The organism is Microbispora sitophila (assembly GCF_014892245.1).
Lineage (GTDB): Bacteria > Actinomycetota > Actinomycetes > Streptosporangiales > Streptosporangiaceae > Microbispora > Microbispora siamensis.
Genome location: NZ_JADBGC010000010.1, coordinates 57,672 through 153,390 on the forward strand (window position 1 = coordinate 57,672; position 95,719 = coordinate 153,390).

Below are 95,719 nucleotides of genomic sequence, written 5' to 3' on the forward strand. Positions count from 1 at the left end.
GCGCCCCGCCCATGAGGCTGGCCTCCGTCCAGCGCTCCGCGAGCCCGCTGGCCTGCCAGATCTCCCACAGCGTCTCCTCCGCCCCCTGGCCGTGCCGTACGGCCTCGCGGGCGGTCGCGATGAGCCGCGCGAGGCGTTCGGCCGGCGCCGCGACGTGCGGTTCGACGCCACTCAGCTCCCGGGCGTCGCGCAGCGCCGCGACCAGCAGCTCGTCGGACGAGCGCGGGGTGAAGGGCAGCCCCGGCTGACCTGCCTCCTCCACGGCGCCGGCCTCCGCGGCGACCGCCTCGTGCTCGGCGATCCGCAGGGCGCGGCGCAGCCGGCGTACACCGATCATGTCGGTGCCGCCGAGCGGACCGGTCAGCAGTTCCTCGGCGGTCGCCACGTCGAGCGTGCCCGGCGCGACGGCGATCCGCAGCAGCGTGATCAGCGGCCGGACGCCGGGCTCCTGCACCAGCGGGAGTTCGTCGCCCGCGACCACGACGGGCACGCCGGCGGTGACCAGCGCCCGCCGCAGCAGCGGCACGTGCCGTACGGCGCTGCGCACCAGCACCGCCATGCGCGACCACGGCACCCCGTCGAGCAGGTGCGCCCGGCGCAGCGTGTCGGCCACCACCGCGGCCTCCTGGCTGGCGCTGTCGGCCAGCAGGACCTTCACCTCGCCCGGATCCGCGTCCCCGACGGGGATCAGGTCGCGGTGGCCTCCGGTCCTGTTCTCGTGACCGGGTACGGCGGGAAGGCGGTAGGCGACGCGGCGGGAGGCCTCGAGCAGGGCCGGGCCGCTGCGACGGCACACGCGCAGCGCGACCACCGGGGCGTCCCGCCCGTCCCGGGCCGGGAACCGCTCGGGGAAGCGCAGGATGCCCTGCACGTCGGCGCCCCGGAAGCCGTAGATGGACTGGTCGGGGTCGCCCACGGCGATCAGGTCGCGCCCGTCTCCCGCGAGCTGCCTGAGCAGGAACTCCTGCGCCGGGTCGGTGTCCTGGTATTCGTCGACGAGCACCAGGTCGTACGCGTCCCGCTCGCGCCGCCGCACCTCGCCGTCGGCCAGCAGGCCGGCCGCCTCGCGGATCAGCTCCGAGTAGTCCAGCGCGGGCACCGGATCGAGGTCGAACCGGTCCTGGTAACGGTAGGAGAACAGCCCGGCGGCCTCCCAGTCGGGCCTGCCGTGCTCGCGGCCCAGTTGCACCAGCGCGTCGCCGTACAGGCCGCGCTCGGCCGCCCGGGACAGGAAGTCGCGCAGCTCTTCGGCGAACCCCCGGGTCTTGAGCAGCTCGCGCATGTCCGCGGGCCAGTGCCGCGCGCCGTCCTCCAGTTCGCCGTGCAGCAGCCGCCGGATCTCCAGCAGCTGCTCGGGACCGGTGAGCAGGCGCGGCGGCGGCTCACCGGCCAGCACCGCCTCCCGGCGCAGCAGCGCGTACGCGTAGCTGTGGAAGGTGAGGGCCAGCGGGGTCCTGGTGGTCCTGCGCATCCGTGCGGTGATGCGCTCGCGCAGTTCTCCGGCCGCCTTGCGGCTGAAGGTGAGAACCAGCACGCGCTCGGGGTCCACGCCGCGGCGCTCGACCCGGTCGACGACGGTCTCCACGATCGTGGTGGTCTTGCCCGTGCCCGGCCCGGCGAGCACGAGCAGGGGCCCGCTCTCGTGCTCCACGACGGCGCGCTGATGTTCGTCCAGCACGGGAGCCGCGCGGCGTCCCACACCCCCGCGCCGCACCAGCCGGTAGTTCTGACCACTCACAGCACAGCATTCCACCAGATCACCGAGGCAGATCGTGCCCGAATGCCCACTCCGTGTCCTCGTCGGGTGAATCAGCCGGCTGTCGTCACCCGTACGCCCGGCTCGGGGAGGTCGCCGCAGCGATGGGCCTGCCGGAGCCGGTCCAGCGTGCGGCCGGTCGGGGAGGCCGGATCGGCGGTGTACATGACAACCAGCAGATCGGGGTCCCCGGGCAGGGCCAGGGTCTCGTACGCGAAGTCCAGGTCGCCGAGCTCCGGGTGCCGCAGCAGCTTGGCTCCGAAGGTCTTCTCGGCCACCCGGTGCTCCTCCCAGAGGCGGGCGAAGTCCGGATCGGCGGACAGGTCGGCGACGAGCGGGCCCAGCAGCGGGTCGTCGGGGTGCCTCCCCGCGTACAGGCGCAGATGGGCGATGGTCTCGGCGGCCACGGCCGGCCAGTCGCGGTAGAACGAACGCGCCCGCGGCGACAGGAACGTCTGGCGGGCCATGTTGCGCTCACCCCCGGGCATGGCCGAGAAACCGTTGATCCGGTCGGAGAGGGCGTTCCAGGCCAGCACGTCCATCCGGGGCCCGATGACGCAGGCCGGCAGGGAGTCGGCCGCGTCCAGGAGCATCCGCACCCCGGGCCGGACATGGGCGATGGGAGCCCGCTGGTCGTCCGGCGGGCGGAGGAGACGGCGCAGGTGCGCCCGCTCGGTGCCGTCCATGCGCAGCACCCGGGCGACCGAGTCGAGCACCTCGTCGGAGACGTTGCGTACGCGCTGCTGCTCCAGGCGGATGTAGTACTCGACGCTCACGCCCGCGAGCAGCGCGACCTCCTCACGCCGCAGCCCGCTGACGCGCCGCCGCCCGTGTGCGGGGAGGCCGGCGTCCTCGGGCCGGATCCGGGCCCGGCGAGAGCGCAGGAACCGTCCCAGATCGCCATCCATGGGCCCAAGACTAGTACTGCCGTTACCAGTAAAAGGCGTGCGCTGGGTAAGCCCGGCACGCCCCGCCAGAGTGGCTCTCGTCAAGCTCGAACGCAAGGAGTCATGATGACGAGCTACGAGAACCTGGCCGGACGCGTCGCCGTGGTCACCGGGGCCGCCAGCGGCATGGGAGAGGCGACGGCGCGGCTGCTGGCCGCCTCCGGCGCGAAGGTCGCGCTGCTCGCCCGCCGCGCCGACCGGCTGGAGGACCTGGTCCGGAAGATCGCCGCGGACGGCGGCACCGCGCTGGCCGTGACCGCGGACGTCACCCGGGACGACAGCGTGACCGCCGCCGTCGACCGTGTCCACGCCGAGTTCGGGCCCGTGGACCTGGTGGTCAACGCCGCGGGCGTGATGCTGCCCAACCCGATCGACGACGGCCGCCTCGACGAGTGGACGCGCATGCTCGACACGAACATCGCGGGCGTCCTGCGGGTGACGCGGGCCTTCACGGCCGACCTGCTCACCGCGGCGGCGGAGGGCCGTACGGCCGACCTCGTCAACATCTCGTCGATCGGCGCCCACCTCGTCTTCCCCGGCTACGCCGTCTATGGGGCGACCAAGGCCGCCCTCACCCACCTGTCCACGAACCTGCGTGCGGAGTTCGGCCCGCGCGGCGTGCGGGTGACCAACATCGAGCCGGGCCTCACGGCGACGGAACTGGGCGACCACGTCGACAGCCCGGAGCTCGGGGCGCAACTGGCCGGGATGTTCCAGGTCATCACGCCCATGACCGCCGAGGAGATCGCCGACCTGATCGGGTACACGGTCAGCCGGGCCAAGCACGTCAACCTCCGTCAGGTCGTCGTGCTGCCGACGAACCAGGCCTGAGGTCACCGTGCGCCGGGCGTCCCCGTCTCAGCCACGCTCGAATGAGCGGCGTAACGAGCACCCCGATTGACGGGAATTACCAATTGTTCTCGACGCGCTTGTCCGGGAACACCGAGAGACAAGGCATCACGAAAATCGCCACCGCACCGGACGCCACTCGACACGCGACGGAATCAACCCGACCCATGCGAGAGCGTCCGGGATTGGCCTTGATCGCGGATAGCGTGCGAAAGGAATGCCGTCAGCTGACGGTCAGGCCCACAACGCCCAGGTCGGCCCGTAGGTGTTGCTCATGTAGGAACAGCTGTAGGAGGTCCACCATCCCCACTGGATGCCGAGGTTCCCGCCGTTGACGCAGTCGGAGTAGAGGTAGTAGACGTACCTGATGCTGTCGGCCTGAGCAGGGGCCGTCCCCACCGAAAGTGTCAGGCCGGCGGCCAGCGCCGCGGTGACGGCCAACGATCGAGCTTTGCCCATTGACTCTCCCTCGGGATTCGTGACGGACATCTCGGAAATCATGACAGCCCTGCCCGCCCCCGACGAGCCCCGGATTTCTGACGGCGCTCTCACGAAATCGTGAGCTCGCCACAGATCGCCGGAAGCCCACGAGATCTCTGAAACATTCACGTATCCGAAAGCACACCCGCTAAGAAGAAACCACATCCGTTGTGCGAGGCCGGGTGACTCGGGTCCGGACGAGGCCGATGAGCGAGGGACCGCCCCAGAAGCACCACAGGGCGATGACGGGATCGCAGATGGCGCAGCCGAAGGACGAGTCATGGGCGAAGGGAATGATCGGGCTGCCCTTGAGGTGGTGAAGGATGTCCCACCCGGTGTGCAGCAGCCAGGCGATCCCGATGAACGTCCACGACTCCAGGCCGCGGTAGGCGCAGTACGCGACGAGGGCGGTGAAGGGGAACTCCCAGCCGCCGAGGCCCCCGCCGCTGAGATAGGCGGCCCCCGCTCCGGCCACCATGATGGCGTTGAAGCGGCGGCGGTGCGGTTCGGGGATCAGCGACATCAGCACGGCGTAGGCGAGGCCGATCAGGATCGGCATGACAAGACTCATGATCGTGCGGCTTTCTGGAATGGCTCTCGATGGCGCGAGCAGACGGCCGGCACCGCGAATGGTGACGGCGAACCCGCGTCAGAAAGCCAACCAGTCGGCCGGCGCCCCTTCCCAGGGGAATTGACGACACATGCCGACGGGATCCCGCCAGGCGCCGGGGCGAAATGCCGCGCCCCGGGCCGCATGGAGACGGCCCGGGGCGTAGCAGGCTTACCGGTCAGGAGGAGAACGCCGGGACCCGCCTACGCGGATGGACGTCCCTTGTCTGCCACGTCCCCGAGAGGGACATTGCGCAGGCTGAGCAGCAGGAGGAGGGCACAGCCCACGGTGAGCGCGATGTCGGCGACATTGCCGACGAACAGGCCGCCGTAGTCGATGAAGTCCACGACATGGCCCTGGGCGAAGCCGGGCGGGCGGAAGAGGCGGTCGAGCAGATGGGAGGTGGCGCCCCCCAGCAGGGCACCCAGCACCAAAGTCCACGCAGGCGACCGCAGCCGCCGCCCGACGTACAGGATGCCGGCGACCGCGGCGGCCGCCGTCAGGGTGAACACCCACGTCGTCCCCTCGCCGATCGAGAACGCGGCACCGGAGTTCAGCAACAGCCGCAACCCGATCAGCCGCGGGATCACCGTGATGCCCTCACCGTCCGAAAGCGCGGAGATCGCCCAGAACTTGGAGGCCTGGTCCACGAGAAGAACCACCGCGGCCAGCACGAGCATTCGCCCGTACGGCCGCATTCCCGGTCTCGTCCCCTGCGAACCTCGTCCGTCCGACACCTCTGCCTCGCAATCCGCGACGTTCCCGGTTCCGGTCAGGAGGAGAATACCTGGTCGATGACGCGGGCGGTGGCCTTGCCGTTGTCGTGCGGCGCGTAGGTCCGGACGAAGGCCGCGTAACGATCGGCCAGCTTGGCGGTCACGGTGTCGATGTTCCGCAGGACCTCCACGACCTCGGGCGAGGTCTCCAGCCGCGGTCCCGGGCGCTGCGACTCCAGGTCGAGATACAGCCCGCGGGACGAGCGATACTTGGCCAGGTCCGGCGTGAACAGCACGACCGGCCGCCCGGTCGCCACGAAGTCGAACATGACCGACGAGTAGTCGGTGACGAGCACGTCGGCGATCAGCAGCAGATCGGCGGTGTCGGGGTAGGTCGTGACGTCGATCGCGAAGCCGTCGTGCGCGTTCACGTGGGGGAAGGCCTGCATCATGTGGCCGCGGACCAGCACCACGTGGTCGGCGCCGAGTGCCCGCTTCGCGTCCGCCAGGTCGAGCTTGACGGCGGCGTTCCTGCGGTCGTAGTCGCGGTAGGTCGGCGCGTACAGGACGACCCGCTTGCCCTCGGGGATGCCGATCCGGCGCCGGATCTCCGCCGCCAGCACGTCACGGTCACCGGAGACGAGGACGTCGTTGCGCGGGTATCCCGACTCCAGGACCTCGCCCTCGTAGCCGAAGGCCTTGCGCAGCACGGACGACGCCCACGGGCTCTGTGACAGCAGCAGGTCCCAGCCGCGGACCTCCACGGCCTGGCGGTGCCACACCGGGGGCCGGGGCTCGCGCTTCATGTGGGCCTGGTCGCGGCCGATGTGCTTGACCGGCGTGCCGTGCCAGGTCTGCACGCACACCTGGTCCTCACGGGTGCGGAACCACTGCGGCATGAAGTTGTTGGAGACGATGTAGCGGGCGCGGGCCAGCGCCTCGTAGTGCTCCCGGCTGCCCTCGCGGACGACCGTGGGCACCACGCCGTCGCCGAGGCCCAGCTCGCGCGAGCCCGGCGGGACGAACGCGCCGTCCCTGACGACCCAGATGTGCTCGCCCTCGTCGCCGCGCCGCAGCCGCTCCTCGTAGATGGCGCGCGGGTTGTCGGAGTAGGCGCGGCCGTCGAAGGAGACGTAGACGGTGGCCTCACGCAGCGGCCGGGCGCGCTCGGCGGGGTAGAAGGTGCGGCTGAGCGCCCACACGCCCGCCGCGCTCCGCTCGTCGCCGGGCCGATCCTCGGCCGCCACGAGCACCGGCACGTCGTAGCGGGTGGCGACGAACCGGTAGACCCGGCCGCCGATGACCCGAGGGCTCTCGTCCAGGGCGTCGAGGGCGGCGTGGTCGAACCGGGCGGGCACCATGGCGGGGCCGTACCTGCCGGGCGGGGCCACCGAGACGTTCCAGGCGCCCTCGGCCAGCGGCACGGCCGATCCGAAGCGCGGCATCGCGCCGGGCGACAGCCGTACGGTGAACCGCTCGCCGTCGCGCTCGAGCGGCACGCGGATCGTGAGCCCGCCCCGGTGCCGCAGCACGAGGTCGCGCGGGCCCTGGTCGGGGTCGGGGTAGCGACCGGTGAGCGTGATCGACTCGTCGTGCCACTCGGCCGAGGTGATCACGGGCAGGATCTTGTGGCCCGAGATGACGACACGGTCGCGCCGGTCGCCCTGCACCGTGACCTCGCGCTCGCCGATGAGCAGGCGGGTCTCCTCCGCGCCCTCCAGCATGACGGCCGCGGCCGGGTCTCCCTTGGGCTCGACCCACAGCCGCCGGGACTCCGCGTTGAGCAGGGTGCCGACCGCGAGCGACAGCGAGAAGCGGCTGCCGCCCTCGACCGGGGCGAAGTCGGCCGACATGCGGTGCCCGCCGACGCGGGCCTTGCCCTTGCTGATGGGCCGGCCCGGCAGGAAGCCGGTGAGCTCGATGTTGTCGCCGTTCAGCTGCACACCGGTGAGCTGGGCGCGGGTCGGCTGGTAGACCACCTGCAGCGCCTTGTCGGAGGTCCACACGGGCCGCACCCACCAGCGCGGGCGCACCTGCAGCCCGGCCGGGCGCTCGGTGCGGCCGATCACCGGACCGCGCAGCACGCCCTTGGCGCGGGCGGCGCGGCTCCAGATGACGATCTCGGCCCGCCAGGTGGTGGTGTCCTGGACGGTGTGGCGGCGGCGCAGCACCCGCTTCGTGCCGCGCACCAGGGCCCGCACTCCGGCGCGCCAGCGCAGGGCGAACGGATGCAGCTCGGCCGTGAAGCCGGCCCAGTCGTAGTTGCATCCGGGTTCGCGGGCGGCGTGGGTGGCCTCGGGACGGTAGGTCCTGCGGGTCTTCATCGTGACCCGGGGCAGCCAGCGGGGGCCGTGCAGCACGACGGTGGCGCGGTTGAACCGCCCGCTGCGGACCGACAGGCCCGCGATGTAGGCGTGTCCGGTCACCCTCAGCCGGTTGCCCACCCAGGTGATGTCGTCGATCTGCGTGACCGGCACGAGGTCGGCTGCCCGCAGGCGCAGCAGCGAGGGGTCGCCGACCTCGACCGGCAGGTCGGCGTACCACCGCAGGCCCCGCCGGACCCGGCGGGAGGGCTCGGCCGCGGCGGCGGCGAGCTTGGCCAGCGCGTCGCTCTCGGCGAGCTCGCCCGGGTCCTGCGTCTCGATCAGGTGGCAGGCGACCCGGCGCCCGACCGGCAGCTCACGCTTGACCTTCGGATCGACCTCGGCGAGGTACGGCCGGAGCGCGTCGATGGTCTGGCGGCGACGGGCGGGCCCGCGCTTGGCTGCGGCGTCGAGGCGCAGACCCAGGGGACCGACGATCGCCTCACGGTCGACCTCCCGGCGCTGCGCGGGGCTCAGCCCCTCCGCGCGCACGAGCGCCACCAGCGCGTCTATCGGCTCACCCCGGTCGTATAGCTCCTGGACAGCCCGCAGTCGTTCAGCGACGACGTCGCCCGTGGGTGCGGGTGTCATACGGGAGGCACCACCCTTCGCCAGACCAGTGTTCAGAAAATGGTAATGCCCGCAGAACACTGCCGGACCTGACTCGCGGAAGCCTGTGGATTTCCTGTGAATCAGCGGGTGACTCCCCTGTGGCACGGGGTGACGAGCGGCACTACGCCGGGGGGGAGGGCGCCCATCCGACCACCCTAAGCGCGGCTTGTCAGCTCCCTGGTCAGGGCCTCGAACGGGCTATCGTGATCACCGGCGACGGTCAGGCGCGGCCGTCCCAGCGGGCCGCGCGCATGTCGGCGCGGGCGCCGCGGACGGGGGTGCCCTCCTCGCGCCACCGGGCCAGGCATTCGCCCTCAAGGCCGGGCGCGGGACTGCCGTCGGCGTGGATCACCCGCCACCACGGCACGGCCCCGCCCCACAGCGACATCACACGGCCGACCTGCCGGGGGCCGCCCTCGCCGAGATACTCGGCGACGTCTCCGTACGACATCACCTTGCCGGGCGGGATCCGCTCGACCAGGTCGAGCACCCGCTCCGCGTACGGCGGCGGCTGGCCGCGGCCGTCCCTCAAGCGCTCCACTCGGTGGGCCCGGCCGCGATGATCTCTTCGAGCTTGCCGAACTCATAGGTGGACGATCCGTTGATCTGCTCGACGACGCCGTTCCTGATGCCGTACGCCTCGCCGTCCTCACCCACGAGCCGCGCCCCCATGAGATCGGTGAGAAGTGCCAGCTGGGCGACCTGCCAGTCGGACCCGGGCTGGCCGGAGAGCCGTCCCGACCAGGTCGCGATCTGGTGCACGGAGTCGCCGTGGCGCGCGACGATCTCGCCCGCCTCGTGCGACCCGCGCAGCTCGAATCCGGCCCGCGCCGAGACGCTCGCGAGTTCGGCGTAGGCGAGCGGTGCATCCCGCTCTACGCGCAGCTCGTACCCCATGAGCCGCGACCCTAGCGAAATTTGACCTGGCTTTGTCACCGGAAACACGAACATCGGGAAGACCGCGTCCGAAATGCTGCAGAACGGCGGCCAACATGTGATCACCGGCGGCATCCGATCACCGGCGGCGCAGCGCGACGGCCGCGGCGCAGAAACCGCCGATTCCGAGGGCGACGGCGATGCCGTAGATCCAGAGCCTAACCGGATCCGGCCCCGGGCGCGCGGGCCCCTGCGAGACCGGGCCCTTGCCGAAATGCGCGTCGTCCTGCACGGACGACGCGTGGCCATATCCGGTCAGCTCCGCGGCCTTCCGCAGGGCCGCCGCCGCGTCCACGATTCCGAATCCGACTTTGTCGTCATAACCCGCGGGCGGGTGAGGACGGGAGGTCGCCGTCAAAGCACGCGACACCAATTCCGGCGACAAATCCGGATATTTCGCCTTTATCAGTGCGATAGTGCCCGCGACGAGCGCGCTGGCCACCCCGGTCCCCGACACGGCCCCCCGGCGACCCCCGGCGAGGGTGACGGGCACGCGGTCGCCCGGAGCGGCGACCAGGACCGACAGGTTGTCGCTGCTGCCCGGGAGCTTGGCGCCCTTGCGGTCGACGGCGGCGACGCCCACCACCCCGGGATAGCCCGCGGGGAACGCCCAGTAGGAGGTGCCGTTCTGCCGGGCGTACGGCGACCGGCCGGCGTCCCCCACGGCCGCGACGAGCACCACGCCCCTCGCCAGCGCGAAGGAGATGGCGTCCCGCTCCACGCGGTCCACGGCGTACGCGGGGACGGGCAGGCAGATGACCTTGGCGCCCTGGCCGGTCGCGTAGCGGATGCCGCGGGCGAGCGGACTGTCCTGTGTCTCCGCGGGTGTCTCCCCTGCCGGGCCCTCGGGCTCCACGGATCCGCCCTCAGGACGGCTCCGGGCCACGGGGAGGGACAGCACCCGCGCCTCCGGCGCGATCCCGGATGTCCCCCCGCCGCGCCCGCTCCCGGCGATCGCCGAGGCCAGCGCGGTCACGTCGTCGCCCGGCCGCACCGTGTCGTCGCCGAACATCGCGCCCGTCATGTCCGGCCCGCGCTCGACCCGGCCGCTCAACTCGGGCACGCCGGTGTCGGGCTGCCCGGCGCCGAGCAGGGCGACGGTCACGCCGGCGCCCTTGCTGACCTTCCAGGCGGCGGCGGCGTTGACGGCGTCGAGCGCCCACCGCGAGTCCTCGCCGCCGGGCGCCGGCGCCGCCCAGACCACCGGTCCGGTCCCGAGGACGACGGCAGTCAGCGCCGCGCAGAGGGAGGCCGGCCTCAGCACGCGTTCCCCTGCGTGCAACGGGGGACGTCCGGGGGCTCTCCGAGGGCGCGCGCGATGCGCCCGGCCACGGTCTCGGCCACGGGCCACATCTCGCTGTTCACCTGTTCCTCCAGGGGGACGGAGGCACGAGTCCTTCCGTCGGTGTACCCCACAGTGGAGAAGACGATGTACGGCCCGGCGCCCACCCATCCGGTGCGCTGGCGCTGGGCCGCGCCGAAGGTGTCGGTGACCGTGCCGGGGAAGGCCACGGGCCGCACGCCCACCCGGTCGTCCACGGGCAGTTCGCCCGCCGCGTCGGCGCGGGCCTGCTCGGTCGGCAGCACGGCGACGCCCACGGTGACGGCGAACGTCGAGGTCTGGTCGACGTAGGTGGCGCGCAGCATGACCTGGCAGCCGTACTTGCGCAGCACCGACGCCACCGGGGAATCGACCGCCGCGGCGCACGCCGCCTCGGGAGCGATGCCCACCCTGCGCGCGTACTGCTGGGCGCGGCCGAGCGCCGCGTACGGAAGCTCCTCGGGGAAGACCATGCCGGCGGGCCAGGCGCGCCACCGCCGGGCCACGTCCTCGGCCACGTAGCGGGCGCGCTCGGCGTCGGTGAGCGGCCTGGACCTGTTCTCCTTGATCAGCCCGACCGACCCCAGCAGCACGTTCACCGCGGCGACGGCGAGGACGACGCCCATGATCGTCAGGTAGAGCGAGCGGAGGCGGATGCCGCGCTCGAGTTCGGCCCGTTCCCTGGCCGCCTGGGCGGCGGCGGCCCGCCCCCTCGACGCCGTCCAGGGCCGCGCGCGGGCGCGGCGGGCGGACGCGCCGAGCGGCACTGCCCGCGGACCCGCCCGCCGGAGGCCGGACGGGGTCCGCGCCGTCTGCGGGATGCGGGACTGCTCGGGCGGCATACCTCGATGCTACGTCGGCAGGCCCGTCGGCCAAGGAGCCGGTGGCAGCGCGTCGTCCTCCTCCCGCTGTCGTCTGCGCGCCCGCCGCGTGAGCACGAGCAGGACGGCCACGCCCGCGCCTGAGCCGGCGAAGGCGCCGAGCGCGATGCCGCCGGACAGGAGGATCGCCCCCGTGTCGCGCCGTACGACCATGATCGGGTCGTGGTCGTTCGCGGCCGAGCGGACGGCACGCGAGGGGTTCTGCACGCCCGGCCCCGACGCCGTGGCGCGGTGGCGGGCGAGGGTGGCCGCGACGCTCAGCGCCCGGTAGGCGTTTACCACCCCGAACCCGGTGCCGGTGTTGTACGGCGCCCGGCGGGCCGGCGACGACGTGAGCGCCTGGGCGACGAGGGCGGGCGACATGCGGGGGTAGCGCGACTTGATCAGCGCGGCGACGCCGGAGACGAGCGCGGTCGCCTGGGAGGTCCCCCGGCCGACCCAGTACTCGTCGCCGGGACCTGCCCCGAGGACGTCGACGCCCGGCGCGGCCACCATCACCGAGGAGTTGCGGTTGGAGAACGAGGCCCGCCTCAGCGTGGACGTGACGGCGGCCACCGAGATCACGCCGGGGATCGCGGCCGGGTAGGAGTACGGCGCGGTCCGCTTGCCCGCGCCGTCGTTGCCCGCCGCGGCGACGAGGACGACGCCCTTGGAGATCGCGTACCTGATCGCCTTACGCTCGTCCTGCGTCGGCATGTCCTTCGACAGCGACAGGTTGATGACCTCGGCGCCGTGGTCCACGGCGTAGCGGATGCCCTTGGCGACCACGGCCTCGTACCGCGCGTCCGAGTTGAACGTGCGGAACCCCGGCTCCTCGTCCTCCAGGATCACCCGCACGGAAAGCACCCTCGCCTCCGGTGCGATGCCGATGATGCCGTCGGCGCCGCCGGGGCCGTGCCCGTGCCCGGCGATGAGCGAGGCCATGTACGTGCCGTGCAGGCGCACCGGCTGCACTCCGCGCGGGTTGGCCCCGGCCGTGTAGTCCCTCCCGGTGACGACCGATCCGGCGAGGTCGCGGTGATCCGGGTCGACTCCCGAGTCCAGGACCGCGACGGTCACGCCCTTGCCTTTCGTCAGCCGCCAGGCGTCGTCGACGTCGAGCGTGCGCAGCACGTCCTGCTGACTGAGCCGTACGTCGTCGGCCCTGGCCGGGCCGGGCACGAGGAACGCGCCACCCGACAGGGCGAGCGCGGCGGCGGACGCCGCGAGGAGCCTGCGGCGCAGCGCGGTCAGCACTGCCACTCCTTGGCCGCGCAGTCCGGGGACGCCGGCGCGGTGAGGATGGCGCCGACCTCCTCGGCCAGGTCCGCCGTGAACGAGAACATGGTCTCCCGCTGCTCCCCGAGCGCACGGGCCGGACGCCCGTCGACCTGCCCCGCCGTCGTCATCACGAGGTACGGCCCGGCCGTACGCAGGGTCAGCGACTGGCGCCCGCTCGCGGTGAAGCGGTCGGTCACGGTGCCGGGGAACGCGAGGGCGCGCAGCCCGGGGGCGGGCGACCCGTCGCCGGGGAAGATCGGGATGGCCGAGCGCGCTTTGAGCTCGTCGGGAAAGGCCGCCACACCGATCGTCACCACGATGCCCTGGAGTGCGTCGAGGTAGGTGGCCCGCAGGATCGCCCGGCAACCGGCCGCCGTCATCTGGCCGGCGATGGCCGCGTCGACGGCGCCCCGGCAGTCGGTGCGCGTGGAGATGCCCACCCGCCGCGCCGACTCGCGCGCGCCCTGCTCGCTCGTGTAGGCCAGGGTGGCGGGGAAGATCCGGCCGGCCGGCCAGCGCTCCCACCGCAGCGCCGTCTCGGCCGCCTGGGCCTCGCGCAACTCCGCGGCGCTCGGCCCTCTGGTCAGTTCGGCGACGGCGGCGCTGGCCGCGATCCCGCCCACGATCGCGCAGACGAGGGTGATCGCGGAGGCCACGGCCACGGCCGGCCAGGTCCGCGTCTCGCCCACTGCGCCTCCGTTCCCTTCGCGGCCTCCCTCCTCCAGTGACCTTAACGCGACCTACCGACCGCCATCCCCACAAATGCCCCCGGAAAGTACTTGACGCTTCGGAAAGTGAAAAGTACTTTCCTCACTGGAAAGAGGTGGTGACGCGAATGAACTCCGAGGAAGCGGCGCGGAGCCTGGCGACGATCCGGCAGACGCAGGCGAAGGCACTGTCGGCCGAGCCCTGGTTTCCCACCTGGTACGGCGTCGGCGTGGGGCTGTTCGTGACCGGCATGCAGTTCGTCACCGAGCCCGGCACCCCCGTCCCGGTGACGGTGGCCCTGGGGCTCCTGCTCGTCGCCGGCCTGGGCGCGCTGGTCGCCGTCCTGGTGCACACCCGCAGGATCAAGGTCCACCGCAGCCTGATGCGCCCAAAGATGATCGCCGCCCTGATGGCCTGGATCGGCACGGCGGTCGCGCTCTGCCTGGCCCTGGCCTTCGCGATCGACGCCGCCGGAGTGGCCTACGCCCGGACGTACGCCGCCCTCGTGATGACCGCGTACCTGCTCGTCACCGGGCCCCTCGCCGGCCGCCTGCTCACCGGGATGCTGGTGCGCCGGGCGGTGGGCGGCTCGTGATGGACCTCGACCCCGTCATCCACGCGCCGGCCCGCCTGCAGATCGTCTCGTTGCTCGCGGCGGCCGAGGAGGCGGAGTTCGGGTTCGTCCGCGACACCGTCGGCGTCAGCGACTCCGTCCTGTCCAAGCACGGCAGCGCGCTGGAGAGCGCCGGCTACGTCGCCGTACGCAAGGGATACGTGGGCAAGCGGCCCAAGACGTGGTTCAAGCTCACGGACAAGGGACGGGCGGCGTTCGCCGCGTACGTCGAGAACCTGCAGCGCATCGTCGCGCCCAGCGGCCTCAGCGTGGTGCCGGACGAACGCGTTTAGAGCGTGCACGGCGATGGCCGCCGCCTCATCGGGAGGCGGCGGCCGTCGTCCTGTCGTCGCGAATCAGTAGGTCGGCAGGCTGGGGTCGACCGTCTTGATCCAGCTCAGCACGCCGCCACCCACGTGGACGGCGTCGGAGAAGCCGGCGTTCTTCAGGACCGCGAGCACCTCGGCCGAGCGGGCGCCCGACTTGCAGTGCAGCACGATCTTCTTGTCCTGCGGCAGCTTCTCCAGGGCCGAGCCGTTGAGGAACTCGCCCTTGGGGATCAGCACGGCGCCGGGGATGTTGACGATCTCGTACTCGTTCGGCTCGCGGACGTCAATGATCATGAGGTCCTCGCCCCGCTCGCGCATCGCCTCGAGCTCGGCCGCAGTGATCGTGCTGCCCGCGGCGGCCTGCTGCGCCTCGTCGGAGAGCGTGCCGCAGAAGGCCTCGTAGTCGATCAGCTCGGTGATCGAGGGGTCCTTGCCGCACAGCGGGCACTCGGGATCCTTGCGGACCTTCACGTCGCGATACTTCATCTCGAGCGCGTCGTAGATCATGAGGCGGCCGACGAGCGGCTCGCCGATGCCGGTGATGACCTTGATGGCCTCGTTCACCTGGACGGAGCCGATCGACGCGCACAGCACGCCGAGTACGCCGCCCTCGGCGCAGCTCGGGACCATGCCCGGCGGCGGGGGCTCGGGGTAGAGGCAGCGGTAGCACGGGCCGTGCTCGGCCCAGAAGACGCTGGCCTGCCCGTCGAACCGGTAGATGGACCCCCACACGTACGGCTTGCCGAGCAGCACGGCCGCGTCGTTGACCATGTAGCGGGTGGCGAAGTTGTCCGTGCCGTCCACGATGAGGTCGTAGCCGGAGAAGATGTCCATCACGTTGTCGGTCGTGAGAGCGACGTTGTGGATGATCACGTTGACCAGCGGGTTGATCTCGCGCACGCTCGCGGCGGCAGACTCGGCCTTCAGGCGGCCCACGTCCGACTGCCCGTGGATCACCTGGCGCTGCAGGTTCGACTCGTCCACGACGTCGAAGTCGACGATGCCGAGCGTCCCGACCCCGGCCGCGGCCAGGTACAGCAGCGCGGGGGAGCCCAGGCCGCCCGCGCCCACACACAGGACCTTGGCGTTCTTGAGGCGCTTCTGACCCGCCATGCCGACGTCGGGGATGATCAGATGGCGCGAGTAGCGGCGCACCTCGTCAACCGTCAGCTCTGCTGCCGGCTCTACCAGCGGTGGCAACGACACAGTTCCACTCCCGTTTTCGTGCCAATGGTCGCGCTCGGCTCCATGGGCCCATCACAAGCTCTTCTCACAACTTAACCGGGGTGGCCCCGCATTCCCCAATCACGCTGTTCGGCGCAGGGGCGTCCTGGTGTAGGCCAGCAGGCGGCGCGCCTCCCGGGCCACGAGCTCGGGATACTCCATCTGCGCCACGTGACCGGCGTGCGGGAGTGTGACCAGGCGCACGTCGCGGAAGACCCGTCCGGCCCGGTGCGCCATGCGGGCGTGGACCAGCCGGTCGCGCAGGCCGTACACGACGAGGGTGGGCACGGCGACCCGCTCGGCCTGCCGCCAGAGGTTGTCGGGGCCCAGGCGGAAGTACTCGCGCACGATCGCGCGGGCGCAGCCGACCATGGCCGCCCCCGCGTGCGGCAGGCCGTCGCGGCGGCGCAGCTCCTCTATCGCCTCGCGCAGCCGGTCCGGGTGGACCCGCCCGGCGTCGGCGTAGCACATGCTGAGCGTCGCCTGGACGCGCCGCTCCGGCGGCAGCGCGCTCAGCCAGCGGACGGCCAGCTCGCCCAGGCGCGGGGCGGCCGACATGGCGATCCTGGCCGGGCCGTACCTCGGCAGCAGGTCGGGCAGCGCAGGCGAGACCAGCGTCAGCGACCTGACGAGGTCGGGACGCGTGGCCGCGACCCGCACCGAGACCGCCCCGCCCATGGAATTGCCGAAAAGGTGGACCGGCCCCTCCCCCAGGGCCTCGACGAGCCGGACCACCGCCCTGGCGTGGGCGGGGACCGAATAGTCGCCGTCCGCGGGCTCCGGGGAGTATCCGGCCCCGGGCAGGTCGACGGCCACCCCCCGCACCTCGTCCGCGAGCTCGCCCATCAGGTCGGTCCAGTTGGTCGCCGAGCCCGCCAGCCCGTGCACGTATATCGCGGTCTCCGGCGGCCCCTCCGGGGTCGTCCGCACGTGGATGCGCGCGTCCCCCACGTCGATGAGCCGGCCGGGCCACGGTGGAATCGGCTCGACACCCACGCGTCCTCCCCTGTTCGCATCGCGTTTCTCGACCATAACCCCGCCCGTACGCCGCCTCGGGCGGCACTCCCGCTACCCGAGGGACGCGAGATCGATCATCCGGGTTCGCCCCGATCAGCGAGAGCGACATAAGGGCAATATCACCCCTATTCGGACATTTCGAAATGCGGATATGAATCGCAATTCGGACCAAAGCGATCCTATCGGTGTCAACGATGCCAATAAAGCGATAAGTGAATGGCAAAAGCCGCCGACCGCCGTTTGTCGCTCGGACGGTGAGGAAAACAAGACAATGCAGGGATGATCCACCAAGGGTCATCAGTAAGGGCATTTTCCGAACGACTTGGAAAACGCCGGAGTGTCGGGGCAACAATCCTTCAAGGAGGACATGAAATGCCCAAGTTCAACAACCTGGTCGGGATCCTCGCGATCAGCGCCGCGCTCACCGGTGGTGCCGTCGCCCTGGGTACCGCTGTCGCCGCCACCAGCGCGAACGCCGCGACCGTCATGGGCGGCTACGTGGGCGGCGGTGGTGGCTACTACCCCTACGTGAACTACAACCGCAACCGGAACGCGCAGCGGCAGAAGAACAAGGGTCTGAACGGCAACAAGAACAAGAACAAGAACAAGACGAAGCAGTGGCAGCACGAGCGGCAGAACCAGGCCCAGAACCAGTTCCTGCTGCGTGACTTCACTCTCGTCCTCACGCCGTTCCAGAAGACGGACACCGACGCGCGGGCGCTTCCGTACAACTGGCAGTACGGCAGCTCGCAGTCGGTTCCGACGACCCGTACGAACAGCTTCAGCGACCAGTTCAACAACCCGCGTCAGGGCCAGGACTCCCTTGCCCAGCCGAAGACGAACACGGCCACCGAGGTCAACCCGCGTGTGAAGAAGAAGGACGTCGACGCGGACATCGACGTGGACGTGGAGAAGGAGAAGAAGATCGAGAAGGAGAAGAAGGACTACGACCGCGACTACCAGCCGGAGATCGTGCCCTGACGGGATCCGCACGAGCGGCCTCGGTAGACGTCCCGGCCACGGCGGGTGACGCACCAGCCGGCGGCCACCCGTACTCGTGACCTCCGGCCTCACCTGAGCCGGGGCCGCGAGCGACGGGAGACACGCGCGAGCGGCGGAGCGGCGGACACCCCGCCCGGCGGGACGGGTGGCGACCGGATGACCGTGAGACACGGCGCCGGCCCCACCCGTGTCCGCCGCTCCGTCCGCGGTCGAACGAGCAGTTGAGAGAGCAGAGCACCGGCGGCGTGTTCGAGGAGAGGACCGCCGGTGCCAGGCGAACGCATCGCGCCGCGTCACACACGACGGCGCCGAACCCACTACACCCGCCCTGGTCCCTCACCGGACCGGGCCGGGGTCGCGATATTCAGAGGAGAAACACCCAAATGTCCGCGTTGAAGAACATCGCCGGGCTTCTCGCCCTCGGCACCGCGCTGAGCGGCGCGGCCATCGCGCTCGGTGGCGCCACCGCCGGCACGGCAAGCGCAGCGACCGTCATGGGCGGGTACGTTCCCGCTCCGTCCGGCGGTGTCCGCTACGTCCGGCCGAGCTACAACCGCAACTACAACACCAACCAGCAGGCCCAGGGGCAGAAGGGCCGTAACAAGAACAAGAACAAGAACAAGAACAAGAACCACGAGTGGCAGCACGCCCGTCAGTCGGAGAACCAGAGCCAGTTCCTGCTGCGTGACTTCACGCTCGTTCTCACGCCGTTCCAGAAGTCGTCGAACGGCTCCGCGGCGGTGCCGTGGAACGCCCAGTGGTCGCAGAACTCCACGTTCCCGACCACACACACCACCGACTGGAACCAGATGCACAACCGGCCCTGGCAGGACCAGTCCTCGCAGGCCGACCCGCGCACGAACACGGCCACCCAGGTCAACCCGCAGGCCAAGACCAAGGATGTCGACGTCGACGTCGACGCCGACATCAAGAAGAAGGAAGAGGAGAAGAAGAAGAAGGACGACTACGGGCGGCCGGGGTACGACGCCGTCCCCTGATCCGCGGCGTCCTTCGCACGGCCGGGATGACCGGTCGCGCTGAGCCCCGGGCCACCGGCCCGGGCGCCGAGTGAATGTGCCCGTGCTCACCGGGGCGTGGAGTTCGCGCCCATCGTGGGCACGGGCACTTTTCGTCCCCCCCCTCTTCGACCACTCTTCGCCGCACCCACCCCAGGGCCCGTCATCGGGCCCCGGCTTCCCTCAGTCGCCACCTCGGGGATCTCGCCCACCCCACGCCCGCCCCAGGCTCCGCCCGCGGGCACGCCGCCACAGGGGTCGCCTCGCCCGCCGCAGCCCGCTCCACGCCCTCTCGAACGCCCGCCTGAAACGCCCCTGGAACGCCACCACGCGAGACTGTCCGCCCCCGTGCGATCCCAGCGCCCGCCGGCCTGCCACCCGCGCTCTGCGGCGTCTCGGGCTCCACTCGGCGTCCCGCATTCGAATCGGACATTACGGGACAAGTCGCCCTTTTTGCTTCCAATTCGTTCCATAGCCTGCTAATAGCTGATCAAAAGCCATAGAGGCGCGTTTGTCGGGTGATGCCGCCGGACATCAACGTATCGCAGGAACCCGGCCCACGGGGGCCATAGAGATATTTCTCTCGAATCTCCACCGAGAAATATCGAAGGATGCGGGGAATTCCAATCCTTTTCAAGGGGGACAGCAATGCCCAAGTTCAAGAAGGTTCTCGCCGGACTCGCACTCGGCACCGCGATCGCGGGGGGCGCGATCGCCATGAGCGCCACAGCCGCGAGCGCCGGCTGCGGAGACGGCTTCTTCGGTATGGGCGGCATGCCCTGCAACAACAACAACTTCGTTCCCTTCAACTGTAACAACAACAACAACTGCCAGCCCTTCAACAACAACAACTGCAACAACAACAACTGGTGCAACAACAACCAGAACAACAACTTCTGGAACAACCAGAGCTTCTGGAACCAGAGTGCGTTCTGCGACAACCTGGACAGCGACTCCAACTTCGCCATCGTCGGCCCCTGCGCCACGATCGCCTTCAGTGACAAGACCAACCGCGACAGCAACTTCTTCAACAACGGCTGGTTCAACAACAACTGCTGGTGGAACAACAACCAGAACAACTGCTTCAACAACAACAACAACAACGACAACTTCTGCAACTGAGAAAGGCGGGGCCGGCAGCGGCCCTGCGCGACAGCGCCGCTCGGAATCCTGCCGGGTGAACGGATGACCGAACCGGCCGGCCACACGGTCCTCCACCGCCTCGACAGGAGAACGGCGCCCTGAGGCGCAGTCACGTTCCCGCGGCATCGAAAGCTCCGTGAGCGCTCGACACTTCGGGAACGACCGTTCGATCAAGCAGAAACAAGGGCTCCGGTGAGACTCTCGCCGGAGCCCTGACTTTTTCCCCCGTACGGCGGGCTCGGCGCGGAGCCCTAAGCGGCATATTCGCGTGCCGGTTCCGGACAGCACGGAACCTCCAGAACGCCTTTCCCGGCCTGGCCGGATCGGCCGCGGCCATCCGGCAGCGGCACGCAGGCGGACGACGCTCACAACGCCACAGGCGCTCAGGCCGTCGCCTCCGTTTCCGTCTCACGGCGAGCTCCGACGCGTGAGCACCCGTGCCGGAAATCGGTCAATCGAGACATTTCTCTTCTAATACCTCTAAGTCAGTTCATAAGAGTCTAACTAGTGATCAAAAGGCTTAGATGCCCGTTTGTCAGGCCAGCACGCTGGAAATCATGACAGCACAGGAAGTTAGGGCTCAATTGAGAGCCCGAAGGACATTTCTCTCAGAAATGCCCTAAACAAATTCAGGGATACTGAATCCTGTCAAGGGGGACACGCATGTCCAAGCTCCACAAGATCATCGCTGGTCTCGCGCTCAGCACCGCCGCCGTCGGCGGCGCGCTCGCCCTGGGCGCCGGTGCCGCCGGCGCCGTGACCAGGACCGGCGATGTCGACCGTCCCATCGTCCGGGATGGCCTGGCCAACGGCGTCGACGACAGCACGGGCGGCATCGCCCAGGGCAACAGGGGTATCGGCGATCGTGGTGATCGGGAGAACGTCTTCCCTGTCTTCTTCAACCCGAACAACAACAACAACAACTTCGATAGGAACGACCGCAACCAGAACTTCAACCAGGACGACAACAACAACTGGTGGAACAACCAGAGCTTCTGGAACCAGGGGGCGTTCTCTGACAAGCGGGACGACTTCTCCGGCTTCGGCCTCGTCGCCAAGGACGTCGCGATCGGCTTCCAGGACAAGGAGAACAAGGACAACACCTGGTTCAACAACAACTGGTGGAACAACAACAACTGGTGGAACTGCAACGACAACAACTGGTGGAACCACAACAACAACGACCGCGTGAACTGAGAAGGCAGGTCCAGCGGCTCCTGCGAGACGATCGCGCCGTTCCGAGAAGGTGACGGATCCGGAAGACCTCCCACGAGGCCTCCGACTCCGACTCACGGACTGGCGCCGTTGAGTGCAGAGACACGTTCCCCGACCGGCCGGCCGCTCGCTCACCGAGCGACGGCGGCCTGAACGGGAGCGGCCGTCAATCCTCCTACAGTGACAATCAAGGGCTCCGGCGGGAAGGTTCCGCCGGAGCCCTGCTCTTTCCCCTGACCGCGGTCATCGCCACCGCCCGCTTCCCTCCGCGGCCTTCCTCCGCTCGCCATCGCGGCCGCTCCCCGACCAGCCCCACCGATGGCAAAGGCAGGTAAGCCTCTACCCCCGCTCGCCGGGCGTCAGGACGCGGCCACGCCAGGGGGGCAAATCGTACCTATCACTACATAAGGCGCATTATCCATCGAATCAAGCCTATACGCAGCTAATCATTAATCAAAAGCAGCAGACGTCAGTTTGTCGGACCGCCCGGCAGGAAATCACCCTAGCGTCGGAAGCAAGGCTCAATAAGAGCCATGAAGAAATTTCCGCCCGTCGCAGGCGGGTGGGAAATACCGATAGACACAGGGCAATTCGAAATCGAATCCTGTCAGGGAGGAACCATAATGCCCAACCTCAAGAAGATCTTCGCAGGGCTCGCGCTCAGCACCATGGCCGTCGGCGGGGCCGTCGCCATGGGCGCCACGGCCGCCAGCGCCGACGACAACCCCTTCTGGGTCAAGAAGGAGGACCGCCCCATCGTCAAGGACGGCGCGGCCAACGGCGTCGACGACAGCACGGGCGGCATCGCCCAGGACAACAAGAAGGAGGACTTCCCGCACCCGTTCTCCCCGAACAACAACCGGGAGCGCAACGACCGCAACCACAACATCAACGACCGCAACCAGAACAACTGGTGGGACACCAACAACTGGTGGGGCCAGAACCTCTACAAGGACGACAAGGCTGAGCACGACGCCTTCGGCCTCGTCGCCAAGGACGTCGCCTTCGGTTTCCAGGAGAAGGACGACAAGGAATTCAACTGGCTCAACAGCAACTGGTGGGCCGACCAGAACTGGTGGGACCACAACAACAACGACTGGTGGAACCGCAACGACCGCGAGCACAACAACAAGGACAACAACCACAACAACAACGTCTGATCCGCGAGGCCTGACGCCTCGCGCGACACCGCGCCGTCCGGTCGGGTGACGCTGGAGCCAGTGGGCGGGACCGCCCACGAATTCCTCTCCGCCACCGGCCGGGGACGACGGCGCCGGTGAGTGCAGCCAGGTGTTTCCAGCGCCTCCGCGCGTCGAGCGACAGGAGGCCTGAAAACACCGTCCATCGGATGGCATGAGACAAGGGCTCCGGCGAGATCCTCGCCGGAGCCCTGACCTTTGCGGGCCCGATCCCGCCCTCGCCGCCACCTCACGCGCCGCCCTGAGGGGACCGGCTTCCGCAGGCCGAAGCGAACCCGAACTGGGGATTGACAGACACCGCGACGGGGAAGCGAAGCCCGCCCTACCCCGGATCGCGCACGGACACGTCAGGCACGCACGTCGATCAGGTCAGCGGTCGCCTAACCCGGGGCATCGCGCCACAACGCGAGCCCAAATCCCCTCCGGCCGAGTTTGCCGGGAGGCCGCATCGGCAATTAAGACGCCACGGGCGATGAACGGACATACCGGACATCGCCTAGGCATTTCCGACAGTCACCGGGAATGTCGCACTCGGGCACTCCATCCTTCGAGGAGGACCTCAATGCCCAAATTCCGGAACGTCATCACCGGTCTGGCGGTCAGTACGGTAATGGCCGGCGGCGCGCTCGCTCTGACCACCACCGCCGCCCACGCCACCACCCCGACCACCACCACCATGTCCGGTACCTGGTGGCACGGCCCGGACGGATGCGGACGTCGCGGTCGCGGCTGCCGTAACACGGCTGTCAACCGCAACGACTTCCGCTTCTTCAAGTTCAAGAAGGAAAAGAAGATCAGTCGGCCCGTCGAGGCCAACGCATCCGGTGACGCCGTCCTCGAGATCGACGGCGACGACGACGACTGACACTGACGGGTGAACCCACTCGTACGGGGCCGCCGGCGCGAAGCCGCGGTGTCCGAGCCCGCCCTGATCACGCCTCCGCCACCTCCGTGGCGATCGGGCGGCGGTGAACGGGCGGCCGAGAGCTTGCGGCCCTGCACGAATCGCCCACCTTCCGTTCCGTGAAGAAAGCCCCGGCGGAAACGCCCGCCGGGGCTCCTCCGAAACAACCCAGGCTCAGGCGGAGCGGCGGGTCTTCCGCTTCTTCGGCGCCTTCTCCTCCTCATCCGCACCGTCGGAGGCGGCCTTCCTGGCGGCGGCGCCGGAGGCGGCGGCCTTGGTCTTGGCGGCCCTGCCGGGTGACTTGGCCGCGGTCGCGCCCTGGCGCTCCCGCTTGGCCGCCTCGACGCTGGCCCGCAGCGCGGCCATGAGGTCGACGGCCGGCCCGGCCTCGGCGGGGGCCTCGGGGGCGACGACCTCCTTGCCCGCCACCTTGGCCTCGATGACCTCCTGCAGCGCCTCCCGGTAGGCGTCCTTGTACTCCGCGGGATCGAAGTCCGCCACCATCGTCTCGATCAGGGACTCGGCCATCTTCAGTTCCTGGGGACGTACGTCGACGTCCTCCTCCAGGAAACCGAAGTCCGCCTCGCGGATCTCGTCCGGCCAGAGCATGGTCTCCAGCACGAAGACGCCGTCCCGGACGCGGAGCGCGGCCAGCGACTCGCGCTGCCGCAGGGCGACCTTCACGACCGCCACCTGTCCCGACCGCTCCAGGGCGTCCCGCAACAGCACGTACGGCTTGGCGCCCTGCCCGTCCGGCTCCAGGTAGTAGGACTTGGCGAAGTAGATGGGGTCGATCTGGTCCGCGGGGGTGAACTGCAGCACGTCGATCCTGCGGGAGGTGGTCAGCGGCAGGTCGGCGAAGTCCTCGTCGGTCAGCACGACCATCTCGCCGGTCGCGAGCTCGTATCCCTTGGCGATGTCGGAGTAGGGCACCTCTTCGCCGTCGACCGAGCAGACCCTCTTGTACTTGATCCTTCCGCCGTCCTCCCGGTGCACCTGGTGGAACGTGACGTCCTTCTGTTCGGTCGCCGAGTAGAGCTTCACCGGGATCGTGACAAGACCGAACGAGATCGCGCCTTTCCAGATGCTGCGCATAGCCACATTCTCGTCTCTGTGTTCGAACAACGCTATGGTGGGATTCAAGGGAGTTACCTGATGGGCAGGTACCCACTATGGCGGTGCCGTATCCGATCGAGCCGATGCTTGCCATTCCAGGAGAAATCCCCCCCGACCCCGAGGCGTACGCGCTGGAGGTGAAGTGGGACGGCATCCGGGCGCTCGCGTACGTCGACGGCGGCGTCCGGGTCACCGGGCGGCACGGCGCCGACTTCACCTCTCGATACCCAGAGATCTCCGCCGCCATGGCCCCGCTGGCCGGGCGCAGGGCGGTCGTCGACGGCGAGGTGGTGGCCTTCGACCCCGAGGGCCGGCCCAGCTTCGCCCGGCTGCAAAGGCGCATGCACATCACCGATCCCGCCGGGGCCCACCTGCTCGGCCGGCTGCCGGTCTCCTACCTGCCCTTCGACCTGCTCCATCTCGACGGGCACACGCTGCTCGACCTGCCCTACCTGGACCGGCGGGCGCTGCTCGACTCGCTCGGCCTGGGCGCGCCGCCGTACTTCCCCTGCGAACCGGCGGTGCTGGAGGCGACCAGGCGGCAGGGACTGGAGGGCGTGGTCGCCAAGCGCCTCGACTCGCCGTACCGGCCGGGGCGCAGGGCGGAGTGGTGGATCAAGGTCAAGAACCTGCGCACCGCCGAGGTGGTCGTCGGCGGCTGGCGGCCGGGCAAGGGCCGCCGCGCGGGCGGCGTCGGCTCGCTCCTGCTCGGCATGTACGCCGGGGCCTCTCCGGCCGCGTTCCTCTTCGTCGGCCACGTGGGCACCGGGTTCACCGACGCGATGCTCGGCGACATCCTCCGTCTGATTGAGCCGCTCGAGATCGGGCAGAGCCCTTTCTCTGACGGGCTTCCGAGGGAGATCTCCAGGAACGCCCGGTGGGTCCGGCCCGAGGTGGTCGGCGAGGTGGCGTTCACGATGTGGACACGCGACGGGCGACTGCGCAACCCCGTGTGGCGGGGCGTGCGCGACGACAAGATCCCCGCGGAGGTGCGGCGGGAGGAGCAGTGATGACGGAGAAGGTGCGGGTGAAGGTCGAGGGCCGCCTGCTTGTCCTGACCAACCTGGACAAGGTTCTCTATCCCCACACCGCGTTCACCAAGGCCGAGGTGATCGACTACTACACCCGGATCGCGCCGGTCCTGCTGCCGCACCTCAAAGGGCGCCCGCTCACGGTCAAGCGTTACCCGAACGGCGTCGACGGCCAGTTCTTCTTCGAGAAGAACGTCCCCGAGCACACGCCCGACTGGGTCCGTACGGTGACCCTGCCCGCGCCGGGCAGCACCAAGGACCGCGAGGAGATCGACTTCGCCGTCGTGGAGGACCTGCCGACCCTGGTCTACTACGCCAACCTGGCCGCCCTGGAGATCCACGTGCCGATGTGGCGGGTGGCCAAGGACGGCGAGCCGCAGCCGCCCGACACCCTCGTCTTCGACCTCGACCCCGGCGCCCCCGCCACGATCGTCGACTGCTGCCGGGTCGCCGTCCTGCTGCGGCAGGCCCTGGCCGACGACGGCCTGGAGTGCCATCCCAAGACCAGCGGCCAGAAGGGCATGCAGCTCTACGTCCCCTGGGACCGGGGCCCCGGCACCTCCGACTACGCCAAGGCGCTCGCCCGGCGGATGCAGGCCGAGCATCCGTTCGTGACCAGCGTGATGGCGAAGAAGGAGCGGCCGGGCAAGGTCTTCATCGACTGGAGCCAGAACAACCCGGCCAAGACGACGGTCGCGCCCTACTCGCTGCGCGCCGCCCCGCGGCCGACCGCGTCCACTCCTCTGCTGTGGGAGGAGGTCGAGGCGTGCGACAGCCCGGACCAGCTGGTGTTCACCGCATCTGACGTGCTGGAGCGCGTGGCGGAACACGGCGACCTGTTCGTGGGCCTTACCGCTTAGCCCGGCCGCCACCCTGGCCGTAGTGTTGGACCTGTCGCAGCCGACCTTCGAACGGAAGGACAAGCAGATGCCCGAGATGGACCCCCTCGACGAGGTGGTCGAGGAGATCTCGATCGAGGCGCCGGAGGCCGACGCGGTCGAGCAGCACCAGCTCGTCAAGGTCGCCGACGACAGGCGCTGGCCCGAGCGTGTCCCATTCGACGCCGACCCGGCCGACGTGGCCGAGCAGGAGCGTACGGTCGACCTCGACGACGACGACTATCGCTGATCCGGATTACCGACACGTAGGATGAGGCCTCGGGGCGGGAGCCCCCGATGCGCATCTTGCAAGGAGACTGCCGTGACCGCTACCCCGGACGCCAAGCCCCGGGGCACCCGGCTACCCCGGATGGCCCGCCGCCGCCAGTTGCTGAGCGCGGCACAGGAAGTGTTCGTGGAGAACGGCTACCACGCGGCGGCGATGGACGAGATCGCCGAGCGGGCCGGTGTGAGCAAGCCGGTGCTCTACCAGCACTTCCCGGGCAAGCTGGAGCTGTATCTCGCGCTGCTCGATCTGCACGTCGACGACATGGTGACCCGGTGCCGGCAGGCGCTCGAGTCCACCACCGACAACAAGCAGCGGGTGCAGGCCGCCATCGGCGCCTTCTTCGACTTCGTCTCCAGTCAGGGCGAGGCGTTCCGGCTCGTCTTCGAATCCGACCTGCGCAACGTCGCGCCCGTACGGCAGCGGATGGAGCGTTCGCTGCACGAGAGCGCCGAGGCGATCAGCCGGGTGATCCAGGAGGACACCGGCTGCTCCAGCGACGAGGCGCACCTGCTCGGCGTGGGCCTGGTCGGCATGGCCGAGGTGAGCGCTCGCTACTGGCTGAGCAGCCACGGCTCGATCCCCAAGGAGGCGGCGACCCAGCTGATGGCGCGCCTGGCCTGGCGCGGTATCAGCGGTTTCCCGCGCACCGGCTGACCGGAATCCTGTTCGCTTCACGCGATCACAGGGCTGACCGCTCCCTGAGGCGACGACGATGGGTAGGGAACAGCCCTCGCGAAAGGGGAGCCCGATGGAAATAAAGATCGGTGTGCAGTCGGTGCACCGTGAACTCGTCGTGGAGACCGACCTGTCGGCCGAGGAGATCGAGGAGGAACTGCGCAAGGCGCTCGCCTCCGACAAGGGCGTCTTCTCACTCACCGACACCTCGGGCCGCCGTGTGGTCGTCCCCGTGGACTCGCTCGGCTTCGTCGAGATCGGCGAGGACGAGTCGCGCCCCGTCGGCTTCGGCGGGACGCTCTAGCGCGTCTCCGCGACCGCCGACGGCCGCGGGCGGCGCGCGCCCACCACGCGCGCCGTCCCGGCGGCGGACCGTGATCGGCGCGGGGTCAGGTGCGTCCGTAACCGCATCCGCGGGGGCGGCGGGTCAGATCCGCGTGATGGGGATCCCGCCTCCCGCTGATCGTCGGACAGCCCGCGCTTCCTCTCCGCAACACCGCACGCGGAGTCCAGGTGTTCGGCCCACATCTCGTCAAGGAAGTGCCGTAGCGGCGCGAGGCCCTCATGCTCGCACCGTACATCCGTTTGGCACGTTCGCGACCCACGAACGACGGACCGGCAGGTGCGCGGGACGGGCTCCGGCCCTCCCGATCGCCGCCGTTTCCCGGGTCGGGCCAGGTCAGCGGGGATTGACGGAGCGAATCACCCACATCGACGTCCCCCCGCGAAGCCGTGAGATCACGGGCCGGGCGTGAGGCCGAGGGCGGCCATCCGCTTGCCGTGCTCCTCGGTCAGCCTGGCGAACATCCGCCCGATCTCCGCCAGGTCCTCGCCCTTCTCGCCCACCAGCAGGGCGGCGAGCTGCGGCCGGGCGGCGGCGAGCCGCTGCCCCTGGCTCAGCGCCTCGCCGACCATGCGGCGCGCCCACAGCGCGAGACGGCCGCACAGCCGCGGGTCGGCGTCCAGTGCGGCGCGTACCCGCTCCACCGCGAACTCCCCGCGGCTCTCGTCGGTCAGCACCTCGTCCACCAGGGCGCTGATCGAAGGAGTGGTGTGACGCGCGGCCTCGCGGTAGAAGTCGCCCGCGATCCCCACGCCGACGTACGCCTTGATCAGCGCCTCGTGCCAGTCCTTCGGCCTGGTCTGGGCGTGCCAGGCGTCGATCGCCTCCACGAAGGGGGCCATGGCCTCCTCCGGGTCGACGCCGAGCGAGGCCAGCCGGTCCCGCAGCACCCGGAAGTGCCCGTACTCGGTCGCGGCCACGTCCCCGAGGGCGGCCCTGTCGTTCAGCGTCGGAGCCAGCAGGGCGGCGTCCTCGGCCAGCCGGAGGAAGGCGGTGAGCTCGGCGTAGGCGAGGACACCGAGCAGGTCCACAGTCCCGGGAGAGGAATCACTCATGGGTGCAGCGTACGGCTCCGGGGCATGCCCGCCGGCGCCGTGCTCGTCACCGGCTTCTCTCGCGACACAGCAAGAGCTTTTAGCGAGAAGACGCAGAAATCGGTTCCGTGTTGTGGTATCGAGTAGACTGCTTCGTGGAAGTGCGACCGCACTGTGTCGATCACCGTATCGATCCCTGTGTCGATCCGGGGCCACACCCCGGACCCCCAGGAACCACTGGATGCCGCGGTCGCTGATTCACGACGAGGGCGCGACTGTCCGCGAGGACCCGGACCGGGGAGGCTCTGCCGGTCGGATGTCCCGGAGGGCCGCCTTCGCACTGATTGAGGCAGGCCACGCTGACAACGACGTTCCGAGACCTGGGAGTCATCCCGGAGATCGCTGATGCGCTCGAGACCGAGGGCATCACTTCACCATTCCCGATTCAGGAGATGGCGCTCCCGCTGGCGCTGGCCGGCCAGGACGTCATCGGACAGGCGCGCACCGGCACCGGCAAGACCTATGCCTTCGGCGTCGCCATGCTCCAGCTCGTCGGCAAACCGAGGAAGAACCGCAAGAAGCCGCGCGGCCTGGTCCTCGTGCCGACCCGCGAGCTGGCCCTCCAGGTGACCGAGGACCTGGTCCTCGCCGCCGGGAAGCTGGGGTCGCGCATCCTCACCGTGTACGGCGGGCGTGCGTACGAGCCGCAGATCGAGGCGCTCAAGAACGGCGTCGACGTGATCGTCGGAACGCCGGGGCGGCTGCTCGACCTGGTCAAGCAGAAGCACCTCGACCTCGGCCAGATCACCATGCTCGTCCTCGACGAGGCCGACCGCATGCTGGATCTCGGCTTCCTTCCGGACATCGAGCGGATCATCAAGCTGGTGCCGGAGAAGCGGCAGACCATGCTGTTCTCTGCCACCATGCCCGGCGAGATCGTGAACCTGTCCCGCCGTTACCTCACCCAGCCGACCCGGGTCCGGGCGGAGAGCGGCACAGCCGAGGCCGAGACGACCACGCTGACGACGCAGCACGTCTACCGCACGCACCGCATGGACAAGATCGAGATCCTGGCCCGCCTGCTGCAGAGCAGGGGCGCCGGGCTCACGATGGTCTTCTGCGAGACCAAGCGGGCCTGCGACATGGTCGCCGAGCAGCTCAAGGACAAGGGCTTCGCGGTGGCGGCCGTCCACGGCGACCTCGGCCAGGGCCAGCGCGAGCAGGCGCTGCGGGCGTTCCGCAGCGGCAAGATCAACGTGCTGGTGGCCACCGACGTCGCGGCGCGCGGCATCGACATCGACGACGTCACCCACGTCGTCAACTACGACTGCCCGCAGGACGAGAAGGCCTACGTCCACCGGATCGGCCGTACGGGCCGGGCGGGCCGCACGGGCGTCGCGGTGACCTTCGTCGAGTGGACCGAGCTGACCCGCTGGAAGGTCATCAACAACGCTCTCTCGCTGGACTTCACCGAGCCCGTCGAGACCTATTCGAGCTCTCCGCACCTGTACGCGGACCTCGACATCCCCGAGGGGACCAAGGGCGTGCTGCCGCGCGCCCAGCGATCCCGGGCGGGTCTGGAGGCCGAGGAGATCGAGGACCTCGGGGAGACCGGACGCACCCGCTCCCGCGGCAAGTCCCGCCGTGGGGACGCCCGCGGAGATGCCCGCGACAACACCCGCGACAACACCCGCGACAACACCCGCGACAACGCTGAGGAGCGCCGCGAGCGCCCCGCCCGCACCCGCGAGCGGCGACGGACCCGTGGGGGCCGCCTCCACGACGCCGGGACTTCCCCCGGGGAGACGGCCGAGGCGCCGGCCCCGATCGAAGCCCCAGTGGAGGCCCTTGTGGAGACTCCCGTGGAAGCTCCCGTCGAGACCACGGTGGACACCACCACTGTGGAGACCGCTGCCGAGGCCGCGCCGGGGCGTCGAGGGCGCAGGGGCGCGAACGCGGCGGCCCTCACCGGCGCGCTGGCCGACGTCACGGCCGGACGGTCCGGCAAGGACAGCCCGGTGGATAGCGCGGAGGACGGCGCCGAGGCCGGTGCCGGTGACGGGCGGGAGCCGGAGGCGGCGACCACGCGCAGGACGACCCGCCGCAGGACCCGCGCCGCCGACCACGCCGCCGACCAGGCGCCCGTGGCCGAGGAGCAGGTGGAGGAACGCCCGGCCCGGCGCCGCAGGACCCGCGCGGCCGACACCTCCGACCAGGCACTTCCGGTGGAGGAGCCGGCTGGGAGGGCGCCGGTGAGCGAGGCCGCCGACGAGCCCGCCGAGCGGCCGGCCCCGGAGCCGGAGCCGGAGCGGATCATCCCGGCCAGTCCGTTCATGATCGTGTTCAGGTCCCCCGACCTCGCGACCGATGACGACGACCCCGCGCCGTCCGCCGCGACCGAGCGCGCCCAGCAGCGGCGCCGCCCGCCCCGGCCGCGGCCCCGCCGTACGGGGTGAGGGGCCGGCACAGGCCCGTTCGTCGATGAGCACGACCGCAGGGGCAGGGAGGGCACCGGACAACCGGCGCTCTCCCTGCCCCCGTTGCTTTGAGGGCCCGTGCTCTGAGGCCCGTGCGTTGAGGGCCGCTTCGCCCGCAGTGGGTATGACCTGGACAGGAGGCATGCGCAATGACCGTCCGAAACCCGCGTAGTCGCTTCGACAGTGTCGCCGGGATCTTCCCTGGGTATCGTGATGCCACGTGAGTGAGCGAGCCTTCAGCAGACGGTCCAGGGCGTGGGGCCACCGGTCCGGCCCATCGGTCCCCGGGATCCGGGGTGAGGTGGAGGAGGCCTCGTGAGCACGCCACGGTTCCTGACCCTTCCTCCGGGTGTCAGCAGTGAGCAGATAGAAACGCCGCTGGGCTCGTTCGCGGCCCTCGAAGCGCTTCCGGTCAGCGGTGTCCCCGAGCGCTGGCCCGCCCTGCTCGTCCCCGGTTTCACGGGGTCGAAGGAGGACTTCATCGCCGTGCTGCAGACGCTCGCGCAGGCCGGCCGCAGGGTGATCGCGGTCGACATGCGCGGGCAGTACGAGACCCCGGGCCCGGACGATCCGTCGGCGTACTCGTGCGCGGCTCTCGGCGCGGACATCGACGCGATCGCCGCGGTGGTCGGCCAGGGTGAGCCCGTCCACCTGCTGGGGCACTCCTTCGGCGGGCTGGTCGCCCGGGACACGGCGCTGAACGGCACCGCCAAGCTCGCGTCGCTCACGCTCATGAGCTCGGGGCCCGCGGGCATCGTCGGGCCGCGGGAGCGGATGGGCCGGGTCATGCTGGCCGAGCTTCCGGAGTACGGCCTCGACTACATGTGGTCGAACCGGATGGAGCCCGAGGCGCTGGCGGCGGGCGTCCCCGACGACATCGTCGCGTTCCTGCGCAAGCGGCTGCTCGCCAACCATCCCACCGGTCTCGTGGCGATGGCGCACGAGGTCCTGGGCGCGTCCGACCGCTGTGCGGAGCTGGCCGGGTGCGGGCTCGACCTCCTGGTCCTTTACGGCGAGCACGACGACGGGTGGCCGCCGCTGCTGCAGGCCGAGATGGCCCGCAGGCTCGACGCGGAGTGCGTCGTGGTGCCCGGGGCGCTCCACTCGCCGGCCGTCGAGGCCCCCGAGACCACCGCGGCGGCCCTGACCCGATTCTGGAACGCGGCGGAGAGCCGGCTGCTCCAGCACCAGCACGGATGACCCGGTCGCCATGCCCGGGACGAGCCGCCTGACCGCCCAGCCACCGGAGTCCGCGACGTGGCTGGTCCACGTCGACCGGACCATGTGGGTGGGCGGCGTGCGCGGCTTGATGCTGCAGGCCCTGCATCCGTTGGCGATGCGGGGCGTGTGGCAGAACTCCAACTTCCGGGAGGACCCCTTCGGCCGGCTCCGCCGTACGGCGGACTTCGTGGGCCGCGTGACGTACGGCAGTCCCGAGGAGGCGGAGGAGATCGGCAGGCGGGTGCGCGCGATCCACCGGACCCTGCGCATCCGCGACCCCGACACGGGCAGGACCCACCGGGTGGACGAGCCCGAGCTGCTGCTGTGGGTGCACTGCGCGGAGGTCATGTCCTACCTGGAGGTCGTCCGCCGTGCGGGCGCCCCCATCAGCGACCGGCAGGCCGACCAGTACCTCGCAGAGCAGCGGCGCAGCGCCACATACGTCGGGCTGCATCCGGACGACGTGCCCGGCTCCACCGACGAGATGAACGACTACTTCGCCCGGATGCGGCCGGTCCTGCGGGTCATCCCCGAGTCGGCCGCCGCCGTGCGGTTCCTGCTCTGGCCGCGCCTGCCGGAGAACATGCGCTTCCTGTCCCCGGCCAAGCCGGTCTACTTCCCGTTCGGCGCGCTGTGCTACTACACGCTGCCCGACTGGGCCCGCCGCCTGTACGGCGCGCTTCCCGAGGTGCCCCAGATCGCGGTCACGGCGGCGTTGCGGGCCTTCCGGCTGACCATGAACACGATCCCCGACTTCGTGCACCAGCAGGTGCTGGACGAGGGCACCAGGGCCATGCTGCGGGCCTCGCGCGAGCGTCTGGGCGCCGCCGGATACGACGTCGGCAAGGGCCTCAGGGCGCTGGTCGATCCTCGCCGCCATCCCGGCCCTGCGCGGGGCTGAGGCCGGAAGAGCCGGGCGTCTCGGCCAGGCCGTCCCACGGGAGCCGGTCGGGCGAGGCGGCCCGCCCCTCGGGGCAGTGGCGGCGGAAGTCGCACCAGGAGCAGATGGGGCCAGGCTCGGGCGGGAACAGCCGGTCGATCTCGGGCGGCACCGCGAGCGCCCCGGCGCCGTCCTCCCGTCTCGGTGCGGGAACGGCGCCCTTCGCGCGGCCCGCCCCCGCGTTCCCGGCCCAGCCGCGGTAGGCGTCGTCGGCGTCGGCCGCCTCCGTCGCGATGTCCTCGGCCCGGCGCAGGTGACGGGCGAGCGACTCGTCGGTGTGCTCCCACTCGGCGACCGTCCCGCTGGGCAGGTGGTGCAGTTCCACCCGGTGACAGGCCCGGCGCATCATGCGGGACGAGGCGATCGCGTAGACGGCCAGCGCGATCGACGAACGGGCGTCGTCGGAGGTCGGCGGGCGGCGGCCGGTCTTGTAGTCGACCACGACCAGTTCGTCCCCGCGCCGGTCGAGCCGGTCCACGCGGCCCGAGACGGCGATGACCGACGTACGCGTGGCGACGGTGCGCTCGACGCCGACCGGCTCGTCGCCGGGGTCCAGCGTGGCGACGTAGGAGGAGACCATCTCCCGGGCCCGGTCCCGCCACGTGGCCGACTGCTCCTCGTCCCTGAACCCCTCACGGATCCAGCCGTTGGTGAGCAGCACGGCCGCCATCACCGGCGTACGCCGGTCGTACGGCTCCCGCCACCACGAGGCCAGCGCGTTGTGGACGGAGGCCCCCACGCTGTTGTGCGCCCACGGGGGCCCCTTCTGCGGAGCGGGCCGGTCGAGATAGGTGAACCGGTAGCGACGCCTGCAGTCGAGCCAGGTGTTCAGCCGCGACGGGGTGCAGGTGTAGAGCCGCCTCGGCATGCCGTCGAGGCCGAGCTGCTCCACGGCCCTACTCGTCGAGGTTCAGCTTGATGCCGGACGCCCCGGTGCCGTCCACGAGCGGCGGCGCCGATTCGGCCTCCTGGGCGCCGGTCAGCGACCCCGACAGCCAGCGGTCGAACTCGGGCTCCAGGTCGCCGATCCTGCCCTCTTCGCCGTGCGCGGGAAGCACCCTCGTCTCGTGCGGCAGCGTGAACAGCCGCTCGCCGATCGAGGTGAGCTGGTCGGCGAGCGCGGGGTACTCCCCGCCGAGCTTGCCGGGGCCGTCCATGAGCAGGGTCTTGCCGGTGAAGACCGCGCCGAGGCCCTCGCAGTAGAGCGAGACGCCGCCCGGCGTGACGCCCGGCGTGGAGAGCACCTCCAGCTCGACGTCGGCCACGGAGAACAGTCCCTCGTCCTCCATGTCGATGTCGGGCCAGGTCTCCTCCCAGGTCTGCCGCCACAGGCGCTTGTCCTTGGGGTGCACGGCGATCACGGCCTCGTCCCTGGCCGCCACCTCGATCGCGGCGCCCACGTGGTCGGGCAGGCCGTGGGTGCAGATGACGGCGAGGACCTCGCGGTCGCCGACCTTCTCCAGGATCTTGTCGGCGTCCCGCGCCGGGTCGATGACGATCACCTCGTCGTCGTCGCCCACGATCCAGGTGTTGTTCTCGACCTTGTGCTCGTCGCCTTCGATGTCCACCAGGCCCGAGGTCACCACTCGTTCGATGCGCGCTGTCACGGCTCAGAACCTTACTATCCCTCGCGCTTCCGACCCGCCCTACTGGACATCCCCGTCGAGGCGCGGCGAGAAGGCGCCGAAGGGCAGGTCGAGCGCCTGGTCCTGGTCCCGCAGGTCACGCAGCGACAGGTTGGCCAGCGCGATGAAGCAGCCGGCTTCGACCGGCCAGGCGACCGTCCACAACCAGTTGCCGAGGGCCTCGCCCACGTAGACGGCCCGGTCTCCCGGCACTCCCCGCCCCGCGCACCACAGCGCCGTCGGATGGCCGCGCGCGTCGATCTTGGCGTGCGGGGGCCCGGCGTCGAAACCCTCTCCGGGGTCCGGGCCCGGCAGCCCGGCGTACGCGGCGCCGAGACCGATGCCCGGTTCCTCTGCGATGAGCAGCATGTCGGCGGGACCGTGGGTGACCGACGGGCCGGAGAGGGCGACGACGCTCGCCCTCATGCCGGTGCGCTCGTCACCGACCTCGGCGAAGCCCGTCACCAGCCATCCGGAAGGCAGCGGCCACGGGAGCCAGACGGGCACCCTGGCCGCCTCGCACAGGGCCTCCAGAGCGGCCCGTGAGGGCCGCCGGGGTGGCTGGAAGGGCAGGACGTCCCCGTGGGCGGCGCATCGCCAGGAACTCGACCAGACGTTCGGTTCGTGTAGCGGCCCGAAGCACCGCGGACATGTTGGCGCGGTTCTCACAAATATTCACGGTGCTTCCGTGATGTCCGTACGTCAAGAGTCTGCCCGTTATCTAGTCGTAATCTTGGTGATGTGCGGTGCATCAGATGTGTGGGCGCGATCGTCGCCGACGCCGACGGGCGTCTGCTGCTGGTGCGGCGGGGCCGCCCTCCCGGCGAGGGGCTGTGGTCGCTGCCCGGCGGCAGGGTCGAGCCCGGCGAGACCGACGAGCAGGCGCTGCGCCGGGAACTGCGCGAGGAGACCGGCCTCGACGTCACCGTCGTACGGCTCGCCGGGACCGTGCTGCGGCCCGCCCCCGGCGGCGCGACCTTCGAGATCCACGACTACGTGGCGACCGCCACGGGCGTGCCGGTCGCCGGGGACGACGCCGCCGACGCCCGCTGGTGGGCGCCGTCCGACCTCGTACGGCTCCCGCTGACCGACGGCCTCGCCGACGCTCTCGCCGAATGGGGGGTCATCTCCGGGATCATCGCTCCGTGACCGTGCTGCGCCAGATCGTCAAGTGATCGTCGGCATAGCCGGCGGCGTAGCCGGCGGACCTGCCGATGGCCACGACCCGGTCGCCGGAGACCGCCACCGCCCCGAGCCACTGCGCCCCCTGGCCGCCGAGGCCGTCCTGGGTGAGCGTCCGGCGCGACCAGTCCACCCCGTCCTCCGACACCCAGGCGGCGCTGTCGGTCTCGCCGCCCTCCGCCGGCGACCGGTGCGATCCGACGGCGACCAGTCCCCGCCCGGTCGCGGTCAGGTCGAGGACCGAGGCGGCGGCGTCGGCGGGCAGCGTGCCGTACTCCCAGCTCGCGCCGTCGTCCGTGGACAGCGCGGAGAACGGGCGGGGGCCGTCCTCGGTCATCGCGGTGCCGACGGCCACCACGCCGGCCTCGGTCGCGACCACGTGGCGCAGCCCGGCCGAGGTGGTGTCCGGTGGCAGGACCCGGCCGCGGGCGTTCCAGTTGAGCCCGTCGGAGGAGACCCAGACCACCCCCGTCTCGCGATCGGCGGTGCCCGACCCGCCGACCGCCATGAACCCGTCGGGCGTCGCCGTGACGTCGTAGAGGCGCACCCCCGCCCCTCCGGCCGGCATGCTGCCCGGCGCGGAACGGGTGAACCGCTTGAGGTCGGGGCTGAACCACAGGGCGGGCAGCGTCCCGGTGGCGGACCGGTCCTCCCCCGCCAGGACGTAGCCCTTCGGCCCGGCGGCCACCACGCCCGGCGCGAGCAGGAAGTGGCCCGCGGGCACCTCGATGGCGGGACCGGGCCGCCAGCTCTTCCCGTCGGCCGAGGTGACCAGCAGCGGCCGGGTCACCGCCGGGTCGGTCGTCGTGCTGCCGACGGCGAGCCATCCCCTCGGGCCGTGCGCGACGCCGCTCAGCGCCTGGCGCCCCGGTCCGCCCAGCAGGTCGGGGAACGCCGCGTCCTTCCAGTTGGCCCCGTTGTTGCCGCTCGTCCAGATCGCGGCATCGCCGTTGGCCGCGCCCACGGCCACGAACGTGCCGCCGGAGGCGGCGACGTCCGCGGTGTCCCTGGCGAGCCGGTTGAGCCCGGCGATCTCCTTGAGCGGCACGGTGTGCGCCGCCTCGCCCTTCCCCGCGGTGATCAGGACGGGGAGGTTCTCCACGTCGCCGGGCCCGCGCTTGTCGCCGCCCGCCACGAGAACGCCGGCGTCGGTGATGGCCAGCCCGCGCAGCGTCCCGGGGATCCCGCCGAGGTCGGCGCTCCTGGTCCACTTGCGCCCGTCCTGGCTGGTGTAGACGGCGTACCGTTCCCAGGCCGACTCGGCGACCGCCGCCACGCCCGCCGCCGACGCGGCCAGGCCGCGCACGCCCGTCCCCTCCGCGCCGAGCGGCCCTATCGTGCCGCACTGGGTCCAGTCGGCGCCCTCGGGCGAGCAGTAGACCCGGACCTCGCCGTCCTCCGACTTCTGCCGGGTGGGCACGAGCACGAAGCCCTTCTTGGTCACGGCCAGCGCGCCGGGCTCCGCTCGTACGTCGGCCAGGGCCGCGGCCGTGCGCAACCAGGTGCGGCCGCCGTCGTCGGAGCGCAGGACGACCGAGATCGAGTCGCCCGACCCCGGATCGGCGAGCGCCACCACTCGGTCGCCCCAGGCGGCCACCGCCCGCATCGCCCTGATCTTGTCGGGGGTGCCGATCTGGTCGGTGTCCACCCTCGTCCAGCCGACACCGTCGGGTGACACCCAGGCGACCGGGCCCGCCGTGCCGTCGCGCAGGGTCGTGGCGCCCACGGCCAGGAAGCCGGTCGCCGTCCGCGCCACGTCGGTGATCCTGTCCTGGCTCCAGAACGCGGTCAGCCGGGCGGGGTCCACCGCCGTCCAGGACCGGCCGTCGGAGGAGACCCACATGCCGCGCGCGGCCGGGCCCGCGGAGCCGGGCGCGTCGGTCCCGACGGCGAGCCAGCGGCCGTCGCCGCCCGCCACCCTGCCGACCGCCCCGGGCGCGGACTCGTACCCCGGGGCGTCGGCGACCCGGCCCGTCTGCCAGTGCGCGCCGCCGTCGGCGGACACGAGGAACAGCGGCCGGGCGAGCGGGCTCGTCGTGTCGCTGCCCGCCGCCACCACCGTCGCGCCCGCCGCGGCGAACGCGTTGAGCACCTGGCTGGAGCCGTTGCCCGGCAGCCCGGGCGCCGAGAACGCCGCGTCGCCCGACTGGCCGTCGCCTGCGGCGAGGCGCAGTCCGGCCGTGGACGGGCCGCCGGCCCACCTGACGACGGCCACGCCCAGCACGGCGGCCGCGACGAGGACCACGGCGATCAGCGCCGGAGCGACCAGCCGGGGGAACCGCCGGACCGGCAGCACCCGCCTGTGGCGGCGTCCGCCGCCCGGCCGGGGCGGGCCGACGGCCACGAGCACGTCGGAACGGGCCGGCCGGCCCCCCGGCGGGCGCCCGATGCGCTCGACCGGCTCGACCGGCGGCTCGTCGTGCTCGGGCTCGACCGGGATCTCGGGGCTCATGCGGATGCCGCCGGACTCCCCCAGGCCGTGACGCGAGGCGGGCTCGGGCGGCGTGTGCGCCCACACGTGCTCGCCGTGGTCCTGCTCACCGGGGTCGTGCTCGCGCAGCGGCCCCGAGGGAGGGGTGTCGATCTCGGGGGCGCCGGGCCCGTCCGGATTCTCGCGGGGGATCTGGGCACGCCGCCGCCGGGGCGGGCCCGAGGCGACCAGCTTGTCCGGCCGGTTCACGATCCGGCGACGCCGGCCCTCCTCCTGCCCGGGTGACTCCTTCGCCGCCTCCCCCGCCGACCTGGCACCCTCGCCATGCCAGGTCGTGGGGGCGTCCGCGGGGCCGGGCGGACCGGTCGCGCCGCGGTCGCCGGGCTCGCCGGGGTCCTCGGGACTTCGCCCGCCGGAACGGCTGTGACGCGGTTCGCCCGTCCCGTACGGCCCTGCCCCGTACGGCGCCGCGTACGGCCTGCGGCCGGTCCTGGGTCCGCGGTCGCGCGGTGCTTCCCGCTCCGGCCCGTCGCCTGCGTCCGATCCGGGGCGCGGGGCCCAGGTGTCGCCGGGTAAGTGCGGGTCGGGTGAGTCCGGGTCGCCGACCTTCCGGTATGGCCGGGTGTCCTCGTCGTCGCCCGGCTCGCCCGCGTCGTCCGGCACCGCGTCATCGGGAATCGGGGCGGCGAACGGAGGCAGCGCCCACGGAGACGGGCCGGGCGGCCGGTGATGCAGCTCCGGCGGGGGCACGGAGGAGGGTTCGCCGTCGCGTCGACGGTCGCGCTCGTGGGGGCCCGAGGCCACGCTCAGTACCTCCTCCCCGGAGAGGTCAATCCGGACCGTTCCACCTGTGGTACGGCAAAGCGATCACAGTGATACCCCATCACGGATCCAGAGCAACACGGGAAAAGCGTGGGGGCCATACCTCTCTAGTGAGATTTATCGGGAGAGGGTCTGAATTGCCCACTTTCGGGCGATTATCAGCACGCCGATGCCGAAAACCGCGAACTGGACGGCCGATCCGATCAGCGCCTCCCAGGGCACCTCGCCCTGTTCCATCGCGCTCCCCATGTCCCCCGAGGCCGCGACGACTCCGAACGCCACGACGTTGTTGGTCGCGTGCAGGGCGATCGGCGCCTCCAGTCCGCCGGTGCGGACCGCCAGCCACCCCATGAGCATGCCGAACGCGAAGACGTAGGCGATCCCCCAGCCCGTGTAACCGTGCGAGGCGGCGAAGGCCGCCGCGCCCACCAGGATCGCCGGCCACGGATTGCGCAGGTACGCCCCGAACCCCTGGATGATCCACCCACGGTAGGCGTACTCCTCGGCCGCCGACTGGAACGGCACCAGCAGCAGGATCACGATGATGGCCGGGAGGAACTGCTCCCAGCCCGCCCAGCGGAATCCGGGATCCACCCCTGCGGACATCAGCGTCCCCGCCTCGACCGTCTGACCGAGCACGACCGCCACCAGCGCGACCAGCAGGCAGGCCCCCAGCCACCGCCACCGCAGCCGCAGGGCCACCGACGACAGCGACCCCGGCGGTCTTCGCTGGAACAGCCAGGCCGCGCCGAGCACCAGCGGCAGCAGCAGCGCGATGACCCCCAGCTGGAACCCGAGGTCGAGGATTGGATCGGCGAACAGCCGGGTCCCCGTCCGCACCATGGGCACGCCGGTGACCAGCGAGACCACGAAGGCCACCAGGCCGACGGCGATCGAGAGCGCCAGGAAGACCGCGATGATCGCCGCCGTGCCGAGGATCGGCCGCCACCAGCGGTGCAACGGCGTACGGGCCAGGCGGTCGTAACGGGTGCCAGGCGGCGGCGGGACGTCCCAGCGGGTACGCGGGGGCGCTCCCCACGCGTACGGCTGCGCGTAGGGCCCGGGATACGGTCCGGGATATGGCCCCGGATATGACCACTGCGGCTGGGCCGCAGGGTGTGGCGGCAGCGGCTGCGGCGGACCGGCCGGCCAGGCGGTCCCACCCGCGTACGGCCCGGGGGCCAGGTAGGGACCGGGCATCTGGTTCGGGCCGGCGGCCTGATCCGGGCCCGGTGCCCGGGCCGGATCCGGCTGTGCTTCGTTCATGTGTCCATTCTTCGCGTACCGCGGGCGATCAGCTGGGCGGGGTGAAGGAGCTGGACCGGGGAAGGCCGGCGGCGCGGCCCTTGGCCGCCACCACCAGGGCCATCTTCCGCGACGCCTCGTCGATCATCTCGTCCCCCAGCATGACCGCGCCCCGCTTCTCGACCGTCGTGTAGTACTCGTACGCGTCGAGGATGAGCTCGGCGTGGTCGTAGTCCTCCTGGGACGGCGAGAACACCTCGTTGGCCGCCTCCACCTGCGACGGGTGGAGCACCCACTTGCCGTCGAATCCCAGGGCGGCCGACCGCATCGCCACCCGGCGGAAGCCGTCCAGGTCGCGGATCTGCAGGTATGGCCCGTCGATCGCCTGGAGGCCGTGCGCGCGGGCGGCCATCAGGATGCGCATCAGGATGTAGTGGTAGGCGTCCCCCTCGCCGTACCCGGGGGGCTGCTCGCCCACGACGAGCGTCCGCATGCCGATCGAGGCCATGAAGTCGGCCGGGCCGAAGACCAGCGTCTCCAGCCGGGGCGAGGAGGCGGCGATGTCGTCCGCGTTCACGAGGCCCCGGGCGTCCTCGATCTGCGCCTCGATGCCGATGCCGCCCTCGGGCAGGCCGGTGGCCCGCTCGATCTGGCCGAGGAGGGTGTCGAGCCAGGCCACGTGGGAGGCGTCCGCGACCTTCGGCAGCATGAGGCAGTCCAGCCGGTCGCCGGCGCCTTCGACCACCTCGATGACGTCCCGGTAGGTCCAACGGGTGGTGAGGTCGTTGACCCGGACGACGACCGTCTTCCCCGTCCAGTCGCCCTCCCTGAGCGCGGTGACGACGTTGCGACGCGCCTCGTCCTTCGCACCGGGGGCGACGGAGTCCTCCAGGTCGAGGAAGACCTCGTCGGCGGCGAGGCCCTGGGCCTTCTCCAGGAAACGAGGGGTGCTGCCCGGCACCGCCAGGCACGAACGTCGAGCGCGCATGGGCACACCGTAGCGCGGTGAATAGGCTGGGAGGCATGAGCGAGCGCAGCGAGCGAGTCAGGGAACACTGCGCCTGGCGAAGTGCTGAATCGCGCGCCTCCGGCACGACCGAACTCCGAGCCGAAGGCGAGGAGGTGGCATGAGCCTGCCGGTGATCGAAGAGGGCGCGAAGAAGTCCAACGTGCTGTGGCTCGGCCTGCCGTCCGGGGTCCGGCTGGCCTGGCACGTGTGGCACGACGGCGCGGTCTACGTGGTGACCGGCGGAGGGGAGCAGTCCCTGCCCGGCCTGGCCGAGGTCGCGGCCGGGCGGAGCGAGATCGAGGTCGTGCTGCGCAGTAAGGACAACGGCGCCGAACTCGTCCGTTTCCCCGCCGTCGCCGAGGTGGTGGACCAGGCGGCCGCCCCCGAGGCCGTGGCCGCGCTGGCCAAGGAGCGCCTGAACGCCCGCGACGCCGCCGGCCTGACCGCCCGCTGGGCCGAGGGGTCCACCGTCGTACGGCTCACGCCTCGCACCTGAACCTCACACGCGTACGGACTCGGCGGCCTCGGCGCTGTGATGCTGCGAGCCGAGCCGTACGGTCGCGGTCTGCGCCAGCAGGGCCCCGGCGAGCACGATCACGCCTCCGGTGATCTGGGCGGCCCCCAGGCGCTCGCCGAGCAGCACCCAGGCGATCACCGCCCCCGCGATGACCTCCACCGAGGCGACCGTCGCCCCGACCGCGGCCGACAACCGCCGCACGGCCGTGACCCCGGTCCCGTACGCGACGACCGTGGCCACCACGACCAGCACCACGGCGACCGCGGCGACGGGGACCGTGTGACCGGAGACCTCGACGGCGTGGGTGAACGCCGGCCAGTCGATGTTCCAGGGCCGGGAGACGGGCAGCAGGACCACAGCCGAGCCGAGCATGCCCCAGCCGATCAGGCCCAGCGTGTCCACGTCGTCGCCGAACGAGTCGCTCATCAGGAAATATCCGGCGCAGCAGGCGGCGGCGATCAGCGCGAGCAGCAGCCCGAGCGCGTCGAGGCGCAGACCCTCCCAGACCTGCACGACGATCGCCAGCCCCGCGATCGCGATGAGCGCCCCCAGGTAGGCCGAGCGCGGCAGCCGCAGCCGCCGGACGAACCGCACCCACAGGACCACCAGCACCGGAGAGGTGTACTCGATCAGCAGCGCCACGCCGACCGGCAGCCGGGTGATGGCCACGAAGAACAGGCCCTGCACGGCGGCCACGGCGATGACGGCGTACGCGGCGAAGAACAGCAGGCGGTCGCGGGGGATGCGCAGCGCGCGCGGCCTGACGACGGCCAGGACCGCCAGCAGGAGCACGCCGGCCCCCGCCATGCGGACCCATACGGCCTCCAGCGGCGTGAGCCCCGCCATTCCCAGGATCTTCGCCATCGGTCCGGAGAACCCGAAGCAGAAGGCCGAGACGCCTGCGATCGCCAGGCTGACAGCCCTCATCGTCACCTGCCCATGTAATTACCAATAAACGGCTTTGATCCTGTCATAACCGGGAGCGGTCCGCATCCTTGCGTAACCTGACAGAGTGGATCGGATCTTCGTGGCCCGCCTGGCGGGACTGGCGGTCTTCGACCCGGCCGGCGACCAGATCGGCCGGATCCGGGACGTCGTCGTCTCGCTGCGGGGACCGCTGCTCCCCCGGGTCCACGGCTTCGTCGTCGAGGTCCAGCCACGCCGCCGGGTCTTCCTGCCGATCACCAGGATCACCAGCATCGAGGCCCGCGCCCTCATCTTCACCGGCAAGCTCAACATGCGCAGGTTCGAGTGCCGGGACGCCGAGACCCTGGCCATCGGGGAGATGCTCGACCGCACCGTCGAGTACAAGGGCGAGCGGGTGACCGTACAGGACCTGGCCATGGAGCAGCCGCGGCCGTCCGACTGGCTCATCACGAAGGTCGCGGTACGCCGCGGGACGCGGCGCAGGGGCGAGACGCTGATCGTCGACTGGGACGAGGTCACCGGCTTCGCGGGCATCCAGAAGGACCAGGGCGCGGCCAACCTGCTCGCCGTCTTCGAGGCGCTGCGCCCGGCCGACCTGGCGAACATGCTGCACGAGCTGCCCACCAAGCGGATGGCCGAGGTCGCCGCCGCCCTCGACGACGACCGGCTCGCCGACGTGCTGGAGGAGATGCCCGAGCGCGACCAGGTGCTCGTGCTGAGCCGGCTGCACCAGGAGCGTGCCGCCGACGTGCTGGAGGAGATGAGCCCGGACGACGCCGCCGACCTGCTGCAGGAACTGCCCACAGAGCAGGCCGAGGGGCTGCTGCGGCTCATGGTGCCGGAGGAGGCCGCGCCGGTCCGGCGGCTCCTGACCTACGGCGAGTTCACCGCCGGCGGCATGATGACGACCGAGCCGGTCGTCCTCCCGCCGACCTCTACCGTGGCCGAGGCCCTGGCGCACATCCGTCAGGAGGAGCGGCCCCCCGCCATCGCCGCCCAGGTGTACGTGACCCGCCCGCCGAGCGAGACGCCGACCGGGCGTTTCCTGGGGGTGGCGCACTTCCAGCGACTGCTCAGGGAGCCGCCGTCGACGCTGCTCGGCAGCGTGATAGACATCACCGTGGACCCGATCAGGCCCGAGCTCACGGTGCACGAGGTGGCGTCCTACCTCGCGACGTACAACCTGGTCGCGGTCCCCGTCGTGGACGAGCTGAGCCGCCTGCTCGGCGCGGTGACCGTCGACGACGTGCTCGACCACATGCTGCCGGAGGACTGGCGGGAACGCCCATGACAGAACGCCTCGACCAGCCGCGCGAACTGACCTACCGCCTGCGGCTCTACTACGACCCCGAGGCGTTCGGCGAGTTCTCGGAACGGTTCGCGCGGTTCCTCGGCACGGCGCGGTTCATCGTCTACATGACCGTGTTCGTCGGGGTGTGGCTGCTGTGGAACGTGTTCGCGCCGTACAAGTTCGACCCCTATCCGTTCATCTTCCTGACCCTGATGCTCTCGCTCCAGGCGTCGTACGCCGCGCCGCTGATCCTGCTGGCGCAGAACCGGCAGGCCGACCGCGACCGCATCCAGTACGAGCAGGACAGGGTGACGGCCGAGCGCAACCAGGCCGAGATCGAGTACCTCACCCGGGAGATCGCCGGCCTGCGCATGGCGCTCGGCGAGGTGGCCACGCGCGACTACATCCGCTCGGAGCTCCAGCGTCTGCAGGACGAGCTGAGCGCGGATCCGCCTAGATCGCGTGGGGCGGGTTCGGAGGATGCCCGCTGAGTCCATAGCATGGATTCATGGCACCATCCCCTGAACTGGTCATGGCCGCGCTGGCGACGGTGAACGACCCGGAGATCCGCCGGCCGATCACCGAGCTCGGCATGGTCAAGAACGTCGACATCTCCCCCGACGGGGTGGTGCGCGTTGGCGTGTACCTGACCGTCGCCGGCTGCCCCCTGAAGGACACCATCACCCGCGACGTCACCGGGGCCGTGTCCCGGATCGACGGCGTGTCCCGCGTCCACGTGGACATGGACGTCATGAGCGCCGAGCAGCGCAAGGAGCTGCAGACGAAGCTGCGCGGCGACCGCGGGCCGGAGAAGGAGATCCCCTTCGCCAAGCCCGGCTCGCTGACCCGCGTGTTCGCGGTCGCGAGCGGCAAGGGCGGCGTCGGCAAGTCGTCGGTCACGGTGAACCTCGCCGCGGCGATGGCCTTCCAAGGCCTGAAGGTGGGCGTCGTCGACGCCGACATCTACGGCCACTCGGTGCCGCGCATGCTCGGCGTGAGCGAGCGGCCCACCAAGGTCGAGGACATGATCATGCCGCCGGTGGCGCATGACATCAAGGTCATCTCGGTCGGCATGTTCAAGCCCGAGGGCAACACTCCGGTGGTCTGGCGCGGCCCGATGCTCGACCGCGCGCTGTACCAGTTCCTCACCGACGTCTACTGGGGCGACCTCGACGTCCTGCTGATGGACCTGCCCCCGGGCACCGGCGACATCGCGATCTCGGTCGCCCAGCGCCTGCCCACGGCCGAGATCCTGGTCGTGACGACCCCGCAGCAGGCCGCCGCCGAGGTGGCCGAGCGGGCCGGGTCGATCGCCGCCCAGACCCACCAGCAGATCGCGGGCGTCATCGAGAACATGGCGTGGCTGCCCTGCCCGCACTGCGACGAGCGCATCCCGGTGTTCGGCGAGGGCGGCGGCCAGAGCGTGGCCGACGCGCTGACCCGCACGCTGGGCGCGCGCGTGCCGCTGCTCGGCCAGGTGCCGATCGACATGCGGCTGCGTGAGGGCGGCGACGAGGGCAAGCCGCTCGTGCTGACCGACCCCGACGCCCCGGCGGCCGCGGAGCTGCGCCGGATCGCGGCCGGGCTCGGCAAGAAGTCGACCAGCCTCAAGGGCCTGAAGCTCGACATCTCGCCGGTCAAGCACTAGGCCTGATCAGGTCGCCTCGTTGTCGTACGGCGGGATCTCCCCCACGCCCAGTTCCGGCGTGGGGGCGGCAACCGGGTCGGCCGTCGTCGTCGCCGAGGTGCCGTTCCAGTCGTTCTCGAGGTCGTCGAGCAGGTGCTTGCGCACGAAGTTCTTGGGGTTGAGGTCCGCCGGGTCGAAGTTGGCGAACTCGGGCCCCATGTTGGCCTGCAGGTCGGCCTTCGCGTTGTTGGCCATCTGCCGGAGCTGCCGCAGCGTACGGCCCGCCTGCGAGGCGGCCTGAGGCAACTTCTCCGGTCCGAAGACGAGTAGGGCGATCACCACCAGCGCCAGGGCCTCCCCCCAGCCGAGTCCGAACATGGCGATCTCCTCCTGCACGTGCGACTGAAATCAGACTAATGCCCGCGCCCCGAGCTGTGGACAGGGGACGCCCTGCTTCATGGGCCCGGCTTCATGAAGCCCTGTTCATGAGGGCCGCGCGCTGGGGGCGGGGGCCGCGCCGACCGTGACGGTCGCCGTCCGCACCTCGCCGTCGTGCCGGAACCTGATCCGCACCTGGTCGCCGGGGGCCTTGCTGCGGATGGTGACGATCAGTTCCCGGCTGTCGCTCACGGGCTGGCCGTCGACCTCCAGGATGACGTCCCCCGCGTGCAGGCCCGCCTTCGCGGCCGGGCCTCCCGGCGTGACAGGCACGGCGCCGCCCTCCGTCTGCGTGGCGATCCGCACCCCCTGGCCCTGGTAGCTCTGGTCGATCGTGATGCCGATCCTGGAGGTGCGGGCCGTTCCGGTGGTGATGAGCTCCTGGGCGATCCGGCGCACCTGGTTCACCGGGATCGCGAAGCCGAGGCCGATGCTGCCGGACTGCTGGCCCAGCAGAGAGCCGCCGACGGTGGCGATCGCCGAGTTCACCCCGATCACCTGGCCCGCGGCGTTGACCAGGGGGCCGCCCGAGTTGCCGGGATTGATGGCGGCGTCCGTCTGGATCGCGTTGATGAGCGCGTAGTCGGACCCGGTGCTGCCGCCCGCCTCGACGGGCCGGTTGAGCGAGCTGACGATGCCTGTGGTGACCGTGCCGGTCAGGCCGAGGGGCGAGCCGACCGCGATGACGGGGTCGCCGACGACCACGCCGTCGGAGTTGCCGAGAGGCAGCTCCGGCGCCCTGACGGCCCCGTCGGGCTTCACGACCGCGATGTCGGAGTTGGGGTCGCGGCCGACGACGCGCGCCCCCGAGGAGGTGCGGTCGTTGTAGCGGATGCGGATCTCCCCGGCCTGTCCCGCGACGACCACGACGTGGTTGTTCGTGACGATGTAGCCGCCCTTGATGACGAAGCCCGACCCGGTGCCCGACTCGCTGTTGCCCTTGACCTCCAGCGAGACCACGCTGGGCAGGACCTTGGCGGCCACCCCGGCCACCGACTCCGGCGGCCGGGCCGTGGGCTGCTTCGACGGCGTGCTCAGCGCGTATCCGGGGTCGATGCCGGAGGACGGACGCGTCAGCAGGAACGTGCCCCAGCTCGCCACCCCGCCCGCCACGAGCGCGATGACCACGGCCAGGGCGGCGTACAGCGCGATGTTGGGGCCGCGCGGCTCCGGCTGCGGCGCGACGGGATACAACGGCGGCGGGGCCCAGCCGGGGCCCATGCCGTACGGGCCGGTGGACGGCGGAGGACCGCCCGGAGGGTCCTGCGGTTCCTCTCCCGCGGGAAGGAACTCGGGCCGGTCCGACGCGCCGAACGGACGCGTGTTGTCGGTCATCGCGGCAGTCACTCCTCGCACACGGCGTCATCCGCTGGGCAGCCGCGGTGACAAGGAAAGCGGCACACGACGGCTGCGGTGTCCGATCGTATGCCGATTCCTCGTATCAGCGCGAAAGCCCCCTGGTGACGCTGGGTGACGGGGTGGGTGACACGCTCACCACGGGCGCCCTGTTCTGGGCGGGATGCTGTACGAACATCTGGCCGGGCGTCGGGTTCGGGGTGGCCGTGGATCCTCCGGCCATGAGCATGGTGCCGAGGGCGACTGCGGCGCCGGCCATTCCCACGGCGACGTATCCCGCGCGTCGGGCCCTTCCGGGCCGCCCAGGCCCCGATCGTCCCTCGTCCCGGCCCCGGGGCCGGTTGTCCATGGGCCCTGCGGCGTGCATCCCGGGTAGCCGCCCGGCGCCGAAGGCCGGGTGGTCGGGAAAGGGCCGCATACGCGGCGGCAACGGCCCTCCCGGCTCCGCCATGCGCAGCAGCGACATGGTGAGGTCCGCCGGCATGGCGGGCGGGTCCATGGACCGCAGGCGGGTCTTCAGCGCCCGCATCGCGTCGACCTCCGCGCGGCAGTCCGCGCAGAACGTCAGGTGCGCGAGCGCGCGTTCTCGCTCGTTGTGACTGAGTTCGCCGTCGATGAGCGCGGATACGCGCTCGCCAAGATGACTCACAGTCCCTCCCTGCTGATTGAAGGGGGGGTTTGATCGCCGTTCCGGTTCGCGGAGGGCGCCCGGTGGTCGAGCGCCTCCCGCAGTTGGGCGCGGCCGCGGTGAATGCGGCTGCGCACCGTGCCGAGTTTCACGCCGAGCGTCGCGGCGATCTCCTCGTAGGACAGTCCCTCGATGTCGCACAGCACCACGGCCGCCCGGAACTCCGGCGCCAGGGCGTCGAGCGCGGCCTGGATGTCGGGCTCCAGGTGCGCGTCGTCGTACGCCTGCGCCGGAGACGGCTCGCGGCCGTGCAGCCGCTCGGCGGCGTCGTCCGCCAGCCCCTCGAAGCGGATGCGCTGCCTGCGCCGCGCCATGTCGAGGAAGAGGTTCGTCGTGATCCGGTGCAGCCACCCCTCGAACGTGCCCGGGGTGTAGCTAGACAGGGACCGGAAGACCCGGACGAAGACCTCCTGCGTGAGGTCCTCGGCGTCGTGGACGTTGCCCGTCAGCCGATAGGCCAGCCGGTAGACCCGAGCGGAATGAGTTCGGACGACCTCCTCCCAAGTGGGAGGCGTCCAGTCGGACACCGAAGTCTCCGCCTGGTGGTCGTGCTCGTCCACCGGCATTCCTCTCTGCAGGATCGTCGCTACAGCCATAGTGCCTGGTTTCGCCCCTTCCTGCGCACCGCGGGCTGAGCGGTCTCGAACAAAGACCGTTCAAAGCGTGCAACGTCCCCGTTGTGGCGTGAGTTCCCGTTCCGGTCCGACTCCCCTAGGCTGCGTCCAAGATGAAGCAGGGGAGGGAGAGGCCGATGGCGACACCGGCCAGCCTGGAATACGCGGAGGAGTTCGTCCCGGAGGACGAGATCCTGCGGACCGCGCGCCGGCGTGGCATCGAGGTCGGGGCGCGCCCGATCCTGCCCGGGTGCGGAGCGGCGCTCTGCTTCCTCGCCACGGTGGCGAACGCGCGCTCGGTGGTGGAGGTCGGCACCGGGTGCGGTGTCTCCGGCCTATGGCTGCTGCGCGGCATGCGCCCGGACGGGACGCTCACGAGCGTGGACGTGGAGCCCGAGCACCAGCGCATGGCGCGCCAGACGTTCGCGGAGGCGGGGTTCTCCGGCAGCCGCATCCGCCTGATCGGCGGCCGCGCGCTCGACGTCCTTCCCCGCCTCGCCGACGGCGGCTACGACATGGTCTTCTGCGACGCGGCCAAGCAGGAGTACATCGACTACCTCACCGAGTCGGTGCGGCTCCTGCGCCGGGGCGGGGTCGTCGTCTTCTGCGACGCCTTCTGCGACGACCAGGTGGCCGACCCCACCCAACGCGACCCCGACACCGTCGCGATCCGGGAGCTGGGCAAGCTCGTCAGGAACGACGAGCGGCTGCGCCCGCTGATGCTGCCGCTCGGCTCCGGGCTGCTGGCCGCCGTCAAGCTCGTCTGACCGGAGCCCGCCAAGCGCTCCACCGGAGCGCTCTCATGTCATCTTGTACGCCCTCACCAGGGTCTGCTTCGCCCCGCAGCGGGCGAACCGCAGCTTGTACGGCTTGCTCACGCAGGCCCAGATCTCGATCCTTCCGCTGTTCATCGTCCGCGTCTTCTGCTCGACGCAGTCGACGTCCTTGTAGAAGTTCATGTAGCGGTAGGTGTGACCCTTGTAGCGGATCTTGACCATCGCGTAGCGGTGGTCGGTGCTGCGGTCACAGATGATGACGGTGTTGCGGTCGGTCAGCGTGGCCTCCGCCAGGGCGTTGCCGTGGCCGTCGCTGATCCGCGCCGTGGCGAGCGGCGAGGCCGACGCGGAGGCGGCGGTGCCGACGGTGGCGGTGGCGAAGGCCAGACCGGCGACGGCCGTGGCGAGCAGCAGCTTCCTCATCGCTGTTCCTTTCCGTTTTGTGCGACTTCCAGTGGGTTGGAGAGCGGAAGTCGCCGGAAAGTTCGCAGCGACGGCGGTCAGACGCCGTTCGCGGAAACGGTGGTGAGGTAGCGGAGGAGCAGGCGGACGCCGAAGCCGGTGCCGCCCTTGGTGATCTCGCCCTCGTCGGAGGCGGCCCGCGCGGGCCCGGCGATGTCCAGGTGCGCCCAGGGCCGCCCGCCGGTGAACTCCCGCAGGAACAAGGCGGCGGCGATCGACCCCGCCGCGCCCGACATCGTCCTGTCGACGTTGGCCAGGTCGGCCACGTCGGAGTCGAGCATCGCGCGGTAGTCCTCGACGAGCGGCATGCGCCACAGCCGCTCCCCGCCGGCCTCCCCGGCGGCGATCAGGTCCGCGGCCAGCGACTCGTCGGTGGCGTAGAGCGCGCCCAGGTTCACGCCGAGCGCGACCTTGGCCGCGCCGGTCAGCGTGGCGACGTCGATCACGACGTGCGGGTCCAGTTCGGCGTCCGCGTACGCCAGCACGTCGGCCAGCACGAGACGGCCCTCCGCGTCGGTGTTCAGCACCTCGACCGTGCGCCCGCCGTACTGGGTGATGACGTCTCCGGGCCGCTGTGCCGAGCCGGAAATGGAGTTCTCCGCGCACGCCACGAGACCGGTGACCCGCACCGGTGCCCCGAAGGCCGCCAGCGCGCTCATCGCGGCGATGACGGCGGCCCCGCCCGCCATGTCGGTCTTCATCGCCTTCATGCCCTCGGTGGGCTTCAGGGACAGGCCGCCGGTGTCGAACGTGATGCCCTTGCCGGCGAGCACCACGTGGGCGCGCGGGTTCTCCGGCGTGTAGGAGAGCTGGACCAGGCGCGGCGGGCTGATCGACCCCTGCCCGACCGCCCGGATGCCGCCGAACTCGCCGAGCTCGGGCTCCTCCCACACACGTACGTCGAGCCCGGACTCGGCGGCGACGGCCTTCGCCTGCTCGGCGAGCCAGGCGGGCGTCTTCACGGAGGACGGGGTGTTGACGAGGTCGCGGGCGAGCGCGGTGGCACGCGCGACCGCCTCGCCGCGTTTCAGGTCCCGCTCGTCGCCGCCGACGAAAACGATCTCCCCGACCGGCTTCGTGCGGCCGTTGCCGATGGTGAACGTGTACGCCGCGAGCAGCGCGCCCTCGACCAGGGCGGCCGCGTCCCCCTCGGACGGGACGACGACCGACAGCGACGTCCGGCCCTTCGCGCGCCTCGCCACGGCCGCCCCGGCCTTGCGCAGCGCGGCGGCCGAGCCGTCGCCGGTGCCGTACAGCAGGACGCGCCGCACGCCGCCGTCCCTGACGGTGGGCACCTCCACGACCTCGCCCGGCTCTCCCTTGGCCTCGTAGTGCGCCAGCAGCGCGTCCACCGGCACGGGGGACTCCAGCCAGGGCGCCGCGACGACGACCGGTCCCGGGCCGAAAGGCACGGCCACCAGGTCGGCGTCCGGCGCGGGCCCGGCACTGTGACGACCGGTGAGGACCGGCGTGGTCTCGATGGGCACGTCCACCTCCAACAGGGCGGCCCCGGGGCGGGATCACCCGCCGCCAGGGCCGTGAATCGAACAGGTCGGCTGACGAATCAGCCGACCACCTTCTTGAGCGCGTCACCGAGGGCGCTGGCCTCGTCCGCGGACAGCTCCACGACGAGTCGGCCGCCACCTTCGAGAGGGACCCGCATGACGATGCCCCGTCCTTCCTTGGTGACCTCCAGCGGACCGTCACCGGTCCGCGGCTTCATCGCCGCCATGCGTGTATCCCTTCCCGCGTTGTCGGCCGCCCCGGAGGGTAACCGGCGTATTCACGTTTCTGTGATGTTCTATTATCCCGCCTCCGAGCTCAAAAAGGTAACGGCCCGGATCCGGTCAGTGGATCAATGCGGCGGTGCACGCGTTGTGGGCGGACCGGACGTGACCCCACACTGGGTGGGGTGAACGCCCGAGCCGCGCTTTTCGATCTCTATGGGGACCACCTTCGCACCCGTGGCGGCCGTGCCTCCGTGGCCGCGCTCGTGAGGCTGCTCGCGCCGCTCGATATCGCGGCGCCGGCCGTCAGGACCGCGATATCCCGCATGGTCCGGCAGGGCTGGCTCGACCCCGTACGGCTGCCGCAGGGACCGGGGTACGCGGTCACGCCGAAATGCGAACGCAGGCTCGACGAGACGGCGGCCCGCGTCTACCGGCGGGGCGACACACCGTGGGCCGGCCGCTGGCACGTCCTGGTGCTCGAACCGGTCAGGGACCGGGCGCGGCGCGAGCGGCTGCGCGCCGACCTCGCCTTCCTCGGGTACGCCCCGCTGTCGGAGACGACCTGGATCGGCCCGCGGCCCTCGCCGGAGCTCGACGCGCTGCGGGTCCCCGGCCACCGGTTCGACGCCGCGTACGAGGGCGACCCGCGCGACCTGCTCGCGCGCGCGTGGGACCTGGACGCCATCGGCAGCGCGTACGAGGATTGGCTGGCCAGCGCGGCGGACCTGGTGGGCTCGCTGCCGGAGGACGCCCCGGACGATCGGGTCTTCGCGGTCCGCAGCAGACTGGTGCACGGCTGGCGCAACTTCCTGTTCCGCGACCCCGGGCTGCCCGCCGACCTGCTGCCGCCGGGCTGGCCGGGCGAGAAGGCGCGGACCTTCTTCGAGCAGGAGGCCGCCCGGCTGCTGCCCGCCGCCGCCGCGTTCGTCGAGCGCAATCTGACCACGATGTGAATGGAGCCGCCCGAGATGACCGTGACGTATGACGTCGACGAAGCCGTCGCCACGATCACGCTGAACCGCCCCGACGCGATGAACTCCCTGACCGTCGCGATGAAGACCGCCCTGCTCGCGGCCGTGCGGCGGGCCGCCGGCGACGCGTCGGTGCGGGCCGTGCTCCTGACCGGGGCGGGCCGGGCCTTCTGTGCCGGGCAGGACCTGCGCGAGCACGCCGACAACCTCGACCGGGGCCTCGGCCTGGCGAACACGGTGCGCGAGCACTACAACCCGGTCGTGCTGGCCATCGCCACGATGGGCAAGCCCGTCGTGGCCGCGATCAATGGAGTGGCCGCGGGGGCGGGGGCCTCGCTGGCGTTCGCGTGCGACTTCCGCCTGGCGGCCGAGAACGCGAAGTTCTCGATGGCGTTCACCGGGATCGGGCTCGCGCCCGACTCCGGCGCGTCCTGGACCCTCCAGCGGCTCGTCGGTCCCGCGCGCGCCCGGGAGATGCTGCTGCTCGGCGACGTCGTGGACGCGACCAGGGCACTGGAGCTCGGCCTGGTCGGCCAGGTGGTTCCGGCCGACGGGCTGGCGTCCGCCGCCCGCGACCTCGCCGTACGGCTCGCGCAGGGGCCCACCCGGGCGTACGCCGCGACCAAGGCGGCGCTGGATCACGCGGCGTCATCCTCCCTGGCGGAGGCGCTGGAGCGGGAGGCGGAGCTTCAGGACGAGTGCGCGGCCACCGCCGACCACACGGCGGCGACCAAGGCGTTCCTCAACAAGGAAAGGCCTACCTTTACAGGGCGCTGACCTGTGCGCTGACGGCCTGGCGGACGTGGCAGTCGGCCACGTGGTCGTTCACCAGGCCGATGGCCTGCATCAGGGCGTACGCGGTGGTGGGGCCGACGAAGCGGAAGCCCTGCTTCCTGAGCTCCTTGGCCAGCGCCGTGGAACCGGCGGTGCGGGCCGGGACGTCGGCGAGGGTCGCCGGGACCCTGCCGGGCTCCTCGGCGAACTTCCACACCAGCGCCGACAGCCCGCCCGGCACCTCCAGGGCGGCGCGGGCGTTGGCGACGGCCGCCTCGATCTTGGCGCGGTTGCGCACGATGCCCGCGTCGGCGAGCAGGCGCTCCACGTCGCCCTCGTCGAAGGCCGCCACCGCCGGGATCGAGAACCCGGCGAACGCCTTACGGAAGTTGTCGCGCTTGCGCAGGATCGTCAGCCACGACAGGCCGGACTGGAACGCCTCCAGGGTGATCCGCTCGAAGACCAGGTCGTCCCCGCGCACCGGACGGCCCCACTCCTCGTCGTGGTAGGCGACGTAGTCGGGCGCCGTGCCCGCCCACCCGCAGCGGATCAGCCCGTCGTCGTGCACTGTCACCATGCCTCTTCCGCGTCGGCGCGGTCGCCGTCCCAGCCCTCGCGGGCCGTCGCCGAGGGCACCTCCGGCTCACGCTCGGCCCGGCTCTCGGAGTCTTCGGCCTGCTTTGTTTCGGCCTGCTTTGTTTCGGCCTGCTTCGTCTCCTCGCGGGCCTGCGGCCGTGCGTACGATAACTCGGCCACGCGCTGCTCCAGCACCGCGATGCGGGTGTCGCGCTCCCCGAGCGCGACCGAGACGCGGTGCAGCGTCTCGTCCACCGCCTGGGTGCTGTAGCCCACGAGGCCGATCGGCAACTGGAGAGCGATCAGGTCGGCGGGAGTCATCTGACCGGCCGCGGGCAGGTCGAGCGGCGGCGCGTCAGGAGGGAACTCCGCCATCTCGCCGCCGTGTCCCAGCGAGACCATGACCACACAGGCGATCACGGCGAGTCCGGCGATGACGAGTACGACCAGCACATACGAATCGTGCCACAACTCTTTTGCGTGCGAGCATGGAAGCATGACGCGCGTGATCGGGCCCGACGACGAGATCGAGCCCGGCTGGGTCGAGGCCGCCTCGCTGCCGGAGGTGTCCGCGCTGGCCCGGGCGGGACACACCGTCGTGGTGACGCTCCCCGGCGACGAGACCGAGGCGATCGCGGCCGCCGCCGCCTACGCCTGGGCGGGCGCGAGCGTCTTCAGGACGTCCCACGACGTACGGCAGGCCCTCGACATGACCGAGGCCCTGCTGGGCCGCCGGCCCCCCGCCCTGACCCGCCGCGGCCTGGCCTGATCAGGACTCGCCCAGCTCCTCGCCCGTGGGGCTGAGGCGGAGGGCAGGCCGCTCCAGCATGTCGAGCGCCTCCTCCACCGTGGTCGCCCACGAGATCGCGTCGAACACGTTCGGCCGCGTGAAGCCCTGCTCGTACATGCCGTCGACCAGGTCGCGCAGCGGCCCGTACAGGCCCCACGGGTCGAGGACGACCAGCGGCCGCTCGTGCATGCCGAGCACCCGGGAGGTCCAGATCTCGAACAGCTCCTCCAGGGTGCCGATGCCGCCCGGAAGCACGAGGAACGCGTCGGACCTGGCGTCCATGATCCCCTTGCGCTCGCGCATGTCGGCGGTGACGATCAGCTCGTCGGAGTCGGTGTCGGCGATCTCGACGTCGACCATGGCCTGGGGGATCACGCCGACCGTGTGGCCGCCGCCATCGCGGACGGCCCGGGCGACCTCGCCCATGCAGGAGACGATGGCGCCCCCGCTCACGAGGCCGTGACCGCGGCGGGCCAGTTCCGCTCCCACCTCCCGGGCGAGGTCGAGGTACTTCCGGTCGATCTTCTGGCTGGACGAGCAGTACACGCAGACGAACACATCGCAACCCTACTGAGTGGCGGCGCGCCGGTCGGCCTCCACGATGAGGCGCACGGCCTCGTCGGGGTCGTCGGTGACCGAGACCAGCTCCACGTCCTGCGGCGAGACCTTCCCGGTGGACAGCAGCGTGTCGCGGATCCAGTCGATCAGCGGCGACCAGAACGAGACGCCCATCATGATCACCGGGAACGAGGTGACCTTACGCGTCTGCACCAGGGTCAGCGCCTCGAACAGCTCGTCGAGCGTCCCGAAGCCGCCGGGCAGGGCCACGAACCCGCTGGCGTACTTGACGAACATCGTCTTGCGCACGAAGAAGTAGCGGAACTCGATGCCGAGGTCCACGTAGTCGTTGAGGCGCTGCTCGTGCGGCAGCTCGATGCCGAGGCCGACCGAGACGCCGCCGGCTTCGAGCGCGCCCTTGTTGGCCGCCTCCATCACTCCGGGGCCGCCGCCGGTGATCACCGCGTAGCCCGCCTTGGCGAGCGCCGCCCCGACCTTCACCCCGAGCTCGTACTCGGGGCTGTCGGGACCGGTACGAGCAGAGCCGAAGACGGTCACCGCCGGAGGAAGGTCCGCGAGGGCGCCGAAGCCCTCGACGAACTCCGACTGGATGCGCAGGACTCGCCAGGGGTCTTCGTGGAGCCAGCCGGTGGGGCCGCGGCGGTCGAGCAGGCGCTGGTCGTGGGTGGACTCCGGGACGAGGCCGCCGCGGACCAGCGACGGACCCTGCCGGCGTTCGGGTCGGGTGTGGTTCATGACGGTCACGCTAACGGTCGGGGTCGGGAACGGTGCAAGACGCACGCACTGCCCGGGCACCCCACGCCTCAAACGCCCCGCGGCGCGCCGAAAAGAATCTTGAAAAAGATCCTCGGAAGGATGGAACCGGCCGTCGCCGAGGCTCCGTCTAAGGAACGAGGGTGCTGCTCGGGACGAAAGTGGCTTTCCCCGCCAAATGGCCGGCGAGGAAAGCCACTTTCTTCTATCTACGGCCAGTTCTACGGCCGGTCGGGCTCACTCGCTGAGCCAGGCCGTCATGCGGCGCTCGCTCTCGACGATCTTGGCCAGGCTCACGTTCTCCCCCGCCGTGTGGGCGACGTCCGGGTTGCCGGGGCCGCAGTTGACGGCGGGCATCCCGAGGGCCGAGAACCTCGCGACGTCGGTCCAGCCGAGCTTGGCCCGGGGAGTGCCGCCGATCGCGGCGGCGAACGCCGCGGCGACGGGGTGGGTCAGCCCCGGCCGCGCGCCCGGCGCTCCGTCGGTGAGCCGCACGTCGAAGCCGTCGAAGACCTCCTGGACGTGGGCGAACGCCTCCTCCAGCGTGCGGTCGGGAGCGAAGCGGTAGTTCACGGTCACCACGCACTCGTCCGGGATCACGTTCCCGGCCACCCCGCCGCGTACGGCCACCGCGTTGAGCCCCTCGCGGAACTGGAGGCCGTCCACCACCGGGCGCCGCGCCTCGTATCGGGACAGGACCTCCAGGACCGGCGCGACGCCGTGGATGGCGTTGACGCCCTCCCACGACCGGGCGCTGTGCGCGCGCACGCCCTTCACCGTGATCTCGGCGCGCAGCGTGCCCTGGCAGCCGCCCTCGATCAGCCCGTCGGTCGGCTCCATCACGACCGCGAAGTCACCCGTGATCCATTCGGGGTGCGTGCGGGTGAGCCGCAGCAGGCCGCTCCGCTCGGCCTCGATCTCCTCGCAGTCGTAGAAGACGAAGGTCAGGTCGCGGTTAGGCTCGGCCAGCAGGCAGAGCTTGAGCTGGACGGCCACGCCGCTCTTCATGTCGGACGTCCCGCAGCCGTACAGCACGCCGTCCTCGGCCCTGCTCGGCAGGTTGTCGGCCACCGGGACCGTGTCGATGTGCCCGGCGATCACCACGCGCTCGGCCCGGCCGAGGCCGGTCCGCGCCACCACCGCGTCCCCGTCCCGCAGCACCGTCAGGTGCGGCAGCGGATCGAGCGCCTCCTCGATGGCGTCGGCCAGCGCCTTCTCCGCGCCGCTCACCGATTCGATGTCCACCAGCTGCGCCGTCAGCGCGCCCACGTCCTGGGCAAGGTCAAGCCGCATGCCATCCGACCTTAATCCACGGGTTCACGCGATCTGCACGGTGGCGACGGGCTTGGTGTCCTTGCGCCAGCCGTCGTGCCCGCTGGCGGCCGTCCAGGTCACGCCCTCGAAGCGCACCTGGCGCAGGCCGTACTTCTGCGCGTGGGTGACGTACCACGCGGCGACCAGCCAGCCGCGCTTGGGCGCGGAGTCGGTGCCGAGCGCCCGCACGAGTTGCTTGCGCGCGGCCTCGGGCTGCGGCGAGACGGGCTTATCGGGCGGGGGATACCAGCAGTGGACGGCCTGGGGCACGCGCCCGATGAACGCCGCCGAGAGGATCTTGGCGTTGTACTCGTGGTCGGCGTAGGCCGAGCCGTCCGCGGAGCGCTGCACGGCCTGGGCCGCCTCGTGCAGTGGCAGGGTCTTGTAGTGCTTCACCTTCTCCAGGGCGGCGAAGAACTTCCGCGCCGCGTAGACCGGGTCCTGCAACTGCTCGGCCGTCCCCCAGCCCTGCGAGGGCCGCTGCTGGAAGACGCCCACCGAGTCGCGGTCGCCGTACGGCAGGTTGGCCAGCTTGGACTCCTGGATCGCGGTGACGTAGGCGATCTGGAGGGCGCGCTCGGGCAGCTTGCGCCGCACCGCGACGGCGGCGATGGTCGCCGCCACCTGGGCCTGCTCGATGTCGAGGTCGAGCGTGCCGTCCGGGGTCTTGATCATGCAGTGTTCGCCCAAGGCGAACGGCTCGGTCCGCTTCAGCAGGTGATAGGCGCCGTAGAAGATGGCCCCGCCCAGCAGGACGACGATGACCATGACGGTCACGACAGGTTTGGTAAGGCGCCGTTCCACGTAGCAGAACCTACCCGGGTGATCAGGGCAGCCGATCCACTCGAATGGAACCGGGAGTGAGCGGACGGGCGTACGACGCCTCCCACTGGCCGCCCTGCACACGCTGGAACGACAGCAGGCGGCCGTCGCCCGCCCGATAGTCGGCGAAGTCGAGCAGGCCGCGCTCGGGCAGCCCGGTGGTCCCCTCGGAGCGGAAGGCGGCCGTGCCGCGCTCGATGGGATAGAACTCCAGGCCGTCCACGATGAGCATGTGCCTGGCCGGCACCATGCCCTGGGTCGGCACGTCGGTCCATAGCAGGACCTCCAGGTGGAGGGGCTCGCCCTCCTTGCCCGGCCGTTCCTCGACCGACAGCCAGTTGTAGCGCCGGGCGCCCTCGTCCAGCAGATACTCCGTCCACTTCTCGCCCTGCATCGTGCAGTGCAGGGCGCCGACGGCCCGGTAGCGGGCGGCCTCCACGTAGACGGTGTCGCCCACCCTGATCGTGCGGGGGTCGAAGAAGTCGGGATCGGCCGCGGGGTCACGCGGCGGCGACTCTCCCGGAGCCGCCGGCGGGGTGCGGACCGGTTCGCGCGCACGCGTGCGCCGGGCCGTGGCGAAGGCGCCCAGCACGACGACGACCGTGGCGAGGCCCAGCACGATCACGATCGCTGTCGTCATGGCGCGCGATCCTACTGGAGGCGGCTCACCGCCGCATCGACACGCTCGTCCGTGGCGGTGACGGCGATGCGGACGTGGCCACGCCCGGCGTCGCCGTAGAACTCGCCCGGCGCGACGAGGATGCCCCGCTCGGCCAGGGCGCGCACCTGGTCCCAGCAGCCGGTGCCGTTGGTGGCCCACAGGTAGAGCCCGGCGTCCGAGTGCTCGATCCGCCAGCCGGCCCGCTCCAGCGCGGGCCGCAGCACCGCCCTGCGCCGGGCATACCGCTCCCGCTGCTCGTCGGCGTGCGCGTCGTCGTCGAGCACGGCCGCCGTCGCGGCCTGGACCGGGGCGGGCATCATCATGCCGGCGTGCTTGCGCACCTCCAGCAGCCGCCGTACGAGCCGGGGGTCGCCGGCGACGAAGCCGGCGCGGTATCCGGCGAAGTTCGACCGCTTCGACAGCGAGTGGACCGCGAGCAGGTTCTCGTGGGAGCCCTCGCACACGTCCGGGTGGAGGATGGAGACGGGGTGCTCCTCCCAGCCCAGCTCGATGTAGCACTCGTCGGACGCGACGATCGCACCGCGCTCGCGCGCCCACGCGACGACCTTGCGCAGGTGCTCGGCGGGCAGGACGCGCCCGGTGGGGTTGGACGGCGAGTTCACCCAGACGAGGGGCACCCGCTCGGGGCCCAGCGCGAGGAGCCCGTCGGTCGCGTAGGGCTCGGCCCCGGCCAGCCTCGCGCCCACGTCGTAGGTGGGATAGGCGAGCTGGGGGAAGACCACGCGCTCACCCGGCCGGACGCCGAGCAGCGTCGGCAGCCAGGCCACCAGTTCCTTGGAGCCGATGGTCGGCAGCACGTCGGCCGGGTCGACCGTGACGCCGTGCCGCCGCCGCAGCCAGCCCGCGGCCGCCTCACGCAGCCGCGGCGTGCCGTACGTCAGGGGATAGCCGGGGCTGTCGGCGGCGGCGGCGAGCGCCTCACGGGCGACCGGGGGCACCGGGTCGACCGGCGTGCCGACCGACAGGTCGACGATCCCGCCGGGATGCGCCCGCGCCAGGTCCTGATAGGGCACGAGCCGATCCCATGGGAAGTCCGGCAACGCAAGCAAAGAAAATCCCCCAGTCGTCACGGACCGCGCTGATCAGGCGTCGGTCAGTGGTCCTCACCCTGCGGCGGGAGCGCCGCGACCAGCGGGTGATCCTTGTTGATCTTGCCGACCTTCGAGGCGCCGCCGGGCGACCCCAGCTCCTCGAAGAAATCGACGTTGGCCTTGTAGAAGTCCTTCCACTGCTCGGGAAGGTCGTCCTCGTAGAAGATCGCCTCTACGGGGCACACCGGCTCGCACGCACCGCAGTCCACGCACTCGTCGGGGTGGATGTAGAGCATGCGTTCGCCCTCGTAGATGCAATCGACGGGGCACTCCTCGATGCACGCCTTGTCCAGGACGTCCACGCAAGGCTGCGCGATGACGTACGTCACCTCGGGCTCCTTCTGGGTTGCACGGCTCGACCGCGGGTTGCTAGCCCTAGTATTGCGGTGCCTGCCGACTAGCCGGAACAGGAGGGGGGCAATCGTCGTGGCCCCTCGGCTCGGAGCCCGTCTCGTGGTCGCCATCACCCCCGCCGACGTGGGCAAACGAGTGACGACGCGACGCAGAGTGCCCGGCGGGCACCGGGACGCCGTCGGCGTGTTGGAATCCTGGCACGACGGGGTGCTCACCGTACGGAAACGGGACGGAAGCCTCGTCGAGATCACCGAGGACACCCTGGCCGCCGCCAAGGTCGTGCCGCCCGCGCCGCCCGCCCGGTAATCCCCGCGCCTGGTGCGGACGCCGACTCGGTAATGCCCCAGCGCGCCGCCGCGAACGACCGCCGCGGCGCGGGGAGCATACGCGGCGTGACCATACGTGCCTGCGTCGTGACGATCTCCTCGGCGGCCGTCCTCCTGTTCGGGGCCTCCGCGTGCTCGAAGCCGTCGTCGTCGGACAAGCCGCTGCCGCCCCTGAACCCCCGGGCCGACAGCCTGGAGTCCGGGTTCGGCACCATGGACAGGCTCGTCGAGGCGGCCAAGAAGGAGGGCGCGCTCACGGTCGTCGGCCTGCCGGGCGGCTGGGTCGGCTACAAGGAGATCATCGCCCGCTTCTCCGACAAATACGGGATCAAGGTGACCTCGATCGTGCCGGAGGCGAGCAGCAAGCAGGAGATCGACACCGCGGCCCGCCTGAAGGGGACGAGTCAGGCGCCGGACGTGTTCGACCTCACCCTGGAGGTCGCGGTCGCCAACGCCAAGCTCTTCGCGCCCTACCGGGTGACCGGCTGGGCGGACATCCCCGACGAGGCCAAGGAGCAGCGGGGACGCTGGTATGCCGCCTACGGCGGATACATGTCGATCGGCTACGACCCGAGGAAGGTCCCCACTCCCGCGTCGTACGGCGCGCTGGTCAGGCCGGGGACGATCGTGGCGCTGCCGGGCGACCCGCGCCGGGTGGCCTCGGCGTTCGGCGCCGTGATGGCGGCCTCGCTCGGCAACGGACTGCCGGACGCCGCGCGGGGCGTGGACCTGTTCGCGCGGCTGAAGAAGAGCGGCATGCTCGGCCGACCCGACCAGGCGACCGCGGTCGTGGACTGGGACTTCATGAACGCGGCGCGGGCCGCCTCCGGCCGCGGCGCGGCGGCCTGGCGGGTGACGATCCCCAAGAACGAGGTGCTCGCCTCCTACTACATGCAGGCGATCAGCGCCGACGCGCCGCACCCGGCCGCCGCCCGGCTGTGGGAGGAGTTCCTGCTGTCCGACGAGGGCCAGAACCTCTTCCTCAAGGCGTACGCGCGGCCCGCCCGGATGGAGGCGATGGAGATGCGCGACACGCTGAACGGGGACGCCGCCGCCAGGCTGCCGGAGGCGTCCGGCGACCCGGTGATCCTGAACATCCCCGAGCAGGATCAGGCCAAGTCATATGTGACCGCGCATTGGGGCCAGATGGTCGGCTGAGCCACCCGATCTCGCGAGGGCGACGGAAGCCGTAAAGTGTGTCGTTATCCCAGCAGTCTCACAAGTCGGCATGAGATTGCGGCAATCCCGACACCGGGCACCACGTGTCAGAATGCGAGCCGATCTTGAGGTACGAAACTCCCAGTCTCACCCGATGGAACGCTCGCGCCTACGACAGCTCCTTCGGCTACGTCTCGGCTCAGGGCGCGCCACTGGTGGAACTGCTCGACCCGCGCCCCGGTGAGCGCGTGCTCGACCTCGGGTGCGGCACCGGCGTGCTCACCGCCGACATCGCCAGGCGCGGCGCCCACGTGCTGGGCATCGACGGCTCCCACTCCATGATCGAGCAGGCCATCGCGCACCATCCCGGACTCGACTTCACCGTGGGCGACGGCTACGACTTCACCGTCGCCCAGCCGTACGACGCGGTCTTCTCGAACGCCGCGCTGCACTGGATGAGCCGCGACCCCGACGCGGTGATCGACTGCGTGCGGGAGGCGCTGCGGCCGGGCGGCCGGTTCGTCGCCGAGATGGGCGGCGCGGGCAACTGCGCGGCTCTGACCTCCGCCGTGCTCACCGCCTGGCGGGAGTACGGCCTGCCCGAGCCCGAGCTGCCGTGGTACTTCCCCACGCCGGCGGAGTACGCCCACCGGCTGGAGAAGGGCGGCTTCACGGTCCGGCTGCTGGAGTATTTCGACCGCCCCACCCCGCTCGACGAGTGCCCCAACGGCGCGGCCGACTGGGTCCGGATGTTCGCCGGCTCACTGCTCGACCGGGTCCCTCCTGCGGCCGTGGAGCCGCTGCTGCGCCGGGTCAACGAGCTGGCGGCCCCCGCCCTGCGCCGGGAGACCGGCTGGATGGCCGACTACGTCCGCCTCCGTTTCGCCGCGGAACGTCACTGACATCTCCACCACGACGGGGCGATTTGCCAGACTATGGACTGGTCTTTGTGAGTGATGGGGAAAGCATGAACTTCTGCCTGAGTGACCTCGTGCCACCGCTGCGCTGGAGTGACGCTGCCCGCATCACGACCCTGGCCGACCGGCCCGGCCTGCCGGACGCCTGGTGGCGGACCCTGCCCCTGCACCGGGTGCTCGCCGTCCTGGACGCCGAGGCGCTGGGCGACCTGCTCACCGAGCTCGCGCTCGACCACTGGCCGGCGGCGGCCGTCGGCGACGTGCTGCCCGCGCTGCACGTGCTCGATCCGGACGAGGCCGACGACCCCCAGGTCGCGATCGCGCTCGACCGGGCGGGGTCGTGGCACGGCCTGCTCGCGCTGTCCGGCCGGGAACTGACCGACCAGCCGTTCGTCAAGGCCCGCCCCGTGCTGACCGCTCTGTTCACCGCCGTGTTCTTACGGATGTCCCCGGAGGAGGCGGAGCCGGTATCCGAGCCGGTATCCGAGCCGGTGGAGGATCCCCCGGACGAAGAGGTCGCGGAGCAAGAGATCCCGGACATCCCCGAGCTGATCGACGCGGCGTTCGGCGGGCTGGACGACCAGACGTGGATGGTGGCGCAGAACCGGGTCTTCGCCGACGAGCCGTCCGACCCCGAACAGCTGGCCAGGCTGCTGGCCGTCCATCCCGCCGTCATCCACGATCTCGAAGCGGCCCTGCGCGACCGGCTGTCCCGCTGGCTCGCGCTGCCCGAGGCGAAGCCGTACAACGAGCATCTGACCTGGCTCACCGACACCTTCGGAGCCGCGGTCCCCAAGGAGCGGTTCGTCACGGCGGCCGAGTGGCACGGGCGCGAACTGCGCTCGCTGGAGGTGCCCGCCTGGCGGTTCGTGCTCGCCACGCTCCCCGGCCACCGCCTCTTCGGCGACTGGCTCGTGGCCGGCGACGTCGAGGAACTGCGGGAGAGGACGCGGAGCCTGATCGCCTCGGCCGAGCGCCCGCCGACCGTCCCCCGGGCGCTGGAGATGATCGGCTCTCTCGGCATCCGTCCCGACGTCGCGAGGCAGTGGCTGGAGAGCGTGCCGCAACTGCGCGCCCAGAAGGCGTCCGAGGTCGCTCCTGACAGGCAGCAGGACCGGCAACAGGACCGGCAACAGGGCGGGCTCAAGGACGTGGCGCTGACCCGGCGGTGCTTCCGGCAGCCGGACGGCAGGTGGTGGCTCAGGGTGGACGTCTCCGGCGACCATCTCCAGGGCGGCGAGGTCCCGCTGCCCAGCGGGTTCGCCGCGTACGTCGGCCTCGCGCCGGGCGAGGACCGCACGGTGCGCAGCGCCGCCGGGGAGGTCGGCCTCTCCTGGCACGCGCGGCCGGCCCTGGGCTCCCTGCAGCGGATTCTCAGCGAGGTCTCGGCCGAGGAGGGCAGCCACATCTTCCTGACCCTGTCCGAGGAGGGCATGCTGCGCGTACGGCACCTGCCGGCGGCGAACGGCGGCGACGAGACGAGCCGCGCGCTGCGCCTGGTGGGCTACACCGCGCCCAGCGGCACGCCCGAGCAGGCGGCGCGGGTGATCGCGACGCGTGTCGGCCTCTCCGCACCCGTCGGGCGGCCCGAACTCCTCGCGCGGCTGCGAGAACGCGGGGACCGCGACCTGCTGACCCTGCTGGGATAGCCGATGCCCCGGCTCGCGATCTCCCCGGAGTTCCTGCGCGGGCTCGGCGCGCTCACCCGGCCGGTCCGCCGGGACGTCGCCGTCGCGGTACGCCGGTTCCTGCTGAACGCGTCCGCCGCGCCGCACCCCGAGAGGGTGCGCAACTGCCGCGATCCCCGGGTCGCCACCCTGCGGCTCGCCGACCGCCACCGAGGGGTGGTGGTGCGGCAGGAGGACGTCTACTGGCTGCTCACCGTGCTGCCGGACGCCGAGGCGTGGTCGTACGCGCAGCGGCACAGGGTCGGCGTCAACACGGCCATCGGGATCGTCGAGACCTGGGACGCCGAGGCGCTGGAGCGGATCGAGCCGGCCCTGCGCCGCGCGTCGGAGACCGGCGGCCGGCCGCTGTTCGAGAACTGGTGCGACAACGATCTGCTGAACATCGGCATCGACCCCCGCCTGCTGCCGCTGCTGCGGCTGATGACGTCGGAGTCGCATCTCGCGGCCGTGGAGCCGCTGCTCCCGCACAGCCAGTACGCGCCGCTCGCGGCGCTCGCCCGCGGCGGCTCGCTCGCGGCGGCCTGGCGCGAGCTGGACGCCTGCCGCTCCCGCGTCGCCGACGAGATCGATCCCGAGGACCTCCTGGCGGCGCTGCGGCGCAGCCCCGACCGGGCCGCGTTCGCCGCCGACGCCGCCGAGCTCGAGCGCATCCTCACGCTGCCCGGCTGGTGCACGTTCCTCTATCCGCCGCAGCACACGTACGCCAACTGGCCGGCGTACGAGCAGCCGGTGCTGATCACCGGGGGCGCGGGCACCGGGAAGACGGTCATCGCGCTGCACCGGGCGGCCCTGCTGGCCCGCGCGGCCACCGGCCCGGTGCTGCTGGTCACGTTCTCGCAGAGCCTCGCGACCGAGCTGTCCGCGCGGCTCGACATGATCATCAACGACGAGGTGGTCCGCAAGCGCGTCGAGGTGGGCAACGTCGACAGGATCGCGCACCGCATCGTCGCCGAGGCGGAGGGCCGTGCCCCCGCCCTCGTCTCCTCCGACGACCTCGCCGAGCTCTGGCAGGAAGCGGCCGGCAGGCGCTTCGGCAGCGCGTTCCTGCTGCGCGAGTGGGAGCAGGTGATCCTCGCGCAGGATCTGCGGACGCTGGAGGAGTATCAGGCCGCCGCCAGGCCGGGCCGCGGCGTCCGGCTCGACACCGAGGCCAGGACGATGGTGTGGGAGGCGGTCCAGCAGGTCGTACGGCGGCTGCGCGAGTCCGGCCGGCGCACCCTGCTCCAGCTCGCCTCGGAGGCGGCGGGCCTGCTCGGGCGGGCCGTGGGCGACCTGCTGGGCGACGAGGCGCCGGGGCGGGAGCCGTACCGGCACATCGTGGTGGACGAGGCGCAGGACCTGCACCCGGCCCAGTGGCGGCTGCTGCGGGCGGCGGTCCCCGCCGCCCCGAACGACCTGTTCATCCTGGGAGACCCGCACCAGCGCATGTTCGACACGCGGGTCGCGCTGGCGGACGTCGGCATCCCCGCCCGCAGGTTCCAGCTGAAGATCTCCCACCGGCTGCCCGCCGAGATCCTGTCGTGGGGGGTGCGCCTGCGGGGCGGCGGTCCCGCCGACGGCCTGGTCGCGGGCAACGCCGCGATGTACGGCTACCGCGCGCTGGACTACGGCACCCGCCCGATGGTGCGCGGGTACGTGAACGCGGAGGCGGAGATCGCCGGGCTCGTCTCCACCGTGGCCGAATGGCTGGAGGAGGGCGTGCCGACCGCGCAGATCGCGGTGGCCGCGCGCACCTCCGACCTCGTGCGCACCGCCCGCACCGCACTACGCGAAGCGGGCATCACGGTCAAAGTCACCTCCCTTCACGGCATGAAAGGGCTGGAATTCCGCCGGGTGGCCGTGATAGGCGTGGCTGATGGAATCGTGCCGGCGCCGGACGCGCTGACCCCGGCCGACGAGGACCCGACGGCCCGGGCGCACGATCTGCAACGCGAACGGGGGCTGCTCTACGTGGCGTGTACGCGGGCGGGGGAGCTGCTCTACGTGTCCTATTCGGGGCGCGCCAGTCCCTTCATCCCGGCCTGACGTCCGATCCCCTAGTCTGAACTGCGGATACATTCCCCTTGCCGGTTGGACCTGCATGAATCTCAGCCTTAGCGACATCGTGCCTCCGCTGCGCTGGACCGCGCCCAGCCAGGTAGAGCCGATCGCGAGCGACCCCGGTCTTCCCGACGCGTGGTGGCAGGCGCTTCCCCTCGACCGGGCCTGCGCGGCGGTGGGAACCGGCCAGGTCGCCTCCCGGCTCGCCGACCTCACCATCGCCTGCTGGGCGCACCTGATCCTCGGCGACATCCTCCCGCTGCTGCGGTTCACCCATCCCGAGGAGAGCCTTCAGACGCCCGGCCCCCGGGAGAGCGTCCACGACCTGTACGTCGACGTGATCGACAAGCTGCTGGCCACCGAGCCCGCGCGGGAGCCGGCCGGGGCGCCGGTCCCGCCGGCCCTCCCCGAGCGTCCGATGCCCGAGATCATCGACGAGATCTTCGCCCGGCTGGACGACCGTCAGCGGGCCATCGCACGCGACCGGCTCTACTTCGACACCTCGCAGCTCCCGAGCCAGGCCCAGCGGGCCACGCTGGACGAGCTGGCACAGCGCTTCTCGGTCACCCGGGAGCGCATCCGGCAGATCGAGCGCGACCTGCGCGACCACGTGATGGACTGGCTGAACGGCCCGTCCGCCGCACCGCTGAACGCCCACCTGTCCTGGCTGCGCACCCGGCTGGGCTCGGCCGTGCCCGCCGACGACCTCGCCGCCGCCGTGCCGTGGCACCGCACCGAGCTGATCACGCTCGCGATCCCCGCCTGGCGGTTCGTCCGTACGCTCCTGACCGGGTACGACCAGGTGGACGGCTGGCTGGTCGCGGGCGGCGCGGACGAGCTCAGGGAGAAGACCCGGCAGCTGTTCACCGACGGCCCCCGGCCGCTGGAGGAGGCGGTCTCCCTCGTCGCCCAGCTCGGCATCCGGGAGGACGTCGCCGAGCGCTGGCTGGCGTCGGTGCCGCACCTGCGGGTCATGGAGGGCCACGTCGTCCCCTGGCCGCGCAGCATGGGCGACAAGGCGGAGGCCGTGCTGGCGGTCGCCCACGTCCCGCTCACCCCCGAGGAGATCCAGGCCCGCATCGGCGAGGACTACAGCCTCGTCGGCATCCGCAACCAACTCGCCTCCGACGAGCGGTTCATCCGGCTCGACCGCAGCAAGTACGGTCTGCGGCGCTGGGGCGGCGACGAGTACCTCGGCATCCGGGAGATGATCATCCGGGAGATCGAGCGTTCGGGCGGCGAGGCGTCCGTGAGCACGGTCGTGGACAACCTGACCTCCCGCTACGACGTGAGCGAGAGCTCCATCAGGGCGTACGCCGGAGGGCCCGGGTTCGAACGGACCCAGCGCGGCTACATCAGGGTGGCCGCCCAGGACCAGGCCGAGCCGTACCAGCCGCGCCGGGACGTCTCGATGACCCGTCGCTGCTTCCGCAGCAGGGACGGCCGCTGGTGGCACCGGATCGACGTGAACGCCGAGCACCTGCGCGGCTCGGGCTCCCCGCTGCCGACCGGTTTCGCCGCGCACCTCGGCATGGCGCCCGGCGGCCAGCTCACCGCATCCACCGCCTCGGGCGAGGTGGTGATCAGCTGGCACAACCAGCCGACCATCGGCTCGATCAGGAACGTTCTCGCCGAGTACAACGCGTCCGAGGGCGACCACGTCTTCCTGACGGTCTCCGACGGCGGCGAACTGCTGACCCGCTTCCTGCCTGTGGCGGGGGCCGGGCTGCCCGCGATCAACCAGGCGCTGCACCTGATCGGGTACACCGCTCCGGTGGCGTCGGAGGCCGAGGGCCTGCGGCTCATCGGCGCCCGCATCGGCCTGCCCGAGGGGGCCGTCCGCGAGGAGATCCTCGACCGCCTGCGCGAACGCGGCGACCGCGACATCCTGCGCTTCCTGACCTGACTGTTCTTTGTGCGAGTCTCCGTACGAGTCTTTGCGCGAGATCAGGGGCCGGGGCGGGGATGTCGGGGGCAGCACGTAGGCTCGGAGCATGTTGCGGCTCCACGACACCCTGACCCAGCAGGTCGTGCCCGTCGCCCCGGCCGGCTCGCGGATCCTGCGGATGTACACCTGCGCCGCGCACGGGCCCGCCGGCCTCGCCGACCTGCGCCCCGCCCTGCTCGCCGACCTGGTCCGCCGCGTCGCCGAACGCGCCGGGCTGCGGGTGCTCGCCTGCCGCAACGTCTCCGACCTCGGTAACGGCGATGCCGCGTCTCTCGACGCCGACACGCTCGCGCTCAACGTGCGCGCCCCCGAGCACTCCCCCAGGACCAGCGAGACGATGGGCCTGGTGATCGAGCTCATCGGGCGGCTCATCGAGCGCGGCCACGCGTACGCCACCCCGGAGGGGGCGGTGTTCTTCGACGCGACGTCCTTTCCCACGTACGGCGAGATCTCCGGCAAGCCGGGCTCGGCCTCCGACTGGCCCCTGTGGGAGCCGGCCGGCGGCGACGCCGGAGCGGTCTGGAACGCGCCCTGGGGCCGCGGACTCCCCGGCCGCGACATCGAGTGTTCGGCCACGCCGCTGCGGTTCCTCGGCCCGCGCTTCGACTTGTACGTGGGCGGGGCCGACCTGTGCTTCCCCCACCACGAGAGGGCGCGGGCCCAGTCGAACGCCGCGACAGGTCAGGAGGCCGCCACCCACTGGGCGCACTCCGGGCACCTGCTGTTCGAGGGCCGCCCGGCAGGCACCGGGGACGCCGTGCCGCTGTCCGGCGTCGTGGCCGCCGGTCTCGATCCCCTCGCCGTACGGCTGGCGCTGCTGGAGCAGCACTACCGGCGGCCGGTCGACCTCACCTGGGACGGCCTTCGCACCGCCGACGAGGAACTGCGGCGGCTACGGCGGCGGGTTGCCGAATGGGCGGAGTCACCGAGCCGCCCGATCGACGACGCCCACGCCGAGCGCGTCCAGCGGGCGCTGGACGACGACCTCGACACGCCCGGGGCGCTACGTCTGCTGCGCGACCTGGAGGCCGACGAGTCGGTCGCGCCGGGGTCCAAGTTCGAGACCTTCCTTCACTTCGACCACGTGCTCGCCCTCGACCTGCCCGCCGACATCGGCCGCATCTGACGGGCACTCCCCGCGTACGCCGGACGGGCCGGCTCCAGCGCCGGTCCGCTTCTCGATACGGACGGACTTGGGCCGGCCCGGCAGCGCCTCCGCTCCTTTCGTGCCTGTTCCTGTTCCTGTGCCGCGCCCGCTGCATGCGCGCGAGTGCAGGCGAACGGCTCAACCTGTCGCTCCAACAATTCCCTGCTCAGGGCGTGTGCGAGGCGCCACGGAGGTGAAAGAATTCACACAAGTATTCGAATTCAGCGAAGAGGGTGCGATGGATCTGTTTGCTGTCGATCCCGACCGCTCTCGTCGTTCGAATAACACTGACGGCGACTGGTGGGACCGGTTGACCGCTGACTCGCCGTTGTGGGCGTCCGGGGACTCACGTGCCTCCGGCTGTGGAGCCGGGAACGAGGAGGTCACGGACGATGCCGGGGCTGCGGATGGCTCGGAAGCCGGCGCTTGTGGGTCAGGTGCCGGTCGAGGCCGGTCGTCGTGGGTGTTGGTGGGTTCTCTGCGTGAGTCGGCGCAGGAGCTGGCGCTGGCGCCGCTGCCGGACGATGTGGATATCTGTCTGGCCGAGGCGGAGGAGTTGATGGTCGCCCGGGATCGGATCACGTGTGCTCTTGCTGAGCGGGTGGGGCGGGTGCATCGTGCGGGGCAGGCCAAACAGCATGGGCATGCCTCCACACGCAGTTGGTTGCGCAGCGCCGGGGGGATGAGTGTGGCGGGTGCGGGCCGGCTGCTGACCGTGGCGGTGGAGCTGGCCCGTCTGCCGCGGGTGCGTGCGGCGTTTGTGGCCGGGGAGTTGGCGGCGGGAGTGGTGGAGGCGATCTGCACCGCCACCGCCCAGTTGAATGACGAGCAGGCCGGGGTGGCTGAGCCGATTTTGCTGGAGCTGGCGGGCAAGGCGGGTGCGGCGGAGGTGGCCAAGGCCGGGCGTTACCTGCGTGCGGTGCTCGACCCTGATGGGGAGGAGCGCGATGAGCAGGCCGATTACGGGCGGCGGTTCCTGCGGGTGCGCCCTGCCCGGGGCGGGGGGCTGGAGGGGGAGTTTTATCTGCCGCGGGAGGCGGCCGCCCGGTTGCGGGCCCTGCTGGACGCCTACGCCAAACCCCGTGCGGAGGGTGATGACCGCCCGCCAAGTGTGCGTAACGCCGATGCGTTCATCGCGTTGCTGGAGCAGGAGATCGCGACCGAGCTTTTGGTCCTGGTCAACGCCGAATCCCTCCCCACCGACCCCGAACCCGAGCACCCCGGCCATGCCGCCGACCCCGGTACTGCAGAGGTAGAGGCAGGGGCGGAGGTCGGTGTAACCGCGGGTGCCGGTGCCGAGAGTGCCGACCGTGCCACCACCGCCCCTCGCGATGAGGAGTCTCACGACCCCGGAGTTGGCGGGCGCGGATCCCGTGAGGAGCGGACCCGTGAGCGGCAGGCCAGCGAGTGCGGGCCGCGCGACGCCGCGAGCACCGCCGCTGCCGAGGACGACGACACCGCGCAGGCCACGGGCGGAGACTGCGATCGTGGTGCGGTCCAGGCTGGATCCATGCACGCCAGGCGGGCATCAGCATGGCCCGTACACGGCGGTAGCGCGCACCCCCACACAGTGCCTCCGAACACCGAACCTCCGACCACAGCGCACCCGGACACAGCGCATCCGCACACAGCGCAGCCGGACCCTCCTCCCGAGGACGCACCTGGACATCACACCCACGCCGGGCAACGGCCTGCGGGGGACTGCCGGCATGGGCAAGCCACGCGTGAAGGTCACGGCCACGAGCAGCAGAGGCACGGCGAGGGCGGATGCGGGTGCGGCCGCAACGCGCGGTGCTCGTCCGCAACACCGGGGACGCCGAGACCCGAGCCGGAGACACCACCGGGAACAGACCCGGAGACGCCGCCGGGGAGACCACCGGGAACAGCGCCAGGGACGCCACCGGGAGCGTCACCGGGGGTGCTGCCGGGGGCGTTGCTGGGGACGGCGCCGGGGTTGTTACTGGCGACCGGGCAGATGCTGCCCGTCTCCAGCGTGCACCGCCTTGCCCGCACCTCCACCCTGGTGCGCCTGGTCATGGACGCCGACGGGCAGGTGCTCGACATGGGCCGCAAGGTTCGCCTGGCCACCCCCGCCCAACGCCGGGCCGTCTTCGCCCGCTACGCCACCTGCTGGATCGACGGCTGCCCCCTGCCCGCCACCATGTGCCAGATCGACCACGCCGACAACTGGAGCACCGGCGGCCTCACCGACCTGAAACTCCTCGGACCCGCCTGCCAGTTCCACAACCGCGACCGCTACCCCCACCCCGACCGCTACACCCGCCACAAACTCGGCGCCGACCGCTGGGCCTTCACCTACCACCCAGCCCGCAACAGGCGGCTGCGGATTTAGCGGCAGGGTGGCGGCACGGACGGCCGCCGGGGAGCTCAGATGTCGAGGCCGTGGTCGCTGACGAGGATGCCGTCCTCGTCGCTGTAGAGCCACTCCCCCGGGGCGAAGGTCACGTCCCCGAAGGTCACCGGGACGTCTACCTCCCCAAGGCCGGTCTTGGCGCTCTTTCGAGGGTTGGCGCCGAGCGCCTTGACGCCGAGGTCGAGCCCGGCCAGCGCCGCCGTGTCCCGTACCGCGCCGTTGATCACTACGCCGGCCCAGGCGTTCTCCACCGCCGAGGTCGCGATCATGTCGCCGAGCAGCGCCGTACGCAGCGATCCGCCGCCGTCGACCACCAGCACCCGGCCCTCGCCCGGCGTCGCGAGCACCTGCTTGACGAGCGCGTTGTCCTCCAGGCAGCGGACTGTGGAGATCTGACCGGAGAATCGCGCGCGTGAGCCGTACGAGCGGAACTGGGTGACACAACTGCGCAGCGCGTCGCCATGGGCGTCGTAGAGATCAGCGGTCGCGAAGCTCATAACCGCATTGTGCCAGGGCCGGCGCGACCGGTGCCGCCGCCCGAAAACGCGCGATTCGTCATTCCGTAAATGCTCTGATTATCCGAGCGGAACCCGTAGAGAAAAGAATGCAGGTGTGCACGATCTTTCGCGCTTCCGCCTGCTTTCGCTCGCCGTGCTCGCCGCTGTCACGCTCAGCGGGTGTGCTGTGACCGCGTCGCCCGTGCCGGGCGGCGGGCCGGCGACCCAGAAGGCGGCCGAAAAGGAGGCTGAGAAGGAGGCAGAAGAGGCGGTACGCACGGTCGAGAACGCGGTGTTCCCCCTGGACGCGTTCGGGCCGACACCCGAGCAGCAGGTTCGGCTCGTCAACGCCGTGCGTCATTCGGTGGCCCTGTGCGCGAGAAGGTTCGGGATCGGTGGATACGACGACACTCCGTTGCCGCCGCAGCGCGACACGACGCCGAGAGCCCGCCGTTACCTGTTCGTGGATCCAGCCCTCGCCGCCCGGTACGGGTACGACCCCGGCCGAGGAGCAGGCCGTCATGGACGGGCGGGGGCCGAAGACGGTCAGGGGCATCCGTGTGCCGGAGGACGGCTGCATCGGGGCGGCGAACCGGCGCGTTATGAAAGGCGTCCCGCCCGGCGCCGAGTCGCTGGTCGTCCGACTGGGCATGGAGGCGTACGACAAGGCGCTCGGCGATCCACGGGTGAAGGCGGTGAACGCGGCGTGGAGCGCCTGCATGAAGAGAGCCGGCTACACCTACCCGACCCCGGTGAAGGCGCGGGTGGACCCGCGCTGGCGGAAACCGGGCGACAAGCGGGAGGAGGCCACCGCGGCGACGGCGGACATGCGCTGCAAGCTGCGGGTGGACTATCTGACCGTACGGCTGACGACGGAGGTCGAGGCGCAGCAGACGATGATCAGGACACACGGCCCCGACCTCCGGGCGTTCCGGCGGCATCTGCGGACGCGACTGGCCAATGCCGCGACGATGCTTGCAGAACGACCGTAGCCACCCTCCCGCGTAGGCGCCATCCCGGCGCCGTCCCGTCAGGGCAGCGTACGGCTCTCGCCGACGGCGAGATCCCACAGGTCGGCGGGGTCGAGGCCGCGTGACTCCCAAACGGCGCGGGCCTCGCGCACGGGCTCAAGCAGCGGTTCGCCCGACAGCACGAACGTCCCCCAGTGCATGGTGGCCATTCGCCGTGCGCCCACGTCGAGGCAGCCCTGCACGGCCTGGGCGGGGTCGACGTGGGAGACCTTCATGAACCAGCGCGGCTCGTAGGCGCCGACCGGCATGAGAGCGAGGTCGATACCCGGGTAACGCTCCCCGATCTGGGCGAACCGTTCCCCATAGGCCGTGTCACCGGCGAAGTAGACCCGGTGTTCGGGGGAGGTGAGCACCCATCCGCCCCACAGGGTGCGGCAGGTGTCCCAGAGCGTACGGCGGCTCCAGTGGTGGGCCGGCACGAAGTCGAACGTCACGTCGCCGAGGCGGGCCGACTCCCACCAGTCCAGTTCGGTCACGTCGCGGAAGCCGCGCCGCCGGAACCACCCTCCCAGCTTGGCCGGTACGAAGACGGCCGTGTCCCTCGGCAGGCGGCGGATCGTCGGCGCGTCCAGATGGTCGTAGTGGTTGTGGCTGATGACGACCGCGTCGACCTCGGGCAGGTCGGACCAGGCGACGCCGGGAGGGGTCAGCCGCTGGCGCACGCCGGGGATCTTGCGGGACCACACCGGATCGGTCAGCACGGTCAGCCCGCCGATCTGGAGAACGAACGTCGCGTGGCCGACCCAGGTCACCACGGTCTCGGTCGCGGCGGCGCGGGGCAGGCCGACACGGTGGACGGGAATCTGGTCGCTGTCACCGATGTCGGGCCGCAGCTGCCCATGCCACATGACACTGGTGACCTCGCGGAAGTCCGGAAGAGGGGCGGTCAGCCTGTCGGCGAAGCTGGACGGCCACCGGCGGGGTCCGGCCGGCCGAACAATCGGCGCACTCGGCGCGTTCGGAACGGGAGAAACGGGGATTTCTGGGGCCTCAGGGCTTTCCGGTTGAATCGTCTGCGACATGGGGAACTCCCTTCCGCTCTCCATGATCCCCGCAGAGCCGAAAATATTCCTCCTACGACCGGTCGATTCCCACCATGTTTCCTCCGCCCTCAGGTGGAACGCGACCTACTCCCCCTTCTCCCCCACCACGGATGCACCCGGGGATAACCGCCGTCGTCCAGGCCGGCCATGCGCTCGAAAAGGTTCCACGAGGCCGGATGACCGCAGACGGCGTACGAGACGGCCGAGGCGAGCACGTACAGCACCAGCATGGGCAGGCCGACGCAGAACGCGTACTGCGTGGCGTGGCGGGACTCGTGGTCGAGCAGGCAGCCGGTGAGATAGCCCTCACCGTGCTTGGTCAGGACCACGTTGCCCACGGTGAACGCCCCGGCGACGGGGAACGGGATGCGATAGCCGTGCGCGTAGACGAGGCCCCGCTCCCCTCCGCGGGTGCGGGCTCCGCCGATCCGCGCGATCAGCAGCCCGAGGGGCGTGGAGAGGTTGACGTAGTTGATGACCTGCCGGACCCGGTGCGACCGCCGCATGTCCCCCAGGATCCGCGACCACTCCCGCCTATACAAGCACGGACGACCTTACAGACGGCCGTACGACCCCAGCAGCCACGAACCGGCGGACCGCGTGACGACCACGGCCGCCGCCACGGCGACGGCGCCGCCGTACAGGTACCAGTAGCCGGCGGAGTTGCCCGCGATGGCGAGGTCGCCGGCCCGCTGCGGCGTGGCCAGCAGGAACGACACGAGGAGCCAGCCGGCGGCGGGGACGAGCGCGCCCAGCTTGCCGCCCATCAGCCTGCCCATGGCGTACGGCACGGCGAACAGGGCGACCAGCCAGGCGATCGCGGCGACCGGCACCTGCCCGGCGTACCACGCGTGCTGGAAGCCCCCGACGACGCCGAGCACCACGCCCAGCAGGAAGAGCACGCCGTACGCCGCGCCGGTCACGGCCCCGGCCAGCGGGCCGGGGTCGTCCTCGGTCTCGACGGCGACCTGCGTCTCCTGGGTCATACCACTCAACTTATCCGACGCCGGCGAACAGGTCGGTCTCGCGGTCGTACGGCTCGCCGAGGCCGCCGACCTCGGGCGGAGCGCCGATGCCGGGCCGGCCGGGGACCCCCGCGCGCAGGATGAAGTGCTCGACCCCGAGGGCCTGCTGGCCGACGTTGTTCGACAGCGCGAACCACGGCGCGTCCACGGCGATCTGCGTCGCGTGCGCCCGCATCGCGTCGAGCTTGGCCTCCACGTAGGGCCGGGCGTCGATCTCCGTCGTCACGTCCGCGTCGGCGCATCCCGGCATGTCGTCGATCGACTCCGGCACCCAGAAGTCGACATCGGCCTCGCGCATGGTCTCGATGGTCCGCCGCAGCACCGACTTGGGCATGGCGGTGTGGTAGAACTTGGCGATCCGCCACGGCTCCCCGCCGGGGAACGCGGGGTCGGCGGCCAGTTCGAAGGCCCGCCAGGAGACGCGATGCGCCTGGATGTGGTCGGGATGACCGTAGAAGCCGTTCTCGTCGTAGGTGACCAGGACCTGGGGCCTGACCTCGCGGATCACCTTGACCAGTTCGCCCGCGGCCTCGTCGAGGTCGGCCCTCCAGAAACAGCCGGGACGGTCGTTGGTCGCCGCGCCCATCATGCCCGAGTCGCGCCAGCGGCCGGCCTCGCCGAGGAAGCGGTGGTCGGTGACGCCGAGCGCCTTGCACGCGGCGGCCAGCTCGCCGACGCGGTACTGACCGAGGGTGTCGTCCCTGTCGGCCGCGTGGTGGGCGAGCTCCGGGGGAATGACCTCGCCTTCCTCCCCCAGGGTGCAGGTCACCAGCGTCACGTGCGCACCCTCGGCGGCGTACTTGGCCATGGTCGCACCGGTGGTGATGGACTCGTCGTCGGGGTGGGCGTGCACGAGCAGCAAGCGACGGTCAGTCATGCCTCCGAGGGTAGTGCCCCCGTGCTGGCAGTATGAGGAGCTATGACGGAGAGCTTCCCGCGGTTGCATGCCAGGACCCGGCGGTTCACCCTCGGGGTGCCGCGCAACTTCACGATCTCCCCTGACGGCGGTCGGGTGACCTTCCTCAGGACGAGGTCGGGCACCGATCCGGTGACCTGCCTGTGGGAGCTGGACGTCGCGTCCGGAGCCGAGCGGCTCGTCGTCGACCCCCTCGCCCTGGGCGCCGCCGACGAGGACCTGCCGCCGGAGGAGCGCGCACGCCGCGAGCGGTCGCGGGAATCGGCGGGCGGCGTGGTGGCGTACGCCACGGACCGGGAGGTGCGGCAGGCCGTCTTCGCGCTGTCGGGCGACCTCTACCTGGCCGACCTCGCCTCCGGGGACGTGCGGCGGCTCCCGGCGGCCGGGCCGGTCATCGACCCCCGGCTCGACCCCACCGGCACCCGGGTCGCGTACGTCACGGGCGGCGCCTTGCACGTGCTGGAGATCGCGACCGGCGCGGACACCGCGCTTGCGGAGCCGGAGGGCGACACGGTCACCTACGGCCTGGCGGAGTTCATCGCGGCCGAGGAGATGGAGCGGATGCGCGGCTACTGGTGGTCGCCCTCCGGCGACCGCCTGCTCGTGTCCCGCGTGGACGAGTCGCCGGTGCCCCTGTGGCACATCGCCGACCCGGCCAACCCCGATCGTCAGCCCGTCCCGCAGCGCTACCCCGCCGCCGGAACGGCCAACGCCGAGGTCACGCTGCACGTCATCGGCCTGGACGGCGCGCGTACGGCGGTGCCGTTCGAGCAGGAGTACCTGGTGACGGCGGCCTGGGACGCCCACGGCCTCGCGATCGTCACGCTCTCGCGCGACCAGCGGACCATGCGCCTGCTGGCGGCCGACCCGGACACGGGCGAGACGACGCTCCTGCGCGAGGACACCGACCCCGCCTGGGTGGACATCGTCACCGGCGTCCCGGCCCGCCTGTCCGACGGGACGCTCGTGTGGGTGGCCGACGCCGGCGGCGGCCACCGCCTCGTGGTCGGCGACGAGCCCGTCACGCCGCCGTCCCTGCAGGTCCGCGCGGTGCTCGACGTCGACGGCGACACCGTGCTCTTCCAGGCGAGCGGCGAGCCCACCGAGATCCACCTGTGGACCTACTCCGCGGGCACCATCAGCGCCGTCACGACCGAACCGGGCGTCCACTCCGGCCGCCGGGCGGGCGGCGTGACGCTCGTCGCCCGGCAGAGCCTCGACACCGAGGGCACGACGGTTTCAGTCGGGGCAGTGTCGATCAAGTCCCTCGCCGAGCGGCCCGGACTGGAGCCGCGCGTGTCACTCGTCCGGGCGGGCTCGCGCGAGCTGTCCACGGCCGTCCTGCTGCCCTCGTGGCACGTGCCCGGCTCGGGCCCGCTGCCCGTCCTGATGGACCCGTACGGCGGGCCGCACGCGCAGCGGGTGCTGTCGGCCCGGCGGATGTTCCTGGAGTCCCAGTGGTGGGCCGAACAGGGCTTCGCGGTGATCGTGGCCGACGGGCGGGGCACGCCGGGGCGCGGCCCGGCCTTCGAACGCGAGATGCTGCACGACTTCACGATCTCGCTGCAGGACCAGGTGGACGCCCTGCAGGGCGTGGCGGCCCTGCACCCGGGCGACCTCGACCTGTCGCGGGTGGCGATCCGGGGCTGGTCGTTCGGCGGCTACCTCGCGGCGCTCGCCGTGCTGCGCCGCCCGGACGTGTTCCACGCCGCCGTCGCCGGGGCGCCGGTGACCGACTGGCGGCTGTACGACACCTGCTACACCGAGCGCTACCTCGGCCACCCGGACGAGGGGCACTACGAACGGTCGTCGCTGCTGGGAGACGCGGAAAAGCTGGAGCGGCCGCTGCTGCTGATCCACGGCTTGGCCGACGACAACGTCGTCGCCGCGCACACGCTGCGGCTGTCGTCGGCCCTGCTCGCGGCCGGCCGCCCGCACACCGTGCTCCCGCTGTCGGGCGTCACCCACATGACGCCGCAGGAGGTCGTCGCGGAGAACCTGCTGCTCCTGCAGCTCGACTTCCTCAAGAAGTCGCTGAACATCACCGGCTGACGGGACTACCGGGCGGTGCCGTGCCAGCTGTCCCACAGCGCGGCATAGGCACCGCCCGCCGCCACCAGGTCGTCGTGGGAGCCCAGCTCGCTGATCCGGCCGTCCTCCACCACGGCCACCCGGTCGGCGTCGTGCGCCGTGTACAGCCGGTGCGCGATGGCGATCACCGTACGGCCCTCCAGCACGGCCGCGAGCGACCGCTCCAGATGGCGGGCGGCCCGCGGGTCGATCAGCGAGGTCGCCTCGTCCAGGACGAGCGTGTGCGGGTCGGCCAGCACCAGCCGGGCGAGCGCGAGCTGCTGCGCCTGGGCCGGGGAGATCGCCGTGCCGCCGGAGCCGACGGCCGCGTCCAGGCCCTCCGGCAGCGCAGCCACCCACTCCCAGGCGTCCACGGCCTCCAGCGCGCGGCGCACCTCGGCGTCCGAGGCGTCGGGCCTGGCGATCAGGAGGTTGTCGCGCAGCGTCCCCCGGAACACGTGGTGCTCCTGGGTGACCAGGGCGACGTGCCCGCGCAGCTCGTCGAGCGGCAGCTCCACCAGCGGCACCCCGCCGACCGTGACCGACCCGCTCCCCGGCGCGTGCACCCCGGCGATGAGGCGGCCCAGCGTGGACTTGCCGGCCCCGGAGGGCCCGACCATGGCCAGGCGTTCTCCCTGGCGTACGTCGAGGTCGATGCCGTGCAGCACGTCGTGGCCCTCGCGGTAGGCGTACCGCACGCCGCCGACCTTCAGCTCCTCCCCCACCGGCCGGGCCTCGCCCGCGACCCGGTCGTCGGGCACGTTGGCCACGCCCAGCAGCCGGGCCATCGAGGCCCCGCCGACCTGGAGCTCGTCCACCCACGACAGCAGCCGGTCGAGCGGGTCGATGAGCTGCTGGACGTAGAGCGTCGCCGTCGTCACCTGGGCCACCGTCACCCAGCCCTCGATGGAGAACAGCCCGCCGATGAGCAGGGTCGCCACGACCGGGACCACGTAGCCGAACTCGACGGCCGGGAACCACACCATGCGCAGGCCCAGGGTGTACCGCTCGGCGGCGAACGACCGGGCGATGTCCCGGTCCGTACGGTCTCGGCGGCGGCCCTCCAGCCCCAGCGCCTCGATCGTGCGCGCGCCCTCGACGGTCTCGGCCAGGCCCTCGGTCATGTCGGCGTACGCCGCGTTCTCCCGCAGGTAGCCGTCCCTCGCCCGGTTGAGGTACCACCGGGTGGCCCCCCACAGCAGCGGCACGGCGACCAGCGACGGCACCGCCATCACCGGGCCGACGAGGATCACCGCGCCGACGACGAAGGTTCCCGTCACGACCGCGATCAGCGTCTCGGGCACGGCGTGCCGCACGCTCCGGGACAGCGCGTCCACGTCCCTGGACGTACGGGTGATGAGGTCGCCGGAACCAGCCCGCTCGACCGTCGAGAGCGGCAGCGCGAGCACCCGGCCGACGAAGTCCTCCCTCAGCTCGGCCAGCACCTTCTCGCCCAGCCGTGACGACGCGTACACCGCGAACCTGACCAGCACGGCCTGCGCGGCCACGAAGGCGGCGATGGCCAGGGCGACGGCGTCCACGCGCAGGTCGGTCCGGCCCTTGGCCAGGCCCTCCACCAGGTCGCCGAGCATGCGGGGCGCGACGAGCCCGGCGACCGCCGCCAGCGCGTGCAGGGCCAGCGCGAGGCCGAGCTCACGCGGATACTTCAGCGTCAGCCGCCGGGCGTAGGCACGCACCTGCGCCCGGTCGGCGACCGGGAGGATCTCGCGGGCCATGGTCAGTCTTCCCCTCGTGTCACGGTCGAGCGATACGCGGGCACCGTCTCCAACAGGGCACGGTGGGTGCCTTCGGCCCGCACCACACCGCCCTCGACGTACAGCACGTGGTCGGCCCGGTCGAGCACGAGCGGGCTGGTCGTGCAGACCAGGGTCGCCCGGCCCGCCCGCGCCTTGCCCAGCCGCTCGGCGACGCGCGCCTCCGTGTGCGCGTCGACGGCGCTGGTGGGCTCGACCAGGATCAGGATCTCCGCGTCGGCGAGCAGCGCCCGGGCCAGCCGCAGGCGCTGCTGCTGGCCGCCGGAGAACTCGCGGCCCGACTCGGCCACGTGCGCGTCCAGGCCCTCGGGCAGCGCCGCCACGATGTCCTCGGCGCACGAGGCGTACAACGCCTGGCGTACATCCTCGTCGGTGGCCGTGCCCCGCACGTCCAGCTCGTCACGCAGCCGTCCGCTGAACAGCCGCGCGCCGTTGTCGGCCACCAGGATGTGCCGCCTGACCTCGGCGAGCGGCAGCTCCGCCAGCGGCGCGCCGCCGAGCGTGACGTCGCCGGGGGCGAACCTGCCCAGGCGGTCGGCGATGGCGATGGCGTCCTCCGGCGCGGCCGCCGCGAGCGCCGTGAGCCGGCCGGGCCGGACCTCGACGCCCGACTCGCCGTCGCTGAGCGTGCCCAGTCCGGCGGACAAGCGGCCGTCGCCGCCGGTGATCTCGGGCTCCAGCGACAGGATGCGGCAGACGCGGCGAGCCGCCACGTGCCCCTTGGTCAGTTTGTCGGCGGCCTCCGTCAGCGTACGCAGAGGCGCGATCAGGAAGACCGCGTACCCGTAGAACGCCACGAGCTGACCGGGCGTGATGCGGCCGTCGAGCGCGAAGTGCGCGCCGAGCCAGGTCACGCAGGCGATCAGCACGCCGGGCAGCAGGATCTGGGCGCCCTCCAGCAGGGACTCCACCGAGGCCACCCGCACGCCCGCCTGCCGTACGCGTTGCGACTCCGCCCGGTAGCGCGCGGCGAAGACCTGCTCACCGCCAACGCCGCGCAGCACCCGCAGACCGGCCACGATGTCGGCGGCCCGGGTGGCGAGGTCGCCCTGCAGGTCACGCTGCTCGTGCTGGCGCCGGTGCAGCGGCTTGAGCAGGGGACCCACCGCGGCCGCCATCAGCGGCACCCCGATCAGCACGACGAGACCCAGCGGGACCGAGGTGGCGAGGAGGATCACGGTCACCGCGACGATCGCGACGGCCGCGCCGGCGCCCCGCAGGAGAATCTCCATGGCGTTGCCGATGTGCGCGATGTCCGAGTTGCCCACGCTGACGACCTCGCCCGTCGAGAGGCGCTTCGGCAGCGTCGCCCCGAGCCTGGCCGCCTGCCGTACGGTGACCTGCACGGTGCGGTAGGCCGCCGACAGCCATGCGAAGGTCGCGAAGCGGTGACGTGTGACGCCCGCGACCGCCTGGACCACGCCGAGACCGAGCACCACCAGCGACCACTTGATCAGCGTGCCGGCGTCCGCCGCGGCCATCGCGTCGATCGCCTTGCCCAGGGCCGCCGGCACGAGCGCCTGCCCCAGCCACCACAGCACCGCCAGGCCGACTCCGGCCAGCAGCGGGCCGGCCTGGCCGCGCGCCACCCACCACAGGTAGCGCAGCGGCCCGCGGACGTCGGGAGTGCCGGGATCGGCCACAGGAAGAGAGCGCATGGTCGTTCCAGGCTCGCAAAAACGCAGGTCGAGGGGCAAACCGTTTTCCCGCGTCAACCAAGGTTGACACGAGCAGGGTTGTCAACCTATGTTGACGCCATGAGCGATACGGCACAGCTGGCGAGCGACGCCGGCAGCCGCGATCCGGCCGTCGGCCTGCGGGCCGTACGGGCCCTGCGGCTCCTGGTGGAACGGCTCGAAGCGCTGCAGGTGGAGAACGCGCGCACCGCGGGGTGGTCGTGGCAGGACATCGCGCTCCTGCTCGGGGTGTCCCGGCAGGCGGTGCACAAGAAGTACGCGGGCGGGCGAGGACTGCTGAGACGGGAGAAGTAGATGTTCGAAAGGTTCACCGAAGACGCCCGGCAGGTCGTCAGGCACGCGGTGGAGCAGGCCCGGGAGCTCCGGCACGAGCAGGCCGGCACCGAGCACATCCTGCTCGGCCTGCTGACCCCGCAGACGCCGTCCGCGCGCCTTCTCGCGGCGCACGGGATCGACCACGCGCGGGTGCGCGCGGAGATCGTCCGTGTACGCGGCGACCTGACCGGCGGGGAGATCGACGCCGAGGCCCTGGAGTCGATCGGCATCGATCTGTCGGCCGTGCGGGAGAAGGTCGAGGGCGTCTTCGGACCCGGCGCCCTGGACCGCGCCCCGCAGCGCGACCGCCGAGGGGTCCTCGTCAGCGGCTGGCGCGTTCCGTTCGGGCCTCGGGCCAAGAAGGTGCTCGAACTCTCGCTGCGCGAGGCTCTCGCGATGAAGAGCCGGAGCATCCGGGACGGGCACATCCTCCTCGGCGTCATCCGGGAGGGCGAGGGCCTGGGCGCGCGCATCCTGGCCGACGCCGGGATCGACCTGTCCGAGCTCAGGGAGGAGGTCAAGAGCGGCCTGTGACGGCCGTCAGTCGTCCGCGTTAGTCGTCGGCGTCAATCGTCCAGAGCCGCCAGGGCGTCCGCGACGGTCTCGTAGATGGGGAACGCGGCGTGCAGCCCGGTCACCGTGAGAATCCTACGGAAGACGCCCCGAACGCCGGCGAGCTTCATGAACCCGCCCGCCTCGACGGCGCGGTCGTGCGCCTCCAGCAGGAGCCGCAGGCCCATGGAGTCGCAGAAGGTCAGCTCGGAGGTGTCCACGACCAGCCGGGTGCCGCCCTCCTCCCGCAGCTTGCCGAGCACGGTGCGCAGCCGCTCGCCGGAGATCACGTCCAGCTCGCCGGTCAGGGTGACGAGAGTGTGCGTCGCCTCATGGCTCACCGTGACGCCAAGTCTCGTCGTCATCGCCTGTCCTCATCCCGAAAGATCTCCCCCTTGGAAGATCTACAGAGAAGTTACACCTCTACTTACCCCGGCAGGCAGAGGGAGGCAAGGAGGACAGGACGGCGGGGGCCGGCAGTGCTCAGCGGTCCCCGGCGATCTCGTACAACCCGCCGGAATCGGAGTCCGGGTCCGGCCCACCGCCGGGCCGGGGGTGGCGCGGACCGGCGTCCGCCGCGTGGCCGAGCGCCTCCGCGACCGTCGGGTGCTGCTCGAACACGTTGCGCAGGCCGGTGATCGTCAGGACCCGGCGCAGCACGCCCTGCACGCCGCTCAGCATCAACCGGACGTTCAGGGCCTGGCCGCGCTGCAGCGCGGAGATCAGCTCGCTCAGCCCACGCGAGTCGCAGAACATGAGCTCGGCGACGTCGATCACGAGGACGGATATCCCGGGCGACTCCCAGACCCGGTGCAACTCGTCATGGAGCAGGTGAACGGTGCCGGCGTCGAGATCGCCTTCCACACGTACGACGACGGCCGCGCCATGGACTGCGGACGCGACCTTCAAGGTGGAACGTGGACCGGTCACGGGCATGCTCACTCCCTCGCCTGCGGGGACACGGCAGGCGTGTTACGCCAACACAAAACACACGTTACCCGGGAGGAGAGGTGATTATGTTCCGGCTGACCGGTCCACGTCACTCGTCTGCTACTTGGAGGCGGCCTTGAGGTAGTCGGCGTTCATCTGAGCGATCGTGTCGAACGGGATGCCCTTCGGGCACACCGCCGTGCACTCGCCGGTGTTGGTGCAGCCGCCGAAGCCCTCGGCGTCCATCTGCTCGACCATCGCCCTGGCGCGCGACTCGCGCTCCGGCTGACCCTGCGGCAGCAGGCTCAGGTGGGTGATCTTCGCCGCGGTGAACAGCGAGGCCGAGCCGTTGGGACAGGCCGCGACGCAGGCGCCGCAGCCGATGCAGGTCGCGGCGTCGAAGGCGGCGTCGGCGTCGGCCTTCGGCACCGGGACGGAGTGCGCCTCAGGGGCGGACCCGGCGGGAACGGAGATGAAGCCGCCCGCCTGGATGATCCGGTCGAACGCCGACCTGTCCACGACGAGGTCCTTGATCACCGGGAACGCCGCGGCCCGCCACGGCTCGATCGTGATGACGTCGCCGTCCTTGAAGTGCCGCATGTGCAGCTGGCAGGTCGTGGTGAGCTTCTGCTCGCCGTGCGCGACGCCGTTGATGACCATGCCGCACATGCCGCAGATGCCCTCGCGGCAGTCGTGGTCGAAGGCGACCGGGTCGTCGCCCTCCAGGATCAGCCGCTCGTTGAGGACGTCGAGCATTTCCAGGAACGACATGTCAGGCGAGACGTCTTCGACCCGGTAGGTCACCATCCGTCCCTTGTCCGACGAGCCGTTCTGCCGCCAGATCTTCAGGGTCAGGTTCACTTGTAGCTCCGCTGGGTCATCTTGACGTACTCGTAGTTCAGCTCTTCCTTGTGCAGGACCGGGCCCTCCGGAGTCCACTCCCACGCGGCGACGTACGCGAAGTTCTCGTCGTCGCGCAGCGCCTCGCCATCCTCGTCCTGCGACTCGGCCCGGAAGTGACCGCCGCACGACTCCGTACGGTGCAGCGCGTCGATGCACATCAGCTCGGCGAGCTCGAAGAAGTCGGCCACCCGGCCGGCGCGTTCGAGCGCCTGGTTGAGCCCCTCGGCGTCGCCCGGCACCTTGACGTTGTTCCAGAACTCCTCGCGCAGCTCGGGAATGCGCTCCAGCGCCTTGCGCAGCGACTCCTCGGTGCGCTCCATGCCGCAGTAGTCCCACATGATCCGGCCGAGCTCGCGGTGGTAGGAGTCGGCGGTGCGGTCGCCGTTCACGGACAGGAGCTTGTCGATCTTGTCCTGGACGGCCTTCCTGGCCTCCGCGACGTCCGCGTCCTCGACCGGCCCGAACGAACCGGCCCCGGCGAGGTAGTCGCCGATCGTCGTCGGCAGCACGAAGTAGCCGTCCGCCAGGCCCTGCATGAGGGCCGAGGCGCCCAGGCGGTTCGCGCCGTGGTCGGAGAAGTTGGCCTCGCCGATCACGAAGAGCCCGGGGATCGTGGACTGCAGGTCGTAGTCCACCCACAGCCCGCCCATCGTGTAGTGGACGGCCGGGTAGATGCGCATCGGCACCTCGTACGGGTTCTCGCCGGTGATGCGCTCGTACATCTCGAAGAGGTTGCCGTACTTCTTCTCGACGGCCTCCCGGCCCATCCGCCTGATGGCGTCGGCGAAGTCGAGGTAGACGCCGAGCCCGCCGGGACCGACGCCGCGGCCCTCGTCGCAGACGTTCTTGGCGGCGCGGCTGGCGATGTCACGCGGCACGAGGTTGCCGAACGCCGGGTAGATGCGCTCCAGGTAGTAGTCGCGCTCGTCCTCGGGGATGTCGCCCGGCGCGCGGTTGTCGCCCTTGCGCTTGGGCACCCAGACGCGGCCGTCGTTGCGCAGCGACTCCGACATCAGCGTCAGCTTCGACTGGTGGTCGCCGCTCTGCGGGATGCAGGTCGGGTGGATCTGCGTGTAGCAGGGGTTGCCGAAGTAGGCGCCCTTCTTGTGCGCCCGCCAGATCGCCGTGGTGTTGCAGCCCTTGGCGTTGGTGGACAGGTAGAACACGTTGCCGTAGCCGCCGCTGGCGAGCACGACCGCGTCGGCGAGGTGGGTCTCGATCTCGCCGGTGACCATGTCGCGGACCACGATGCCCCGGGCCCGGCCGCCGCTGACGATGAGCTCCAGCATCTCGTGGCGGGTGTGGACCTCCACGTTCCCCGCCGCGACCTGCCGCTCCAGGGCCTGGTACGCGCCGAGCAGGAGCTGCTGGCCCGTCTGGCCGCGGGCGTAGAAGGTGCGCGAGACCTGGGTGCCGCCGAACGACCGGGTGTCGAGCAGGCCACCGTACTCGCGGGCGAACGGCACGCCCTGCGCCACGGCCTGGTCGATGATGTTCACGCTGACCTGGGCGAGGCGGTAGACGTTCGACTCGCGGGCGCGGTAGTCGCCGCCCTTCACGGTGTCGTAGAACAGCCGGTAGACGCTGTCGCCGTCCCCGCGGTAGTTCTTGGCGGCGTTGATGCCGCCCTGCGCGGCGATGGAGTGGGCCCGCCGGGGCGAGTCCTGGTAGCAGAACGACTTGACCTTGTAGCCCAGCTCGCCGAGCGTGGCCGCGGCGGAGCCGCCGGCCAGGCCGGTGCCGACGACGATGACGGTCAGCTTGCGCTTGTTGACCGGGTTGACCAGCTTGGCCTGGAAACGGCGCTTGTCCCAGCGGTCCTCGATCGGGCCCGCCGGCGCCTTGGTGTCCTGGATGGGCTCACCCAGCCGGTAATGCCCCACGATGGCCGGTTCTGCGCCCTGCTTCTCTTGCCGGGCGTTCTCCTGCTGGTTCTCTTGCTGGGCGCGGCGACGGAACTTCACTTGACCACTCCGATCAGAATGCAGATGGGCGCGGCGACGAACCCGAGCACCAGCACCGCGGAGACCGCGACGGCGATCGTCTGCAGCGTGCTGCGGACGCGGGGGCGGCGGGTCAGGCCGAGCGACTGGAACGCGCTCCACAGGCCGTGGCGCAGGTGCAGGCCGACCATCACCATGGCGACCAGGTAGAACAGCGCCACCCACCAGCGGTCGGGCTGGAAGCCGGCGATCATCCGGTCGTACGGCGTGGCGTCGGCGCCCTCGGGGTTCACCGTGCCGAAGGTCATGTCCAGCAGGTGCCAGATCACGAACAGCACGATGATCACGCCGCCATACCGCATGGTGTGCGTGGCGTACCCGTTGGCCTGCGACTTCCGCTTGGCCGCGTACTTCACGGGCCGCGCTTTGGCCGCCCTGCGGGCGAGCGACACCGCCGCCCACATGTGCAGCACGACGCAGACCACGAGCACGATCTCGGTGATCGTCAACAACGTCCGGTTCGGCAGCGCGGGCGAGCCCACGGTGCGCAACCAGTCGGCATAGTGGTTGAAGGAGTCGGCACCCAGGAAGATCTTGAGGTTGCCCAGCATGTGGCCGATCAGGAAGAGCACGAGAACGGCGCCCGTGACGGCCATGACGGCCTTCCTGCCGGCTGAGGTGCCGAGCAGGCCGCGACGGGCGGGCGTACGCGGCGCGGGCCCGGCGGGCTTGTGAGGTGCGTCATGCCGGGGAACCGGAGCCGTCGCCGAGCCCCTATCCACAGAAGCGGGGTCCACAGAGTGGTCAACAGTGGCAGTCACGAATGCACACGCTAGGTTCGTGCTGTTCAGACGTCCAAGTCATGATAGGTCTGGTTTCGATAGCCCCCGGCTATGTGCTCTGTCCCACACGGTTTCCCAGGGTCGAAGGTCCCGAGGGTGTGCGACGAAACTCACACCGCGTTCACACGGATCCACACCACGGGGGGGCGCATCGAGCCGGCGTCGGCGATAGCCCTAGGCTATTGAGGTGTGCAGCTCCAGCAACTGGCCTACTTCATGGCCGTGGCCGAGACGCGGCACTTCACCCAGGCCGCGGAGCGGATGCGGGTCGCCCAGCCGTCGCTGAGCAAGCAGATCAAGAGCCTCGAGACCGAGCTGGGAGCGCCCCTGTTCAGCCGGGCCCGGGGCAACGTCACGCTCACCCCGGCGGGTGAGGCGCTGCTCCCGCTCGCGCGCCGCATGCTCGCCGACGCCGAGACCGCCCGGCGTGAGGTCGCCGAACTCGCCGGGCTGCGGCGGGGGCGGGTGCGCCTCGGCGCGACCCCGTCGCTGTGCGCCGGGCTGCTGGCCGACGCGCTGGCCCGCTTCCACCGCGACTACCCCGGCGTGGAGCTGAAGGTCGAGGAGGGCGGCTCCCGTGACCTCGTCCGCGACCTCGCCCGGGGCCAGCTCGACCTGGCGCTGATCATCCTGCCGCTGCAGAGCAGCGACCCGTCCCTGGTGACCCAGGAGATCCTGAGCGAGAACCTCGTCGTGGCCTCCACGTCGCCCAAGGGGCGTAGATCGTACCTGCGGATCGAGGACCTGCGTGGACGGCCCATGGTCATGTTCCGCAGGGGCTACGACGTGCGCGAGGCGACGCTGGCGGCCTGCCGGCAGGCGGGGTTCGAGCCGCGCTTCGCGGTGGAGGGCGGGGAGATGGACGCGGTGCTGCGGTTCGTCGAGGCGGGGCTGGGCATCGCGGTGGTGCCCTCGATGGTGCTGGAGAACCGGCCGAGACTGACGGGCACGCCGTTGCTGCCCGGGCTGCGCCGTACGGTCGCCCTCGCCCACCGCAAAGACGTGGAGCCGACTCGGGCGGCGCAGGCCTTCCGTGGGACGCTGTTGTCGTTCCTCGGTGAGGCCGCGCGTGATGGGACGCTTCCCCAGGGAATAGAGGCGCTCGTTGACGTGTGAGCCCTAACCGAGCGGTTCCCAGACGATAGGTTTGTGCACACGATGCTGCACGACGATGCTGCCGACGCTGACGAGAGGCGTTCGTGACCCCGGTCTCCCCTGATCTGCCCGATCCGCTCACCCTCCTGCTGATCGAGGACGACGCCGGTGACGCGTTTCTCGTCGAGGAGTTGCTGGCGGGCGCCGAGAGGCCGCCGAAGATCACCTGGGCGCGGACGCTCGCCGAGGGACGCGCGCGGCTCACCGACGACGTGCAGTGCGTGCTCGTCGACCTCTCCCTTCCCGACGCCTCCGGGCTCGAGGCGCTGCAGCAGGTCCTGTCCATGGCCACGGACACGGCGGTGCTCGTCCTCACCGGGCTCGGGGACGCGCACGTCGGCATCGAGGCGGTCGCCGCCGGAGCCCAGGATTTCCTGGTCAAACAGGACGTCGACGCCCGGCTGCTGATCCGCGCCATCCGCTACGCCATCGAGCGCAAGCGCGCCGACCTCGCCATGCGCGAACTCCTGCAGGAACGCATCGTCAGCAAGGAGAACTCCCGGCTCGAACGCGGCCTGCTGCCCGTCCCCCTGCTCGACCCCATGCTCCTCCACCACCAGGCCCGCTACCTTCCCGGGCGTTCGGGCGGGTTGCTGGCCGGCGACTTCTGGGACACCGTGCAGACCCCCGACGGCGCGGTGCACGTGCTGATCGGCGACGTGTGCGGGCACGGGCCCGACGAGGCCGCTCTCGGCACGGCGCTGCGCATCGCCTGGCGCACGCTGGTGCTGGCCGGGCAGACCGGCAACGACGTGCTGCGCACGCTCGACACGCTGCTGCGGCACGAGCGCAAGTCGCCCGAGATCTTCACCACGATGTGCACCGCGACCATCGCCCCCGACCTGACCACCGCCCGCCTGCACGTGATCGGCCACCCGCCGCCGCTGCTGCTGCGCGACGGCGTGCTCGGCGTGGTCACCGAGACGCCGTCGGGCCCGCCGCTCGGGATCTTCCCGGACGTCGAGTGGACGCCCATCGACGTCACCCTGGGCGAGCGGTGGTCGCTGCTGCTCTACACCGACGGCCTGATCGAGGCCACGGTCGGCGAGAACCGCGACCTGCTCGGCACCGAGGGGCTCGCGAACCTGATCCGCGCCCAGGCGGGGATCGACCTCGACCGCATCATCACCAGTCTCGACGGCGCCATGCACGACGACGTCGCGGCCGTCCTCGTGTCCCGTGGTGGCGGCAAATGAGCTCGCCGGCCCCGCTGCCCCCGCTGGCGCCGTCCACGCGGGGCTCACGCCTGCGGCTCAGCCGGTGGTTCATGCTCGCCGGAGCGGGCGTCCTGCTCATCTTCGTGATCGCGGTCAGCGCCATCCTGCTCGCGCTCTCCGCGACGCACGAGGCCCGGCGGACCCTCGTCGACGCGGTCGATCCCGCCGCCCTGCAGACGCTGCGCGTCGCCCGTGCGGTGCAGGCGCAGGAGGGCGCGATCCGGGGATACGGGCTCACCGGCGAGCAGCAATACCTCGACTCCTACCGCCAGGGGGTCGCCGAGGAGCGGTCGGCGACCGACGCGATCGCCAGGCTCGTCCCCCAGTTGCCCCAGGGGTACGGCGCCCGTCGCCAGATCCGCGAGATCACCGACGCCACCACCGCGTGGCGGCGCGACTACGCCGAGCCCGTGGTCGAGCGGACCCTCAAGAGCGGCCCCGGCCCGCTCACCGATCTGGCCAAGAGCAACCTCCAGCGCTTCTCGGCGGTCAAGAGCGCGCTCGACACGCAGCAGGCTCTGCTGGGGCGGCTGCACGACATCGCCAGAGATCGGCTCTACTCCGGCTGGAACACCATCTATGTGGCGGTCGCGGCGCTGGCCGGCGCGATGGTGCTGGCGATCGTGTTCTGCGCGCTCATCGTGCGCCGCGCGGTCGTCGGCCCGATCGCGCGGCTGACCCGGCAGGTCCGGGCGGTGGCCGCGGGCGACTTCGACCACGAGCTCGGGGTCGAGCGGCCGGCCGAGCTGTGGGAGCTGTCGGGCCACATCGACGGCATGCGCCGCCGGATCATGACCGAGTGGCAGTCGTCCGCCGAGGCCCGCCAGCAGCTCGCCGAGCAGGCCGAGGAGCTCAGGCGCTCCAACCGCGAGCTGGAGCAGTTCGCCTACGTGGCCAGCCACGACCTGCAGGAGCCGCTGCGCAAGGTGGCGAGCTTCACCCAGATGCTGGAGCAGCGCTACGCCGACCGGCTCGACGACCGCGCCCGGCAGTACATCGGCTTCGCGGTCGACGGCGCCCGCCGCATGCAGCTGCTCATCAACGACCTGCTCGACTTCTCTCGGGTGGGCCGGGTCGGCGGCGAACCGGAGGAGATGGACACGGGCGACGCGCTGGCCGGCGCCCTGCGCAACCTCGACGCCCGGCTGTCGGAGACCGGCGCGACGGTCACCCACGACGACCTGCCCAAGGTCGTCGGCAACCGCACGCTGCTGACCCAGCTCTTCCAGAACCTCGTCAGCAACGCACTCAAGTTCCGCTCCGAGGAGCCTCCCCGCGTCCACATCGGCGTACGGCGGGACGGCGACATGTGGGAGTTCAGCTGTTCGGACAACGGGATCGGCGTCGAGCCGAAGTACGCCGACCGGATCTTCCTGATCTTCCAGCGCCTGCACCCGAGGGACGTCTATCCCGGGACGGGCATCGGACTGGCCCTGTGCCGCAAAATCGTCGAATATCATGGCGGCCGGATCTGGCTCGACACGAACGAGGGCGCCGGAGCCACGTTCCGCTGGACCCTGCCGGCCTTGGGAGACCCTGAGTGAGCGCCGATGAATGAGTTCCGCCCGATCGAGGTCCTCCTGGTCGAGGACGACCCGGGCGACGTCCTGCTCTGCCAGGAGGCGTTCTCCTACAACAAGGTCGGCAACAACCTCCACGTGGTCCACGACGGCGAGCAGGCGCTGGCCTTCCTTCGGGCCGAGGAGCAGTACTCCTCGGCGCCCCGGCCCGACCTGGTGCTGCTCGACCTCAACCTGCCGCGCGTGAACGGTTTCGAGGTGCTGGAGGAGGTCAAGAAGGACCCCTCGCTGCGGACCATCCCCGTTGTGATCCTCACCACATCGGAGGCCGAGCAGGATATCCTGCGGGGATACAACCTGCACGCCAACGCGTACATTACCAAGCCCGTGGATTTCGACCAGTTCACCCGGGTAGTACGGCAGATCGACGAATTCTTCGTGACCGTCGTCAAACTGCCGGGGAAGTGACCGAGATCACAGCGGGGAGGAGTGACGCTCCTCACACTTCGTGATGTGCTCGTCGTAATGTGTGCCCCACCAATAACGCGCACGGCCTGAGCAGTACGGCGCGGTCACTCCGGCGTGCGCGGAGTCAGTGAGGGTGGAAGGTCTCCGATGACCCAGACAACGGCCGAGAGCGCGGCAAGGAAACAACGCGCACAGATCAGGGTGCGCACTCTTCGAACCGATCGATGGTGGCTGGCTCCGGCGTTCACGTTCGCCGGACTCCTGTTGTTCTTGATTTACGGATTTTGGGCGATCTTCGACAAGAGCTACTTCGTCGACCCGTACATCGCGCCCTTCTCGTCGCCGTGTCTGGCGACGTCCTGTCCCGAGGGGGCCCGGTTGTTCGGGCTCGCCCCGTTCGGCGACTGGTACACGTTGCCGCCCGGGATACTGATCCTCGGTCTGCCGGGCGGTTTCCGGCTCACCTGCTACTACTACCGCAAGGCCTACTACCGGTCGTTCTGGCTGTCGCCGCCGGCGTGCGCCGTGGCCGAGCCGCATGGGAAGTACACCGGCGAGACGCGTCTGCCGCTGATCCTGCAGAACATCCACCGCTACTTCTTCTACTTCGCCATCCTCATCGGCCTGATCCTGACGTACGACGCGGTGCTCGCGCTGGTGCACAAGCCCGCCGGGCTGGGCAGCTGGATCCTGCTCGCGAACGCGGTCCTGATTCTCTGCTACACGTTCGGCTGCCACTCGTGCCGTCACATCACCGCCGGGCGCCTGAACCACTTCTCCAGGCACCCGCTGCGCTACAAGGCGTGGACCCTGGTCTCGAAGCTCAACGCCAGGCACCAGCAGTTCGCCTGGGCCTCGCTGTTCTCGGTCATGATCGCCGACCTGTACGTCCGGCTCGTCGCCAAGGGCGTCATCAACTTCCCGTTCGCATAAGGATTTTCAAGTGGAGCGTCACGAATACGACGTCGTCGTCATCGGAGCCGGTGGAGCGGGGCTCCGTGCGGCGATCGAGGCGCGGCAGCAGGGCAAGCGGACGGCGATCGTCTGCAAGTCGTTGTTCGGCAAGGCCCACACGGTCATGGCCGAGGGCGGTGCCGCCGCCGCGATGGGCAACGTCAACCCGAGCGACAACTGGATGGTGCACTTCCGCGACACCATGCGCGGAGGCAAGTTCCTCAACAACTGGCGCATGGCGGAGTTGCACGCCAAGGAGGCCCCGGACCGTGTCTGGGAGCTGGAGGCCTGGGGCGCGCTGTTCGACCGCACCAAGGACGGCAAGATCAGCCAGCGCAACTTCGGCGGCCACGAATACCCGCGCCTCGCCCACGTCGGCGACCGTACCGGCCTGGAGCTGATCCGCACCCTTCAGCAGCGCGTCGTCGCCCTGCAGCAGGAGGACGAGAAGCTGCACGGCGACCCCGAGGCGTACATCAAGGTCTTCGCCGAATGCACGATCACCCGGCTGCTGAAGGACGGGGACGCCATCTCCGGGGCCTTCGGCTACTGGCGCGAGACGGGCGACTTCATCGTCTTCGACGCCCCCGCCGTGGTGCTGGCCACCGGCGGCATCGGCAAGTCGTACGTCGTCACGTCGAACTCCTGGGAGTACACCGGTGACGGTCACGCGCTGGCCCTGCTCGCCGGCGCGAAGCTCATCAACATGGAGTTCATCCAGTTCCACCCGACGGGCATGGTCTGGCCCCCGTCGGTGCGCGGCATCCTGGTGACCGAGTCGGTGCGCGGCGACGGCGGCGTCCTGCGCAACTCCGAGGGCCGCCGCTTCATGTTCGACTACATCCCGGAGGTCTTCAAGGACAAGTACGCCACGACCGAGGAGGAGGCGGACCGCTGGTACGACGACCAGGCCAACAACCGCCGTCCGCCGGAGCTGCTGCCCCGTGACGAGGTGGCCAGGGCGATCAACGCCGAGGTGAAGGCCGGGCGCGGCTCACCGCAGGGCGGCGTGTTCCTCGACGTGTCCACCCGGCTGCCCGCCGCCGAGATCACCAGGCGGCTGCCGTCGATGCACCACCAGTTCAAGGAGCTGGCGGACGTCGACATCACCAAGGAGCCCATGCAGGTCGGCCCGACCTGCCACTACATCATGGGCGGCGTCGAGGTGGACGCCGACACCGGCGCGGCGTCGGTCCCCGGCCTGTTCGCGGCCGGCGAGGTCTCCGGCGGCATGCACGGCTCCAACCGCCTCGGCGGCAACTCGCTGTCCGACCTGCTGGTGTTCGGCCGCCGGGCCGGCGCCGGAGCCGCGGCGTACGTGGACGGGCTGCCCAAGCGGCCCACCGTGACCGGCGTCGAGGAGGCCAAGGCCGAGGCCCTGGCCCCGCTGGAGCGGACCGGCGGGGAGAACCCGTACGAGGTCCACCACGAGCTGCAGCGCACGATGAACGACCTGGTCGGCATCATCCGCAAGTCCGAGGAGATCAGCGAGGCCCTCGAGGTCATCGAGAAGCTCAAGGAGCGGGCCAAGAACACCGCCTCCTCGGGCAGCCGGATCTACAACCCCGGCTGGCACCTCGCACTCGACCTGCGCAACATGCTGCTGGTCAGCGAGTGCGTGGCGAAGGCCGCGCTGATGCGGGAGGAGAGCCGCGGCGGCCACACCCGCGACGACTTCCCCGGAATGTCGGCCGAGTGGCGGCGCAAGCTGCTGGTCTGCTCCGCCAAGCCGGACGGTACGTCCATCACGGTCGAGGAGAGGGTCCAGCAGTCCATGCGGGGCGACCTCATCAGCCTGTTCGAGCGCTCCGAGCTGGAGAAGTACCTCACCGAGGAAGAGCTGGCGGAATACGACGCCGCGGTCAAGGAGTCGTGATGGGATACAAGGCGAAGTTCCGCATCTGGCGCGGTGAGGGCGGCGAGGGCCGCCTGGAGGACTTCACCGTCGAGGTGAACGAGGGCGAGGTCGTCCTCGACGTCATCCACCGGCTCCAGGCCACGCAGGCCCCCGACCTCGCGGTCCGCTGGAACTGCAAGGCCGGCAAGTGCGGCTCGTGCTCGATGGAGATCAACGGCAAGCCCCGGCTGGGCTGCATGACCCGGATGTCCACCTTCGAGGAGAGCGAGACCATCACGGTCACGCCGCTGCGGACGTTCCCGGTCATCAAGGACCTGGTGACGGACGTGTCGTTCAACTACCAGAAGGCCCGCGAGATCCCTTCCTTCACGCCGCCTGCGGACGTGAAGCCGGGCGAGTACCGCATGCAGCAGGTCGACGTCGAGCGCTCGCAGGAGTTCCGCAAGTGCATCGAGTGCTTCATGTGCCAGAACGTCTGCCACGTGATCCGCGACCATGAGGAGAACAAGCCGAACTTCGCCGGCCCGCGCTACCTCATGCGGATCGCCGAGCTCGACATGCACCCGTACGACGTGGCGGAGCGCAAGGAGTCGGCGCAGGAGGAGCACGGCCTGGGCTACTGCAACATCACCAAGTGTTGCACCGAGGTCTGCCCGGAGCACATCAAGATCACCGACAACGCGCTGATCCCGATGAAGGAGCGCGTGGTCGACCGGAAGTACGACCCGCTGGTCTGGCTGGGCTCGAAGATCTTCAAGCGCCAGCGCTGACCGCAGGCGACAAGAGAGGCGCCGCCCCGGGGGGCCGGGCGGGGCCGCGCGGTTTCATCGCTGGGGCGCCGCGCCCCCCCGGGTGCCGG

96 protein-coding genes and 1 pseudogene (1 of these 97 running past the window's edge) are annotated in these 95,719 nt (G+C 71.1%); 46 read left to right on the forward strand and 51 right to left on the reverse strand.

Going from position 1 to position 95,719, the window contains the following annotated elements; translation table 11 throughout:
• Window positions 1-1,738, reverse strand: the 5' portion of a protein-coding gene (locus IL992_RS19525) for an ATP-dependent helicase (RefSeq protein WP_193204803.1). 1,484 nt of this gene lie to the left of the window's left edge; only the first 1,738 of its 3,222 coding nucleotides appear in the window; its start codon is at window positions 1,736-1,738; its stop codon lies off the left edge, out of view.
• A 71-nt stretch (window positions 1,739-1,809) separates the two neighbouring features.
• Window positions 1,810-2,664: a helix-turn-helix transcriptional regulator gene (locus IL992_RS19530; RefSeq protein WP_193204804.1), complete on the reverse strand. Its 855-nt coding sequence runs from the start codon at window positions 2,662-2,664 to the stop codon at window positions 1,810-1,812.
• Between the two features lie 105 nt (window positions 2,665-2,769).
• Here IL992_RS19530 and IL992_RS19535 point away from each other — a divergent pair, with 105 nt between their 5' ends.
• Entirely contained in the window at window positions 2,770-3,534 is a 765-nt protein-coding gene (locus tag IL992_RS19535) for an SDR family oxidoreductase (RefSeq protein WP_193204805.1), read from the forward strand.
• A gap of 252 nt (window positions 3,535-3,786) precedes the next feature.
• Here IL992_RS19535 and IL992_RS19540 read toward each other — a convergent pair whose 3' ends face one another.
• The 10 genes from IL992_RS19540 to IL992_RS19585 all read right to left on the reverse strand — a co-directional run bounded on the left by IL992_RS19540 (window position 3,787) and on the right by IL992_RS19585 (window position 13,420).
• On the reverse strand, window positions 3,787-4,011 hold the full coding sequence (locus IL992_RS19540; protein WP_193204806.1) for a hypothetical protein: 225 nt from the start codon (window positions 4,009-4,011) through the stop codon (window positions 3,787-3,789).
• Between the two features lie 169 nt (window positions 4,012-4,180).
• On the reverse strand, window positions 4,181-4,591 hold the full coding sequence (locus tag IL992_RS19545) for a DUF6010 family protein (protein WP_264295046.1): 411 nt from the start codon (window positions 4,589-4,591) through the stop codon (window positions 4,181-4,183).
• A gap of 254 nt (window positions 4,592-4,845) precedes the next feature.
• Window positions 4,846-5,340 (reverse strand): signal peptidase II, encoded by a 495-nt coding sequence (locus tag IL992_RS19550; RefSeq protein WP_193204808.1) that lies wholly within the window; start codon window positions 5,338-5,340, stop codon window positions 4,846-4,848.
• Window positions 5,341-5,414: 74 nt separating this feature from the next.
• The gene (locus tag IL992_RS19555; protein WP_193204809.1) at window positions 5,415-8,312 is read right to left on the reverse strand and encodes a CDP-glycerol glycerophosphotransferase family protein; all 2,898 of its coding nucleotides are present in this window, start codon (window positions 8,310-8,312) and stop codon (window positions 5,415-5,417) included.
• A 241-nt stretch (window positions 8,313-8,553) separates the two neighbouring features.
• Complete coding sequence (locus IL992_RS19560; protein ID WP_226873404.1) at window positions 8,554-8,865, reverse strand: MGMT family protein; 312 nt, start codon at window positions 8,863-8,865, stop codon at window positions 8,554-8,556.
• Window positions 8,862-9,230 carry a hypothetical protein gene (locus IL992_RS19565; RefSeq protein ID WP_142564563.1) on the reverse strand — a complete coding sequence of 123 codons (369 nt, stop codon included), beginning with the start codon at window positions 9,228-9,230 and terminating at the stop codon, window positions 8,862-8,864. The genes IL992_RS19560 and IL992_RS19565 overlap by 4 nt, the downstream gene beginning before the upstream one ends.
• A gap of 118 nt (window positions 9,231-9,348) precedes the next feature.
• Window positions 9,349-10,533: a S8 family serine peptidase gene (locus IL992_RS19570; protein WP_193204811.1), complete on the reverse strand. Its 1,185-nt coding sequence runs from the start codon at window positions 10,531-10,533 to the stop codon at window positions 9,349-9,351.
• Window positions 10,527-11,432 (reverse strand): hypothetical protein, encoded by a 906-nt coding sequence (locus IL992_RS19575; protein ID WP_226873405.1) that lies wholly within the window; start codon window positions 11,430-11,432, stop codon window positions 10,527-10,529. The genes IL992_RS19570 and IL992_RS19575 overlap by 7 nt, the downstream gene beginning before the upstream one ends.
• Window positions 11,433-11,441: 9 nt before the next feature.
• Window positions 11,442-12,707, reverse strand: a complete 1,266-nt coding sequence (locus IL992_RS19580; protein WP_193204812.1) for a S8 family peptidase — start codon at window positions 12,705-12,707, stop codon at window positions 11,442-11,444.
• On the reverse strand, window positions 12,701-13,420 hold the full coding sequence (locus tag IL992_RS19585; RefSeq protein WP_226873406.1) for a hypothetical protein: 720 nt from the start codon (window positions 13,418-13,420) through the stop codon (window positions 12,701-12,703). The genes IL992_RS19580 and IL992_RS19585 overlap by 7 nt, the downstream gene beginning before the upstream one ends.
• A gap of 146 nt (window positions 13,421-13,566) precedes the next feature.
• Here IL992_RS19585 and IL992_RS19590 point away from each other — a divergent pair, with 146 nt between their 5' ends.
• Window positions 13,567-14,034, forward strand: a complete 468-nt coding sequence (locus IL992_RS19590; protein WP_193204813.1) for a hypothetical protein — start codon at window positions 13,567-13,569, stop codon at window positions 14,032-14,034.
• On the forward strand, window positions 14,034-14,345 hold the full coding sequence (locus tag IL992_RS19595) for a winged helix-turn-helix domain-containing protein (protein ID WP_193205028.1): 312 nt from the start codon (window positions 14,034-14,036) through the stop codon (window positions 14,343-14,345). The genes IL992_RS19590 and IL992_RS19595 overlap by 1 nt, the downstream gene beginning before the upstream one ends.
• Window positions 14,346-14,408: 63 nt before the next feature.
• On the opposite strand, the gene moeZ is transcribed toward IL992_RS19595, so the two are convergent.
• Window positions 14,409-15,587, reverse strand: coding sequence for an adenylyltransferase/sulfurtransferase MoeZ (gene moeZ / locus IL992_RS19600; protein ID WP_193204814.1), 1,179 nt, complete (start codon window positions 15,585-15,587; stop codon window positions 14,409-14,411).
• A 99-nt stretch (window positions 15,588-15,686) separates the two neighbouring features.
• A complete protein-coding gene (locus tag IL992_RS19605; RefSeq protein WP_193204815.1) occupies window positions 15,687-16,601 on the reverse strand; it encodes an alpha/beta fold hydrolase in 915 nt (304 codons plus the stop codon).
• A 393-nt stretch (window positions 16,602-16,994) separates the two neighbouring features.
• Between IL992_RS19605 and IL992_RS19610 the strand changes: the two genes are divergently transcribed.
• From IL992_RS19610 to IL992_RS19635, 6 genes are all read left to right on the forward strand, one after another.
• Window positions 16,995-17,603 (forward strand): hypothetical protein, encoded by a 609-nt coding sequence (locus IL992_RS19610; protein ID WP_193204816.1) that lies wholly within the window; start codon window positions 16,995-16,997, stop codon window positions 17,601-17,603.
• A 404-nt stretch (window positions 17,604-18,007) separates the two neighbouring features.
• On the forward strand, window positions 18,008-18,622 hold the full coding sequence (locus tag IL992_RS19615) for a hypothetical protein (RefSeq protein WP_193204817.1): 615 nt from the start codon (window positions 18,008-18,010) through the stop codon (window positions 18,620-18,622).
• Window positions 18,623-19,288: 666 nt separating this feature from the next.
• Entirely contained in the window at window positions 19,289-19,762 is a 474-nt protein-coding gene (locus tag IL992_RS19620) for a hypothetical protein (protein ID WP_193204818.1), read from the forward strand.
• A gap of 684 nt (window positions 19,763-20,446) precedes the next feature.
• Window positions 20,447-20,980 carry a hypothetical protein gene (locus tag IL992_RS19625; protein ID WP_193204819.1) on the forward strand — a complete coding sequence of 178 codons (534 nt, stop codon included), beginning with the start codon at window positions 20,447-20,449 and terminating at the stop codon, window positions 20,978-20,980.
• A gap of 641 nt (window positions 20,981-21,621) precedes the next feature.
• Window positions 21,622-22,158 carry a hypothetical protein gene (locus tag IL992_RS19630; protein ID WP_193204820.1) on the forward strand — a complete coding sequence of 179 codons (537 nt, stop codon included), beginning with the start codon at window positions 21,622-21,624 and terminating at the stop codon, window positions 22,156-22,158.
• A gap of 601 nt (window positions 22,159-22,759) precedes the next feature.
• Window positions 22,760-23,062 (forward strand): hypothetical protein, encoded by a 303-nt coding sequence (locus IL992_RS19635; RefSeq protein WP_193204821.1) that lies wholly within the window; start codon window positions 22,760-22,762, stop codon window positions 23,060-23,062.
• 213 nt (window positions 23,063-23,275) lie between these two features.
• Here IL992_RS19635 and ku read toward each other — a convergent pair whose 3' ends face one another.
• Window positions 23,276-24,196 (reverse strand): non-homologous end joining protein Ku, encoded by a 921-nt coding sequence (ku, locus tag IL992_RS19640; protein ID WP_193204822.1) that lies wholly within the window; start codon window positions 24,194-24,196, stop codon window positions 23,276-23,278.
• A 104-nt stretch (window positions 24,197-24,300) separates the two neighbouring features.
• Here ku and ligD (IL992_RS19645) point away from each other — a divergent pair, with 104 nt between their 5' ends.
• The 5 genes from ligD (IL992_RS19645) to IL992_RS19665 all read left to right on the forward strand — a co-directional run bounded on the left by ligD (IL992_RS19645) (window position 24,301) and on the right by IL992_RS19665 (window position 27,394).
• Window positions 24,301-25,227, forward strand: coding sequence for a non-homologous end-joining DNA ligase (gene ligD / locus IL992_RS19645; protein WP_226873407.1), 927 nt, complete (start codon window positions 24,301-24,303; stop codon window positions 25,225-25,227).
• Window positions 25,227-26,108: a non-homologous end-joining DNA ligase gene (ligD, locus tag IL992_RS19650; protein ID WP_193204824.1), complete on the forward strand. Its 882-nt coding sequence runs from the start codon at window positions 25,227-25,229 to the stop codon at window positions 26,106-26,108. Before ligD (IL992_RS19645) ends, ligD (IL992_RS19650) begins: the two co-directional genes overlap by 1 nt.
• A gap of 22 nt (window positions 26,109-26,130) precedes the next feature.
• Window positions 26,131-26,376 (forward strand): hypothetical protein, encoded by a 246-nt coding sequence (locus IL992_RS19655; protein ID WP_239108895.1) that lies wholly within the window; start codon window positions 26,131-26,133, stop codon window positions 26,374-26,376.
• 72 nt (window positions 26,377-26,448) lie between these two features.
• Entirely contained in the window at window positions 26,449-27,069 is a 621-nt protein-coding gene (locus IL992_RS19660; protein ID WP_030507436.1) for a TetR/AcrR family transcriptional regulator, read from the forward strand.
• A 94-nt stretch (window positions 27,070-27,163) separates the two neighbouring features.
• Window positions 27,164-27,394 carry a DUF3107 domain-containing protein gene (locus tag IL992_RS19665; RefSeq protein ID WP_079315485.1) on the forward strand — a complete coding sequence of 77 codons (231 nt, stop codon included), beginning with the start codon at window positions 27,164-27,166 and terminating at the stop codon, window positions 27,392-27,394.
• 434 nt (window positions 27,395-27,828) lie between these two features.
• Here IL992_RS19665 and IL992_RS19670 read toward each other — a convergent pair whose 3' ends face one another.
• The gene (locus tag IL992_RS19670) at window positions 27,829-28,488 is read right to left on the reverse strand and encodes a ferritin-like fold-containing protein (RefSeq protein WP_193204825.1); all 660 of its coding nucleotides are present in this window, start codon (window positions 28,486-28,488) and stop codon (window positions 27,829-27,831) included.
• A 431-nt stretch (window positions 28,489-28,919) separates the two neighbouring features.
• On the opposite strand from IL992_RS19670, the gene IL992_RS19675 reads away from it, so the two are divergent.
• The 3 genes from IL992_RS19675 to IL992_RS19685 all read left to right on the forward strand — a co-directional run bounded on the left by IL992_RS19675 (window position 28,920) and on the right by IL992_RS19685 (window position 33,066).
• On the forward strand, window positions 28,920-30,923 hold the full coding sequence (locus IL992_RS19675; RefSeq protein WP_226873408.1) for a DEAD/DEAH box helicase: 2,004 nt from the start codon (window positions 28,920-28,922) through the stop codon (window positions 30,921-30,923).
• 336 nt (window positions 30,924-31,259) lie between these two features.
• On the forward strand, window positions 31,260-32,144 hold the full coding sequence (locus tag IL992_RS19680; RefSeq protein WP_193204827.1) for an alpha/beta fold hydrolase: 885 nt from the start codon (window positions 31,260-31,262) through the stop codon (window positions 32,142-32,144).
• 10 nt (window positions 32,145-32,154) lie between these two features.
• On the forward strand, window positions 32,155-33,066 hold the full coding sequence (locus IL992_RS19685) for an oxygenase MpaB family protein (protein WP_193204828.1): 912 nt from the start codon (window positions 32,155-32,157) through the stop codon (window positions 33,064-33,066).
• Here IL992_RS19685 and IL992_RS19690 read toward each other — a convergent pair.
• The 3 genes from IL992_RS19690 to IL992_RS19700 are packed head-to-tail and all read right to left on the reverse strand — an operon-like array spanning window position 33,017 to window position 35,399.
• Window positions 33,017-33,997 (reverse strand): RecB family exonuclease, encoded by a 981-nt coding sequence (locus tag IL992_RS19690; protein ID WP_193204829.1) that lies wholly within the window; start codon window positions 33,995-33,997, stop codon window positions 33,017-33,019. The two genes, IL992_RS19685 and IL992_RS19690, sit on opposite strands and share 50 nt — an antisense overlap.
• Window positions 33,998-34,001: 4 nt before the next feature.
• Window positions 34,002-34,712: an MBL fold metallo-hydrolase gene (locus IL992_RS19695; protein WP_079315491.1), complete on the reverse strand. Its 711-nt coding sequence runs from the start codon at window positions 34,710-34,712 to the stop codon at window positions 34,002-34,004.
• Window positions 34,713-34,751: 39 nt separating this feature from the next.
• Window positions 34,752-35,399 (reverse strand): DUF6758 family protein, encoded by a 648-nt coding sequence (locus tag IL992_RS19700; protein WP_193204830.1) that lies wholly within the window; start codon window positions 35,397-35,399, stop codon window positions 34,752-34,754.
• 72 nt (window positions 35,400-35,471) lie between these two features.
• Between IL992_RS19700 and IL992_RS19705 the strand changes: the two genes are divergently transcribed.
• Window positions 35,472-35,879: an NUDIX hydrolase gene (locus IL992_RS19705; RefSeq protein ID WP_193204831.1), complete on the forward strand. Its 408-nt coding sequence runs from the start codon at window positions 35,472-35,474 to the stop codon at window positions 35,877-35,879.
• Here the strand turns inward: IL992_RS19705 and IL992_RS19710 are convergent.
• The 3 genes from IL992_RS19710 to IL992_RS19720 all read right to left on the reverse strand — a co-directional run bounded on the left by IL992_RS19710 (window position 35,866) and on the right by IL992_RS19720 (window position 41,398).
• A complete protein-coding gene (locus IL992_RS19710) occupies window positions 35,866-39,147 on the reverse strand; it encodes a hypothetical protein (RefSeq protein ID WP_193204832.1) in 3,282 nt (1,093 codons plus the stop codon). The two genes, IL992_RS19705 and IL992_RS19710, sit on opposite strands and share 14 nt — an antisense overlap.
• A gap of 135 nt (window positions 39,148-39,282) precedes the next feature.
• The gene (locus tag IL992_RS19715; protein ID WP_193204833.1) at window positions 39,283-40,431 is read right to left on the reverse strand and encodes a CPBP family intramembrane glutamic endopeptidase; all 1,149 of its coding nucleotides are present in this window, start codon (window positions 40,429-40,431) and stop codon (window positions 39,283-39,285) included.
• A gap of 28 nt (window positions 40,432-40,459) precedes the next feature.
• A complete protein-coding gene (locus IL992_RS19720; RefSeq protein ID WP_193204834.1) occupies window positions 40,460-41,398 on the reverse strand; it encodes an HpcH/HpaI aldolase/citrate lyase family protein in 939 nt (312 codons plus the stop codon).
• A gap of 139 nt (window positions 41,399-41,537) precedes the next feature.
• Between IL992_RS19720 and IL992_RS19725 the strand changes: the two genes are divergently transcribed.
• Window positions 41,538-41,915 carry a hypothetical protein gene (locus tag IL992_RS19725; protein ID WP_226873409.1) on the forward strand — a complete coding sequence of 126 codons (378 nt, stop codon included), beginning with the start codon at window positions 41,538-41,540 and terminating at the stop codon, window positions 41,913-41,915.
• Between the two features lie 3 nt (window positions 41,916-41,918).
• Here the strand turns inward: IL992_RS19725 and IL992_RS19730 are convergent, their stop codons facing one another.
• Entirely contained in the window at window positions 41,919-42,863 is a 945-nt protein-coding gene (locus tag IL992_RS19730; RefSeq protein WP_193204835.1) for an EamA family transporter, read from the reverse strand.
• An 85-nt stretch (window positions 42,864-42,948) separates the two neighbouring features.
• Between IL992_RS19730 and IL992_RS19735 the strand changes: the two genes are divergently transcribed.
• Genes IL992_RS19735 through IL992_RS19745 form a run of 3 tightly spaced genes read left to right on the forward strand, consistent with a single transcriptional unit; the run spans window position 42,949 to window position 45,802 of the window.
• On the forward strand, window positions 42,949-44,154 hold the full coding sequence (locus IL992_RS19735; protein ID WP_193204836.1) for a magnesium transporter MgtE N-terminal domain-containing protein: 1,206 nt from the start codon (window positions 42,949-42,951) through the stop codon (window positions 44,152-44,154).
• Entirely contained in the window at window positions 44,151-44,645 is a 495-nt protein-coding gene (locus IL992_RS19740) for a DUF1003 domain-containing protein (RefSeq protein WP_193204837.1), read from the forward strand. Before IL992_RS19735 ends, IL992_RS19740 begins: the two co-directional genes overlap by 4 nt.
• 17 nt (window positions 44,646-44,662) lie before the next feature.
• Window positions 44,663-45,802, forward strand: coding sequence for an Mrp/NBP35 family ATP-binding protein (locus IL992_RS19745; protein WP_193204838.1), 1,140 nt, complete (start codon window positions 44,663-44,665; stop codon window positions 45,800-45,802).
• Window positions 45,803-45,808: 6 nt separating this feature from the next.
• Here the strand turns inward: IL992_RS19745 and IL992_RS19750 are convergent, their stop codons facing one another.
• The 4 genes from IL992_RS19750 to sigE all read right to left on the reverse strand — a co-directional run bounded on the left by IL992_RS19750 (window position 45,809) and on the right by sigE (window position 48,829).
• Window positions 45,809-46,159: a sec-independent translocase gene (locus IL992_RS19750; protein WP_193204839.1), complete on the reverse strand. Its 351-nt coding sequence runs from the start codon at window positions 46,157-46,159 to the stop codon at window positions 45,809-45,811.
• Window positions 46,160-46,264: 105 nt separating this feature from the next.
• On the reverse strand, window positions 46,265-47,554 hold the full coding sequence (locus IL992_RS19755) for a S1C family serine protease (RefSeq protein WP_193204840.1): 1,290 nt from the start codon (window positions 47,552-47,554) through the stop codon (window positions 46,265-46,267).
• Between the two features lie 106 nt (window positions 47,555-47,660).
• Window positions 47,661-48,224, reverse strand: coding sequence for an anti-sigma factor family protein (locus IL992_RS19760; RefSeq protein WP_079319393.1), 564 nt, complete (start codon window positions 48,222-48,224; stop codon window positions 47,661-47,663).
• Window positions 48,221-48,829, reverse strand: coding sequence for an RNA polymerase sigma factor SigE (gene sigE / locus IL992_RS19765; RefSeq protein WP_079319394.1), 609 nt, complete (start codon window positions 48,827-48,829; stop codon window positions 48,221-48,223). Before sigE ends, IL992_RS19760 begins: the two co-directional genes overlap by 4 nt.
• Before the next feature lie 185 nt (window positions 48,830-49,014).
• Here sigE and IL992_RS19770 point away from each other — a divergent pair, with 185 nt between their 5' ends.
• Complete coding sequence (locus IL992_RS19770; RefSeq protein WP_193204841.1) at window positions 49,015-49,644, forward strand: O-methyltransferase; 630 nt, start codon at window positions 49,015-49,017, stop codon at window positions 49,642-49,644.
• A 33-nt stretch (window positions 49,645-49,677) separates the two neighbouring features.
• Here IL992_RS19770 and IL992_RS19775 read toward each other — a convergent pair whose 3' ends face one another.
• The 3 genes from IL992_RS19775 to IL992_RS19785 form a co-directional block, all read right to left on the reverse strand.
• Window positions 49,678-50,076 (reverse strand): hypothetical protein, encoded by a 399-nt coding sequence (locus tag IL992_RS19775; RefSeq protein ID WP_193204842.1) that lies wholly within the window; start codon window positions 50,074-50,076, stop codon window positions 49,678-49,680.
• Window positions 50,077-50,153: 77 nt separating this feature from the next.
• Window positions 50,154-51,602: a leucyl aminopeptidase gene (locus IL992_RS19780; RefSeq protein ID WP_319018677.1), complete on the reverse strand. Its 1,449-nt coding sequence runs from the start codon at window positions 51,600-51,602 to the stop codon at window positions 50,154-50,156.
• A gap of 77 nt (window positions 51,603-51,679) precedes the next feature.
• On the reverse strand, window positions 51,680-51,847 hold the full coding sequence (locus IL992_RS19785; protein WP_076433904.1) for a DUF3117 domain-containing protein: 168 nt from the start codon (window positions 51,845-51,847) through the stop codon (window positions 51,680-51,682).
• A gap of 126 nt (window positions 51,848-51,973) precedes the next feature.
• Between IL992_RS19785 and IL992_RS19790 the strand changes: the two genes are divergently transcribed.
• Both IL992_RS19790 and IL992_RS19795 read left to right on the forward strand, forming a co-directional pair.
• Window positions 51,974-52,798 carry a PaaX family transcriptional regulator gene (locus tag IL992_RS19790; RefSeq protein ID WP_226873410.1) on the forward strand — a complete coding sequence of 275 codons (825 nt, stop codon included), beginning with the start codon at window positions 51,974-51,976 and terminating at the stop codon, window positions 52,796-52,798.
• Between the two features lie 15 nt (window positions 52,799-52,813).
• Entirely contained in the window at window positions 52,814-53,593 is a 780-nt protein-coding gene (locus IL992_RS19795) for an enoyl-CoA hydratase-related protein (protein ID WP_193204844.1), read from the forward strand.
• Here the strand turns inward: IL992_RS19795 and IL992_RS19800 are convergent.
• Both IL992_RS19800 and IL992_RS19805 read right to left on the reverse strand, forming a co-directional pair.
• A complete protein-coding gene (locus tag IL992_RS19800; protein ID WP_193204845.1) occupies window positions 53,580-54,167 on the reverse strand; it encodes a DNA-3-methyladenine glycosylase I in 588 nt (195 codons plus the stop codon). The genes IL992_RS19795 and IL992_RS19800 overlap by 14 nt on opposite strands.
• Window positions 54,161-54,619 carry a hypothetical protein gene (locus IL992_RS19805; RefSeq protein ID WP_193204846.1) on the reverse strand — a complete coding sequence of 153 codons (459 nt, stop codon included), beginning with the start codon at window positions 54,617-54,619 and terminating at the stop codon, window positions 54,161-54,163. The genes IL992_RS19800 and IL992_RS19805 overlap by 7 nt, the downstream gene beginning before the upstream one ends.
• A 43-nt stretch (window positions 54,620-54,662) precedes the next feature.
• Between IL992_RS19805 and IL992_RS19810 the strand changes: the two genes are divergently transcribed.
• Window positions 54,663-54,935 (forward strand): hypothetical protein, encoded by a 273-nt coding sequence (locus IL992_RS19810; RefSeq protein WP_193204847.1) that lies wholly within the window; start codon window positions 54,663-54,665, stop codon window positions 54,933-54,935.
• Here the strand turns inward: IL992_RS19810 and IL992_RS19815 are convergent, their stop codons facing one another.
• The 7 genes from IL992_RS19815 to fdxA all read right to left on the reverse strand — a co-directional run bounded on the left by IL992_RS19815 (window position 54,936) and on the right by fdxA (window position 60,526).
• Window positions 54,936-55,514 (reverse strand): LOG family protein, encoded by a 579-nt coding sequence (locus tag IL992_RS19815; protein WP_193204848.1) that lies wholly within the window; start codon window positions 55,512-55,514, stop codon window positions 54,936-54,938. It abuts the gene before it with no gap.
• 9 nt (window positions 55,515-55,523) lie between these two features.
• Entirely contained in the window at window positions 55,524-56,270 is a 747-nt protein-coding gene (locus IL992_RS19820; protein ID WP_193204849.1) for an LOG family protein, read from the reverse strand.
• A gap of 255 nt (window positions 56,271-56,525) precedes the next feature.
• Window positions 56,526-57,581 (reverse strand): succinyl-diaminopimelate desuccinylase, encoded by a 1,056-nt coding sequence (gene dapE / locus IL992_RS19825; protein WP_193204850.1) that lies wholly within the window; start codon window positions 57,579-57,581, stop codon window positions 56,526-56,528.
• 24 nt (window positions 57,582-57,605) lie between these two features.
• Window positions 57,606-58,370 carry a hypothetical protein gene (locus IL992_RS19830; protein ID WP_226873451.1) on the reverse strand — a complete coding sequence of 255 codons (765 nt, stop codon included), beginning with the start codon at window positions 58,368-58,370 and terminating at the stop codon, window positions 57,606-57,608.
• Window positions 58,371-58,428: 58 nt separating this feature from the next.
• Complete coding sequence (locus IL992_RS19835; protein WP_193204852.1) at window positions 58,429-59,064, reverse strand: DUF4178 domain-containing protein; 636 nt, start codon at window positions 59,062-59,064, stop codon at window positions 58,429-58,431.
• 11 nt (window positions 59,065-59,075) lie between these two features.
• Window positions 59,076-60,155 (reverse strand): succinyldiaminopimelate transaminase, encoded by a 1,080-nt coding sequence (gene dapC, locus IL992_RS19840; protein ID WP_193204853.1) that lies wholly within the window; start codon window positions 60,153-60,155, stop codon window positions 59,076-59,078.
• Between the two features lie 44 nt (window positions 60,156-60,199).
• Window positions 60,200-60,526: a ferredoxin gene (fdxA, locus tag IL992_RS19845; RefSeq protein ID WP_030507471.1), complete on the reverse strand. Its 327-nt coding sequence runs from the start codon at window positions 60,524-60,526 to the stop codon at window positions 60,200-60,202.
• A gap of 97 nt (window positions 60,527-60,623) precedes the next feature.
• Between fdxA and IL992_RS19850 the strand changes: the two genes are divergently transcribed.
• From IL992_RS19850 to IL992_RS47690, 8 genes are all read left to right on the forward strand, one after another.
• Window positions 60,624-60,857 (forward strand): putative acetyltransferase, encoded by a 234-nt coding sequence (locus tag IL992_RS19850; RefSeq protein ID WP_193204854.1) that lies wholly within the window; start codon window positions 60,624-60,626, stop codon window positions 60,855-60,857.
• Between the two features lie 86 nt (window positions 60,858-60,943).
• The gene (locus IL992_RS19855; RefSeq protein WP_319018679.1) at window positions 60,944-62,035 is read left to right on the forward strand and encodes an ABC transporter substrate-binding protein; all 1,092 of its coding nucleotides are present in this window, start codon (window positions 60,944-60,946) and stop codon (window positions 62,033-62,035) included.
• Between the two features lie 125 nt (window positions 62,036-62,160).
• Entirely contained in the window at window positions 62,161-62,937 is a 777-nt protein-coding gene (locus IL992_RS19860) for a class I SAM-dependent methyltransferase (RefSeq protein WP_193204856.1), read from the forward strand.
• Between the two features lie 65 nt (window positions 62,938-63,002).
• Complete coding sequence (locus tag IL992_RS19865; protein WP_193204857.1) at window positions 63,003-64,601, forward strand: hypothetical protein; 1,599 nt, start codon at window positions 63,003-63,005, stop codon at window positions 64,599-64,601.
• A gap of 3 nt (window positions 64,602-64,604) precedes the next feature.
• Window positions 64,605-66,665, forward strand: a complete 2,061-nt coding sequence (locus IL992_RS19870) for a UvrD-helicase domain-containing protein (RefSeq protein ID WP_193204858.1) — start codon at window positions 64,605-64,607, stop codon at window positions 66,663-66,665.
• A gap of 55 nt (window positions 66,666-66,720) precedes the next feature.
• On the forward strand, window positions 66,721-68,586 hold the full coding sequence (locus IL992_RS19875; protein WP_193204859.1) for a sigma factor-like helix-turn-helix DNA-binding protein: 1,866 nt from the start codon (window positions 66,721-66,723) through the stop codon (window positions 68,584-68,586).
• Between the two features lie 88 nt (window positions 68,587-68,674).
• The gene (locus IL992_RS19880; RefSeq protein WP_193204860.1) at window positions 68,675-69,754 is read left to right on the forward strand and encodes a cysteine--tRNA ligase; all 1,080 of its coding nucleotides are present in this window, start codon (window positions 68,675-68,677) and stop codon (window positions 69,752-69,754) included.
• A gap of 490 nt (window positions 69,755-70,244) precedes the next feature.
• Window positions 70,245-72,128, forward strand: coding sequence for an HNH endonuclease signature motif containing protein (locus IL992_RS47690; protein WP_193204861.1), 1,884 nt, complete (start codon window positions 70,245-70,247; stop codon window positions 72,126-72,128).
• A 35-nt stretch (window positions 72,129-72,163) separates the two neighbouring features.
• Here the strand turns inward: IL992_RS47690 and rraA are convergent, their stop codons facing one another.
• The gene (gene rraA, locus IL992_RS19890; protein WP_193204862.1) at window positions 72,164-72,646 is read right to left on the reverse strand and encodes a ribonuclease E activity regulator RraA; all 483 of its coding nucleotides are present in this window, start codon (window positions 72,644-72,646) and stop codon (window positions 72,164-72,166) included.
• 521 nt (window positions 72,647-73,167) lie between these two features.
• On the opposite strand from rraA, the gene IL992_RS19895 reads away from it, so the two are divergent.
• Window positions 73,168-73,638, forward strand: a complete 471-nt coding sequence (locus IL992_RS19895) for a hypothetical protein (RefSeq protein WP_193204863.1) — start codon at window positions 73,168-73,170, stop codon at window positions 73,636-73,638.
• 38 nt (window positions 73,639-73,676) lie between these two features.
• Here IL992_RS19895 and IL992_RS19900 read toward each other — a convergent pair whose 3' ends face one another.
• The 4 genes from IL992_RS19900 to mshB all read right to left on the reverse strand — a co-directional run bounded on the left by IL992_RS19900 (window position 73,677) and on the right by mshB (window position 76,622).
• Window positions 73,677-74,525 (reverse strand): MBL fold metallo-hydrolase, encoded by an 849-nt coding sequence (locus IL992_RS19900; protein ID WP_226873411.1) that lies wholly within the window; start codon window positions 74,523-74,525, stop codon window positions 73,677-73,679.
• 263 nt (window positions 74,526-74,788) lie between these two features.
• Complete coding sequence (locus IL992_RS19905; protein ID WP_193204865.1) at window positions 74,789-75,226, reverse strand: hypothetical protein; 438 nt, start codon at window positions 75,224-75,226, stop codon at window positions 74,789-74,791.
• A 48-nt stretch (window positions 75,227-75,274) separates the two neighbouring features.
• Window positions 75,275-75,706: a DUF6113 family protein gene (locus IL992_RS19910; protein ID WP_193204866.1), complete on the reverse strand. Its 432-nt coding sequence runs from the start codon at window positions 75,704-75,706 to the stop codon at window positions 75,275-75,277.
• Between the two features lie 10 nt (window positions 75,707-75,716).
• Entirely contained in the window at window positions 75,717-76,622 is a 906-nt protein-coding gene (gene mshB, locus IL992_RS19915) for an N-acetyl-1-D-myo-inositol-2-amino-2-deoxy-alpha-D-glucopyranoside deacetylase (protein WP_193204867.1), read from the reverse strand.
• Window positions 76,623-76,664: 42 nt separating this feature from the next.
• Here mshB and IL992_RS19920 point away from each other — a divergent pair, with 42 nt between their 5' ends.
• A complete protein-coding gene (locus IL992_RS19920; protein ID WP_193204868.1) occupies window positions 76,665-78,713 on the forward strand; it encodes a S9 family peptidase in 2,049 nt (682 codons plus the stop codon).
• 5 nt (window positions 78,714-78,718) lie between these two features.
• On the opposite strand, the gene IL992_RS19925 is transcribed toward IL992_RS19920, so the two are convergent.
• Both IL992_RS19925 and IL992_RS19930 read right to left on the reverse strand, forming a co-directional pair.
• Window positions 78,719-80,467, reverse strand: a complete 1,749-nt coding sequence (locus IL992_RS19925; RefSeq protein WP_193204869.1) for an ABC transporter ATP-binding protein — start codon at window positions 80,465-80,467, stop codon at window positions 78,719-78,721.
• 2 nt (window positions 80,468-80,469) lie between these two features.
• Window positions 80,470-82,164 (reverse strand): ABC transporter transmembrane domain-containing protein, encoded by a 1,695-nt coding sequence (locus IL992_RS19930; RefSeq protein WP_193204870.1) that lies wholly within the window; start codon window positions 82,162-82,164, stop codon window positions 80,470-80,472.
• Between the two features lie 99 nt (window positions 82,165-82,263).
• Here IL992_RS19930 and IL992_RS19935 point away from each other — a divergent pair, with 99 nt between their 5' ends.
• From IL992_RS19935 to IL992_RS19940, 3 genes and pseudogenes are all read left to right on the forward strand, one after another.
• Window positions 82,264-82,497: an RNA polymerase subunit sigma-70 gene (locus tag IL992_RS19935; protein WP_079316659.1), complete on the forward strand. Its 234-nt coding sequence runs from the start codon at window positions 82,264-82,266 to the stop codon at window positions 82,495-82,497.
• A pseudogene (locus IL992_RS49260) lies at window positions 82,498-82,638 on the forward strand (Clp protease N-terminal domain-containing protein); the annotation flags it as partial. It lies immediately after the preceding gene.
• Between the two features lie 30 nt (window positions 82,639-82,668).
• Window positions 82,669-83,052, forward strand: coding sequence for a Clp protease N-terminal domain-containing protein (locus tag IL992_RS19940; RefSeq protein WP_449843668.1), 384 nt, complete (start codon window positions 82,669-82,671; stop codon window positions 83,050-83,052).
• Between the two features lie 32 nt (window positions 83,053-83,084).
• Here IL992_RS19940 and IL992_RS19945 read toward each other — a convergent pair whose 3' ends face one another.
• The 5 genes from IL992_RS19945 to IL992_RS19965 all read right to left on the reverse strand — a co-directional run bounded on the left by IL992_RS19945 (window position 83,085) and on the right by IL992_RS19965 (window position 87,667).
• Entirely contained in the window at window positions 83,085-83,435 is a 351-nt protein-coding gene (locus IL992_RS19945) for an STAS domain-containing protein (protein ID WP_193204872.1), read from the reverse strand.
• 118 nt (window positions 83,436-83,553) lie between these two features.
• Window positions 83,554-84,006, reverse strand: a complete 453-nt coding sequence (locus IL992_RS19950) for an STAS domain-containing protein (protein WP_193204873.1) — start codon at window positions 84,004-84,006, stop codon at window positions 83,554-83,556.
• 114 nt (window positions 84,007-84,120) lie between these two features.
• Entirely contained in the window at window positions 84,121-84,861 is a 741-nt protein-coding gene (locus tag IL992_RS19955) for a succinate dehydrogenase/fumarate reductase iron-sulfur subunit (RefSeq protein ID WP_193204874.1), read from the reverse strand.
• Window positions 84,858-86,786 carry a fumarate reductase/succinate dehydrogenase flavoprotein subunit gene (locus IL992_RS19960; protein ID WP_193205031.1) on the reverse strand — a complete coding sequence of 643 codons (1,929 nt, stop codon included), beginning with the start codon at window positions 86,784-86,786 and terminating at the stop codon, window positions 84,858-84,860. The genes IL992_RS19955 and IL992_RS19960 overlap by 4 nt, the downstream gene beginning before the upstream one ends.
• Before the next feature lie 77 nt (window positions 86,787-86,863).
• Window positions 86,864-87,667 carry a succinate dehydrogenase cytochrome b subunit gene (locus IL992_RS19965; protein WP_319018680.1) on the reverse strand — a complete coding sequence of 268 codons (804 nt, stop codon included), beginning with the start codon at window positions 87,665-87,667 and terminating at the stop codon, window positions 86,864-86,866.
• A gap of 210 nt (window positions 87,668-87,877) precedes the next feature.
• On the opposite strand from IL992_RS19965, the gene IL992_RS19970 reads away from it, so the two are divergent.
• From IL992_RS19970 to IL992_RS20000, 7 genes are all read left to right on the forward strand, one after another.
• Window positions 87,878-88,804 (forward strand): LysR family transcriptional regulator, encoded by a 927-nt coding sequence (locus tag IL992_RS19970; RefSeq protein ID WP_193204875.1) that lies wholly within the window; start codon window positions 87,878-87,880, stop codon window positions 88,802-88,804.
• 83 nt (window positions 88,805-88,887) lie between these two features.
• Window positions 88,888-90,039 (forward strand): PP2C family protein-serine/threonine phosphatase, encoded by a 1,152-nt coding sequence (locus tag IL992_RS19975; protein ID WP_193204876.1) that lies wholly within the window; start codon window positions 88,888-88,890, stop codon window positions 90,037-90,039.
• The gene (locus tag IL992_RS19980) at window positions 90,036-91,604 is read left to right on the forward strand and encodes a sensor histidine kinase (protein ID WP_193204877.1); all 1,569 of its coding nucleotides are present in this window, start codon (window positions 90,036-90,038) and stop codon (window positions 91,602-91,604) included. The genes IL992_RS19975 and IL992_RS19980 overlap by 4 nt, the downstream gene beginning before the upstream one ends.
• A gap of 6 nt (window positions 91,605-91,610) precedes the next feature.
• Window positions 91,611-92,048 carry a response regulator gene (locus IL992_RS19985; RefSeq protein WP_193204878.1) on the forward strand — a complete coding sequence of 146 codons (438 nt, stop codon included), beginning with the start codon at window positions 91,611-91,613 and terminating at the stop codon, window positions 92,046-92,048.
• A gap of 147 nt (window positions 92,049-92,195) precedes the next feature.
• Window positions 92,196-92,981, forward strand: a complete 786-nt coding sequence (locus IL992_RS19990; RefSeq protein ID WP_193204879.1) for a hypothetical protein — start codon at window positions 92,196-92,198, stop codon at window positions 92,979-92,981.
• Between the two features lie 10 nt (window positions 92,982-92,991).
• Window positions 92,992-94,878, forward strand: coding sequence for a fumarate reductase/succinate dehydrogenase flavoprotein subunit (locus IL992_RS19995; RefSeq protein ID WP_193204880.1), 1,887 nt, complete (start codon window positions 92,992-92,994; stop codon window positions 94,876-94,878).
• Window positions 94,878-95,630 carry a succinate dehydrogenase/fumarate reductase iron-sulfur subunit gene (locus IL992_RS20000; protein WP_139577390.1) on the forward strand — a complete coding sequence of 251 codons (753 nt, stop codon included), beginning with the start codon at window positions 94,878-94,880 and terminating at the stop codon, window positions 95,628-95,630. The genes IL992_RS19995 and IL992_RS20000 overlap by 1 nt, the downstream gene beginning before the upstream one ends.
• Window positions 95,631-95,719: the final 89 nt, after the last annotated feature.

Coding starts and splice junctions, on each gene's coding strand:
- IL992_RS19530 (WP_193204804.1), bottom strand. CDS start 2,664: ATGGATGGCGATCTGGGACGGTTCCTGCGCTCTCGCCGGGCCCGGATC.
- IL992_RS19535 (WP_193204805.1), top strand. CDS start 2,770: ATGACGAGCTACGAGAACCTGGCCGGACGCGTCGCCGTGGTCACCGGG.
- IL992_RS19540 (WP_193204806.1), bottom strand. CDS start 4,011: ATGGGCAAAGCTCGATCGTTGGCCGTCACCGCGGCGCTGGCCGCCGGC.
- IL992_RS19545 (WP_264295046.1), bottom strand. CDS start 4,591: ATGCCGATCCTGATCGGCCTCGCCTACGCCGTGCTGATGTCGCTGATC.
- IL992_RS19550 (WP_193204808.1), bottom strand. CDS start 5,340: ATGCGGCCGTACGGGCGAATGCTCGTGCTGGCCGCGGTGGTTCTTCTC.
- IL992_RS19555 (WP_193204809.1), bottom strand. CDS start 8,312: ATGACACCCGCACCCACGGGCGACGTCGTCGCTGAACGACTGCGGGCT.
- IL992_RS19565 (WP_142564563.1), bottom strand. CDS start 9,230: ATGGGGTACGAGCTGCGCGTAGAGCGGGATGCACCGCTCGCCTACGCC.
- IL992_RS19575 (WP_226873405.1), bottom strand. CDS start 11,432: ATGCCGCCCGAGCAGTCCCGCATCCCGCAGACGGCGCGGACCCCGTCC.
- IL992_RS19590 (WP_193204813.1), top strand. CDS start 13,567: ATGAACTCCGAGGAAGCGGCGCGGAGCCTGGCGACGATCCGGCAGACG.
- IL992_RS19595 (WP_193205028.1), top strand. CDS start 14,034: ATGGACCTCGACCCCGTCATCCACGCGCCGGCCCGCCTGCAGATCGTC.
- IL992_RS19610 (WP_193204816.1), top strand. CDS start 16,995: ATGCCCAAGTTCAACAACCTGGTCGGGATCCTCGCGATCAGCGCCGCG.
- IL992_RS19615 (WP_193204817.1), top strand. CDS start 18,008: ATGTCCGCGTTGAAGAACATCGCCGGGCTTCTCGCCCTCGGCACCGCG.
- IL992_RS19620 (WP_193204818.1), top strand. CDS start 19,289: ATGCCCAAGTTCAAGAAGGTTCTCGCCGGACTCGCACTCGGCACCGCG.
- IL992_RS19625 (WP_193204819.1), top strand. CDS start 20,447: ATGTCCAAGCTCCACAAGATCATCGCTGGTCTCGCGCTCAGCACCGCC.
- IL992_RS19630 (WP_193204820.1), top strand. CDS start 21,622: ATGCCCAACCTCAAGAAGATCTTCGCAGGGCTCGCGCTCAGCACCATG.
- IL992_RS19635 (WP_193204821.1), top strand. CDS start 22,760: ATGCCCAAATTCCGGAACGTCATCACCGGTCTGGCGGTCAGTACGGTA.
- ku (WP_193204822.1), bottom strand. CDS start 24,196: ATGCGCAGCATCTGGAAAGGCGCGATCTCGTTCGGTCTTGTCACGATC.
- ligD (WP_226873407.1), top strand. CDS start 24,301: ATGCTTGCCATTCCAGGAGAAATCCCCCCCGACCCCGAGGCGTACGCG.
- ligD (WP_193204824.1), top strand. CDS start 25,227: ATGACGGAGAAGGTGCGGGTGAAGGTCGAGGGCCGCCTGCTTGTCCTG.
- IL992_RS19665 (WP_079315485.1), top strand. CDS start 27,164: ATGGAAATAAAGATCGGTGTGCAGTCGGTGCACCGTGAACTCGTCGTG.
- IL992_RS19670 (WP_193204825.1), bottom strand. CDS start 28,488: ATGAGTGATTCCTCTCCCGGGACTGTGGACCTGCTCGGTGTCCTCGCC.
- IL992_RS19675 (WP_226873408.1), top strand. CDS start 28,920: ATGGCGCTCCCGCTGGCGCTGGCCGGCCAGGACGTCATCGGACAGGCG.
- IL992_RS19685 (WP_193204828.1), top strand. CDS start 32,155: ATGCCCGGGACGAGCCGCCTGACCGCCCAGCCACCGGAGTCCGCGACG.
- IL992_RS19715 (WP_193204833.1), bottom strand. CDS start 40,431: ATGAACGAAGCACAGCCGGATCCGGCCCGGGCACCGGGCCCGGATCAG.
- IL992_RS19720 (WP_193204834.1), bottom strand. CDS start 41,398: ATGCGCGCTCGACGTTCGTGCCTGGCGGTGCCGGGCAGCACCCCTCGT.
- IL992_RS19725 (WP_226873409.1), top strand. CDS start 41,538: ATGAGCCTGCCGGTGATCGAAGAGGGCGCGAAGAAGTCCAACGTGCTG.
- IL992_RS19730 (WP_193204835.1), bottom strand. CDS start 42,863: ATGAGGGCTGTCAGCCTGGCGATCGCAGGCGTCTCGGCCTTCTGCTTC.
- IL992_RS19740 (WP_193204837.1), top strand. CDS start 44,151: ATGACAGAACGCCTCGACCAGCCGCGCGAACTGACCTACCGCCTGCGG.
- IL992_RS19745 (WP_193204838.1), top strand. CDS start 44,663: ATGGCACCATCCCCTGAACTGGTCATGGCCGCGCTGGCGACGGTGAAC.
- IL992_RS19750 (WP_193204839.1), bottom strand. CDS start 46,159: ATGTTCGGACTCGGCTGGGGGGAGGCCCTGGCGCTGGTGGTGATCGCC.
- IL992_RS19755 (WP_193204840.1), bottom strand. CDS start 47,554: ATGACCGACAACACGCGTCCGTTCGGCGCGTCGGACCGGCCCGAGTTC.
- sigE (WP_079319394.1), bottom strand. CDS start 48,829: ATGCCGGTGGACGAGCACGACCACCAGGCGGAGACTTCGGTGTCCGAC.
- IL992_RS19770 (WP_193204841.1), top strand. CDS start 49,015: ATGGCGACACCGGCCAGCCTGGAATACGCGGAGGAGTTCGTCCCGGAG.
- IL992_RS19775 (WP_193204842.1), bottom strand. CDS start 50,076: ATGAGGAAGCTGCTGCTCGCCACGGCCGTCGCCGGTCTGGCCTTCGCC.
- IL992_RS19785 (WP_076433904.1), bottom strand. CDS start 51,847: ATGGCGGCGATGAAGCCGCGGACCGGTGACGGTCCGCTGGAGGTCACC.
- IL992_RS19790 (WP_226873410.1), top strand. CDS start 51,974: ATGCGGCGGTGCACGCGTTGTGGGCGGACCGGACGTGACCCCACACTG.
- IL992_RS19795 (WP_193204844.1), top strand. CDS start 52,814: ATGACCGTGACGTATGACGTCGACGAAGCCGTCGCCACGATCACGCTG.
- IL992_RS19800 (WP_193204845.1), bottom strand. CDS start 54,167: ATGGTGACAGTGCACGACGACGGGCTGATCCGCTGCGGGTGGGCGGGC.
- IL992_RS19810 (WP_193204847.1), top strand. CDS start 54,663: ATGACGCGCGTGATCGGGCCCGACGACGAGATCGAGCCCGGCTGGGTC.
- IL992_RS19820 (WP_193204849.1), bottom strand. CDS start 56,270: ATGAACCACACCCGACCCGAACGCCGGCAGGGTCCGTCGCTGGTCCGC.
- dapE (WP_193204850.1), bottom strand. CDS start 57,581: ATGCGGCTTGACCTTGCCCAGGACGTGGGCGCGCTGACGGCGCAGCTG.
- IL992_RS19830 (WP_226873451.1), bottom strand. CDS start 58,370: ATGGTCATCGTCGTCCTGCTGGGCGGGGCCATCTTCTACGGCGCCTAT.
- IL992_RS19835 (WP_193204852.1), bottom strand. CDS start 59,064: ATGACGACAGCGATCGTGATCGTGCTGGGCCTCGCCACGGTCGTCGTC.
- IL992_RS19865 (WP_193204857.1), top strand. CDS start 63,003: ATGAACTTCTGCCTGAGTGACCTCGTGCCACCGCTGCGCTGGAGTGAC.
- IL992_RS19870 (WP_193204858.1), top strand. CDS start 64,605: ATGCCCCGGCTCGCGATCTCCCCGGAGTTCCTGCGCGGGCTCGGCGCG.
- IL992_RS19875 (WP_193204859.1), top strand. CDS start 66,721: ATGAATCTCAGCCTTAGCGACATCGTGCCTCCGCTGCGCTGGACCGCG.
- IL992_RS19880 (WP_193204860.1), top strand. CDS start 68,675: ATGTTGCGGCTCCACGACACCCTGACCCAGCAGGTCGTGCCCGTCGCC.
- rraA (WP_193204862.1), bottom strand. CDS start 72,646: ATGAGCTTCGCGACCGCTGATCTCTACGACGCCCATGGCGACGCGCTG.
- IL992_RS19895 (WP_193204863.1), top strand. CDS start 73,168: ATGGACGGGCGGGGGCCGAAGACGGTCAGGGGCATCCGTGTGCCGGAG.
- IL992_RS19900 (WP_226873411.1), bottom strand. CDS start 74,525: ATGTGGCATGGGCAGCTGCGGCCCGACATCGGTGACAGCGACCAGATT.
- IL992_RS19905 (WP_193204865.1), bottom strand. CDS start 75,226: ATGCGGCGGTCGCACCGGGTCCGGCAGGTCATCAACTACGTCAACCTC.
- IL992_RS19910 (WP_193204866.1), bottom strand. CDS start 75,706: ATGACCCAGGAGACGCAGGTCGCCGTCGAGACCGAGGACGACCCCGGC.
- mshB (WP_193204867.1), bottom strand. CDS start 76,622: ATGACTGACCGTCGCTTGCTGCTCGTGCACGCCCACCCCGACGACGAG.
- IL992_RS19920 (WP_193204868.1), top strand. CDS start 76,665: ATGACGGAGAGCTTCCCGCGGTTGCATGCCAGGACCCGGCGGTTCACC.
- IL992_RS19925 (WP_193204869.1), bottom strand. CDS start 80,467: ATGGCCCGCGAGATCCTCCCGGTCGCCGACCGGGCGCAGGTGCGTGCC.
- IL992_RS19930 (WP_193204870.1), bottom strand. CDS start 82,164: ATGCGCTCTCTTCCTGTGGCCGATCCCGGCACTCCCGACGTCCGCGGG.
- IL992_RS19935 (WP_079316659.1), top strand. CDS start 82,264: ATGAGCGATACGGCACAGCTGGCGAGCGACGCCGGCAGCCGCGATCCG.
- IL992_RS19945 (WP_193204872.1), bottom strand. CDS start 83,435: ATGACGACGAGACTTGGCGTCACGGTGAGCCATGAGGCGACGCACACT.
- IL992_RS19950 (WP_193204873.1), bottom strand. CDS start 84,006: ATGCCCGTGACCGGTCCACGTTCCACCTTGAAGGTCGCGTCCGCAGTC.
- IL992_RS19980 (WP_193204877.1), top strand. CDS start 90,036: ATGAGCTCGCCGGCCCCGCTGCCCCCGCTGGCGCCGTCCACGCGGGGC.
- IL992_RS19985 (WP_193204878.1), top strand. CDS start 91,611: ATGAATGAGTTCCGCCCGATCGAGGTCCTCCTGGTCGAGGACGACCCG.
- IL992_RS19990 (WP_193204879.1), top strand. CDS start 92,196: ATGACCCAGACAACGGCCGAGAGCGCGGCAAGGAAACAACGCGCACAG.
- IL992_RS20000 (WP_139577390.1), top strand. CDS start 94,878: ATGGGATACAAGGCGAAGTTCCGCATCTGGCGCGGTGAGGGCGGCGAG.